Source organism: Pseudocolwellia agarivorans, assembly GCF_002000085.1.
GTDB classification, from domain to species: Bacteria; Pseudomonadota; Gammaproteobacteria; order Enterobacterales; family Alteromonadaceae; genus Pseudocolwellia; species Pseudocolwellia agarivorans.
The window spans coordinates 173,015-288,357 of record NZ_MUZU01000005.1; the positions used below are offsets into that span (position 1 = coordinate 173,015).

General features: G+C 36.6%; 94 protein-coding genes and 1 tRNA gene (2 of these 95 running past the window's edge). 37 read left to right on the forward strand and 58 right to left on the reverse strand.

What is annotated here, in order from left to right:
• The 3 genes from ilvD to ilvG form a co-directional block, all read right to left on the reverse strand.
• Nucleotides 1-1,109: the 5' portion of a dihydroxy-acid dehydratase gene (ilvD, locus tag B0X80_RS09770; RefSeq protein ID WP_077339878.1), read on the reverse strand. 748 nt of this gene lie to the left of the window's left edge; the window shows 1,109 of its 1,857 coding nt (coding positions 1-1,109); the start codon lies at nucleotides 1,107-1,109; its stop codon lies beyond the left edge, outside the window.
• 117 nt (nucleotides 1,110-1,226) lie between these two features.
• Nucleotides 1,227-1,466 carry an acetolactate synthase 2 small subunit gene (ilvM, locus tag B0X80_RS09775; protein WP_077339880.1) on the reverse strand — a complete coding sequence of 80 codons (240 nt, stop codon included), beginning with the start codon at nucleotides 1,464-1,466 and terminating at the stop codon, nucleotides 1,227-1,229.
• Nucleotides 1,467-3,131 carry an acetolactate synthase 2 catalytic subunit gene (gene ilvG / locus B0X80_RS09780; RefSeq protein ID WP_077339882.1) on the reverse strand — a complete coding sequence of 555 codons (1,665 nt, stop codon included), beginning with the start codon at nucleotides 3,129-3,131 and terminating at the stop codon, nucleotides 1,467-1,469.
• 562 nt (nucleotides 3,132-3,693) lie between these two features.
• Here ilvG and B0X80_RS09785 point away from each other — a divergent pair.
• Nucleotides 3,694-5,220: a YifB family Mg chelatase-like AAA ATPase gene (locus B0X80_RS09785; protein ID WP_077339884.1), complete on the forward strand. Its 1,527-nt coding sequence runs from the start codon at nucleotides 3,694-3,696 to the stop codon at nucleotides 5,218-5,220.
• A gap of 16 nt (nucleotides 5,221-5,236) precedes the next feature.
• Here the strand turns inward: B0X80_RS09785 and ilvY are convergent, their stop codons facing one another.
• On the reverse strand, nucleotides 5,237-6,115 hold the full coding sequence (gene ilvY / locus B0X80_RS09790) for an HTH-type transcriptional activator IlvY (protein WP_077339886.1): 879 nt from the start codon (nucleotides 6,113-6,115) through the stop codon (nucleotides 5,237-5,239).
• A gap of 221 nt (nucleotides 6,116-6,336) precedes the next feature.
• On the opposite strand from ilvY, the gene ilvC reads away from it, so the two are divergent.
• The 10 genes from ilvC to B0X80_RS09840 all read left to right on the forward strand — a co-directional run bounded on the left by ilvC (nucleotide 6,337) and on the right by B0X80_RS09840 (nucleotide 17,447).
• A complete protein-coding gene (gene ilvC, locus B0X80_RS09795; RefSeq protein WP_077339888.1) occupies nucleotides 6,337-7,815 on the forward strand; it encodes a ketol-acid reductoisomerase in 1,479 nt (492 codons plus the stop codon).
• A gap of 124 nt (nucleotides 7,816-7,939) precedes the next feature.
• Nucleotides 7,940-8,698, forward strand: coding sequence for a sulfite exporter TauE/SafE family protein (locus B0X80_RS09800; RefSeq protein ID WP_077339890.1), 759 nt, complete (start codon nucleotides 7,940-7,942; stop codon nucleotides 8,696-8,698).
• A gap of 71 nt (nucleotides 8,699-8,769) precedes the next feature.
• The gene (gene ppnP, locus B0X80_RS09805) at nucleotides 8,770-9,087 is read left to right on the forward strand and encodes a pyrimidine/purine nucleoside phosphorylase (RefSeq protein WP_077339892.1); all 318 of its coding nucleotides are present in this window, start codon (nucleotides 8,770-8,772) and stop codon (nucleotides 9,085-9,087) included.
• Nucleotides 9,088-9,299: 212 nt separating this feature from the next.
• Entirely contained in the window at nucleotides 9,300-10,646 is a 1,347-nt protein-coding gene (locus B0X80_RS09810; protein ID WP_077339894.1) for a hypothetical protein, read from the forward strand.
• A 199-nt stretch (nucleotides 10,647-10,845) separates the two neighbouring features.
• Nucleotides 10,846-11,547, forward strand: coding sequence for an RDD family protein (locus B0X80_RS09815; RefSeq protein WP_077339896.1), 702 nt, complete (start codon nucleotides 10,846-10,848; stop codon nucleotides 11,545-11,547).
• The gene (locus B0X80_RS09820; RefSeq protein WP_077339898.1) at nucleotides 11,544-12,500 is read left to right on the forward strand and encodes a stage II sporulation protein M; all 957 of its coding nucleotides are present in this window, start codon (nucleotides 11,544-11,546) and stop codon (nucleotides 12,498-12,500) included. The genes B0X80_RS09815 and B0X80_RS09820 overlap by 4 nt, the downstream gene beginning before the upstream one ends.
• Nucleotides 12,487-14,007 carry a hypothetical protein gene (locus B0X80_RS09825; RefSeq protein ID WP_077339900.1) on the forward strand — a complete coding sequence of 507 codons (1,521 nt, stop codon included), beginning with the start codon at nucleotides 12,487-12,489 and terminating at the stop codon, nucleotides 14,005-14,007. The genes B0X80_RS09820 and B0X80_RS09825 overlap by 14 nt, the downstream gene beginning before the upstream one ends.
• On the forward strand, nucleotides 14,000-15,148 hold the full coding sequence (locus B0X80_RS09830; RefSeq protein ID WP_077339901.1) for a hypothetical protein: 1,149 nt from the start codon (nucleotides 14,000-14,002) through the stop codon (nucleotides 15,146-15,148). The genes B0X80_RS09825 and B0X80_RS09830 overlap by 8 nt, the downstream gene beginning before the upstream one ends.
• Nucleotides 15,145-16,122, forward strand: coding sequence for an AAA family ATPase (locus B0X80_RS09835; protein ID WP_175623920.1), 978 nt, complete (start codon nucleotides 15,145-15,147; stop codon nucleotides 16,120-16,122). Before B0X80_RS09830 ends, B0X80_RS09835 begins: the two co-directional genes overlap by 4 nt.
• Complete coding sequence (locus B0X80_RS09840) at nucleotides 16,119-17,447, forward strand: DUF58 domain-containing protein (protein ID WP_077339905.1); 1,329 nt, start codon at nucleotides 16,119-16,121, stop codon at nucleotides 17,445-17,447. The genes B0X80_RS09835 and B0X80_RS09840 overlap by 4 nt, the downstream gene beginning before the upstream one ends.
• A gap of 93 nt (nucleotides 17,448-17,540) precedes the next feature.
• Here the strand turns inward: B0X80_RS09840 and B0X80_RS09845 are convergent, their stop codons facing one another.
• From B0X80_RS09845 to B0X80_RS09870, 6 genes are all read right to left on the reverse strand, one after another.
• Nucleotides 17,541-18,047, reverse strand: a complete 507-nt coding sequence (locus B0X80_RS09845; protein ID WP_077339907.1) for a DUF4234 domain-containing protein — start codon at nucleotides 18,045-18,047, stop codon at nucleotides 17,541-17,543.
• Between the two features lie 342 nt (nucleotides 18,048-18,389).
• Entirely contained in the window at nucleotides 18,390-19,490 is a 1,101-nt protein-coding gene (locus tag B0X80_RS09850; protein ID WP_077339909.1) for a transporter family protein, read from the reverse strand.
• A 42-nt stretch (nucleotides 19,491-19,532) separates the two neighbouring features.
• Nucleotides 19,533-19,898, reverse strand: a complete 366-nt coding sequence (locus B0X80_RS09855; protein ID WP_077339911.1) for a hypothetical protein — start codon at nucleotides 19,896-19,898, stop codon at nucleotides 19,533-19,535.
• 250 nt (nucleotides 19,899-20,148) lie between these two features.
• Nucleotides 20,149-20,859, reverse strand: a complete 711-nt coding sequence (locus B0X80_RS09860; protein WP_077339912.1) for a pirin family protein — start codon at nucleotides 20,857-20,859, stop codon at nucleotides 20,149-20,151.
• Between the two features lie 43 nt (nucleotides 20,860-20,902).
• Nucleotides 20,903-21,853, reverse strand: coding sequence for a glutathione S-transferase family protein (locus tag B0X80_RS09865; RefSeq protein WP_077339913.1), 951 nt, complete (start codon nucleotides 21,851-21,853; stop codon nucleotides 20,903-20,905).
• Nucleotides 21,854-21,880: 27 nt separating this feature from the next.
• On the reverse strand, nucleotides 21,881-22,324 hold the full coding sequence (locus B0X80_RS09870) for a DoxX family protein (RefSeq protein ID WP_077339914.1): 444 nt from the start codon (nucleotides 22,322-22,324) through the stop codon (nucleotides 21,881-21,883).
• 175 nt (nucleotides 22,325-22,499) lie between these two features.
• Between B0X80_RS09870 and B0X80_RS09875 the strand changes: the two genes are divergently transcribed.
• Complete coding sequence (locus B0X80_RS09875) at nucleotides 22,500-23,390, forward strand: LysR substrate-binding domain-containing protein (RefSeq protein WP_077339915.1); 891 nt, start codon at nucleotides 22,500-22,502, stop codon at nucleotides 23,388-23,390.
• 31 nt (nucleotides 23,391-23,421) lie between these two features.
• Here the strand turns inward: B0X80_RS09875 and B0X80_RS09880 are convergent, their stop codons facing one another.
• The 3 genes from B0X80_RS09880 to proB are packed head-to-tail and all read right to left on the reverse strand — an operon-like array spanning nucleotide 23,422 to nucleotide 27,300.
• Nucleotides 23,422-24,837: a DUF1570 domain-containing protein gene (locus tag B0X80_RS09880; RefSeq protein ID WP_077339916.1), complete on the reverse strand. Its 1,416-nt coding sequence runs from the start codon at nucleotides 24,835-24,837 to the stop codon at nucleotides 23,422-23,424.
• Between the two features lie 39 nt (nucleotides 24,838-24,876).
• Nucleotides 24,877-26,139, reverse strand: a complete 1,263-nt coding sequence (locus tag B0X80_RS09885; RefSeq protein ID WP_077339917.1) for a glutamate-5-semialdehyde dehydrogenase — start codon at nucleotides 26,137-26,139, stop codon at nucleotides 24,877-24,879.
• Between the two features lie 57 nt (nucleotides 26,140-26,196).
• Nucleotides 26,197-27,300, reverse strand: coding sequence for a glutamate 5-kinase (gene proB, locus B0X80_RS09890; protein WP_077339918.1), 1,104 nt, complete (start codon nucleotides 27,298-27,300; stop codon nucleotides 26,197-26,199).
• A gap of 466 nt (nucleotides 27,301-27,766) precedes the next feature.
• Here proB and B0X80_RS09895 point away from each other — a divergent pair, with 466 nt between their 5' ends.
• Nucleotides 27,767-28,657, forward strand: coding sequence for an acyltransferase (locus B0X80_RS09895; RefSeq protein WP_077339919.1), 891 nt, complete (start codon nucleotides 27,767-27,769; stop codon nucleotides 28,655-28,657).
• A gap of 33 nt (nucleotides 28,658-28,690) precedes the next feature.
• Nucleotides 28,691-29,941: a mechanosensitive ion channel family protein gene (locus B0X80_RS09900; RefSeq protein ID WP_077339920.1), complete on the forward strand. Its 1,251-nt coding sequence runs from the start codon at nucleotides 28,691-28,693 to the stop codon at nucleotides 29,939-29,941.
• A gap of 49 nt (nucleotides 29,942-29,990) precedes the next feature.
• Here B0X80_RS09900 and tesB read toward each other — a convergent pair whose 3' ends face one another.
• On the reverse strand, nucleotides 29,991-30,848 hold the full coding sequence (tesB, locus tag B0X80_RS09905) for an acyl-CoA thioesterase II (RefSeq protein ID WP_077339921.1): 858 nt from the start codon (nucleotides 30,846-30,848) through the stop codon (nucleotides 29,991-29,993).
• Between the two features lie 222 nt (nucleotides 30,849-31,070).
• On the opposite strand from tesB, the gene B0X80_RS09910 reads away from it, so the two are divergent.
• Complete coding sequence (locus tag B0X80_RS09910) at nucleotides 31,071-31,322, forward strand: hypothetical protein (protein WP_076417532.1); 252 nt, start codon at nucleotides 31,071-31,073, stop codon at nucleotides 31,320-31,322.
• Nucleotides 31,323-31,428: 106 nt separating this feature from the next.
• Here B0X80_RS09910 and B0X80_RS09915 read toward each other — a convergent pair whose 3' ends face one another.
• The gene (locus B0X80_RS09915) at nucleotides 31,429-32,931 is read right to left on the reverse strand and encodes a Ppx/GppA phosphatase family protein (protein ID WP_077339922.1); all 1,503 of its coding nucleotides are present in this window, start codon (nucleotides 32,929-32,931) and stop codon (nucleotides 31,429-31,431) included.
• Between the two features lie 6 nt (nucleotides 32,932-32,937).
• Nucleotides 32,938-34,200, reverse strand: a complete 1,263-nt coding sequence (gene rhlB, locus B0X80_RS09920; RefSeq protein WP_077339923.1) for an ATP-dependent RNA helicase RhlB — start codon at nucleotides 34,198-34,200, stop codon at nucleotides 32,938-32,940.
• Nucleotides 34,201-34,452: 252 nt separating this feature from the next.
• Here rhlB and rho point away from each other — a divergent pair, with 252 nt between their 5' ends.
• The 5 genes from rho (at nucleotide 34,453) to B0X80_RS09945 (ending at nucleotide 38,900) form a co-directional block, all read left to right on the forward strand.
• Complete coding sequence (gene rho / locus B0X80_RS09925) at nucleotides 34,453-35,712, forward strand: transcription termination factor Rho (RefSeq protein ID WP_077339925.1); 1,260 nt, start codon at nucleotides 34,453-34,455, stop codon at nucleotides 35,710-35,712.
• Between the two features lie 85 nt (nucleotides 35,713-35,797).
• Nucleotides 35,798-37,291: a 4-hydroxy-3-polyprenylbenzoate decarboxylase gene (gene ubiD, locus B0X80_RS09930; RefSeq protein ID WP_077339927.1), complete on the forward strand. Its 1,494-nt coding sequence runs from the start codon at nucleotides 35,798-35,800 to the stop codon at nucleotides 37,289-37,291.
• 91 nt (nucleotides 37,292-37,382) lie between these two features.
• Nucleotides 37,383-38,078, forward strand: a complete 696-nt coding sequence (gene fre / locus B0X80_RS09935) for an NAD(P)H-flavin reductase (RefSeq protein ID WP_077339928.1) — start codon at nucleotides 37,383-37,385, stop codon at nucleotides 38,076-38,078.
• A gap of 114 nt (nucleotides 38,079-38,192) precedes the next feature.
• Nucleotides 38,193-38,390: an alternative ribosome rescue factor ArfA gene (arfA, locus tag B0X80_RS09940; RefSeq protein ID WP_077339929.1), complete on the forward strand. Its 198-nt coding sequence runs from the start codon at nucleotides 38,193-38,195 to the stop codon at nucleotides 38,388-38,390.
• Between the two features lie 69 nt (nucleotides 38,391-38,459).
• Nucleotides 38,460-38,900 carry a GNAT family N-acetyltransferase gene (locus B0X80_RS09945; protein ID WP_245825431.1) on the forward strand — a complete coding sequence of 147 codons (441 nt, stop codon included), beginning with the start codon at nucleotides 38,460-38,462 and terminating at the stop codon, nucleotides 38,898-38,900.
• Nucleotides 38,901-39,044: 144 nt separating this feature from the next.
• On the opposite strand, the gene B0X80_RS09950 is transcribed toward B0X80_RS09945, so the two are convergent.
• From B0X80_RS09950 to B0X80_RS09970, 5 genes are all read right to left on the reverse strand, one after another.
• Nucleotides 39,045-39,296 (reverse strand): HP1242/YdcH family protein, encoded by a 252-nt coding sequence (locus B0X80_RS09950; protein WP_077339930.1) that lies wholly within the window; start codon nucleotides 39,294-39,296, stop codon nucleotides 39,045-39,047.
• A 189-nt stretch (nucleotides 39,297-39,485) separates the two neighbouring features.
• Entirely contained in the window at nucleotides 39,486-39,749 is a 264-nt protein-coding gene (minE, locus tag B0X80_RS09955) for a cell division topological specificity factor MinE (RefSeq protein ID WP_077339931.1), read from the reverse strand.
• A gap of 2 nt (nucleotides 39,750-39,751) precedes the next feature.
• Entirely contained in the window at nucleotides 39,752-40,564 is an 813-nt protein-coding gene (gene minD / locus B0X80_RS09960) for a septum site-determining protein MinD (RefSeq protein ID WP_077339932.1), read from the reverse strand.
• A gap of 21 nt (nucleotides 40,565-40,585) precedes the next feature.
• On the reverse strand, nucleotides 40,586-41,299 hold the full coding sequence (gene minC, locus B0X80_RS09965) for a septum site-determining protein MinC (protein WP_077339933.1): 714 nt from the start codon (nucleotides 41,297-41,299) through the stop codon (nucleotides 40,586-40,588).
• 248 nt (nucleotides 41,300-41,547) lie between these two features.
• On the reverse strand, nucleotides 41,548-43,830 hold the full coding sequence (locus B0X80_RS09970) for a S9 family peptidase (protein ID WP_077339934.1): 2,283 nt from the start codon (nucleotides 43,828-43,830) through the stop codon (nucleotides 41,548-41,550).
• Between the two features lie 221 nt (nucleotides 43,831-44,051).
• Between B0X80_RS09970 and B0X80_RS09975 the strand changes: the two genes are divergently transcribed.
• Complete coding sequence (locus B0X80_RS09975; protein WP_077339935.1) at nucleotides 44,052-44,411, forward strand: SpoIIAA family protein; 360 nt, start codon at nucleotides 44,052-44,054, stop codon at nucleotides 44,409-44,411.
• Here the strand turns inward: B0X80_RS09975 and B0X80_RS09980 are convergent.
• The 4 genes from B0X80_RS09980 to B0X80_RS20355 form a co-directional block, all read right to left on the reverse strand.
• Entirely contained in the window at nucleotides 44,401-44,991 is a 591-nt protein-coding gene (locus B0X80_RS09980) for a DUF938 domain-containing protein (protein ID WP_077340135.1), read from the reverse strand. The two genes, B0X80_RS09975 and B0X80_RS09980, sit on opposite strands and share 11 nt — an antisense overlap.
• The gene (locus B0X80_RS09985; protein WP_077339936.1) at nucleotides 44,984-46,114 is read right to left on the reverse strand and encodes a GNAT family N-acetyltransferase; all 1,131 of its coding nucleotides are present in this window, start codon (nucleotides 46,112-46,114) and stop codon (nucleotides 44,984-44,986) included. Before B0X80_RS09985 ends, B0X80_RS09980 begins: the two co-directional genes overlap by 8 nt.
• A 77-nt stretch (nucleotides 46,115-46,191) precedes the next feature.
• Complete coding sequence (locus B0X80_RS09990) at nucleotides 46,192-48,540, reverse strand: Tex family protein (RefSeq protein WP_077339937.1); 2,349 nt, start codon at nucleotides 48,538-48,540, stop codon at nucleotides 46,192-46,194.
• Between the two features lie 170 nt (nucleotides 48,541-48,710).
• On the reverse strand, nucleotides 48,711-50,042 hold the full coding sequence (locus B0X80_RS20355) for a CsgG/HfaB family protein (RefSeq protein WP_139345307.1): 1,332 nt from the start codon (nucleotides 50,040-50,042) through the stop codon (nucleotides 48,711-48,713).
• 639 nt (nucleotides 50,043-50,681) lie between these two features.
• Between B0X80_RS20355 and B0X80_RS10000 the strand changes: the two genes are divergently transcribed.
• Complete coding sequence (locus B0X80_RS10000) at nucleotides 50,682-52,712, forward strand: tetratricopeptide repeat protein (protein WP_077339938.1); 2,031 nt, start codon at nucleotides 50,682-50,684, stop codon at nucleotides 52,710-52,712.
• 86 nt (nucleotides 52,713-52,798) lie between these two features.
• Here the strand turns inward: B0X80_RS10000 and greB are convergent, their stop codons facing one another.
• The 5 genes from greB to B0X80_RS10025 all read right to left on the reverse strand — a co-directional run bounded on the left by greB (nucleotide 52,799) and on the right by B0X80_RS10025 (nucleotide 59,766).
• Nucleotides 52,799-53,284, reverse strand: coding sequence for a transcription elongation factor GreB (greB, locus tag B0X80_RS10005; RefSeq protein ID WP_077339941.1), 486 nt, complete (start codon nucleotides 53,282-53,284; stop codon nucleotides 52,799-52,801).
• A gap of 16 nt (nucleotides 53,285-53,300) precedes the next feature.
• On the reverse strand, nucleotides 53,301-53,918 hold the full coding sequence (locus tag B0X80_RS10010; protein ID WP_077339943.1) for a TetR/AcrR family transcriptional regulator: 618 nt from the start codon (nucleotides 53,916-53,918) through the stop codon (nucleotides 53,301-53,303).
• A gap of 113 nt (nucleotides 53,919-54,031) precedes the next feature.
• Entirely contained in the window at nucleotides 54,032-55,459 is a 1,428-nt protein-coding gene (locus B0X80_RS10015; protein ID WP_077339945.1) for an efflux transporter outer membrane subunit, read from the reverse strand.
• Nucleotides 55,456-58,590 (reverse strand): efflux RND transporter permease subunit, encoded by a 3,135-nt coding sequence (locus B0X80_RS10020; RefSeq protein WP_077339947.1) that lies wholly within the window; start codon nucleotides 58,588-58,590, stop codon nucleotides 55,456-55,458. Before B0X80_RS10020 ends, B0X80_RS10015 begins: the two co-directional genes overlap by 4 nt.
• Nucleotides 58,591-58,602: 12 nt before the next feature.
• A complete protein-coding gene (locus B0X80_RS10025) occupies nucleotides 58,603-59,766 on the reverse strand; it encodes an efflux RND transporter periplasmic adaptor subunit (protein WP_077339949.1) in 1,164 nt (387 codons plus the stop codon).
• Nucleotides 59,767-60,165: 399 nt separating this feature from the next.
• Between B0X80_RS10025 and B0X80_RS10030 the strand changes: the two genes are divergently transcribed.
• Together B0X80_RS10030 and B0X80_RS10035 are read left to right on the forward strand one after the other, a co-directional pair.
• On the forward strand, nucleotides 60,166-60,879 hold the full coding sequence (locus B0X80_RS10030; RefSeq protein WP_077340137.1) for a DUF445 domain-containing protein: 714 nt from the start codon (nucleotides 60,166-60,168) through the stop codon (nucleotides 60,877-60,879).
• A gap of 214 nt (nucleotides 60,880-61,093) precedes the next feature.
• The gene (locus B0X80_RS10035) at nucleotides 61,094-62,281 is read left to right on the forward strand and encodes an amino acid aminotransferase (protein WP_076419479.1); all 1,188 of its coding nucleotides are present in this window, start codon (nucleotides 61,094-61,096) and stop codon (nucleotides 62,279-62,281) included.
• Between the two features lie 99 nt (nucleotides 62,282-62,380).
• Here the strand turns inward: B0X80_RS10035 and B0X80_RS10040 are convergent, their stop codons facing one another.
• Nucleotides 62,381-62,992 (reverse strand): DUF952 domain-containing protein, encoded by a 612-nt coding sequence (locus B0X80_RS10040; RefSeq protein WP_077339951.1) that lies wholly within the window; start codon nucleotides 62,990-62,992, stop codon nucleotides 62,381-62,383.
• A gap of 257 nt (nucleotides 62,993-63,249) precedes the next feature.
• Here B0X80_RS10040 and B0X80_RS10045 point away from each other — a divergent pair, with 257 nt between their 5' ends.
• Both B0X80_RS10045 and B0X80_RS10050 read left to right on the forward strand, forming a co-directional pair.
• Nucleotides 63,250-64,266, forward strand: coding sequence for a phospholipase A (locus tag B0X80_RS10045; protein WP_077339953.1), 1,017 nt, complete (start codon nucleotides 63,250-63,252; stop codon nucleotides 64,264-64,266).
• Nucleotides 64,267-64,296: 30 nt separating this feature from the next.
• Entirely contained in the window at nucleotides 64,297-65,997 is a 1,701-nt protein-coding gene (locus tag B0X80_RS10050) for an amidohydrolase (protein WP_077339955.1), read from the forward strand.
• 27 nt (nucleotides 65,998-66,024) lie between these two features.
• Here the strand turns inward: B0X80_RS10050 and B0X80_RS10055 are convergent, their stop codons facing one another.
• The gene (locus B0X80_RS10055) at nucleotides 66,025-66,927 is read right to left on the reverse strand and encodes a peptidoglycan DD-metalloendopeptidase family protein (protein WP_077339957.1); all 903 of its coding nucleotides are present in this window, start codon (nucleotides 66,925-66,927) and stop codon (nucleotides 66,025-66,027) included.
• Between the two features lie 281 nt (nucleotides 66,928-67,208).
• On the opposite strand from B0X80_RS10055, the gene B0X80_RS10060 reads away from it, so the two are divergent.
• Nucleotides 67,209-75,650, forward strand: coding sequence for a DUF6701 domain-containing protein (locus tag B0X80_RS10060; protein ID WP_077339959.1), 8,442 nt, complete (start codon nucleotides 67,209-67,211; stop codon nucleotides 75,648-75,650).
• Between the two features lie 87 nt (nucleotides 75,651-75,737).
• Here B0X80_RS10060 and B0X80_RS10065 read toward each other — a convergent pair whose 3' ends face one another.
• The 10 genes from B0X80_RS10065 to B0X80_RS10110 form a co-directional block, all read right to left on the reverse strand.
• A complete protein-coding gene (locus B0X80_RS10065) occupies nucleotides 75,738-77,294 on the reverse strand; it encodes an FG-GAP repeat domain-containing protein (protein ID WP_139345308.1) in 1,557 nt (518 codons plus the stop codon).
• A 178-nt stretch (nucleotides 77,295-77,472) separates the two neighbouring features.
• Nucleotides 77,473-78,201, reverse strand: a complete 729-nt coding sequence (locus B0X80_RS10070; protein WP_077340139.1) for a matrixin family metalloprotease — start codon at nucleotides 78,199-78,201, stop codon at nucleotides 77,473-77,475.
• A 106-nt stretch (nucleotides 78,202-78,307) separates the two neighbouring features.
• Nucleotides 78,308-79,264 (reverse strand): sensor histidine kinase, encoded by a 957-nt coding sequence (locus B0X80_RS10075; protein ID WP_077339963.1) that lies wholly within the window; start codon nucleotides 79,262-79,264, stop codon nucleotides 78,308-78,310.
• 3 nt (nucleotides 79,265-79,267) lie between these two features.
• Entirely contained in the window at nucleotides 79,268-79,813 is a 546-nt protein-coding gene (locus B0X80_RS10080; protein ID WP_077339965.1) for a heme NO-binding domain-containing protein, read from the reverse strand.
• 11 nt (nucleotides 79,814-79,824) lie between these two features.
• Complete coding sequence (gene nosR / locus B0X80_RS10085; protein WP_077339967.1) at nucleotides 79,825-81,150, reverse strand: response regulator c-di-GMP phosphodiesterase, NosR family; 1,326 nt, start codon at nucleotides 81,148-81,150, stop codon at nucleotides 79,825-79,827.
• Nucleotides 81,151-81,165: 15 nt separating this feature from the next.
• Nucleotides 81,166-82,815 carry a putative bifunctional diguanylate cyclase/phosphodiesterase gene (locus B0X80_RS10090; protein WP_175623921.1) on the reverse strand — a complete coding sequence of 550 codons (1,650 nt, stop codon included), beginning with the start codon at nucleotides 82,813-82,815 and terminating at the stop codon, nucleotides 81,166-81,168.
• A 655-nt stretch (nucleotides 82,816-83,470) separates the two neighbouring features.
• The gene (locus B0X80_RS10095) at nucleotides 83,471-84,496 is read right to left on the reverse strand and encodes a zinc-binding dehydrogenase (protein WP_077339971.1); all 1,026 of its coding nucleotides are present in this window, start codon (nucleotides 84,494-84,496) and stop codon (nucleotides 83,471-83,473) included.
• Nucleotides 84,497-84,505: 9 nt separating this feature from the next.
• A complete protein-coding gene (locus B0X80_RS10100; protein ID WP_077339973.1) occupies nucleotides 84,506-85,906 on the reverse strand; it encodes a TolC family protein in 1,401 nt (466 codons plus the stop codon).
• A 3-nt stretch (nucleotides 85,907-85,909) separates the two neighbouring features.
• A complete protein-coding gene (locus B0X80_RS10105) occupies nucleotides 85,910-89,053 on the reverse strand; it encodes an efflux RND transporter permease subunit (protein ID WP_077339975.1) in 3,144 nt (1,047 codons plus the stop codon).
• Nucleotides 89,054-89,062: 9 nt separating this feature from the next.
• Complete coding sequence (locus B0X80_RS10110) at nucleotides 89,063-90,232, reverse strand: efflux RND transporter periplasmic adaptor subunit (RefSeq protein ID WP_077339977.1); 1,170 nt, start codon at nucleotides 90,230-90,232, stop codon at nucleotides 89,063-89,065.
• Between the two features lie 119 nt (nucleotides 90,233-90,351).
• Between B0X80_RS10110 and B0X80_RS10115 the strand changes: the two genes are divergently transcribed.
• The gene (locus B0X80_RS10115) at nucleotides 90,352-91,299 is read left to right on the forward strand and encodes a LysR family transcriptional regulator (protein ID WP_077339979.1); all 948 of its coding nucleotides are present in this window, start codon (nucleotides 90,352-90,354) and stop codon (nucleotides 91,297-91,299) included.
• Between the two features lie 29 nt (nucleotides 91,300-91,328).
• Here the strand turns inward: B0X80_RS10115 and B0X80_RS10120 are convergent, their stop codons facing one another.
• The 3 genes from B0X80_RS10120 to B0X80_RS10130 are packed head-to-tail and all read right to left on the reverse strand — an operon-like array spanning nucleotide 91,329 to nucleotide 94,964.
• Nucleotides 91,329-93,329, reverse strand: coding sequence for a putative bifunctional diguanylate cyclase/phosphodiesterase (locus B0X80_RS10120; RefSeq protein ID WP_077339981.1), 2,001 nt, complete (start codon nucleotides 93,327-93,329; stop codon nucleotides 91,329-91,331).
• A gap of 9 nt (nucleotides 93,330-93,338) precedes the next feature.
• On the reverse strand, nucleotides 93,339-93,956 hold the full coding sequence (locus B0X80_RS10125) for a hypothetical protein (protein ID WP_077339983.1): 618 nt from the start codon (nucleotides 93,954-93,956) through the stop codon (nucleotides 93,339-93,341).
• Between the two features lie 15 nt (nucleotides 93,957-93,971).
• Complete coding sequence (locus B0X80_RS10130; protein ID WP_077339985.1) at nucleotides 93,972-94,964, reverse strand: hypothetical protein; 993 nt, start codon at nucleotides 94,962-94,964, stop codon at nucleotides 93,972-93,974.
• Between the two features lie 274 nt (nucleotides 94,965-95,238).
• On the opposite strand from B0X80_RS10130, the gene B0X80_RS10135 reads away from it, so the two are divergent.
• A complete protein-coding gene (locus B0X80_RS10135) occupies nucleotides 95,239-96,435 on the forward strand; it encodes a multidrug effflux MFS transporter (protein WP_077339987.1) in 1,197 nt (398 codons plus the stop codon).
• A 95-nt stretch (nucleotides 96,436-96,530) separates the two neighbouring features.
• Here B0X80_RS10135 and B0X80_RS10140 read toward each other — a convergent pair.
• Together B0X80_RS10140 and B0X80_RS10145 are read right to left on the reverse strand one after the other, a co-directional pair.
• Nucleotides 96,531-96,606: transfer RNA gene (locus B0X80_RS10140), tRNA-His, on the reverse strand.
• A gap of 104 nt (nucleotides 96,607-96,710) precedes the next feature.
• The gene (locus tag B0X80_RS10145) at nucleotides 96,711-97,565 is read right to left on the reverse strand and encodes a universal stress protein (RefSeq protein WP_077339989.1); all 855 of its coding nucleotides are present in this window, start codon (nucleotides 97,563-97,565) and stop codon (nucleotides 96,711-96,713) included.
• A gap of 122 nt (nucleotides 97,566-97,687) precedes the next feature.
• Between B0X80_RS10145 and B0X80_RS10150 the strand changes: the two genes are divergently transcribed.
• Nucleotides 97,688-98,854, forward strand: a complete 1,167-nt coding sequence (locus B0X80_RS10150; RefSeq protein WP_077339991.1) for a cation:proton antiporter — start codon at nucleotides 97,688-97,690, stop codon at nucleotides 98,852-98,854.
• A 49-nt stretch (nucleotides 98,855-98,903) separates the two neighbouring features.
• Here the strand turns inward: B0X80_RS10150 and B0X80_RS10155 are convergent, their stop codons facing one another.
• Together B0X80_RS10155 and B0X80_RS10160 are read right to left on the reverse strand one after the other, a co-directional pair.
• Nucleotides 98,904-99,362: a hypothetical protein gene (locus tag B0X80_RS10155; protein WP_077339993.1), complete on the reverse strand. Its 459-nt coding sequence runs from the start codon at nucleotides 99,360-99,362 to the stop codon at nucleotides 98,904-98,906.
• Nucleotides 99,353-100,321, reverse strand: a complete 969-nt coding sequence (locus B0X80_RS10160; RefSeq protein WP_077339995.1) for a magnesium transporter CorA family protein — start codon at nucleotides 100,319-100,321, stop codon at nucleotides 99,353-99,355. The genes B0X80_RS10155 and B0X80_RS10160 overlap by 10 nt, the downstream gene beginning before the upstream one ends.
• A 187-nt stretch (nucleotides 100,322-100,508) precedes the next feature.
• Between B0X80_RS10160 and B0X80_RS10165 the strand changes: the two genes are divergently transcribed.
• Genes B0X80_RS10165 through B0X80_RS10180 form a run of 4 tightly spaced genes read left to right on the forward strand, consistent with a single transcriptional unit; the run spans nucleotide 100,509 to nucleotide 103,799 of the window.
• On the forward strand, nucleotides 100,509-101,543 hold the full coding sequence (locus tag B0X80_RS10165) for a DUF21 domain-containing protein (protein ID WP_077339997.1): 1,035 nt from the start codon (nucleotides 100,509-100,511) through the stop codon (nucleotides 101,541-101,543).
• Between the two features lie 22 nt (nucleotides 101,544-101,565).
• Nucleotides 101,566-102,354 (forward strand): hypothetical protein, encoded by a 789-nt coding sequence (locus B0X80_RS10170; protein WP_077339999.1) that lies wholly within the window; start codon nucleotides 101,566-101,568, stop codon nucleotides 102,352-102,354.
• 9 nt (nucleotides 102,355-102,363) lie between these two features.
• Nucleotides 102,364-103,221, forward strand: coding sequence for a mechanosensitive ion channel family protein (locus B0X80_RS10175; RefSeq protein ID WP_089024864.1), 858 nt, complete (start codon nucleotides 102,364-102,366; stop codon nucleotides 103,219-103,221).
• 29 nt (nucleotides 103,222-103,250) lie between these two features.
• Nucleotides 103,251-103,799, forward strand: a complete 549-nt coding sequence (locus tag B0X80_RS10180; RefSeq protein ID WP_077340001.1) for a DUF1285 domain-containing protein — start codon at nucleotides 103,251-103,253, stop codon at nucleotides 103,797-103,799.
• A 21-nt stretch (nucleotides 103,800-103,820) separates the two neighbouring features.
• Here B0X80_RS10180 and hemN read toward each other — a convergent pair whose 3' ends face one another.
• The 8 genes from hemN to B0X80_RS10220 all read right to left on the reverse strand — a co-directional run bounded on the left by hemN (nucleotide 103,821) and on the right by B0X80_RS10220 (nucleotide 112,134).
• On the reverse strand, nucleotides 103,821-105,191 hold the full coding sequence (gene hemN, locus B0X80_RS10185) for an oxygen-independent coproporphyrinogen III oxidase (protein WP_077340003.1): 1,371 nt from the start codon (nucleotides 105,189-105,191) through the stop codon (nucleotides 103,821-103,823).
• Between the two features lie 132 nt (nucleotides 105,192-105,323).
• Nucleotides 105,324-105,812, reverse strand: a complete 489-nt coding sequence (locus tag B0X80_RS10190) for a DUF2489 domain-containing protein (protein WP_077340005.1) — start codon at nucleotides 105,810-105,812, stop codon at nucleotides 105,324-105,326.
• A gap of 8 nt (nucleotides 105,813-105,820) precedes the next feature.
• Nucleotides 105,821-106,408: a Der GTPase-activating protein YihI gene (yihI, locus tag B0X80_RS10195; RefSeq protein WP_077340007.1), complete on the reverse strand. Its 588-nt coding sequence runs from the start codon at nucleotides 106,406-106,408 to the stop codon at nucleotides 105,821-105,823.
• Between the two features lie 184 nt (nucleotides 106,409-106,592).
• Nucleotides 106,593-108,377 carry a M61 family metallopeptidase gene (locus tag B0X80_RS10200; RefSeq protein WP_077340008.1) on the reverse strand — a complete coding sequence of 595 codons (1,785 nt, stop codon included), beginning with the start codon at nucleotides 108,375-108,377 and terminating at the stop codon, nucleotides 106,593-106,595.
• Nucleotides 108,378-108,443: 66 nt separating this feature from the next.
• Nucleotides 108,444-109,304, reverse strand: coding sequence for a formyltetrahydrofolate deformylase (gene purU / locus B0X80_RS10205; protein ID WP_077340009.1), 861 nt, complete (start codon nucleotides 109,302-109,304; stop codon nucleotides 108,444-108,446).
• An 87-nt stretch (nucleotides 109,305-109,391) separates the two neighbouring features.
• Nucleotides 109,392-109,619: a VF530 family protein gene (locus B0X80_RS10210; RefSeq protein WP_077340010.1), complete on the reverse strand. Its 228-nt coding sequence runs from the start codon at nucleotides 109,617-109,619 to the stop codon at nucleotides 109,392-109,394.
• Nucleotides 109,620-109,760: 141 nt separating this feature from the next.
• Entirely contained in the window at nucleotides 109,761-110,492 is a 732-nt protein-coding gene (locus B0X80_RS10215) for a glutathione peroxidase (protein WP_077340011.1), read from the reverse strand.
• 139 nt (nucleotides 110,493-110,631) lie between these two features.
• Nucleotides 110,632-112,134, reverse strand: a complete 1,503-nt coding sequence (locus tag B0X80_RS10220; protein WP_175623922.1) for an ATP-binding protein — start codon at nucleotides 112,132-112,134, stop codon at nucleotides 110,632-110,634.
• 258 nt (nucleotides 112,135-112,392) lie between these two features.
• On the opposite strand from B0X80_RS10220, the gene hutG reads away from it, so the two are divergent.
• Both hutG and B0X80_RS10230 read left to right on the forward strand, forming a co-directional pair.
• Complete coding sequence (gene hutG / locus B0X80_RS10225) at nucleotides 112,393-113,208, forward strand: N-formylglutamate deformylase (protein ID WP_077340013.1); 816 nt, start codon at nucleotides 112,393-112,395, stop codon at nucleotides 113,206-113,208.
• Between the two features lie 2 nt (nucleotides 113,209-113,210).
• The gene (locus B0X80_RS10230; RefSeq protein ID WP_077340014.1) at nucleotides 113,211-114,569 is read left to right on the forward strand and encodes a formimidoylglutamate deiminase; all 1,359 of its coding nucleotides are present in this window, start codon (nucleotides 113,211-113,213) and stop codon (nucleotides 114,567-114,569) included.
• A gap of 6 nt (nucleotides 114,570-114,575) precedes the next feature.
• Here B0X80_RS10230 and B0X80_RS10235 read toward each other — a convergent pair whose 3' ends face one another.
• A complete protein-coding gene (locus tag B0X80_RS10235; protein ID WP_077340015.1) occupies nucleotides 114,576-114,932 on the reverse strand; it encodes a hypothetical protein in 357 nt (118 codons plus the stop codon).
• 123 nt (nucleotides 114,933-115,055) lie between these two features.
• On the opposite strand from B0X80_RS10235, the gene ccoG reads away from it, so the two are divergent.
• Nucleotides 115,056-115,343 carry the 5' end (the start) of a cytochrome c oxidase accessory protein CcoG gene (gene ccoG / locus B0X80_RS10240; protein WP_077340016.1) on the forward strand. The gene runs 1,146 nt beyond the window's last position, so only the first 288 of its 1,434 coding nucleotides appear in the window; the start codon lies at nucleotides 115,056-115,058; its stop codon lies off the right edge, out of view.

Sequence of the window (115,343 nt, forward strand, 5' to 3'; positions counted from 1 at the left end):
TCAGTGACTTTAATGTCGTATTTAGCGATAACATCAGCAAGTGAAGTACCTAAAATATTTGGGACATCTGTTTTTAGTAATCCTGCGCGTGATAATTCACCTAAAATAGCAATTACACCACCAGCGCGATGCACATCTTCCATATGATATTTAGGGGTCGACGGTGCAACTTTACATAACTGTGGAACGAGGCGAGACAGTTTATCCATGTCTTCCATGGTGTAATCTATTTCTGCTTCTTGAGCTGTCGCTAATAAATGTAAGATAGTATTGGTTGAACCACCCATAGCAATATCTAAACACATAGCGTTTGAGAACGAATCTTTGTTAGCAATATTACGAGGTAATGCAGACTCGTCGTTATCTTGGTAATAACGTTTTGTTAGTTCAACAATTTGTTTGCCCGCTTTTAAAAATAATTGTTCACGGTCAGCATGTGTTGCCAGCATTGAACCGTTACCCGGTAAAGCTAAACCTAATGCTTCTGCTAAACAGTTCATTGAGTTTGCTGTGAACATACCTGAACAAGAACCACACGTTGGACAAGCTGAGCGTTCTACTTGATCAGATTGCTCGTTAGATACTTTTGGATCTGCACCTTGGATCATGGCATCAACTAAATCGAGTTTGATGATTTGATCTGAAAGCTTTGTTTTACCTGCTTCCATAGGGCCACCAGAAACAAAAATTACTGGGATGTTTAAACGCATTGCTGCCATTAGCATGCCAGGAGTTATTTTGTCACAGTTTGATATACACACCATAGCATCAGCACAATGGGCATTTACCATGTATTCAACTGAATCAGCAATTAAGTCACGTGATGGTAAGCTGTAAAGCATGCCACTGTGACCCATAGCAATACCGTCATCAACGGCAATGGTATTAAATTCTTTGGCAACACCACCGGCTTCTTCAATAGCGCCAGCAACAAGTTGTCCCATGTCTTTTAAATGTACATGACCCGGAACAAATTGTGTAAATGAGTTAACAACAGCAATAATTGGTTTTCCGAAATCACCATCAGTCATCCCAGTTGCACGCCAAAGCGCACGAGCGCCAGCCATATTACGGCCTTGAGTCGAAGTTGCAGATCTTAATTTAGGCATAATTTTGTATCCAATTGTATCTATCGTAAGGTATTTTTAAAGTTTATATTTCTTCATATAAGCTTTGTAAATGATGTAATGTTTCTGTAGTGAGTTACTATTAAGGTTCAGTATTTATTACGTATTATTGTCAACACTGACGCTTTTTATATCGATTAATTTATTAATTTGATCAACAAGTAACTCAATAGGACGTTCACTTTTTACCATTAAGTGGATTGTACCTATGTTTGTGCCTGTGTTCACATCAGCACTAATACCATCAATCAAAAATCCACGGTAGCGAGTTACTTGTAAAATGCGTTCTAATACAACTTGTTTGTCATCAACGGTGATGGTTAATTGGTAATTATTCATCTATATGCTCTCCATCATTTTGTCGTTGGCTGTATTAGGCGGTACAAGTGGCCAAACATTATCTTCTGCATCAATTTTAATTTTTAATAAGTAAGCACCATCGTGATCTAACATTTCAGCTACAGCAGCCGTTACTTCACTTTTCTTAGTGATTTCTTTTGCTTTAATATCAAAAGCATTAGCTAACATAATAAAATCAGGGTTATCTGATAAATCAGTTTCGCTTAAGCGACCATTAAAGAATAGGTCTTGCCATTGTCTTACCATACCTAACTTAGCGTTATCGATGAGTAATATTTTTACAGGCAATTGGAAGCGTTTAATGGTTGCTAATTCTTGTACGTTCATCATAAATGAACCGTCACCCGAGACAGCAATAACACAGTCTGTAGGTCGACTAACTTGTGCACCAATAGCAGCAGGTAAGCCAAAACCCATTGTGCCCATACCACCACTGGTTAAAAAGTCACTTGGGTCGTTAAATAACATGTGTTGTGCGGCCCACATTTGGTGCTGGCCAACATCCGTAGTTACACAAGTGTTTTTAGGCATAGTGTCGCTAATTTCTTTTAAAACTGCTGGTGCGTAAATCTTTTCACCGGGGTGATCATATCTCCAACCATTATCAGCTTTACTTTGTTGACATCGTTTCTGCCAGTCTGCAATTGATAATGGTATAGCTAATGCAGGTAGGTTAATCTTTAAATCACCTAATATTGCTGCATCAGCTTTACGACGTTTGTTGATTTCTGCGGTATCTATATCAAAATGAATAACTTTAGCATTAGGTGCAAACTCATCAAGCTTACCAGTTACACGGTCATCAAAACGAGCACCTACCACAACTAATAAATCTGACTCTTGTACAGCAAGGTTTGAAGCCTTAGTACCATGCATACCTAGCATGCCTAAGTAATTCTCGTTTTCAGGATCAATTGCCCCTAAACCTTTCAGGGTTGATACACATGGCATCCCTGTTTTGTTACAAAACTCACGTAATTCATCAATGGCGTTTGCCATACCAACACCACCACCTACGTATAAAATAGGCTTTTTAGCTTTGCTTAATAAGCTGATAGCGTTAGTAACATCTACTGGAGGAAGTTTTACTTTGTTGGGTAATTGCGATAAATCATCAAGACTACAATTGATTTCAGCCAATTGAATATCTTTAGGAATATCAACTAAAACTGGACCTTGTCGACCTTCAAGTGCGATAGCAAATGCTTGATGGAGTACAGAAGCTAAATCATTAATATCAGTAACTTGGAAAGAGTGTTTAGTACACGCAAGCGATAAACCAAATACATCGATTTCTTGGAATGCATCAGAGCCCATAGCGGCTGTAGGTACTTGGCCTGTAATTGCTACAATAGGAATTGAATCTGCTAAGGCATCAGCAAGACCTGTAATCAGGTTAGTAGCACCAGGGCCAGAGGTTGCCATACAAACCCCCACTTTATCAGATGCTCTTGCATAACCAACGGCAGCAAATGCAGCACCTTGTTCATGCCTACATAAATAATGTTCAACTTCGCTGTCATACAAAGCATCGTAAATGGGCATGATGGCACCACCAGGGTAACCAAATACGTGCTTTACACCGTGCTCTTGTAAAACGGCAAATAATAATGAACCACCTGTGTGCTTTTGATCGCTAGCCATGTTTTTTAATCTATTCAAATAGTATCCACTTGCTGATCTGTTAAAAGAAATTTAAGTGAATATTGTTTGAATAGCATTCTCCAGTGTTAGTTTGAATTAAAGGTTATTTTACGTTTAATGAGCATTATATTGATAACTCTTAAACGATAAAGACCCCCGGTTCTTTCGAAGCGAGGGTCTGTTTATCTGTGTGTTGCTTTATTTTAGCTCAACGAAAACCCCTGCGACGATTTAATAATAATCACCACGACGAGAAGGTTAATAATCACTGAGTTTAGTTTTTGCATTTTTGGTTAATTTTCTTGAATAATTGTTTATGCATTTCTTTACGAAATAAAGCAGCCTATTTAAATTAGTACCATAGCTTAATGGCTTTGAGCAAGCTTTTAATTAGAGCTTTTTGAAATACTCACTGGTTGATCTGTTATATGGCCTTTCCAAACTAGCGCTTTTTTAAGAGATATAAAAATACATTGAAAGAGTAAATATCAAACAATTGTTGTTGCTTTTTTGTTAAATGAGTAAACTGGATCCAGAACAGAATAATAAAAAAGGATTTTGTATGTCGCTTGCTTGTGTTTATAGCCGTGCTCGTTTTGGTCTTGAATCACCTTTGGTTACCGTTGAAGTACATTTAGCTAATGGTTTACCCGCTTTTAATATTGTTGGCCTCCCTGAAACATCGGTTCGAGAATCTAAAGATCGTGTGCGCAGTGCTATTATTAATTGTGGTTACGAGTTTCCGGCCAAAAGAATCACCATAAATTTAGCACCAGCAGATTTACCCAAAGAAGGTGGCCGTTTTGATTTGCCTATCGCGATAGGTATTCTTGCTGCTTCAGAGCAATTGCCCGCTGTTGATTTATCTGATTATGAATTTGCTGGTGAGCTATCGTTGTCGGGCGAGTTACGATCTATTATCGGTGAAATTCCTATGGCGATGGCAAGTTGTGAAAGTAAACGCACTTTAATTATTCCTAAAGCAAACGCGGAGCAAGCCAGTTGGGTTAAACAAGCAAAAATTCACGCGATAGATCACTTAACACAGCTTTACCCACATTTTTCTCGTCAAATTACATTACCTTTGGTTGAAGAAAAAGAGTTTGCTTGTGCCCAATCAGTAAAAACTGCACTTGATATGGCTGATGTTATTGGCCAGCCATTAGCCAAAAGGGCATTAGAGATCGCAGCCAGTGGCGCTCATAATCTACTTTTTGTGGGGCCGCCGGGCACAGGAAAAACTATGTTAGCGAGTCGATTGCCTGGTATTTTGCCACCCATGACAGAGAAAGAAGCGCTAGAAGCTGCTTCTATTCAATCGATATGTCATCAAAATATTGATGATAGCTCTTGGTTAACAAGGCCTTTTCGAGCGCCACATCACACAGCATCGTCAGCGGCATTAGTAGGCGGTGGCAGCCAACCTCAACCGGGTGAGATCTCTTTAGCTCATAATGGCGTTTTATTTTTAGACGAACTGCCAGAATTTGAAAGAAAAGTGTTAGATGTACTTAGAGAGCCAATGGAGTCAGGTGAAGTGTGCATTTCAAGAGCTCTGCAAAAACAAACATTTCCTGCAAAATTTCAGTTGATTGCGGCAATGAACCCAAGCCCTACAGGATTTTATAACGACAACCGCAGTACACCTGAACAAGTGTTACGTTACCTAAATCGTTTATCAGGTCCATTTTTAGATCGCATTGATATTCAAATTGAAGTAGCGCGTTTACCACGAGGTATGTGGGCTCAAAATGAACAAAAAAGTGAATCAAGCGAAACGATTCGAGCGCGAGTTGCTTTGTGTCGTGACGTACAAATTGCTCGCCAAGGTATTGCCAATGCACATTTAGGCAGTGCAGAAGTTCGTCAGTATTGTAAATTAAATACGCAAGATAACGAATTTTTAGAGCTAGCTGTTGAAAAGTTAGGCCTGTCGACAAGAGCTCATCATAAAATTTTAAAAATAGCGCGTACGCTAGCTGATATGGAAGGCATGGAAAATATTAATAATTCACATATTACAGAGGCCTTGTCATACCGAGCAATGGACCGAATAATAAAACACTTAACGCAACAAGTGAGTGTTTAGATTGACGAAATAAGTATTACAGCAAAGTATCAAAGAATGCTTTAACTAGAGGTTGTTCTTTGTTTTGATTTAAACAACATATGCCTAGTTCGAACGGTTCAATCTCGCCCGCGTTAGGCAAGTACTGTACTCGGTCTTTTACCGGACTATTCTCTACAACCACTTGCGGCACTATACCCACACCACAACCTAAGGCGACCATACTCACCAAGGCTTCATGTCCTGAAACCGTTGCGTAAATGTTTGGCTTACCTTGTTGTTTCTTACGATACCAATATTCAAACCGTTTTCGGGCTGGGCCATGTTCGGGCAAGATAATTGGAATATTTGACCACGATAAAATATCTTCTTGAAGCAACTGCTGTACTTTACAGCTCATGGTGGGGGCTATGATCGATAACGGAATACGCGCTACTTGATCAAAGTGGAAAATACGCGTGAGACTTTCAGGCTTTGCCGCAATGGCAATATCAACCGCTTGATGTTCAAGTTGCTCAAATGCGTCGGAAGCATCACCTGTGGTTAGCATAATTTCTACTAACGGATTTTGTTCACGAAACTTATCAAGTAGAGGCGGTAAATGACTGTATGCCGCGGTAACTGAACAGTAAATATGAATTTTTCCTTTGAGTGTAGTTTGTTTTTGCTCTAACGATAAGGTAAGTAAATGCCATTGTTCAATTTGTTGTTCAGCATAATTTTGCAGTTGTTTACCTGCTTCGGTGAGTACAACTGTGCGGTTATCGCGGTGTAAAACATCACAGCCAATTTCAGTTTCAATACGCTGAATAGATCGACTCAGGGTTGATGGACTAACATGATAGGCTTCAGCTGTTTTACCGAAGTGCAAACTTTTAGCTAAGTGGCTAAACATTTTCAGCGATTTAATATCCATCTTACCCTCAAAATAATATGACATTGAAAGGGTGTTGCATAAAACGCAACACTCCAGTGTAAATATATCACTTTAAGCAACGTTCGTCATAGCTTAATATCGCATTATGGTCAGAAACACTGACAATTTATCTGTTAATTACATTTAACAATTCTATTTATTATCACTATGCAATAGTGCTCGGGTAAACATAATGTTTACGTCGATTGAGGAGAGCAAACATGGCTAACTATTTTAATACATTAAGCTTACGTGAAAAACTAGATCAATTAGGTCAATGTCGTTTCATGAAGCGTGAAGAATTCGCAGACGGTTGTAACTTCCTTAAAGGTTGGAACATTGTAATTGTTGGTTGTGGTGCTCAAGGTTTAAACCAAGGTTTAAACATGCGCGATTCTGGCTTAAACATTTCTTATGCTTTACGTGAAGCTGCAATTGCTGAAAAACGTCAATCATGGCAGTGGGCTACAGAAAACGGTTTTACTGTTGGTACATACGACGAGTTAATTCCTACTGCTGATTTAGTACTAAACCTTACTCCTGATAAGCAGCATACTTCAGCGGTAACAGCTGTTATGCCATTAATGAAAGAAGGTTCTTCTTTAGCTTACTCTCACGGTTTCAACATCGTTGAAGAAGGTATGCAAATCCGTAAAGACATCACAGTTGTAATGGTTGCTCCTAAATGTCCGGGTACTGAAGTACGTGAAGAATACAAACGTGGTTTTGGTGTTCCTACACTTATCGCTGTTCACCCTGAGAATGATCCTCAAGGTAACGGTTGGGCAATCGCTAAAGCATACGCTTCAGCAACTGGTGGTGACCGTGCTGGTGTTTTACAGTCGTCTTTCATCGCTGAAGTTAAGTCTGACCTTATGGGTGAGCAAACGATTCTTTGTGGTATGTTACAAACTGCAGCAATCTTAGGTCATAAGCAATTAGTGGCTCAAGGTGTTGACGCAGGTTACGCACGTAAATTATTACAATACGGTATTGAAGGCGTTACTGAAGGTTTAAAATATGGCGGCATCACTAACATGATGGACCGTTTATCAAACCCAGCTAAAATTAAAGCGTTTGATATGTCTTTAGAATTAAAAGAAATTTTACGTCCTTTATTCCAAAAGCATATGGATGACATCATCGAAGGTCGTTTCTCTGCAGGTATGATGGCAGATTGGGACAACGGCGATGCTAACTTATTAAAATGGCGTGAAGAAACGGCTGAAACGTCTTTTGAAAAAGCGCCTGAGTGTGATACTGAAATTACAGAGCAAGAATACTACGACAAAGGTATATTCTTAGTTGCTATGGTTAAAGCCGGTGTTGAACTAGCGTTTGAAGCTATGGTTGATTCAGGTATTATCAATGCTTCTGCATACTACGAGTCATTACACGAAACTCCGTTAATTGCGAACACTATCGCACGTAACATGTTATACGAAATGAACGTTGTTATTTCTGATACAGCTGAGTACGGTAACTACTTATTCTCACACGCTGCTGTTCCTCTATTAGAAGAATATGCAAGCAAGTTAACATTAGAAGAATTAGGCGAAGGCTTAAAAACTACATCTAACGGTGTTGATAACAAACGTTTAATTGAAGTTAACGAAGCAATTCGCAGCCATGAAGTTGAAGCGATTGGTAAAGAATTACGTGGCTACATGACAGACATGAAGCAAATTGTTGAAGGCTAATTAACCTTTTATAGATTGCTGAAAAAGCGGTATGTAGATAATTCTACAGCCGCTTTTTTATTGTCGTAAATAAATAGATTGTTGTACTATCCAGCCCCTATTTTAAAAGGTATGAGTGTCAGGAATGATTGAATCAGTTGATTTAGTACAAGCGGTAATACTGATTGTAATAGGCTTTTTAGCTGGTGGTATTAATACCTTTGCTGGAGGTGGATCCAATTTATCGTTGCCTGCATTAATGATGTTCGGTTTACCTGCCGATGTAGCCAATGCGACAAACCGTGTTGCTATATTTATGCAATCACTAACAGCCACTCATGGTTACTATAAACATGACAAGTTAGATAAAGCTTCAATTAAAAACATTGTGGTACCTATTTTACTCGGTGGTTTGTTTGGATCTGTTGTAGCGTCTTATTTAGATGTAGATGTTTTAAAGCCTTTATTACTGGCAACCATGGTGGCAGTCTCATTGTGGGTAGTTTTTAAAAGCGATACAAACAATGTAGGTGATGGCATTGTTAACTGCTCAGACAGTAAACTTGGTTTTGTTACCACCTTTATTGCAGGGTTTTATGGTGGTTTTGTTCAGGCCGGCGTTGGATTTTTATTAATCGCTGTTTTTGTGGGTGTTTTAAAGTACGATTTATTAAAAGCAAACGCATTAAAAATTGTAGCGGCATTATTATTTACCACAGTGTCATTAGTGGTATTTATATATAGAGATCAAGTAGCGTGGATGGCAGGCATATATTTAGCTATAGGAAGCATTTTAGGGGCGGTGGTTTCGGTTAGATTATCTATTGATATCAAACCTAAAACATTAAAGATTTTAGTCTTAATAATGACGATAGTGGCTAGTGTTGCAGCGTTATTATTATAGTGTTCAATCCATGATGATTTTTTGTAAAACTAAAATCATCATATTTTTAAATTAAATAGAAGAGAATGAAAATGAGTGAATTTAATAACGTAACCATTACTCGTGAAGCCAATGTATATTTCGACGGTAAAGTAACTTCTCGTAAAGTAACCTTTGCTGATGGTACTTTTAAAACCTTAGGCATTATGGTTGCTGGCGAATATAAATTTGGTACAGAAGAAAAAGAGCTAATGGAAATACTTGCAGGCGACTGTGAAATTTTATTACCGGGTGAAACTCAATGGCAAACGATTAACGCTGGCGGATCTTTTTACGTACCCGCTCATTCATCTTTTGAAATTAAAGCATTAACGTTAGTTGATTACTGTTGTTCTTATATTGCTGAGTAAGTAGATAATAGGTTATACATAAAATTTATTCTGCTGAATTTTAAAAAGGGAGTTATTGATTTTATTGATGCTCCCTTTTTATCAAAGGCTCTTCCAAAATACCAAAATTAACACATAGAATTGAATGTTTTTAAAAACATCTCAGGTATAATACAACCTCATTAATACATTAGGTTCTGTACCTATACGTTTTATATATCATGGAAGTTAATATGTTACGTCTCGTTTTATCATTAATCATTATTACTACTTTGTCTGCCTGTCAAAGTGATCAAGAAAATACGCCAGAAATTCAAAATGAGCAGGAGATCCTAATCCCTGAAGAAGTCGTACCTGAATTTGAGCCTCATTCTTTGTTCGCAGCGCAAAACACAAGCTCACAAACAGCAGATAACTGCACATCAATAGAACCAATTTATTTAACGGATCGTATTGAAGACTTAAATGCATTAAGCCAACAAATGTTTGCACTTGATAATATTAGTGGCGTTAACAGTTATGCTAATTTTATTACCTTAGCGCAGCTTGCTTTAACAAGTAATGCTCACACTTCAGACTTAATTGAGCAACTAGGTTTATCAGGTATTACCGAAAATGATGAGTGGCTAAATGTATTTTGTTACTTAGAAACGATAACTCCCACGAATAAATTTTCTGCGACTATTGCTGAAGATTGGTTGATACGCGATGATTTATATACTTCTCTTATTCAAAAGTTTGAAGAAAATTTTACCAGTCGTTCTATCGATCCTGCAAAAGATTTATGGCGATTATCGTTAAACAATAGCTGGGAAATAGAACTGCAGTTAACTATTGATAATGAAACACCTAAGTATGTTAATTATCAAAATACTGCTGATGCTCAACCTGAAATAGCATATGCCATCAAAATCACCGATAACATTCGCACTGTTAGTAATGAGTTTGGAGATTATTTTTCTATAACAAATGATAGCGATTATACCTTTCATATAATTATGCCTACTTTTGCGCAATACCCTTATGTTAAAAGTAATGCAGTTGATGTATTAAATGGCTTTAAAGCGTTAGAAAAAACACCACTGACTGAACTATACCTGCCTTATTTTGATGAAATAAAACATGCAGATAGCTTTATGAGTTTTTCAGGTTGGTTAAAAGAAAACTCAGTAGAGTCAATATTTGACGAAGAAAACCAAGATTTTAGCGGAATTAATCAATTCGAGACATTTCAGCTTATTAATAGCTATAACTATAATAGTTTTGAACTGAATGCTGAGGGTCATATTACTGCTGAATCTAGTAATAGCATTGACGTTAAAGCTTTATTTTATGTTGATCAAGCTTTTGAACCATCAAGTAATAGCTATAGTTTCTTTATAACTCTTGACGGAAATATGACTTTCAGTTTTTGTGAAGAAAAGAAAAACGCTGAAAGCACATGGCGCCCTTATTTTATTATTATCGAAAACACTAAAAATAAACTGATTTATAGCATTGTTGCTAATGCTCATCCCGAAATTAAAGATAAAGACAGTATTTGCGTTGTAGTTGTTGATGAAGAGATTGAAGTATTTTAAGTAAAATAAACACGCGTAGACATTTTTGAAGAGTAGTATTGTAATTATTTCTACAATAGGAGCAGTTGTTTGTTAAATTTTTAACCATTTATTATTTAACAACAAAGTGTTACTTTATTTCCCACGCAAGGTTGCTAACCCTTAATATCAATTTGTTATAGAGATTGATATTACTTATAGTTTTAAGATAAAAATAATAATGATGCAGTATCAAGGATTAGATAATAAGTTTTTCATCAAACTACCTGAAGGTGTAAGTATTAATCTTGTGCCTGCCGGTATTGTTGTTCGTTCGTGTGCCTACCTTTACGACTTTTTTATTCGAGTTATCGTTTTTGGCCTAGTTGCTGCCATTTTATCTTTTTTAGGAGATGCTGGCCAAGGGCTTATTCTTATTGCTTATTTTATTATTACATGGGGCTACTACATAGCCTTTGAAGCAAAGTCTGGCACTACTCCGGGTAAAAAAAGATTCAATTTAAAAGTTGTTCAAGACAATGGTTTACCCGCCACGTTGAGTAATATTATTATTCGAAATTTACTGCGCCCTGCAGATGCTTTTCCTTTTGGCTATTGCTTAGGTATTGCCACCATGAGCTTTAATAAAAGTTACAAGCGTATTGGGGATTGGAGCGCAGGTACACTCGTTATTTATCAAGAAAATAACGTAGGAACTTTGCTGAATAGTGAGAATACAAGTCAGGAAGAACCACCAAAAATAGAGTTAGCCATTGATGAACAACAAGCTGTAATTGAATTTTCAGAACGCTGTAAAAAACTCTCTCCTGCTCGCCAAGAAGAGCTTGCTAATATATTGAGTGAAGCGTTGAATGTAAAAGATGAATCAGCAACCAATAAATTAAAAAGTATGGCCAACTTCTATTTAGGCCAAAAAATATGAAACAAAATCAATTTGTTCAACTAAATGAAAAACGCTGGCAGCAGTTTGAAGCGTTATCAGTAAACTCAGCCGGCGAAGAGGATATGCCAGCAGAATTTACAGTACTGTATCGTCAAGTTTGTAATGATTTAGCAACAGCAAGAACTCGCCACTATTCCCCCGCGTTAATCGCTAAATTAAATGAGTTTGTTTCCACCGGACAAAGTATTTTATACCAAGGTGAAGGTATAAAAATTGGTTCGTTGTTACGGCTTTTTAAGCAGAATTTTTTTCGTTCGTTATTTGAAAACCGTTATTACCTTTGGTTATCGGTTGGTGCTTTTTATGGGCTAGCTTTGCTGGCTTATTTTTGGGTGAGGTTTGATCCTGATGCCGTGTATTATTTTCTTGATGTGGAAAGCATTAAAGACATAGAAAAAATGTATGATCCTGCCGGCTCTGTGCAAACAAAAGAAAGAAGTTCGGGATCAACCGTTTTAATGTTTGGTGTTTATATTTATAACAATATAGGTATTGCCTTTCAAATGTTTGGAGGTGGTGCTTTATTTGGTGTTGGTGCGATTTTACCTTTACTGTTTAACAGCTTTTATTTTGGCGCTATTTCGGCCCATATTGTTAATATTGGCTATGAAAGTACCTTTTTTTCGTTTGTTGTTACCCATGGCTCATTTGAACTAACCGCCATTGCTATTGCTGGAGCTGCGGGGGCCAAAATAGGTTTTAGTTTATTAATGCCAAAACAATATTCTAGGGCTTATGCCCTTAAAACGGCTGGAAGTAGCGTACTCCCGTTAATTGTGGGGGCTTTTATCATGTTATTGATTGCCGCCGTTATTGAAGCTTTCTGGTCGCCATTAGATATCCCCAATGTTTTTAAATATTCGGCAGGAGCCGTTTGCTGGTTTTATGTTTTGTTGATGTTTTATCGAGGGACAAGATATGGACATAACTAAACTCTTTTTTAATGCGCGTCAGCGCAATGCATGGCAGGTGTTCGATTTAACTCAACTTGTTGTGAAACATCATTTTATTCAATTAATGCTTATAGTGGTATGTGTATACTTACCTATTGCTATCTTGTTTTCAGTTATCTTTAGCGTATCAACAGCATCATTTATTATTTGGTGGTTGAAGCCTATATTGGAGCGCCCACTATTAGATTTTTTAGCTAAGCGAAGCTTTTATCAGCCGACGAGTACTTGGTCTTCTATTTTGTCGATCAAAAAACTTAAAGTAATAGATATTATATCTATGCTAACCATCCGCCGATTGAGTCCTTATAGATCTTATTTAGCCTCCATTGAACAACTTGAATTATTGCAAGGAAGTGAGCGAAAAAAACGTAAAAATATTTTGTTAAATAGAAATGACCACAAGCAAATGTTTTGGTTAATATTTTGTGTGCATATTGAGCTGATTATTGCGACCCTTTTGATGGTGGTTGTTTATAATTTTATTCCTCAGGGTGTTTCAATTGATGATCAGTTTTTTACCAGTGGAACAGCTCTTTACCAATTAGAGTTACTGTATTCTTGTTGTTATATCGCGGCGGTAATGTTGCTTACGCCGTATTACGTAACAGGTGGATTTTTAGGTTATTTAAATTCTCGTATAGATATGGAAGGTTGGGATTTAGAGCTAACTTTTAAAGGTATTGCTGCTCGTTTTCGTCAAATTGCTGTTGTTTTAGTTATTGGAATATTGAGTTTTAGTTTACCAACACCGCCATTATCAGCACAGGAAGTAACAACCGAGCAAACAGATAAAGAAAAAGCGGAAGGTATTGATGAAGAAGCTCCGTTAAATGCTCGTAATATACAAATAAGAAAAGAGGTTGTTGATATTTATGAACAACATCAACTTATTGAAAAAACAAATATCTGGAAACCTGTGGTTGATCCTGAGGAATCTAAATTTGATTTTGAATGGTTAAAAAGCTTTTTTTCAGGGCTCTCTGTAATAAGTAATGTAATTGCATATTTAATTTGGTTATTAGTCGCGACACTAATCGTTTGGATAGCATATAAGTTGTACAGTTCTGGTGGCTTTAAATGGCTTAAATTTAGCGCAGGAAACACTAAAGCGATAGAGGGCACAGTAGATCTGCCAACATTTTTGAGTAGTATTGATAATAGTGAAGGGCCTAAAGATTTACTTAAAGCCGCCCAACAAGCTAATAACAAACAGGCCTACCGAACCGCATTAATGTATTTGCTAAAGTATTCTTTTATTTATGCTCAAAATTTTTCAAATGTATTAATCACCAAATCCATGTCAGAAAAAGAATGCGAAATAGCATTACTGAAAGCTTTACCTCAGTTATTGCATAAAAACTACCAACAACTTTTTCATTTGTGGATCCAGCAAGCTTGGGCGCATAAAGACGTTAATCAGCAACAAGTTGACGACGTGATTTCTGCTTTTAAAGTCATGAAGCCGGAGCAAGCACAAAATGAATAAAACTCGGGTATTGTTATTTAGCACCTTAGCTATTGTGATTATAGCGTTAGCTTATTTCATTAGTACTGTTGAATGGAACATGGTTGAAGAAGAAATAGGTTTAACGCAAGAAGCAGGAGAAGAGCCTTTACTTGCAGCCACTTTATTTTTAGAAACCTATCAAAAAAAGCTCAAGAAACTGACAACGCAAGAATCTTTTTTACAAGCAGGTGATATTACTTTACCTAAAACATCAACGTTAGTGATTGATGAAGCAACCTTTGTTGAATACGAACAACTTATTCCTGCGTTAGTTGACTGGGTCAAAAAAGGCGGGCACTTGGTTTATACCTTGTCGTCACGACGAGAGCAGCTTAAGTTAGAAAATAACGCAGTTATTGCGCTAACACCGGTAACAGTTAAAGACGCGGAATTTGTCGCTAACCGAAAATCTATTCTTACAACGCCGAAATCTAATGGAATAATTACTGAAAAAGAAGACTCATTCTCAATATATATTGCCCATCGTTACACGTTTGAAAACTGTAGTGGTGTTGAAGTATTGCAAAAAAATACCGAGGAAGTGCTTATTTGTGAAGAGGGGGTTGATGAGGGTTTTATCACTTTTGTACCCAGTATTAACGCCATTTCAAATGATGGTTTAAGGCATTTAGATCATGGAGAGTATTTATTATGGTTGATAGGTACTAATGACCAACTCTTTTATTTACCTAGTACGCAAACGACTAGCTGGTTAGTGATGTTATGGCAGTGGTGCTGGCAGGTTATTGTACTTATTGCTGTATTAAGTTTATTACTTATGTGGCAATTGAGTATGCGTTTAGGTCTTGCTATTGAACCATCGGAACATTCAAAAAATTTATTTGCTAAACATATTGAAGCCGTGGGTAATTATTTATTTAAATACCAGCACCATGAAGTACTTAAAAGCGCCCTACTTATTGATCTCGCCAATGCGGTTGAAAAAAGACAACCTAAATACAAGCAACTTAACGTGAATGAACAAGCCGATTTAATCAGCTCGTTAACCGGAAAAAACAGCCAAGACATTCATTTACTCTTATCCGAACCATTACCAGAAGATGAAAATAAAAGGATAAAGTTTATTAAGTTATTCAAAGAACTAAGGAGTTTATTGTGATTGAAGCAACACCAGAACTAACTATCGAAGAAGCCTTTAATCAGGTAACTCAATTAAAAAGCAGTATTGCTAGCGTATTAATTGGCCAAGACACCATAATAGAAAATGTACTTACGGTATTATTTTCTGGCGGTCATATTTTATTAGAAGGTGTGCCAGGACTAGGGAAAACCTTATTAGTAAGAGCCTTAGCGCAAAGTTTATCTGTCGACTTTTCGCGTGTGCAATTTACACCTGATCTTATGCCTTCTGACGTACTTGGTCATAGTTTATATGATTTAAAAACGGGTGAATTTATTATTAAAAAAGGCCCTGCTCATACTAATTTGTTATTGGCCGATGAAATTAACCGTGCGCCAGCAAAAACACAATCAGCGTTATTAGAAGTGATGCAAGAGCAGCAAATAACGATTGATGGTGAAAGCCAATTATTAAGCTCTCCTTTTATGGTATTGGCAACACAAAACCCATTAGATCAAGAAGGTACTTACCCACTTCCTGAAGCTGAGCTTGATCGTTTTATGATGAAGGTCAATTTAGATTATCCATTAAAAGACGATGAAATAACGTTATTAAAATTAAATACCGAACAACGAAGCCATGAGCTAAATACTAATAACTTACCGCAATTAATGAATGCTGATGTTATTGAAAAAATCAAAGTATTAGCCACTCAAGTTACGGTAGACGAACAAATTTATTATTACGCGGTAGATATCGTCACTAAAACTAGAAACTGGCATGGCATCATTCATGGAGCAGGTGTACGGGCAAGTATCAACTTAATTAAAGCAGCTAAAGTAACAGCATTAATGAATGGCCGTGATTTTGTGGTACCTGACGACATAAAAGTGGTTGCTAAAAATGTATTAAGGCATCGATTAATTTTATCGGCAGATGTTGAGTTAGAAGGTATAACTCAAGATCAAACGATTGATGATCTACTTAAATCGATTGAAGCACCTCGCGTATGAAGCGAATAGCTTTTAAACCCTCCTATACACTTATTAAAGTTATAGGCGTTTTAATTGCACTGTTTATAACAGTGAAAGCGTTAGGTAGTGATGAAACTAGCTATCTAAGTTTTATTGACGCATGTGCACTTTTAATTGCGTTGTTTTGTATTGTCGATTTTAATCAAAGTAGAAAACCTCCTCAGTTAAGCATTACCCGTTTAGCAAGCAATAAACTCAGCTTTAATCGCTGGCATAGTATTGAATATGTTATTGAGAATAACAGTAATAGCCAATATGCATTATCGATTAGAGAGCATGTAGGTCAACAGTTTCAATTGGCAGGTTTACCTAATATTGTTCATATCTTCGCGAATCAAAAAGCTACTGTGCGTTTTAAATTAAAATCAACTCAGCGAGGGCAAGCTATAGTCGGCCCTATCGAGTTTTGCTTAACTTCACCTGCGCGATTATGGCAAAGCTATTGGTTAGTGAACGATACCATTACCGTTAAAACTTACCCTGACTTTGAACGTTTAAAACAACAAAGTCTTAACGGTGTGCAAAACCAACCAATTAATGGTTTAAAGCAAATGAAAAAGCGTGGTGGTGGTACTGAATTTCATCAATTACGTGAATTTCGTCAAGGCGACAGTATTAGGCAAATTGATTGGCAAGCTACCAGTAAACGACAAAAACTTATTGCCAAAGAATATCAAGAAGAACAAAACCAGCATGTTGTGGTGATGCTTGATGCGGGTAATAAAATGAATATAGAAACCGCTATAGGTTCACATTTTGATGCGGCATTAAACGCATTGCTTATGCTTAGCCACACGGTATTAAAACAAGGTGATTGGTTTAGTATGCAAAGCTTTAATCAAAAAGAACGTTGGTTACCTGCCGTTAAAGGCGCACAGAATGTATCTCGAGTGATGAACCATTTTTATGATTTGCACCCTGATGAAACCACAAGTGATTACCAACAAGCGGTAACCCATTTACTAAAAAAACGCAGTAAACGCGCGCTCGTTTTGATGGTAACTACGTTAAATGATCAAAGTATTGAAGAATTGTTACCCGCATTAAAAAATCTCCAACGCCATCATCTTGTTGCTTTAGTAAATATTGAAAATGTTGCCTTAACAGAAACGGTATCTGCTGATATCGACACGCTAAGCGAAGCCCATAGGTACTGCGCTGCTATTGATTTACAAAATATTTATCGTAAAAACCTAAATCGGCTCAGAAAAGAAAATATTATTTGTGTTAATAGCCAACCCGAACATTTATTACCGCAAGTGATTAACACCTATTTAAGTGTAAAACATGCAGGGCTGTTGTAGCAGACAATTTACCTATTAATATAGAATTAGCCCTAATAAACAAAAAAAGAGCCATCAGGCTCTTTTTTATTAAGTTGAATAACCTAGCTCAAATTATTCACTTTGGTTGTCAATTGCTTCGTTAATTTTGTATTGGAAGTAAATGGCAGAAAAGAAAAACGTTAAAATACCACCTAACTTCACTGGCTCTTGGCTTCCTTCATTGATCACTTCGCTCAGTGCTTTTCGCGCTGAAAAAACAGTCATAACATATGCAACAAGACCTACTAGGCCTGCCACCATGATTACAATAGCAATAACAATGTTGGTTGGATCTAAAGCATACTGACAAATGTTACTAACAATGTTGGCAGCGATATAAATATATAACGCAATAATATTACCTTTAGCAACTTTAGATAAAGTATTGATTTTATTTACTCGAGTGTATAACCAATAAAGGTAATATAAACCTAGAGTGATAATTGATAGACCAAAAACGCCCCATGCTGAAAAACGCTCCATTTGTAAAATAGGGCTATCCGTAGCGGGTGCTGATAAATCGGCCTTAGGTGCTTCAAAAGCATTTTCTGTTTCAGGTGTTATTTCTGTATCTGACATTTGTTATTCCTTGTTTATAGTGTGTTTTTCTTCCCATAAAGAATTCTATCAGAATATTCTGCAGTATAGAAAATAAATAAAAAAAGCCTGTAAATATTAATTAACCTAAACTACGGCTTAACAAATGCTTCTCTAGCCGTTATTTTTTTCTAATTTTTGCGTTAAATTTACTTGCAATAGACCAGCTAATGACGCGAAACGTGCCTTGAATTAAGAAAAACTATTAAGCTAGAAGCTCAATAAAAATATTTTTTATTACATTTTAATTTGTTAAGAATCTTTTAAACCGAGTCTAGGTTAATTACGGGCTTCTATTAAGTTACGGTTTACGTACTTTTTATCTTAAAAAGCAATTTGATAACCTACAGTCAACATTTTATCCATTTCCATCTGCACACCCTTTACGGTTTGCTTTAAAGGAACAGAATACTCAAACGAAACACGATGTTTATTAGCAAATACGGTGTTTAAGCCAAATGATGCATTAATATAATCACCACCATAGTTTTCAGGGTTTGCTGTAGCCACGGGAGCCATTATTTTATTATCCATACCGTCTATTTCATCGGTATTTACATAATGCAAACGTAACGAGCTACTTAATATATTGGTTAGTTGATGTGCATACCAAGCGGTTAACTGCATTTTAGCACCTACTTGATAACCTTCATCGTTAGTGTCTAAGGCTGTGCTATATAATATTTGAGCGCCCCAATTACTTTTATTAACATAACCGTTATATGTAGTACCTAATTCTACTATGTTTGATCCTGAGCCTAGTTGCATAGCATAAGGCATACGCATGTTAGTACGCATATTCATTGGCGTTAATACTTCCGCGGTTTTATCAATATCACCTGTTGGTATTTGCCAATTTACATTCATATGAAAATGATGGGTGTCGTTATCGTGTAAGCGATAAAGGAAGCCAAGTTTTGTATCGCCTAGCCCTTCACTTTCGGTATTGAAGTTACCTAATTGTTCTGTGCCCATCATGCCTTTATAGGTTGATAAAAGCATGTCTCTTTCAAGGTAATTAACCATTAACATTAAAGTTAAATCGTCAGTGGGTGCATACATAAAACCGAGCATATGCATTTTGGTGGTCATGGTTTGAGGAACAACGCGAACCGTTGTTGGCATCATAGGCATGCTGGCAAATTTATTGGGTACATTGGTCGCTATTTTATCTGATGAAATGTCGTCATTACCTTGTAAATTACCCGACATATCCATATCCATGTAGCGATACGAAAACATAAATTCGCCAGCTTGATGCATATGATCACCCATTACACCAATAGGCGCATGAGTTTGCGGTAATATTTTAGGATTATCGTGGTGCTTAATGTGTTTTGTATGATCAACACCGTTATGGGCTTGAACGGCTACAGATAAACAAGAAATGGCGACAGCACAAGCTGCTTTTGTATAAAAAGACATAAGTTTCCCTTAAAAATAATAAATAAAATGTGATTTTTAAATTTAGATAAGGGAAGGAGGATCTCTAGAGCTAGGTGTTAAGGTATTATGTTGTGTAAAATGCTGTAAAAAATTAAAACGTGCTTGATAGGTTTGGTTGTCTAGCGTAAGTGAATGAGCAGAAACAAGTCCGGTAGAAAGGTTATCTAATTGAGTGTAAATAGAGCATATTGGGCACGTGCTATTGGTCTTATTATTTTGCTCAGTTTCATCGCTAATAGAAGGTTTTTCTAAAAAAGTCAGTTTTCCTGTTTGGTAATACTCAGATAATTTGATCCATCTAATTTTACCGTTACCACTACAAATAGGTGCTAAATCACTATCCTGCATATTCGACGCATACATATTCATCGCTGCGCTAGCAGGCATAAGTATACTGAATAAATGGCAGAGTAAAATAAAGCTAAGTAGCAATAATTTAGTTAATGGCGTTTTTAGCACGTTATGATTTTATAAGAGATCATTAACACGAATTCTACAGATTAAGCGCTTGATAGCAATACATAAATGAGCTTTATAAAAATAATATGTAATGAATATAAACAGATAGCTCGAAATTTTGTATCCGAGCTTTTTAACTGTTTGAGTAGCCTAAGCTTAAGTAAATAGTCGTTAGCTTTTAGTTAGGTGCATCAATAATGACTATTTCACAGTTACTTGTTGCGGTAATGGTAACTTCTTTTGTTTGAGTCACTTCCGCTCCGTCACCCTTTAGCATAACTGTTAAGTGGCCGCTGTTGGTTAATTCAAAACTCCCTTTTGAAGCTAATATATACGCTTGATGCGTTATTTTATGAGTAAGTTTTGTCCCCTGTTTTAATTTACCACCAAATATTCTAGCTTCTTGATGAATAAACAAAGCGCTATCTTTGTCTTCTTTATAACCTGAAACCAATAAAGGTAATGTGTTGGTTACATACGTTGTTGGAAATAGCTTGCTGTCCCAGCGTGGTGTTACGTTTTGCTTATTTGGTTGTATCCATATTTGGTAAAGGGTTAAAGGATCTTTAGTTCGGTTATATTCTGAATGAACAATACCACTACCCGCACTCATGACTTGTACTTCGCCTGCATGAGTGATGCCTTTATTTCCTTCACTGTCTTGATGATGAATTGCGCCAGAGCGCACTATGGTGATAATTTCCATGTTGTTATGCGGATGCGCAGGAAATCCTGTATTTGCATTAATAGCATCATCGTTAACAACACGTAGCACACCAAACCCCATTCGTTTGGGATTGTAATAATGAGCAAAGCTAAAGTGAAAATTTGCTTTTAACCAACCATGATTAGCTTTACCTAACTGGTTAAAAGGATAATGTTTAATCATGGTTTACTCCTATCTATATAATTTAAATAAAATAATTTATGTCTTAATAACTTCTATCGCGATCGTGAGCTTCATCAAAGTTACAAATACCGCCAAGAGGCACAATAAGCGTAGGGTTAATAGTTTTATGACTCGCATAATAATGTTGCTTGGTATATTCCAAATCTACCGTTTCTTTAATACCGTTGACTTGATATAACGCTTTAACGTAATTATAAATATGGTGATATTCGCTAAGTTTTTGCTTATTACATTTAAAGTGTCCGTGATATACCGCGTCAAACCGAACAAGCGTTGTAAATAAGCGCCAATCAGCTTCAGTAAGATGTTCACCAACAAGGTAACGGTTTGTCGATAAATGTTGTTCTAACCAATCTAAGCTATCAAACAATTCGTAATAGGCTTCTTCGTAAGCTGCTTGAGTTGTAGCAAAACCGGCTCGGTAAACGCCGTTATTCACGGTGTGATAAATTCGCTCGTTTACGGCTTCAATTTGTTCTTGTAAAGAATCAGGGTAATAATTATCGCTATTACCTGTTAAGTCATTAAATGCGGTATTAAACATTCTAATAATTTCAATAGACTCGTTATTAACAATAGTTTGCGTTTTTTTATCCCACAAAATAGGTACAGTTACTCTACCTTGATAATCTGGTGCTGCTTTTAGGTAAAGCTGATAGGCATAATCTAATTGATATAGCGGATCACCCTTTTCACCAAACTCCCATCCGTTATCTAACATTTCAGGCTTAACAACACTGACTGAGATAATATCTTCTAACTGCTTTAATTTTCTAAAAATAAGCGTGCGATGTGCCCATGGGCAAGCAAGAGATACATATAAATGATATCTGTCTTTTTCTGCATAATATTGGCTACTTGGATCTGCCGATATTTGATGACGAAAGCGGCTATCTTGTCGCACAAACTCACCTTTACTCGCTTCTGTGTCGTACCATTGGTCGACCCATTTACCGTTAACGATTAATCCCATAATTTTTCTCCTAGTTTATTGAATAAATTACAGCTTTTTAGCGATAACATTGTCTAAAGCGTATTTTCCACCACCTTGAATCGCTAAAGCTAAACTCATTCCTAATAAAGCTAAGGCAAATTCGTAACCGTTGTTACTCATAAATAAACCATTGGTAAAATGAACACTAAATATGGCAATAATCATGGTAAATGCTAAAACCGCGCCGGATGCTCTGGTAAATAAACCTAACAGTAATAAAAGTCCGCCAAAAAACTCGGCACTACCTGCACCTAAAGCCATAAAATAACCTGGCGATAATCCAATAGAATCCATCCATTGGCCTGTGCCTTCTAAGCCGTAACCACCAAACCAAGCAAATAATTTTTGCGCGCCATGTGCACTAAAAATAATGCCAGCAATTAAACGTAAAGGTAATGTGCTATTGGTTGGCGTAGATGTTACTAATTTTTTAATAATTGAAGTTGTCATAATCTTATTCTCTCTAGTTAAGTCAAAGCGGCTCTTAATAGTGTTAATTGGTTCTATCTAGCCAGTGAACACATTGTAGGTAATATTATTTATTTAAATAACTATGATAATTTGTTTGATTTGTTCAAAATTTTTGAACAATATGGTGTTCTCTATTGCTTTAGGTTTTAACTCGATGAATACTCCTTCCATTTCTATTGAATCTTTATTGGTATTAGATGCTATAGCTGAACGCGGAAGTTACGCTTCTGCTGCAGAACATTTAAATAGGGTGCCTTCAGCTTTGTCTTATATTGTGCAGAAGTTAGAAGAGCAACTTGATGTCACTCTATTTCAGCGGCAAGGGCGACGCTCAGTATTAACACCAGCAGGAAAGTATTTATTGGAAGAAGGTCGTCATATTTTACTCGCTATAAACAAAATATCTGAACAAACAAAAACAATAGCTAACGGCTGGGAGCCTAAAATTCGTATTGCTTTCGATTCTATTATTGATATCAATAATGTTTTACCCGCTTTTAAAGTGTTTTTAGATGAGCACACAAACGTTGAGTTAGATATCCGAGAAGAAGTACTAAATGGCGCTTGGGAAGCATTAATTGATGACGAAGTTGATTTACTGATTGGAGCTTCTGCTCCTGTGCCAATTCAAAAAGGGATAAGAGCTATTCCTTTTGGCGTATTAAATATGCTTTTTTGTGTTAATAAATCTCACCCATTAGCCAAGCTAACAACACCAATATCACAAGATGACCTCATAAATTACCGAACGATTATTGTGCACGATAGCGCAAAAAGTATTGTAACTAAAACAACAGCGGGATTTATTGAACAAAGTGAACATTTTTATGTATCAAGCGTAGAGCAAAAAATTAAAGTGATATTAGCGGGGATGGGTGGAGGATTTCTACCTACAGATAGAGTTCAGTATTTACTAGATTCAGGAGAACTTGTTGTTGTTCCATTAGCTCAGCCACAACCTGAAATTCAATTATATATCGCTTGGAAAATATTGAATAAAGGCAAAGGGCTTGCGTCGTTAGTCTCGCACATAAATATGAATTAAACATAGTTACAATTAACTTCGGAGACTCCTACTACTCAGCCGATTTTCTGTTCTTATTATATTTAGCGCGCTTTTCATCCATATGTTTGATTAGGTTAGTGATATAACTGTCGAATGATTGTTGTAATGATTCTCGATCACCAAAATAACGATAAAATACGGAAGAGCGTCTGGAAAGCTTAGTTCGATTCGTTTTAGTTAAATACTTAATATATTCTCTTAACTCGTCAGGATGATGCTCATATAAAAACCGAACAAGAAACCCACCTACTTCATAAATATCAGGATTGTTTTTGCTGGCTATGCCTTCTGATCCTAAACGGATTGATACAATATCAGCAATGGGGGTCAAGGGCTCTTTTTGTAATCTTTTTTTAAGTTTACTCAAGCGTCTAAAAGAATAGTTTGATGTTTGCGGCCCTGAAATTTTAGTTATATTGTAAAATTCTAAAGAGGTTGCTAATCCTTCACCTAACCAGCGAGGATATTCAGTGTTTCTTGAGCGACTTTGTAAGCCAAAGTTAAAAAAGAGCTGATGCGCAATTTCGTGCCGAAGTGTTGAAAGTACAGAGAATTTATTTTTAACGTTGTTTTTTAATTGAGGGTCAAACAAGAATAAGGTGTTTAAATGTTTTGCGTATAGTCCTACTGTTTTGGTTGCGGCTATAGAAGCACTTTTATCTTTTTGATGCTCTAAATAGGCTTTGTAGTCAGCTCGAGAACTAAAAAATACGGCTTTAAGTTTTTCCTCAGGCGGCTTTGATAAAATATTAAAAGAAATAAGAAAGCCTAATGCTGAACGATAACCCATATCCATTTGTTTAACTAGTTGCTTAAAATTAAAATTACTATCTTCGTTATAGATAAGATCCCATTGACCAGCGTCCATAATTTTATACGTTTTTTTTGTGATTTTGCTTAAGTCGTTAGCTAAGTTTTTGGCTTGTTGGGTCGACTTTAATGATTGACCTTTTAAGCTGTCTACATACTCATTACTGTTATAGCGTAAATATAGCTGTGTTTGACGTATCGCATATTCTTGGCTGAGATCAGGATCAATATTTCGAGTGGCGAGCTTTAAATCTCCTAGTAAAGGGATCAGCTTTTCATCATGTGTGCTGTACTTTTGCTCTATTATTTTAACAAGAGACTGTAATAACGGAATAGCTTGTTTATATCTTTCTATTTGTAACAGTATTAATGCATAGTCTTCAGAAATAGCGATATGATTTGCACTAGTCGGTTTAAATAAGGTTTGGGATAATACGTAAGCTTTTTCAGCTTCAAACGCAGCATCCTCAAACTTATTTGCTAATAAAAGACTTTGGTATTGTTTAACGTGAGAAAGCAGCTGTTCTTTATTGTTATCTTTTGCATTAACGTTTAAACAAAAGATAAAAAACACAAAAAACAAACTGCTTTTTAATGTTGATATCAACATTCTCATATAACGTAAAATCCCTTAATTTAACGACTACGGAGACAATTAATCTCGAACTTGCCCATCGCCATAAACAACAAACTTTTCAGTGGTTAAAGAAGCCAGACCCATAGGACCGTACGCATGAAGTTTACTAGTAGAAATTCCAATCTCAGAACCTAAGCCAAGTTGACCACCGTCTGAAAAACGTGACGAAGCATTTACCATCACAACAGATGAGTTAATTTGTCTGATGAATTGTTGGCTGCGGCTAGTGTCTTGCGTAACAATGACCTCGGTATGATCTGAAGTGTATTCATTAATATGATTAATTGCAGAGTTAAAACCATCAACAATTTTAATCGCAATTTCTTGTGCTAGGTATTCAGCATGAAAATCGTCTTTAGTAGCGAGTTCAGCACTGTCGAAGTATTTAATACTGTGTTCGCAAGCGTGAATTTTTACATTCGCTGGTTTTAAAGCTTGTGCTGCTAAAGGTAAAAACTGTTCTGCTATATCTTTATGAACTAAAACCGTTTCAATGGAGTTACAAGCACTAGGACGTTGGGTTTTACCATTGACTAAAATATTGGTTGCTTTGTCTAGATCAGCAAATTTATCAATAAATAAATGACAAACGCCTTTAAAATGCTGAATAACAGGTATTTGGCTGTTTTCAGTGACGTAACGGATCAGCCCTTCACCACCTCGAGGAATAACTAAATCGATATTATCGCGTTGCTTTAATAATTGCTCAATCACTTCACGGCTGGTATCTGGAATAACAGACACAATATTTTTATTAATACCGTTGGCTTCCATGGTTTTATGTAAACAATTAGCCAACGCTAAATTACTATGAATAGCTTCTGAACCACCGCGTAAAATAACAGCATTACCTGATTTTATACATAAAGCTGCTGATTCAGCGGTTACGTTAGGTCGCGCTTCATAAATCATTGAAATAACGCCTAAAGGAATACGCATTTTACCCACTTGCATACCATTTGGACGTAATGATAAATTGCTAATATCGCCAACGGGATCTTGTAGTGTAACAATTTCACGAATAGCATCAGCAATATCTGTAATACGTTGCGGAGTGAGTAAAAGCCTATCAAGCATTGCTTCGGTTAAGCCTTTAGCTCGCCCAGCGTCAATGTCTTTTTGGTTTTCATTAATAATAAACTGGCTTTGTGCTTCAATTTCACTTGCCATTGCGGTTAATAACTGATTTTTTTGCGTAGTGGTTAACTGTGCTACATCTCTACTTGCTACTTTAGCTTGAGCAGCCATATCAGCCATATTAAAATTTGTTGAAGTGTTCATTTTTAATACCAATTCTATTAATCAAAAAGTGTGTCTGTAATTTATTCTGAGTTCAGCTTACTTAGATAAAACCACCATATCGTCTCGATGGATAACGACTTTGCTTGGACAAAAACCCAAAATACTTTCTATTTGGTCGCTATTTTTACCTTTAATGCGCGACAAGTCGCGATGGCTATATTGGCAAATTCCTTTGGCTACTCGTTTTTTTGATTCGCCATCAATAATATCGATAGAATCTCCCGCAGAAAAACCACCTGAAATGCTTTTTATTCCTGAAGGTAAAAGTGAAGCACCTTTGTTGACAACAGCGTTTATTGCACCTTTATCTAGCATAACATGGCCATTACTTTTTAAGGTATGTTTGAGCCAGTGCTTTTTAGCTTTTGTGGCGGCTTGATTTGCAACAAAACGTGTACCAGGGTTTTCGCCTTTAAGTAGTTTTTCAAAAACGGTGCTGTCGCTTCCATTAAGAATGTAAGTTTCAATACCGTTTTCTACGGCTTTTTCAGCCGCTTGAATTTTGGTTTTCATTCCCCCTGTGGCAATAACATTATTTGTACTGCCTGCCATTGCATATATTTCAGGTGTTATTTCTTGAATCTCGGGGATCATGACAGCGTCAGGATTTGTTTTAGGGTTTTTATCATAAACCCCATCAATATCACTTAATATAAACAAACAATCAGCTTCGCTAACCAGCGCTACTAATGCTGCTAAATTATCGTTATCACCGACTTTTAGTTCATCTGTTGCTACTGTATCGTTTTCATTAACAATAGGAATAATATTATTGGCTAATAAAATACGCAGTGTATTTTTAATATTGATGTAGCGTTCTCGATCTTTTAAATCGCCGTGTGTAATGAGTAGTTGACTGCACGGAACATCAAAAAAACGTTGCCAATTTGCCATCATCTGCATTTGGCCAACAGAAGCCATAGCTTGTTTTACGGGAATAGAGGGAACAGGAGATCCATGCTGAATAAGTTTACGCCCAGCAGCTACACTCCCAGACGATACTAGAATAATTTCTTTACCTGCTTGATTACACTCAGTAATAAAACGGGCGATAGCAAGTATATGCTTACCGCTACATCCTTTATTATCAGGTGCTACCAGCGCACTTCCAACTTTAATTACAGCGCGATTGAATTTCATTAGTTCTCCCGTATTGATATATGAGACCATTAATTTTATTGTATAACGCTTTAATTGTTTTTTTGAAAAAAAGTGTATTTATAAATATCAACAGTTTCATGTGTAGAATGACTAAATCCTTATAAATATGCAATGAACTTTTTACGGCTTTTTAGATAAGAAAGGTATTTTTAATGCCTTTAGTCCATAAAATGCTTAAGCATCGTATTTTATTATGATGATATTTCGTATTTAAGCGTAAAATACTGTACTTATTTTTTATTTGATCGTTTTTACAACAAGTAAATATAGCCTTTAAAGCCTTTAATGTTGGTTAAAACGAAAAAATTTATATAAACTATTATTTCATTGAATGTGTTTGTGCATTAGTAAATGTATATTAAAGGCTAAGTACTCAAAATCAGGTTTTATTGGCGATGTTTTTTTTGAGAGCTAAAGTATGTTTAAGGTTTTATAGAGTAGGATTATGTTAAATTTTTTACCGTCTATTGTTATTTGTGTTTTTTCGTTTTTAATGTATGTGGTTAATACATTATTTTGGTTAATTCCTATTATTGTTTTTTCGTTATTAAAAGCCCTTATTCCTCTAAAAATTTCGCGTACTTTCTTTAGTTATTTGTTAGATCAAATGGCAAGTAATTGGGTTGCTCTTAATACGATTAATCAAAAAATATTCTATAGAGTAGACATTAACGTAGAAGGTTTGAATGGTTTAAGTATGCGCGAGTGGTACTTAGTTTTATGTAATCATCAAAGCTGGGTCGACATATTAATTCTACAAAGAGTACTTCACGGCAACATACCTTTTTTAAAATTTTTCTTAAAAAAAGAACTCATTTATGTTCCTTTTTTAGGGATAGCTTGGTGGGCGCTCGATTTTCCTTTTATGAAAAGACACAGCCAAGCTTTCTTGAAAAAGAATCCTCACCTAAAAGGTGAAGATATAAAAACAACTCGTAAATCGTGTGAAAAGTTTAAATATAAGCCTGTGAGTGTTATGAGCTTTATTGAAGGTACGCGATTTACTCCTGCAAAACATAAAAAGCAGAAATCACCTTATCAGCATTTACTAAAACCTAAGGCAGGTGGTATTGGGTTTGTACTTGATGCCATGGGAGAGCATTTAACTAAAATAGTAAACATAACCATTGTTTACCCCGATGGTATTCCAAGTTTTTACGATTTTGTTTGTGGTAATGTAAAAGAAGTTAGAGTAAAAATTGAAACAACTGATGTAGCGCAAGAATTAAAGGGGGATTACTTTAATGACAGAGCGTTTAAAATTAGTTTTCAAAAACATGTAAATCAAATGTGGGAAGATAAAGACGCAGTGTTTTCCATGTTAAATAAAAAATAAAATCATCATTTAAAATTTAAACAAGGTTGTTTTATGATAGAAGTGATAAGTGCTTGGTTAGTTAAACAAAATGTAGGTGTAGAATATCTTCCGTATGCAACTGCTTGGGTAGGCACGGCACTTATTTTTATTTTGTGTGGCGTTAGTTATTATCTGTCAAAGCACCAGTTGTTGGTGATGATCCATAAGATAGTCGAGCATTCAAAAAATACATTAGATGATTTATTGCTTGAACATAATGTATTTTCCCGTATCGCTCTATTAACTCCTTTCTTATTTTTATGGTTTTTAACGCCTCACTTTTTAGACCCTGAAAGTTTACTTGGACATTTCTTTTTAACCTTTGCAAAAATAGCCATTAGTTTTCAAGTAGCTCGTTGTATTGATTCATTATTAAATGTGATTAAAAGCTCGTACACCCGAACAGCGAGAGAGCGATATTTACCCTTAAATTCTTCAATACAAGTTATTAAACTTATTGTTTATTTAGTTGCGAGTATTTTAGCGATTTCTTTCATTTTAGGTAAATCTCCTTTTTACTTGTTGAGTGGTTTAGGTGCGTTAACGGCTGTACTTTTATTAGTGTTTCAAGACACGATCAAAGGCCTAGTAGCCAGCATCCAAATATCAGCGAATAAAATGGTAGCGCCAGGCGACTGGATTGAACTTCCTAAATATGGAGCTGATGGTGATGTACTTGAAATAGGCCTAAATACCGTAAAAGTAAAAAACTTTGATAATACGATCACTACGGTTCCTACTTATGCGCTGATCAGCGGTTCGTTTAGAAACTGGCGCGGTATGATACATTCGGGTGGTCGACGTATTAAGCGCTCGGTTATTATAGATATTAATAGTGTTAAATTTTATCAAAGCAGTGAATTAGAAGCGTTAGCTAAAATTAAATTGTTGGCTAAGTATTTAGCAGAAAAAAAAGCAGAGATACATGAATCTTGTTTAGCATTAAATTTAGATCCTAACGATATAACGAATAGTAGACAGTTAACTAATATAGGTACATTCAGAGCTTATATTGAGGCCTATTTAAAGCAACATCCTAAAGTACATAATGAAATGACTTGTATGGTGAGGCAGCTAGCTTCAACAGAGTCAGGTATTCCATTAGAACTGTATTGTTTTAGTAATGATCAAAATTGGGCGAGATATGAAAATATTCAAGCAGATATTTTTGATCATATATTTGCTATGGCGCCATTATTTGGTTTGCGTATTTTTCAGCACCCCACGGGTAATGATTGGCGTAAAATTGTCGATAAAGATTAAAGTTAATAAATGTGGTTACTTATTATTTTACAAGTAACCACTGAGACAACTAGCGTTGTCTTATCACACCTTCTTGCATCGTGGATGCAACTAACTCACCTTTTTGATTATAGATTTGTCCTTTTACTAAACCTCTTCCGCCACAAGCCGATGGGCTATCAGTAGAATACAGTAACCATTCATCTATTTTAAAAGGGCGATGAAACCACATCGCGTGATCAACTGAAGCTATTTGAAAGTTAGGGTGCCAATGGCTAGCAGCATGCGGCATTAAAGACGTTGTTAAAAACTGGAAATCGGAACAGTAAGCTAACATGCAAAAGTGTGTGCGTGGATCATCAGACAATGAACCATTTGCTTTTATCCACATTTGGCAAAGTGGATCTGACTTTTCTGGATGTACCCAGTTGTATTCTTGCACGGGTCTAACTTCGATGGGCTTCTCGGCTAAAAATTTCCCACGAATACTTTCAGGTATGTATTCTTGGTGATCAAAAATAAAATCGTTATACGACTTAACGTCATCAGGTCCCGGTACGCTTGGCATAAGATCTTGATGTTCAAAACCTTTCTCTGTCACTTGAAATGAAGCCGTCATATAAAATATTGGTTTACCATTTTGAATGGCTTTAATTCTTCGGGTGTTAAAACTCCTACCATCTCGTAGGTTCTCTACTTCGTAAACAACGGGTTTATTTGCATCACCTGCTCTCAAAAAGTATGAATGTAGTGAATGTATGACTCTATCTTCTGCAACAGTTTCCTGTGCTGCAGATACGGCTTGCCCCATAACCTGGCCACCAAATAAAGCTTTAAAACCTAGATCTTGAGACTGACCTCTATAGATACCATCTTCTATTTTCTCTAACTGCAATAAAGAAACGAGTTCTGTTAATACTTGGCCCATAAAATACAAATCCATACATAAATAATATCGTGATTATACTTAGTGTTTTTCATAATTTATACATGGAAATACATAGCAATCAAACGAATGTAAAAAAAATGTTATTTGTTGGTAAAATTATTGTTAGTTTAAAATTTAAACAGTTGCATAAAAAATTAAACTCGCGTACGGTAAGATTAATGAACAAAACTTTTCTAGTTTTTTATCGTAAAGAGGTTAATTATGCAGGCGATTTTAGAAAGGGAGGCGTTACTAGAAAGGAGAGTAAGTGTAGAAGATCAGTCAACTTTGTGGGATAAGCTATCATTAGCGCAAAAATTTGCTGCGAGCAGCTTGACACAATTTGGTTACGATCTCGCTTATATTCGAGAGCAACAAGATGGCAGTGTGGCCGTATTATTGTGTGACAATAACGCAGCAACAATATCATCAGACGGAGAAATTAATACAGCTCCAGCGATACAAATTCGCTAAAATGTAATTATAAAGTTTTTAAAAACGAGTATCTCGCAAGGGATACTCGTTTTTTGCGTTTAGTAGCTCAATTCATTAATGCGTTTGGTATAATTAATACTATTGGTTATTCTAAATTGAGATCATCTAATAGAGTTAACGATACACCTAAAGTCCCTAAATATAAGCTTTCTTGTGTGAGTTCATCTATCATTAATGGGTGAGATTTCAACCACTTTTGCGGTAAGCGTATAGAGATATTTCGATTACAAATATTAGTAGTAATTGTTGGAAGTTCATTGTCATTTCGTCTTTGACAAAAAATAATCGCCAATCTAAATATAATCAATAAATAACAGGCGTTTTTATAGCTTGTAGCCGTTTGTTCTTTTAATTTACTTAAATCAATATTCGACTTTTGTAGTTGGATAAAGGTGGCAAGTAATTGTTTATCAATTTGGTCAAATCCCGGTAAATCGGCATTCTTTATAATATAAGCACCATGCTCTTGTTGATTTTTAAATTCGAGCAGTAAACCTATTTCATGTAATGCACAGCTCGCTAATAATAATTTAAAGCTATTATCTTTCTTTAATGGCAAGTGCTCGCTAAAGCTGTCAAAAATAACTTGCGCTTGGTTTGATACGCGTGAAGCATGTTCTTTGTCTACGTGAAATCTTTCAGCCAGAGAGTTTACAGTACGCTGTCTAATGTTAATTTGGCGCATGTTAGGAAGCATTTCATATAATAAGCCTTCGCGTAATGCACCACTCGACAATTGTAATTCTGTAATATCTAAAGCTTCAAATACGGCAATCAGTATAGCTAAACCGCTCGCAAAAACAGGCTGTCTATCAAGGGTTAAGCCTGTAATAGAAACATTATCAATATTTTTACTATTAATTAATGCACTTTCTAAAGAATATAAAAAAGACAGTGCAATAATAGCCGGTTGATGGTTAGCACGAAGAATTTCAGCGAGAGCTTGAATAATACCTGAACTACTTAAAACCGATTGCCAGCCAATACTTTTATATTCATCAACTAAAGGTGCTAATATTTTTTTAGCTTCTTCTTTAGCCTGCTCCATATTGCTTTTTGATAATTTTCCGCCAACAAAATATTGTTGATTAAATGTAACACAGCCCATATTTACGCTAGACACTTTAATAGCATCAAAAGCGTTGCCAACAATGAGTTCTGTGCTGGCTCCACCTATATCTAAAACCAGTCTTTTGTCTTCACTCGCACTTGTATGAGCAACACCCAGATAAATATTCTCTGCTTCTTGTAAGCCTGAGAGTACGATAATTTTACGTCCCAGTACTTTTTCTGCTTTATCAATAAATTCTTGGGAGTTAGTTGCCAACCTTAGCGTCGCTGTGGCAACAATTCTAATATTATCAGGTGGGATATCTTGTAGGCGTTCAGCAAAAAAATGTAAACATTCTAAACCGCGTAACATGGCTTCGTTACTGAGTTTATTTTTATGGTTTAATCCTGATGCTAAACGTACTTTTCTTTTAACTTTATCTACGGTTTGTACACTATTAGCAACTAACCGAGTTATTAACATATGAAAACTGTTAGACCCTAAGTCGAGAACGGCATATAAAGGAGACATTGTCATAAATAATTAACTTCTACGAGCCTTATTATATTGTGAACGTCCTCTGTTTTGACCACCATTATGCGGCTTATGGCGACGAATCACTGGTTTTGGTGTTGGAAAATCTGTAATTAATGATTCTGGATCATATTTACTTACGGGTAGCGAATGTTCAATATAAGTTTCAATCGCCGGTAAGTTAAATACTGAATCTTCACAAGCAAAACTAATCGCTTGTCCCGAAGCTCCAGCTCTACCAGTTCTACCTATGCGATGAACATAATCTTCACAATCGTCAGGTAAGTCGTAGTTAAAAACATGGGTTACTAGTGGTATATGTAAACCACGCGCGGCAACATCCGTTGCGACTAAAACGTCTAATTGCCCGTTGGTAAATCGCTCAAGAATTTTCAAGCGCTTATTTTGTGGTACATCACCAGTTAATAGGCCAACACGTATACCATCAGCATCTAAGTGGGCATGTAATCTTTCACAAACATGTTTTGTATTAGCAAATATAATGGCTTTTTCTGGCCATTCTTCTTCAAGTAAAGTTTGTAATAGTCGCATTTTATCTTCATTTGAAGGATAAAATAGCTCTTCAGAGATGCGAATATTAGTTTTTTGATCCGGCTCTACTTCAACGCTAACAGGATCATTCATATGTTCGAATGCTAATTCTTTTACTCTAAAAGATAGTGTTGCTGAAAATAGCATGCTTAAACGTTCAGTTGCCGGAGGCATTTTATTGAACATATAGCGGATATCTTTAATAAAGCCTAAATCGAACATGCGATCTGCTTCATCAAGTACAATAACTTCAATATTGCCTAAGTTGTATATCCCTTGTTTTAAGTAGTCGAGTAAACGGCCACAAGTTCCAATAAGAATATCAACACCGTTTTCTAATTCTTGGCGTTGTGATTCATAACCTTCACCACCGTAAACAACCGCTACTTTTAAGCCGCTTGCTTTTGCCATTTCGATAGCGTCTCGATGTATTTGAATCGCTAATTCACGTGTTGGAGCCATGATTAATGCACGAGGCTGATTATGTTCAGGTTTAGGTTTACTGAGTAAGGTATGGAAAGTGGCTGCCAAAAAGGCAATAGTTTTCCCTTCGCCTGTTTGTGCTTGGCCTGCAATGTCAGTACCTTTTACTAATACAGGCAATGATTTAGCTTGAATGGATGTGCAGTATTCAAACCCCATTTGATTGAGGCCTTCTATTACTTGCGGCGCAAGATCAAGTTCTGAGAACTTTATTTCTGATAAGTGTGTTTTTTTCATGGCGCTAGCTTAACAGGTTCGTTGATTAATAAAAAACAGTATTGAAGTCTTTCAAGTGATAAAATATACAATATAGTTGATTTTTTACCATAATATTCAAAAAATATGGCGATAAATAGGATCTTCCTTTACCTATTTATAAAATAGTGCTAAATTTGTTCTTCAAGAATACCTTAACAACTCCAACCCTAATCGTTTATCGCAAAATACATTGTGTATCACAACGTAAAACTAGTTTAAGAACCTCCTAATATGAATCTTACCGAACTTAAAGAAAAATCAATCAGTGAATTGGTTGAATTAGCCGAATCAATGAAGCTAGAGCATTTAGCTCGTACTCGTAAACAAGATATTATTTTTGCTATTTTAAAATCACATGCCAAAAGTGGTGAAGACATATTTGGCGGTGGCGTATTAGAAATACTACAAGATGGATTTGGTTTCTTACGTTCTGCTGACTCATCGTACTTAGCTGGACCAGACGATATATATGTATCACCGAGTCAAATTAGACGCTTTAGTATGCGTACAGGTGATAGTATTCACGGAAAGATTCGACCACCCAAAGACGGCGAACGTTATTTTGCCCTCTTAAAAGTTAACGAAGTAAATTTTGACCGTCCTGAAAACACTCGCAATAAAATCCTTTTTGAAAACCTAACTCCTATCCACCCTATCGGCCGTTTAACCATGGAACGTGGTAATGGTTCTACAGAAGATATTACAGCACGAGTTTTAGATTTAGCTTCACCTATAGGTAAAGGTCAACGTGGGCTTATTGTTGCTCCACCTAAAGCAGGTAAAACGCTTTTATTACAAAATATTGCGCAAAGTATTGCCCACAATAATCCTGACTGCGAATTAATGGTATTACTTATTGATGAACGTCCTGAAGAAGTAACTGAAATGCAACGCTTGGTTAAAGGCGAAGTTATCGCTTCTACTTTTGATGAACCAGCAAGTCGTCACGTTCAAGTAGCCGAAATGGTAATTGAAAAAGCTAAACGTTTAGTTGAGCATAAAAAAGACGTTGTTATTTTATTAGATTCAATTACCCGTTTAGCACGTGCTTACAACACGGTAATTCCTTCGTCAGGTAAAATCCTTACTGGTGGTGTTGATGCTAATGCATTACATCGTCCAAAACGATTTTTTGGTGCAGCTCGTAAAATTGAAGAAGGTGGTAGTTTAACTATTATCGCTACAGCTCTTGTAGATACGGGTTCTAAAATGGACGAAGTTATTTACGAAGAGTTTAAAGGTACGGGTAATATGGAATTACATCTTTCTCGTAAAATTGCTGAAAAACGTGTATTCCCAGCAATTCACTTTAATCGCAGTGGTACTCGTCGTGAAGAATTACTCACTAAGCCTGATGAACTACAAAAAATGTGGATTTTACGCAAAATAGTTCACGAAATGGGCGAGATTGATGCCATGGAGTTTATGATTGATAAGCTGGCCATGACCAAAACAAATAATGAGTTTTTCGATTCAATGAAAAGAAAATAACACTGATTCATTTGTTAATACGCCAGCATTAATTGCTGGCGTTTTCGTTTTTAAATAGCTCACTCTTTACTATAAGTTTATTTTTATGAAATACAGTGACTTGCGTGACTTTATAGCGCAATTAGAAAAAATAGGTCAACTTAAACGTATATCTAAACCGATATCGACTGAATTAGCCATGACCGAAATAAGTGATAGAACATTACGCTTAGGTGGTCCGGCACTATTATTTGAAAATCCTGTGGGTCATACCATTCCCGTATTAACAAATCTCTTTGGTACTCCAGAGCGTGTTGCTTTAGCTATGGGGCAACCTGATGTTAATGCTTTAAGAGAGGTTGGTAAGCTGTTGGCGATGCTAAAAGAGCCAGAGCCGCCAAAAGGTTTTAGAGACGCATTATCAAAAATACCTGTATATAAACAAGTATTAAATATGCCCGTTAAAGTGGTTAAAAAGCCACTTTGTCAGCAAGTTGTTATTGAAGGTGATGATGTAGATTTAACAGCTTTACCTATTCAAACCTGTTGGCCTGGCGATGTTGCTCCACTTATTACGTGGGGTTTAACAGTTACACGTGGCCCTCATAAAGAACGCCAAAACCTCGGTATTTATCGTCAGCAGTTATTGGGTAAAAATAAGCTAATTATGCGTTGGTTATCTCATCGTGGTGGTGCATTAGATTTTCAAGAATGGAAAAAAGAACATCCGGGTGAAAAATTTCCTGTATCTGTCGCTTTAGGGGCTGATCCTGCTACTATTTTGGGTGCGGTAACTCCAGTACCTGATACCTTGTCCGAATATGCTTTTGCTGGATTGTTACGTGGCAGTAAAACAGAAGTAGCCAAATGTATTAGTAATAATTTAGAAGTACCTGCTACTGCCGAAATTATATTGGAAGGCTATTTAGATCCCGATGAAATAGCGCCTGAAGGTCCTTATGGTGATCACACCGGTTATTACAATGAAGTGGACAATTTCCCAGTATTTACGGTAACGCATATTACGCATCGTAAAGATCCTATTTACCATAGTACATACACAGGTAGACCGCCTGATGAGCCTGCTATTTTAGGTGTAGCTTTAAATGAAGTATTTGTGCCTATTTTACAAAAGCAATTTCCTGAAATTCAAGACTTTTACTTACCGCCAGAAGGCTGTTCGTATCGTTTAGCTGTAGTAACCATCAAGAAGCAATATGCGGGTCATGCTAAGCGTGTCATGATGGGGGTTTGGTCATTCTTACGTCAATTTATGTACACTAAATTTGTTATTGTGTGTGACGACGATATAAATGCGCGAGATTGGAAAGATGTGATTTGGGCTATGACTACACGCATGGATCCAAGCCGTGACACCGTGATGATTGAAAACACACCTATCGACTATTTAGACTTTGCCTCTCCTGTTTCTGGTTTAGGTTCTAAAATGGGATTAGATGCCACCAACAAATGGCCTGGTGAAACCAATCGCGAATGGGGAGAACCTATCGTGATGACAGAAGCAATTAAAGACGAAGTTGATGGCTTATGGGATGAGCTAAATATATTCGGCGATACAAACGAAGAAAAAAACACATAAGTGACTAAGGTCATTATTTATAGGTTCTATACTGATTTCATCAAAAAATTGATTAATGATATGAGTATTTTAAGTGGTTAAGGTTTAACAAATGAATGTAATTAAGTGCCAGGTCGCTTCATTAGAAGCACTTACTCCCTATGTATATAAGGTTTTGTTAAAACCTGAACAAGCAGTAAATTTTATGCCAGGGCAATATTTAAATTTTGTCTTGAGTGATGATGACAAGCGACCTTTTTCTATCGCAAGTTCACCAAATAACGAATTGATTGAATTACAAATAGGTGCTTTTTCTGCAGATAGCTACCCTATGCAAGTGATCGAACATATTAAAAATAATAAAGAAGTCACAGTTGAATTACCACTGGGTAATGCGCAATTACGTGAAGAAAGTACTAAACCTTTATTATTAATTGCAGGCGGTACAGGGTTTTCTTATATCAAATCTATGTTTGAGTACTTATCTCAAGAACAGTCTTCAAGAAAAGTTATTGTTTATTGGGGGCTTCGAGAGCCTAGCGCTTGTTATGAATTAGACGAATCAGCTGCCATTATCGCTAAGCTAAATGAAGGTGAGTTTCATACGGTAGTTGAAACGCCACACGATGACTGGACTGGCAAAGTAGGTATGGTTCATAAAGTGGTAATGAATGATATTAAAAACCTAGAAGATTACGATATTTATCTTGCTGGCCGCTTTGAAATGGTAGGGGTAGTAAGAGATGACTTTGTTGCGCGCGGTGTCAATAAAGACAATATGTTTGCGGATGCTTTCGCTTACATCTAATAGTTAAAAATTATTATAGCTTTTTTAAAACTATGCGCCTAGAATGCGCGCGTAATAACCGAGGTTATTACGCGCGCATTTTTTGTATTAAATTTAAACTAAAAGAGAAATAAAATGAAAGGTAAAAAACAAACTAATAAAGCTCAAGTTGAGCTAGGACGAGGCACTATCAAAGATAATTTTTTAGCTGCTATGGTTACCTCTAAACTTTACAAACAGCAAATTGTTCAACCTAAAAAAGGTAAAGGTGCATATCAACGTAAAGCTAAATTTTCGAATAAAGGCCAAGAGTCTTATTTAATAGCTGCTTAATAACTTTAAGCTAAGTTGCTATTAAATAAGACTCTTTATGCCGGATTTTTATTTAAATCTAGTTTACGTATGCCAAACCCAATTGAACTTCATACCCAAAGACTATTACTAAGGCAATGGCGAGCTAGCGATCTTAAGCCCTTTGCACAAATGAATGCCTGTGCAAAGATGATGAAATACTTTCCTCAGCTATTAACTCAAGATGAGAGTAACGCTATAGCAAATAAACTAGCTGCTTTTATTGATGATAAAGGCTGGGGCTTTTGGGCTGTTGAAGAAAAGCAGAGTAATCAATTTATTGGTTTTACAGGTTTAAAACAAGCGCCTGAATGTTTACCATTTTCGTCCGCTGTTGAAATTGGTTGGCGTTTCGATAGTCAATATTGGCATAAAGGCTATGCAACAGAGGCAGCTAAAAAGTCACTTGAGTTTGCTTTTAATGAGCTAAAACTCAAAGAAGTTGTATCTTTTACGGCTAAGCGAAATAAGCCCTCAGAGAAAGTGATGTAGCGTATTGGAATGGAAAATACAGGCAATACCTTTAATCATCCTTAAACAGCCCTTTACTTGAGCATGTTTTGTATAAACTTAACCCGTAAATATTACTGGCTAAAAGTAAAAAGGAGTGCAAACTGTACTCCTTTTTAAATGGGGCTAAGCTGAAACTTGTTCTTTTTTTATAATGGAAAACAACGCATCTTTTAAGCTTAAACGTTTGATTTTTTGTTGGTCTAAATACTCATCAGAGGTATTTTCGACTCCTTGCTCAATTTTAACAACCTCATTATTGAGTTCATGATATTCGTTAAAGAGTTTAGCGAAGTGGTTGTTCGTCATTTTTAAATGATGAATTTCTTTACTGTATTCAGGGAATTCGTGGTGCAGATCATGTTTTTGTAATGTCATAATATATCCTTGTTTACTTGCTGTTCTTTAATGTTAAGTGTATTCCTCCATTGTTATTATGTATTGATCTGGCGCAACTTTAATGAATGTTTTATAGCCAATTTTGCGCATAAAAAAAGGGGGATACCCCTTGGTATAACCCCCCTTATAATTCTAACGGTATTAGAATCTTTACTTAATGTTCGATGTTTAGCGTTTATCGTCAGGTAAAGTAATGTTAAGTTCTAATACGCTTAAATTATCATTTTTATTGTCTAGATTAACCGTGACCTGATCTGAATCAATGGGTACATATCGACGGATAACATCAATAATATCTTGCTTCATTGCAGGTAAATAATCAGGACTATTACGTTGTCCACGCTCGTGAGCAACAATAATTTGAAGTCGCTCTTTTGCCGTTTGAGCGGTTTGCGTAGTTTTTTTACTTCGAAAATAATCTAAAAGCGACATGTTTAACCTCCAAATAAGCGGCGCAGTAAGCTTTTCTTTTCTTCTTCTATAAAACGAAATTCAACTTTTTCACCAATTAAACGATCTACAGCGTCTCCGTATGCAAGGCCAGCATCACTTTCAGTATCTAGAATAACAGGAGAGCCGGAGTTAGATGCTTTTAATACAGCAGGTGACTCAGGAATAACGCCAAGTAACGGAATCGCTAAAATGTCTAATACATCTTCTACACTCAGCATGTCGCCACGTGTTACACGCTCTGGGTTGTAGCGTGTTAACAATAGATGTTCTTTAACGGGCTCTTTGCCCTGTTCAGCACGTTGTGATTTGCTTGCTAACATACCTAAAATACGGTCTGAATCTCGTACTGATGATACTTCAGGGTTTGTTGTTACTATGGCTTCATCAGCGAAATAAAGTGCCATAATTGCACCTGTTTCAATACCTGCCGGTGAGTCACATACAATATATTCAAAGCCTGCTTCAGCAAGATCATCTAATACTTTTTGAACGCCTTCTTTATTCAACGCGTCTTTGTCACGTGTTTGTGACGCGGGTAGTATTGATAGATTTGGCGTGCGTTTGTCTTTAATTAAGGCTTGATTAAGTGTTGCTTCACCTTTAATAACGTTAACAAAGTCATAAACTACTCTACGTTCGCAACCCATAATTAAATCTAAATTACGTAATCCAATATCAAAATCGATAATTACGGTTTTAAAGCCTTTTATAGCTAGACCTGTGCCAATTGCAGCACTAGAAGTTGTTTTACCAACTCCGCCTTTACCTGAGGTCACAACGATAACCTTAGCCATGATTTTTCCTTTCTTAGTTTTCTAATTTAATGGGTTAAATACAATTTTTTGATCTTCAACTTGAATGCACTGTGGTAAATTTGCATGCTCGGTTAGTTGCTCACTTAGCATGTAAACACCGGCAATAGACACTAGTTCAGCTTGCAAGTTTTGACAGAATATTTTACTTTCGTGTTGTCCGCTTGCACCTGCAATAGCCCTACCACGAATAGTACCGTATACATGAATGTTGCCATCAGCGATGACTTCAGCCCCATTACCCACAGAACCCATAATGATGAGATCGGTATTTTTAGCGTAAATTTGCTGACCAGAACGAATTTGGCCTTTAATAATTTTTGTTGGAGTATTTTCAATAACCGTTGTTTCAACCGGAGTTTGTGCTTCTGGCTGTGGTTTTTGAATTTCTGTTCGTTTATTTTGTTGCGCTGAACCTTTGTTAACTATGGCTAAGCCAGCATCTTGTGCTGCTGTTTTTTGCTCAGGAGATGTATGACCGCATATGCCAACAAGTACAAAGTTATTATTTTCAATAATTTGTTTGAGGGCCGTAAAATCAAAGAACGTTTCAATTTCACTAATATCAGCCACAACGGGAGCACATTTGAAAAATTGAGGTGCTTGCGCAATTTTATTTTTTAATTGGGAATCTAATAACGTTAAATCGTTTTTTTCGATGCGTATAACGGAAAGGGTAAAGTTAGTTCCCTTGAATTCTATTTCCTGTTCAGGCATGAACAGCGGTTTCCTTTTATATTTTATTTTCTAATGATGAAAACTAGGTTAAAAACAGTGCCTGATAGCATATTAGTATCAGAGACTATGCACAAGTAGAATAACACTTACAAGTAAATAAAAGTGTAAAATAACATCGTTTTGCTCTCTTTTTATACAGCTAAATAAATAGAGTAAGCTTTATTCTGTAAAGCAGGAAAGTTATGGGAGAAAGGGAGTAGATACTCCCTTTTTATTGATGACCGGTTTTATTTTACGGTTGAACTAAAGTTAAACTCTTTAGGAGGCACTGCTCCCATTAAATGTGTAACAAAATAATCCCAACGCTTACGTACCATGTAAGGTTCTCGGGCAAAACCATGACCTCTATTGGGTAACATTAACATGTCAAAATCTTTGTTAGCTTCTATGAGTGCATCAACCACCATTAATGTGTTGTATGGTGTTACGTTGGTATCCAATGTTCCGTGTACAAGTAGGAGTTTACCTTTAAGTTTGTCGGCAAAAAGTTGATTTGCTTGGCTGTCATAATTCGTGGTTTTGTTTTCGTTGTTAACCAATAAACCGTGGTATTTTTCACCCCACTCATCAGCATAGTTACGGTTGTCGTGATTACCAGCTTCTGAAACGGCAACTTTATAAAAATCAGGGTAACTGAACATGGCTTTTGTTGATGCAAAACCACCGCCTGAATGTCCCCAAATTCCAACACGATCAATATCTATCCATGAGTGCTTTTTAGCGAGTTGTTTAATTGCTGCTACTTGATCCGGTAAACCACTGTCGCCCATGTTGGCATAATAAAATTCATGAAAACTTTTTGAACGTCCAGGTGTTCCTAAAGCGTCAATTTCTACTACGATAAAGCCTAGTTCAGCTAAAGCTTGATTGTCGCCTCTAGCGGTCCTGAAATGGCGACCACGTATACTTCCTACTTGTGGACCAGGGTAAATATAGTTAACAACAGGATAGCTTTTGTTTTTATCAAAATGACTTGGTCTGTAGAGTAAACCGTAAATATCGTGCTCGTTGTTGCGATCTTTAACAATAAATGGTGTTGGTGGAGCCCATCCTGTTGCGGTCAGTTGGCTAATATCCATAGTCTCTAGTGTAAACTTTTCATTTGATTGTGTTTCACGTATAACACTGACTTCTGCTTGTTCTGGGGTCGAAAAGCGATCTAAAAAGTAGGTGTTATCTTCATTCATGCTGACACGATGATGTTTTTTCTCAGGAGTTAATAAAGTAAGGTTTTTACCATTTTTGTTTATGCTATAAAGGTAGTTAAAATAAGGATCTCCACCTTCACGACCTGCGCCAGTAAAATATAATGTATCTGTTTTTTCATCTACGCTGAGCAATTCAAGAACGGTCCAGTCACCTCGGGTTATTTGGTTTTTAATTTTGCCTGTTTTGCTATCAATTAGATAAAAATGTCCCCAATTACTACGCTGAGAAAACCAAATAAATTCATTGGTTTTATCAAGGTATTTCCAACTGATGGCACTAACGCCTGATTCAAAAAAGCTGTCTTCTGTTTCTGAATATACGGTTTTGACTCGTCCATTTTCAGCATTGGCAATTTTTAATGTAGCGGTTTTATGATCTCGGCTTGAAGAAATAAAGGCGAAGTTTTTGCTGTTATGTGCCCAATCTATGTCAAGAAACTCACCATTATTGCCTGCCACGTGATCGGTAATTGATGAGCGATGTGGATCTGCAGGCATATCTAACGGAATAATTTTTTGCTTTTGCACATCAATAACAACACGATGTATAGCAAATATATGTTCGTCGCCGGGTAAAGGGTATTTCCACTGGTCTATTGTTGGGTGCCCAACGTTTGTTGATACTAGCGCCATATCGCCAACATTGCGGCTGTCATGCTTAAAGGTAGCTAATTTGGTTGAGTCAGGCGACCATTTAACTACTGGTGTATCTTTACGTATCCAGCCAGCGTTATTTGTAGCATATCCAAAATCTTTAATACCGTCTTTAGTTAATTGTACTTCTTTATTCGTTTTTAAATTTCGCGACCATAGATTGTAATCGCGTATAAAAACAGCCAATTTACCGTCTGGAGAAATCATTTCGTTTGATTTTTTTGCATCAGTATCAGATGCACATAAGTAATTTGTTAAATCACAAAGATAGTGTTTATCTTTTATTTTAACGACTATTTTATTGTTAAGGCTTACTGTAAATGTATTAAATGGTAGATTGTAAGCATTTACTTCGGCGTCAGTAATAACTGCTAACGCTTTTGATAATTTTTGATGATCAAAAGCTAATGCTTTTTGTTGAGTAATAGGATTAACTTCAAAAAATTGTTCACCTTGCTGAGTACGTGATTTATAGAATAAACGGTTGTTTTGCCAGAAAGGACTTTCTACTGTCCCAGTAACGAGCTTATCTGTATATTTTGATAGTTGTTTTTCAGCTTTTTGATAATCAGAGGTGCTTAGTTGTGCTGCTAATAGTGATGTTGAGGGGAGACACATAAGTAATAGTACAGTTATTTTTTTTAACATAGTTATAGCCTTATATTTGAGACATATGAAGCTCAATATTTTTCCCCATAAGCTAGCATAATCCATGCACATTATAAGAGAAAATCTGTTAGTGGCGATTTATTTACGATAAATGGCGTATTTTTTAAAAGGGAGTTTGGATGAATTTTTGTATTTAAAAAAACATTAACAATTGATTGATATTTAAGCTAGACTGCATTTCACATTAACAAGGAGGTGATATGATAGAAATACATCATAAAAATAATACGCTTATTACCCAAGTACACGGAACGTTTACCAAAGAACATTTTAACAACGCGTTTATTCCAATATTTGAATCGATGTTAAAAGAATTTCCTGAAGTAAATATTGTTTTAAAATTAAATAATGAGTTAACCGGATGGACGTTGCTGACATTATTGAAACAATTTAAGCAATACATTGCTCCATATAATGGCATCAACCGCTTAGCGATTGTAAGCGATAGCCGTTTGTTAAAATGGAAATTTAGTTTATTTCAGCTGCGTTCTTGCGTTTCTACCGAGCGCTTTCTCAATAAAGACATTGAAAAAGCGAAGGCTTGGTTAGCTATTGGTTAATAAATTCTAATAAGCGATTATTTGCTGGCATTTCGTGATCTTTAACGAGTGTCAGCCCTGCCTTTTCCGCTAATGTTAAAACCGCCTCAAAATCGCGTATTCCACTTAATTCATGTTGTTGTTTTAACCATAACTCAAAGTTAGCATTACTTTCGCTGGTAAATTTACCTTGGTAGTTAAATGGACCATAAATACAAAGCTTACCTTTAGGGAGTAGGTGTTTTTTTACTCCTTCAAAAAAAGCGATTACCAGTTCCCAACTGACTATATGCAGTGTATTAGCGGTATATATTGCTGATGTATGTTCTATGGGCCACGGCTTTGATAAGTCGAGTGCTAAAGGTGGCTGTAAATTACTTGAAGGGTATTCGGCTATCCATTGATTTATGCCGCTATGATTTACCGCTAGATCACTTGTTTGCCAATTTACATGAGCAAGTTGTTTGGCAAAATATACAGCATGTTGCCCAGTGCCTGAGCCAATTTCTAACACTGAATCAGCGGTGGAAAATGCTTGCTGTAAAATAGGTAGAATATGGACTTTGTTGTTTTCAGATGCTTGTGAAAAAGGTTTATTGATCATTGCCAGTATCCTGATTGTTTTTGAAAGGTAACGATAAAGCACATTGCTGCGCGTAATTTATCATATGAGCTTGTTCACGTTTGCAAAAATCTTTAATGGCGGGCTGAAACCCTGAATGTTTGATCCAATGGTATGAATACGTCATAACGGGTTCAAAACCTCGTTGGATTTTGTGTTCGCCTTGTGTGCCAGGATTAAAGCTTTGTAAATTATGTTGAATGCAAAACTCTATACCTTGGTAATAACACAATTCAAAATGTAAATTAGAAAACGATTCTGTAGCTCCCCAATAGCGGCCATATAAATGACTTTCGTCATAAAAAAACAATGCACAAGCAACGTCTGTATCATTATGACTTGCAATAAAAAGTACGATATTTGCGGGTAATGTTTTAAATATACGCTCGAAAAATTCATAACTTAAATGCGGTGTATGTTGTCGTTTTAAATAGGTGAGTTGGTAGGTTAAATAAAAAAAGTCGAGTTCTTGTTTAGTTATTTGATCACCTGTTACCTGCCGTATACTAATGTTTTGCTTTTTTATTGATTCACGCTCTTTACGTGTGTTCTTTCTTTTACGTGCAGTGAAAGTTGAAAGATATTCATCAAACGACTTATAGTTTTTATTAAACCAATGAAACTGAACGGTATTACGTTCATATACATCGCTTGGGATATTCTCTATTTTAGGGCAAAAAAGTAAGTGCCAACTCGCAATGTTGTGTTCGCTACAGTAGTCGCTTAAGGGCTGTAAAATATCGCGATGCGTAAGGATTTGCGATATTAATTTATCAGAGCTTACGGGCGTAAATGGAATGGTACTGACTAACTTAGGGTAATATTCTAAGTCGTGCTCTTCATAAGCTCTCGCCCAATCCCAATCAAATACATATTCTCCCCAAGAATGCGTTTTAAGGTACAAAGGTAAAACCGCTTTTACTTTGTCATCTTGGTGAATGGTTAAATGATGAGGTTGCCAGCCACGTGCTAAACTTGCTGATTTGCTTGCTTCTAATGCTTCAAAAAAATGATACGACAAAAAAGGATTATTCGACGTATTTAATGCGCCCCATGCTTGTTGAGGTATGTTTGAAAAAGAGCGTTTGAATTCAGCAATCATAAGGTCTTATAGCAAGTATTATAACGTTGATAACATATTGTGCTTTGCTAAGTTAAAGAAATATATAGCGGCGCTTTTTATTTCTTTAACTTAGCAAAAGCATCAGCAAAAGCATTACCCATTACTGCGTTATTGGCTTCTTTAGGCTTATGCGTTCGTTGTTCTTTTTTCGCGTAGTTTGGTTTATTGTTTCTGTGTTCGGCTTTATGTTCAGGTTTGCGGTCAGCTTGCTTTTTAGAGGCTTGAGATTGCTCTATAGTATCGTCTAAGCGCATAGTTAAGCTGATACGTTTACGCTGTGGATCCACTTCTGTTACTTTAACTTTTACAATGTCGCCAGCTTTTACCACTTCACGTGGATCGCTCACAAACTTATTGGTTAAAGACGATATATGTACTAAGCCGTCTTGATGGACACCTAAATCAACAAAAGCTCCAAAATTAGCAACGTTTGATATAACACCTTCTAAAATCATACCTACTTCAAGATCGTTAATAGTGTTAACGCCTTCTTTAAAGGTTGCGGTTTTAAATTCAGGTCTTGGATCTCGTCCGGGTTTTTCAAGCTCTTTAATAATATCTTTAACAGTAACTTCACCAAATTCATCTGTAACAACTTCGGCAATATTTACGTTACTTAATTGCTCACTATTGGTTAAAAGATCGCTTACGCTCGCGTTTAGTTGTGCGATTATTTTTTCTACTACGGGGTAAGTTTCAGGATGAACACCTGATTGATCAAGGGGGTTGTTACCATTTGCAATACGGAGAAAACCTGCGGCTTGTTCGAAGGCTTTAGGACCTAAACGCGCTACTTTTTTTAATTCTTGTCGGTTGTTAAAACGGCCATGCTCGTCACGAAAATCGACTACGTTGTGTGCCATAGTTTTTGTTAACCCTGATACTCGCGTAAGTAATGCAACTGAGGCACTATTTAAATCAACGCCAACCGAGTTCACACAATCTTCTATCACTTCATCTAGGGTTTTACTTAATTGACTTTGGCTTACGTCATGTTGATATTGCCCAACACCTATGGCTTTTGGGTCAATTTTAACAAGCTCAGCAAGTGGGTCTTGTAAACGCCTTGCAATAGAAACTGCGCCACGTATTGAAACATCTAAATCTGGAAATTCTTTTGCTGCAAATTCAGACGCTGAATATACCGACGCACCGGCTTCGCTCACAATGACTTTATTTGGTTTTAATTTATCTAAACTTGTGATCACTTCAGCCGCTAGCTTATCGCTTTCGCGAGATGCTGTACCGTTACCTATCGCAATAAGTTCTACTTTATGTTGCTGACATAAGTTGGTTAGCGTTCTAACAGACTTGTCCCAGTGATTTTGCGGTGCATGAGGGAAAATAGTGGTGGTATGTAATAGCTTACCTGTAGCGTCTACTACCGCAATTTTACAACCCGTACGTAAGCCAGGATCAAGCCCTAAAGTTACTTTAGGTCCGGCTGGTGCAGCCATTAATAAATCACTTAAGTTAGTTGAAAATACTTTAATCGCTTCAACTTCAGCTTGCTCACGTAAGTTACCAATTAATTCAGTTTCTAAACTGACACTTAATTTGGTTTTCCATGCATTGTGAACCACTTTGGTTAAAAACTCTGCACATGCTTGGCCTGTTAAGCGTAAATTAAAATGTTCGGTGATCAATTGTTCTGCACTTGAGTAGCTTGATGTTTCTTGCTGTGGGTCAACATTAATGGCTAATTTTAAAAAACCTTCAGCGCGACCACGTAGCATAGCTAACATTCGGTGAGAAGGTACTGATTTTAAGCGCTCTGAATGTTCGAAGTAATCTTTATATTTAGCGGCTTCTTGTGTTTTAGCTTTAACAACCTTACTGGTTAAGTGCGCTTGTTTTAATAAGTGATTACGTAATTTTTGTAGTAAGTTTGCGTCTTCAGCAAAGCGTTCTATTAAAATAGACATTGCACCGTCGAGCACTTCTTTTTCATCACTAAAGCCAGCATCATTGTTAATAAAAGCGGTAGCTTCCGCTTCTGGTACTAAACGCCAATCGTTATAAAGTTTATTTGCGAGTGGTTCTATACCTGCTTCAATCGCTATTTGGCCTTTGGTACGGCGTTTAGGTCTAAAGGGTAAATATAAATCTTCAAGGCGGGTTTTGTTATCTGCTTGGTTTAAGGCATCAGATAACGCGGGTGTTAATTTACCTTGTTCTTCAATGTTTTTCAGAATGACATTTCTACGGTCGTTTAAATCGCGGATATACGTTAAACGCTGATTAAGGTGACGAAGATGATTGTCGTCTAGCCCCTGTGTCGCCTCTTTTCTGTAACGAGCAATAAAGGGAACTGTTGCTCCGTCGTCTAATAAAGTAATAGCAGCATTAATTTGTACAGGAGAAACATTGAGCTCTTTAGCAATTTGCTCAGCAATAGATATCATTTAACTTAAATCCCAAGATGAAAAATTTTATGTTGGTGAGTTTGAATAATAACGCGTGTTGTTAGGCAGTTGAAAGATCTATTTTGTATTTAAAGTGCTAATGAGTTCGGGAAGTGCTATTGCTATTTTGTTTTTATAGCGCCACAAAGTAAATTGTGGCGCTGGATACATTAAGAACCAAATAACGATTCTTTAGTAACTAAATCAAAATGCTGAATTGAGGTTTTTAATTGTTCTTCAAACTGGTCGTTATTCAGAATAGATGCTCTGTGTTTATTGAAGAGCTTATTATATTGTTCAATTTTTTTACCTAAAATTTTCCAACCTTGTTGTTTGGCGCTTAAAGGCCAAGATTCAAGTTCTATTTTAGAGGTTTCAAGTTGGCCAGTAACAATACCAGACCAAGCAGGCCACATATTTTGACTCCCCGTAGCTTTTAACTGTTCAGGTGTAAAATTAGCAAATGACGACATAAAGGTTACCGCACTTTTTAACGCTCTGTAGTAATCTTCTAATGCATCTTCGTCATAGGCATCAATATGGATATCATCTTGATTAGTATAGACTTTAGTTTTTCTTTGGGTGTGTACAACTACAGGTTTTGTGTGAACCACTTCAGTGTGTGCTACCTGTAAACTTGCTCCAGAGCTTTGCTGTGTCGCTTGTGGCATTGGATCATCATCGCCACCTACTTGTAAAAGCCCACCTTTACCTAAGCCACCACGAACAGATTGTGCTTTATAGTTGCGTAAGGCTTTAACCATTTGGTTGTAAGAGTCAGCAAAAGAAGCGGTTATTATTTTACCTTCGGGGGTATTTGAAAAACCACCCGCACCCGCAAAAGCACCCCCGCTAAATAATCCTCCGGCAAAGCTAAAGTCATAATTTTTTGCATTACCTACAGCAGCAGAAACTTGCACACCCGATCTGTTTTCTATTAATAATAATGTGGTGGCGGCTTCGTTTTGTTTGAAACCTCCGGCAACAACATTACCGAAACGCCCTAAAAAAGATCCCGCAATAGATTTAATACCACTGGTATTATTTTCTGCAAATTGAATTGATGGCGACAAAGTAAAGTCGGCAGCCACCATTTGACCTTTACCAAAGTTACTACCACTTCGTGATTCACCTGAATTCATCAAAGCCCTTTCTCGTTGCATCGCTGCCATAGCACCACCACGTTCAACGACTACAAAACAACCCGACTGTTGTATCATTAAACGTATAACAGGTTTGGTACTACCCAAATTAGGCACGCGTCTACGATAGGTTGACCACCAAGGTAAACTGGTATCTTCAAACACGCTAACTGTGCCTAAAGCTTCGTCACACTTTGTTAATTGCGTATTAGCGTTTTGCGAATTTGCTCCGCCAGCTGAACCTGTAATTGTTCCACCACCTTGTCCGCCCCCCATTATAGGTGAAGTGCTCATACACCCCGTTAAGCCCGTACAAATTAAAGTAGATAAAATTAATGATATCCGTTTTTTAGTGACCATAATTATTCATTCCTATCGAATTTTATTACTGATAACGTATACCCGTTATCATTCAAGATGCAGGTTTCAGTGGGAACTAAAAACAATTTAGGCAAGGCATTAAGTTTACGTCATGGTTATTCTCGGTAACTGCTCCTGCGTTACCCTAATGTCCTACATCCATGTAGGAACCTGACTAAAGTTAATAACGATGCATAAATTGTTTTTAGACCCATCAAAGAAGCGCTTGAGCAAAATCACTTCGTCGTTAATGCTTTTTATAAGGGAACGACCATTATTACAAAGCATTGCCTTGAATTGATATCGCTCAAGCACTCTGAAATAGCCTCTTGAGTGGTAACGGGTATATACCCATAATTCAATGAGTATCATTGAGTTATTACCTAATACCTTGTTTATTTTCAGATTTATTGTGTCAAATAAAAGGAATTTTAGAATCGAGAGTTAACGATATTTAAGGAGAGATAACTGAGGTTAAAATGTAGACAAGTAAAATTTGAAGTGTAAGACTAGAAAAAATAAAATATAACAATAGATGATATAGTTTTCGTCAATTCATTACTGTATTTATTAAATAATAGAAGAGTTATAACGATAGGTTAACGGGAAATATATACCTAAAATATAAGGAATATTGAAGTGGAGAAGCGCACTCGAAAAAGAGGTGTTAAAGCATCCAGAATAAAGCTTGAAGCTGCTTTACATAAAATAGGGTTAAAAACTCAAACTGCGTTAGCCCATAAAATAGCGGAATTAGAAAATTTAGAAACCATTCCTAAAGATTTAGTTAATCGTGTTTTTAGAGAAGAAAACGTTTCGCCAAATACCTTAGCTCGAATTGCTAACGCATTAGATGCAGAACCTTATACCCTTTATTTGTCTCAGCAAGAGCTTGAACAAAAAGAACAATTCGTCAATCCAGTTAAAACCGACCCAACAAATAAAACCGACCCAACAAATAAAACCGAACCACTAAACAAAACCGAACCACTAAACAAAACCAACTATATATTACCTGCTATTATTTTTACGATTCTTTTCGTTATATTCATTGTTGGAATTTTGTTGTTTAAACCTTTTTCAGTTTTAACCAACAAAGAGCACAAAACGCCATTATTGCCTTTGGGGCAAGTAAGTTTATTAATAGATGTTGATAATACGTTATCCAAAGGACTCTCCCGGCGAATTATTCAGCAGCTTCCTAGTAATATAAAAGCCATTACAATTAATCAAAATTTATTATCTAAGCAAGATCGGTCTTTCGATATTGCACAAGAGTTTCAATCAGATTCTGTGCTAACAATAAGAGTTTATGAGGTAAGTCGATATATTGGATTACAATATTATTTATATTATAAAAATCAAGAAAGGCTTATTTGGACCGATGTAACTACTCACAGCTTGTTAAAGCAACAGTCGCAAAAACTGGCAAGTAATGTGCTGAATAATTTATATTTTTATTTATCACTTAATGGTGCCGATAAAGCACAGTTATATCCTTCTATTTTAGCGCAAGATAACTATTTAAAAGCACGTAAATTATTAGACAATCAACAGTCTGAATTAAACATAAAAAGAGCACAAACCCTTTTAAACAATGCAATTACGTCGTTTAGTGATTTTGTTCAGGCACATGTTGCTATGTGCGAGTCGCTTATCGATGAGAGTTGGTCTGGTAATGAAAAACAAAAATTAGAGCAAGCCAATGAACATTGCCAACTTGCCTTGGCACTTCAACCTAATAATAACTATGCCTTAGCAACTTCGGCTAATTTGATGCGACGTTCCGGTAGAGTTGATCAAGCTATCAATCAATATCATAGTATTTTACAAAATTGGCCTAAAAATATAGACGCGCTGTCAGGTGTTAGCGTGACGTATTTAGATGCTCATCGACAAAACCTTATTGAATTTCCTGATGCCTTAATTCAAGCGACATCCTTTGCACAACGCGCGATAGACATAGAGCCTGATTACTGGAAGCATCATTTTAATTTAGGAACCATTCAGTATTTTAATGGAGACAGTAAAGCAGCAATTATAGCGTTCACAAAAGCTAGTCAGCTAAATCCTAACGAGCTGGCGTATGTTAATTTAGGTTCAATGCAGCTATGTCAAGGCCAAACGCAAGAAGCCTTATCGTCTTATCAACAAGCTTATCATCTAGCACCTAACTCGTATTTAGGGCAAGAGTTTTTAGGACAAGCTTATTATCAACTAGCTAATTTTGAAGCTTCTCAAGAGTTTAGATCTGCAGCGATAAAAGTTATGGATAGCACTAACATTGGAGGCATTCATCAAGTTTGGGGGAATTTGGGTAACTCCTATCGACAACTTAAACAAAATGATGAAGCGATTGAAGCCTACCTCAATGCCTTAAAGATTATAGAAAGAGATAAACTCAGAGGTAATATCACGATAATGGATAAAATTTATCAACAGTTTTATAGTCTTATTCTTAATAAGTTGTCACCTACGCAGTATAAATTTGCTTTAGACTTACCTGATTATTTAGTACTTGAAGATTTGGATGCGAGCGCAACCGTGTATTTAGCTTTAATTCAACGTTACACCAATCAACCAGAACAAGCCGATAAAACGATAGCTTCGCTTAAACAAAAATGCCCTGGTTATGTTAGTTTTCCTGATTTACAACAAGCGCTTAATTGATTATTTATACCAAACGTATTAATGCGTTTGGTATAAATTAGCTGAGCGTTTATTGAATTCATGACAAAGTAGTTCACGCTTGTGAACTAGGATTTTAGAGAAGGTAAATAATCTATTTGGGTAACAAACCAGTCTTTAATACCTGCTGGCGTTTTAACAGTCACATCATCATCTACTTCTTTCTTTAAGCAAGCACGTGCCATTGGAGAGTCAATAGAGATGTAATCGTGTCGACCATATATTTCTTCAGGTCCCACAATTCTAAATTTAAGCATTTCTCCCTCTTCATTCTCAAGGGTAACCCAAGCACCAAAAAATATTTTACCTTCTTGCTGGGGATGATATTCAACAACTTTTATATCTTCTAATGTTTTTGTTAAGAAACGAACTCTGCGGTCAATCTCTCTTAATCTTTTCTTGTTATATTGATAATCTGCATTTTCCGATCTATCACCTAAGCTGGCTGCCCACGAGACTTTTTTCGTGGTTTCTGGCCTTTCTTTACGCCATAACGTATCTAATTCGTTTTGAAGGTTTTGGTAACCTTCTTTGGTAATTAATTTTGTTTTCATCGTTTATCTAATTTTTTTACTCAAACGGTAAAAGTAATGTTTTTATTGTTGGACGTAGTGCTACTAATACGGTTTCTTCTGTTAACTCAGGATAAAGTGTTTTTCTTAATAATAGCCCTGCCATTACTGAAAAAATAACATTAATTCGACTTTCTAGCTCAACTTTAGAGGCATTTTTTATGATACTACGTTCACTGGTCAGTAACTGCCACATTCTATCGCGAGCTTGAGTATCTGCATCTTGCAATAAAGTAGCAACTTTATTGTTTCGTCCTGCTTCGGCTAGCATTTCTAAATCTACAGCACAGGCTTCTGTATCCATATGCCTTTGTACACCTACGTTTAAGCCATCAAGTAGTATAGTTAACATGTCTCCAGGTTGTTCTTTAAACTGCTGAAATATAGAAAACATTTCTTGCATATCTTGTTCAATAATACTCTCTATAATCGCTTCTTTACTCTCAAAGTAATTATAAATATGTCCTGCACTCATGCCCGCAGTTTTTGATATTTCAGCCATACCTGCACCATGAAAACCTTTACGGCGAAAACAATCAGCCGCTGCAGTCAGTACTTGGTTACGACGAGCTTCAGCTAACGCTGGGTCAGTATGTCTTTTCGTTTTTGGTTTCATAAGAAACTCCTCAGCGAACGTTTAAGTTCGATATAAATGCCATGCATTTAATTTGGTTTTTAAGTCTATTTAATTTCAGTTTATTGACTGAATAAAATAGACTTTTAATAATATTACTTGGCCAGTTTTACCGATTGTTCCCAACCACCACCGAGCACTTTATATAAGCTAATTTGGCTAGCTAATAGTGCTTGTTGACCTGAAATTTGTTGTTGCTGGGCGCTATACCAAGTTCTTTGTGCGTCAAGTACTTGTAGGTAGCTATCAACTCCATTGTCGTAACGCGCTTTTGATAAGTCGAAGGTTGATTGGCGACTTTGTAGTAATATATTTAACGCAGTTAGCTGTTCTTGATAGCCTTCTCGGTCAGCTAATGCATCGGCTACTTCACGAAAAGCTTGCTGAATTTTTTGCTGATAAGTCATAAGCGCAATTTGTTGATCAGCTTGTGCTACATCTAACCTTGCTTGATTTCGACCCATATTAAAAATGGGTAAACTTACCGAAGGCACAAAGCTCCATGTACCAGAACCTGAATTAAATAAGTTACCTAAATCACTTGAAGCGCTGCCTGCATTGGCTGTTAAGCTAATACTTGGATAAAAGGCAGCACGTGCAACACCAATATTAGCATTTGCCGCTAATAATTGATGTTCGGCCGCTTTTATATCAGGGCGTTGCGTTAATAATTCTGAAGGTAAGCCAACGGGCACTGCAGGTAAATTAAGCAATGAATTTAGTGATTTGTTGGGGAGTAAATCGTTCGACACTGGTTTACCTACAAGCAAATTGAGGGCATTTTTGTCACGCTTTACTAGGCGTTTATAAGTAGCAATATCTACCTTAGCTGCAGCTACTGTGCTTTTAAGTTGCTCGAGTGTAATTTTTGATGCTGCCCCTAAATCAAAGCTTTTCTGCGTAAGCGATAATGACTCTTGCTGAGATGTAAGCGTTTCTTGAGCAAGCGTTAATAATTGTTGATCGGTAGCAAAGTTTAGCCATGCATTGGCCAGTTCAGCAACTAATGATATTTGTGTGCTGTATTGACTCAGCTCTGTTGAATATAGCGTTTGCAAAGCTTGTTCAGATTGATTTCGTACTTTACCCCAAAGGTCTAACTCATAAGAAGTAATGCCCACAGTTGCACTGTATTGAGAGTTAATACGTGCATTACCTGTGCCTGATAAATCAGCGGGTAACTGTTGGCGACTACCTGAACCATTGATATCAAATGAAGGATATAATGCTGAATCTTCAATTTGATATAAACCACGCACACGCTGTACGTTAAGTAGAGCAATTTGCATGTTTTTATTGTGTTCAAGGCTTTGTGCTATCAGCGTTTGTAACTTTTCATCACTGAAAAACTGCTGCCACTTTAACGGAACAACTTGTTCTTGAGGCAAATCTGATGAATATGCATTAGGAACAGGTAAATCAATTTTTTGTTGCTGAGGCGCTAATTGACAACCACTTAAAACAATCAGTGTGATAGCGCTTAAGCTGAGTACTTTTTTTGAATTACGCTTTTTTATATTCATTTCGAGATCTCCTGTGGAGAGTTTTTCGGTTTACCCGGAAATACTCGACGGACAAGTACAAAAAACATAGGTACAAATATTACGACTAATATTGAGGATGCCAGCGTACCGCCTATAATTGAAATACCTAATGCGTTCTGCGCACCAGATCCTGCACTTGAGGCAATAGCAAGAGGTATAACACCACAAATAAATGCCATTGATGTCATTAAAATAGGGCGTAAGCGCAAGCGTACTGCTGCAATTGCTGCATCAACAACACTCAGTCCTTCTTCCATTTGGTGAATAGCAAATTCAACAATTAATATGGCATTTTTTGACGCTAAGCCTATTGTGGTTAGCAAGCCTACTTGTAAGTAAATATCGTTTGATAATCCACCGCCAAACGCCGCCATAATCGCACCAAATATACCTAAAGGAACAATAAGCATAACCGCAAATGGTACCGACCAACTCTCATATAGCGCCGCTAAACATAAAAATACAAACAGCAGAGACAAGCCATAAAGTAAGGGCGCTTGACCACCACTTGAGCGCTCTTGATACGATATACCAGACCATTCAGAAGCAACACCTTTTGGTAGCAAGGTAACTAAACGTTCCATTTCATCCATAGCTTGCCCGGTACTGTAACCAGGTGCAGCACTACCTTGAATCTCCATAGAAGAAAAGCCGTTATAGCGCTCTAAACGAGGTGAGCCATAAGACCAAAATGAACGAGCAAATGCAGAAAATGGCACCATATCACCGTTGTTATTGCGTACGTACCACTTGTTAAGATCTTCTGGCACCATACGAGACTCGGCATTACCTTGTAGATATACTTTTTTCACGCGACCACGGTCGATAAAGTCATTAACATAGCGACTACCCCATGCGGTAGAAAGCGTACTATTAATATTAGCTTGCGACACACCGAGTGCTTCAGCTTTTTCAAGGTCGATATCAAGTTGTAATTCTGGCATGTCTTCTTGACCATTAGGGCGAACGCCCGCCAAAATAGGACTTTGGCTAGCTAAACCTAACAATTGGTTTCGAGCGGCTAATAAATTGTCGTGACCAAGGCCTACTCGGTCTTGTAAGAACATGTTAAAACCGTTCGCTGTACCTAACTCAACAATAGCAGGAGGTGGAAAAGCAAAAACAAAGGCTTCTTTTATTGTAGAAAAGTACCCCATGCCTTTCCCTGCAACGGCATGAACAGATAAATCGTCACGTTGACGTTCATCCCAATGCTTTAAGCTAACAAAGCCAATAGCCGAATTTTGTCCTGAACCAGCAAAACTAAAACCAGTTACAGTAAAAATACCCTTAACCGCTTCTGATTGATCGTTTAGATAATGATTTTCTACTTTTTTAACTACAGCTAATGTTTGTTGAGTTGTTGAACCTGCTGGCAACATAACTTGGTTAAATAAAATACCTTGATCTTCGTCAGGTAAGAATGCTGTAGGTAAGTGTGAAAATACGTACACCATGCCACCAACAATAACGGCATAAATAAGTAGATAGCGTTTAGAATGTGCAATCATTCGGCCAACAAAACCTTGCGTACCTGCATTGGTTTTGTCGAATCCACGGTTAAATCCAGAAAAGAACTTACCTATTAATGAACTGTTGTTATGAACATGACTAGGTTTTAGTAATGTTGCACATAATGCTGGGGTTAAAATTAACGCAACTAATACTGAAAGACCCATTGCAGAAACAAGGGTAATAGAAAATTGACGATAGATAACACCGGTAGAACCACTAAAGAATGCCATAGGTATAAATACCGCTGAAAGTACCATCGCAATGCCTACAAGCGCACCTTTAATTTCATCCATTGATTTACGCGTTGCTTCAAGCGCTGATAGTTTTTCTTCACTCATTAAACGTTCAACGTTTTCAACAACAACAATCGCATCATCTACTAGCAAACCTATGGCAAGCACCATAGCAAACATAGTTAAGGTATTAATGGAGTAACCAAATGTATATAAAATGGCAAATGTTCCAAGTAATACAACGGGCACAGCAATAGTAGGAATAAGTGTTGCTCTGAAGTTTTGTAAAAACAGATACATAACTACAAATACCAATACGACAGCTTCAATAAGTGTATGTATAACTTTTTCAATAGAGAGTGATACAAATGGCGTTGTATCGTAAGGAATAACCGTTTCTAAACCTTCAGGGAAGAATGGTTCAAGTTCTTTAAGTGCATCTTTAACACCTTGGGCTGTATCAAGCGCATTAGCCCCGCTTGCCAGTTTTACACCTAAACCTGCAGCAGGCTTACCATTAAAGCGGGCAACTACTCCGTAGTTTTCACCGCCTAGTTCAACCTTTGCTACGTCTTTAAGGCGAACGATTGAACCGTTAGGGTTTGTTTTAACTGAAATTTGTTCGAATTGTTCAGGTGTTTGTAAACGGCTTTGTGCTGTAACTGTTGCATTAAGCTGTTGCCCTGCTATTGAAGGCATTCCACCAAGTTGGCCAGCAGATACTTGTGCATTTTGTGCCGTGATCGCTGCATTAATGTCAGCAGGCGTTAATTTGAAATTTTGTAATTTTGCCGGATCTAACCAAATTCGCATGGCATATTGAGAACCAAAGAGCTGAGCTTCACCAACACCATTAACACGCGAGACAATATCTTGTACATTTGATGAAACATAATCACCAATATCGATATTATTCATGCTACCGTCTTGCGATACAAAACCTACTACAAGTAAAAAGTTGCGAGCTGATTTAGCGACTACTACGCCTTGTCTTTGTACTTCTTCAGGTAAAAGAGGTGTTGCTGTTGCGAGTTTATTTTGTACCTGAACTTGTGCAATATCAGGATCGGTATCAGCACTAAACGTTAAAGTAAGCGTTGCAGAACCACTTGATTCTGAAGTAGACGACATATATAACAAGCCGTCTAATCCTTTCATTTTTTGTTCAATAACTTGAGTTACTGAGTCTTCAAGCGTTCGAGCTGATGCTCCCGGATAGTTAGCCGTAATACTAATAGCGGGCGGTGCAATGGAAGGATATTGCGCAATAGGTAAACTATTAATTGCTAAAATACCTGCTAGCATTACTACAATAGCAAGTACCCAAGCAAATATAGGTCTATCGATAAAAAATCGTGACATTCAGGTTCTCCGTTATTGTGCTTTGGTGGCTGACGAATTAACTTCAGTAGGCTGAACAGGTGCACCTGGACGGATTTTTTGGAGGCCTTCAACAATTAATTTATCACCTTCATCTAATCCATTGGTGACTAACCAATTAGCGCCAACTGAACGATCAATTGTTAGTACTCTGCTTTCAACTGTGTTGTCTTTACTTACTACCAGCGCTGTAGGTTCACCTTTAGAATTACGAGTTACGCCACGTTGTGGTACTAAAATAGCCTTGGCTTTTACGCCTTCAACAATTGATGCGCGTGCATACATACCAGGCAATAAAAGTTTTTCTGGATTTGGGAATTTCGCACGTAATGTTACTGATCCAGTGCTTGGGTCAACGGTGACTTCTGAAAACTGTAAAGTCCCTTTATGAGGGTAAATTGAGCCATCTTCCATGGTAAGTTCAACATCAGTTTGATTTGCAGAATCAACACTTAATAAACCTGAAGCTATAGATTTTTTAAACTTTGTCAGTTCATTGCTGGATTGCGTTAAATCAATATAAATAGGATCGAGTTGAGTCACGGTGGCAAGTGCCATGGTTTGATTAGCGCTGACTAAGGCACCTACAGTCACATTCGATTTGCTTATTTGGCCACTAATGGGGGATGAGACCTGACTATAATCAAGATTGATTTGTGCGGTTTGTAGTTGTGCTTGTGCGGTTAGTAATTCTGCGTTTGCTTGTTTGTAGGCGGCGTCAGCTTCATCATAATCTTGCTGACTTACGGCTTTAATTTTTAGCAACTTGCTATAACGAAATGCTTTAGATTTACTACTGGCAATACTCGCTTGAGCTCTTGCTACAGCCGCTTCACTTGCGGCTAATTCTGCTTTAAATGTAGCTGGGTTGATTTGATAAAGTGCTTGGCCTTGTTCTACTTGTTTACCTTCAATAAATAAACGTGATTGAACAATGCCACTAACTTGGGGACGAATTTCAGCAATTTGAAACGCGCTGATACGACCTGGTAACTCTTTTTTAAGGGTAAGTGCTTGGCTTTTTAATGTAACAACGCCAACAGGTATTGCTTGATGAGTTGGTGCTTTAGCTTGTTCTGCTGCGCTATCGCAACCCGTTAAAGCAATAGAACCAACAATGGCCGATACAAAAAATAGACCGATACGGTAAAACTGCATAGATTAGTACTCTTTATTTTAGAATGAACGATCATTCTAACTTAAGGTTTTATCGTTTTAAATCATTATTAGCCAAAAAATGTAATTAAATATTAATACATTTTTATTGCGTAGATTTGTGAGTGCTGTGATTCACTTTAAGATAAATATTAAAGTAGATCGCATATAAAACAGATGCAGGATTATATGAAAAAGTATTGTGGTTAGAGGAATACTGAGATACAAAAATTATTGATTCCCATAGTTTTAAAAATCAAATCATGATGTTGAATCAAAACGTACTTTATTTTTGTATAGAGAGGTTAATTCAATTGAATAGATAATTGTTATGTGTTTTTTACGATGATTGGTATTATATCAACCCTTAATTTAAATTATTTTAATGTGTTTGGAGTTGTTGTGAGTAAAAGTTTGATTGTTAATTTAATTGCGCTGTTATGTACGTTAATAGGTTACTTTATTGATAATCATATTGTCTTTACTGTAGGTATTTTTGCTTTATCGGGAGCGGTTACCAATTGGTTAGCAATACATATGTTATTTGAAAAAGTGCCAGGTCTTTATGGTTCAGGTGTTATTCCCGCTAGGTTTGAAGATTTTAAATTGGGTATTCGCGAATTAATGATGGAGCAGTTTTTTACACAAGAAAATATCCAACGTTTTTTATCTTCCAACAATGAGCAGTCATCACCGTCAATAGATTTGTCTCCTATTATTCATAAAGTCGATTTATCACCTGCTTTTGACAATTTAATTAAGGTTATTGAAAACTCATCGTTTGGATCTATGCTAGCGATGGTAGGTGGTAGCGAAGTGTTGCAACCCTTGCGTGAACCCTTTATAGAAGAAATGAAAGTTACTATGAGTCATATTGCTCAAAGTGATGAATTTGGCGCAATATTAAATGAAGAGCTTGCACAGTCAGGTGTATCTGATGATATGCGTGATAAAGTCAGCGATATTATTGAAAAAAGATTAAACGAATTAACACCACAATTGGTTAAAAAGATTATTCAAAATATGATCAAGCAGCATTTAGGTTGGCTAGTGGTATGGGGCGGTGTTTTTGGTGGCATTATCGGATTGGTTGCAGCAATAACACAAACCTATTAAATGGAGTAAATGATATTGTACGGATACTTATCAGTATTATGTACATTAGCGAGAAAAAATAGTTGTAAATTTGTTCATTTTTAATCTATTCCTCTTTAATTTGTACGCCTTTATAGGTATCCTTGCGTTCTAATTTTTTGGGATAATTTTTAGCTAATTTGTAATTGTATAATTTAGTTATTTCCCACTACTTGTAAAGAAGGTAATTTGAGCCATGTTTGGTCGCTTAGAAGCTTTGCCAGCAGATCCTATTTTAGGTTTATCTATTAAGTATCGCGCTGATGAAAATCCGCTAAAAATTGATTTGGGTGTAGGTGTTTATAAAAACGAAGCTGGTGACACCACGATTTTAGAGTGTGTTAAAAAAGCTGAAAAATTCCGTTTAGAAAATGAATTGACTAAAACCTACATTGGCGGCACAGGTTCTCCATTATATAATGAAAGAATGACATCGCTTATTTTTGGTGATCATAAAGTTATTAATGAAAACCGTGTTAAAACTGTTTCTACTCCAGGTGGTACTGGTGCTTTACGTGTAGCTGGCGAATTTATTGCTCGTTGCAAATCAAATGCTAAAATTTGGCTTTCAAACCCTACTTGGGCAAATCACAAAGGTGTTTTTACTGCGTCAGGTTTAGAAATTGCTGAATACCCATATTACGATTACGAAAACAAAACATTAGATTTTGACGCCATGTTAAACGCGTTAAAAAATGTATCAGCAGACGATTTTGTATTGTTACATGCTTGTTGTCATAACCCATCAGGTATGGATTTATCACAAGAGCAATGGCAACAAGTAGCCCAAGTTGCTAAAGAAGTTGGTTTTACTCCGTTAATTGATATGGCGTACCAAGGTTTTGGAGACGGCTTAGAAGAAGACGCTTACGGCGTTCGCTTAATGGCTGATACTGTTGATAACATGATTTTATGTAGCTCATGCTCTAAAAACTTTGGTTTATACCGTGAACGTATTGGTGCTTGTACTGTTATTGGTGAAACACCAGCAACAACTGAAATTGCATTATCAGTAGTGTTGGGTGTAGCTCGTGTTATTTATTCTATGCCTCCAGCGCACGGTGCTGCTCTTGTTGAAACTATTTTAGGCTCTGAAGAGCTTACTAAAGAATGGCACATTGAGTTAGCTGAAATGCGTAATCGTATTAACGGTAACCGTAAAGTTATTGTGGATAAGCTTATTGAAAAAGGCGTTACAAGAGACTTTAGCTTTATTGCTAACCAAAAAGGTATGTTCTCTTTCTTAGGTATTACTCCTGAGCAAGTTCAACAATTGCAAGATGAATACAGTGTTTATATGGTGGGTTCTAGCCGTATGAGTATTGCAGGTATCTCGCCAAGTAATGTTGATTATTTAGCTGAGTCTATCGCTAAAGTTTTATAATTTATATTTTTTAAAACGTATTACATATTTGATTAAAGCGAAACAGTTTATGCTGTTTCGCTTTTTTTATGGGTTTAATGTAGCGCTGTGGTGGTCTTTTTATAAAAGAAACTCACCACTTTTATTCAACGCTATTGTTTTTGCTTCAATAATGGCTTCAGTATTCAATACACCATAAATATGAGGATATAACCCACCGGTTGCCGGTTCCCATTTTACTTCTGCGGTTATTTTGCTTTTATCAACCACTAAAATCAGTGGATTGATTGTCTCTTTATAATATTTGTTAGCAATACGCGTTAACTGGTTTTTAGGCGATGCATGGATGAAGCCTTCTGTTTTAATTGAGTCTCGTGCTAACGTTCCTTGGTTTACTGCGTGGTCATATTCTTTTTGAGATGATAGTAAATATATATAGGGATCACTTAATCCGCGATACATGCGTATAAACATTTGGGTAACAGTTAATTGTTCAGAACCTTGATAAATATAATCAACTCTAAAGGTGCCTTTTAAGGTGTTATTTTCTAATGTTTGGCTAATAATGCTGATTTCTGCTTGGGCGGTCCAATCATTACGCGTTAGCCATACAGGAATGCTATCAAAGAATATTCTGCTCCCTTTTTTCTCAAATGAATAAATTTTTCCTAAGATTAATTCAGGGTAGTTGTCAGAACGAAGAATGGAGTTGATTTTTGCTGTAAATTCCATGGAAATTCCTGTTTTTAGTTTATAGTGTTAGCGTATTTAAAGCATGGTCTTAGCACTTTAATAATATCGCCTTGGCTGTCGCCATTCCATGAATTGTGTGATTTATCTTTTAATTACGTATGAATTTAGTTAAAGGGAATCGTTAAATACCACGGCCAAGTTGATTTCTCATTTGTTTGAGATTAAAAAATCACCTTTATTAGTGCAAAAGCTTCTACTACAATATCTATCTCGCCATTTCACTTAAAAGTGTTTAGATGCATTCAATATTTCATTCAATAAAAAAATGTTATCAACTTTCCGTTTTAGTTTATTTATCTTTATTTTCATCTGAATTATTAGCTGAAAGCGTAAGTGATGAGTGTATTTTAAGTACAATAAAAACAGCTAAAAAAGCATTAACCTATGATGATATAAAGAAAATTTGTAGCATGGAAGAGGTTACGCCTCCTCATATGAAAAAAGGTCGGATCGCCAATAGAATTATTAGTGAGAAACGTACAGCCTTTGATCCCTATGTAATCACACCTCATAAAATGAATTACATATTACCCGTAAGTTATACCAATAATATTAATAAAGATGTATATGACACGGTAAACGATTGGGGAGACTCTTTAATTAATACTGAAGCTAAATTTCAACTCAGTATTAAGGTACCGTTAAATACTCAAAAAATATTTACGCGTGATGATGGGATCTTTTTTGGTTTTACTATGCAGTCGTGGTGGCAAGTATATTCAGATGGTATATCGAAACCTTTTAGAGAAACTAATTATCAACCCGAAGTTTTTTACTTAAGCCCGCTTAGGTATCATCCTTTTGATGGTAATACCGCCATTGTTGTAGGTTTAGAGCATCAGTCTAATGGTAGAGCTCAGGGGTTATCTCGTAGTTGGAATAGAACTTACATCAACTTTTTATTTGAAAAAGATAACTTTGCATTATCTTTTCAACCTTGGTGGCGAATTCCTGAAAGTGATAAAGAGTTTGATTTAGATCCCAAGGGTGACGACAACCCTGATATTAGTGATTATATGGGGTATTTTCAGTTAGCCACTGTGTATAAATGGGAAGAGTATGAGTTTTCATTTAAAGGTCATGAAAATTTTAAAACCCATAATGGTGGAATGGAACTAGGGTTAACGTTCCCTTTGTGGGGGAAACTACGCGGATATATTCAATACACAAACGGTTATGGTGAAAGCTTAATTGACTATAACCACTCCCAACAGCGTTTAGGTATTGGCTTTGCATTAACAGACGTTTTATAAGCTGATTACTCTCAATTTTTTGGAGATAAAATGTACGGAAAAAAAATAATAACATTAATCATATTCTTATTAGCTTTTACTGTGGGCTGCGAAAAACAACAAAAGTCTCATAACATTACACCAGAAAGTAGTCATAAAATTAGTGCTGATAATCTCTATACGCATGGTGTTATTTGGACAGGCGTTAAAGGTGAACAACCTAAAACATTACTAGCCACCAAAAACGGTAAAATTGTTTATGTCGGTAATAATAACGGGGAAGTTCAAGCGAGCAATACTATAGACCTTAAAGGTGCATTTATGATGCCCGGTTTTGTTGATAATCATGTTCATTTTTTTGAAGGTGGTGCGGCATTAGCGAGTGTTGATTTACGAGATGCTAAATCGCCAGAAGAATTTACTCAACGTATAACAGATTTTGCCAAAAAAAGTGAAAGCAATAAGTGGATACTGAATGGCAATTGGGACCATGAAAACTGGAATGGTGAGCTACCCCATAAAAATTGGATTGATAAAACGACAAAATCAAACCCTGTTTTTGTTATTCGTTTAGATGGACATATGGCTTTGGCTAACTCGGCTGCATTAGCCGCAGCAGGTATTAATAAAGATACTCAAGCACCCAGCGGTGGCACTATTTTAAAAGACGCTAACGGTGAACCAACCGGTATATTAAAAGGTAATGCGTTAAATTTAGTTTTTTCAATTATTCCTCAACCCTCAGAACAAGAAATACTAGAATCATATGCTTTAGCGCAATCTCACGCGTTAAGCCTTGGTCTTACTAAAGTTTTTGCAGTAACGGCCAATGAAACAGAAACAACGATGCTTGGTAATTTTCGTTTAGCGAAACAGCGTGGATTAATGAAGCTAAGAACCTATGTTTACACGCCAATTGAACATTGGAAGTCGCTTCAACAACTTGTACTTACTCAAGGTGTTGGAGACGATTTATTAGGTTGGGGAGGAGTAAAAGGTTTTGTTGATGGCTCTTTAGGTGCTGCTACCGCTTGGTTTCATAAACCTTATTCAAACAATGCAGATACATCAGGTGCTCCACTTACAGAGCCTAGCGCACTTAAAGAAATGATAGCCGGCGCTTATAACGCTGATTTACGTCTTGCTATACATGCTATTGGCGATAAGGCGATTGATAATGTTATTAGCAATTATAAAGAAATTGCTGGCGATAATGTTAAAGCAGCACGTTTTAGAATTGAGCACTTTCAGCACCCTAGCTTAAAAGCTATTAAGTCGATTAGTCAGCAAAAAATTATTGCAGCAGCACAACCTTCGCACGCTGTAGATGATGGCCGCTGGGCAGAAGCAAGTATTGGTGCTGAACGAATAAAATCAACATATGCGTTTAGAGATATTTTAGATAGCGGCGCAATTTTATCTTTCGGTTCTGATTGGCCTGTAGCACCTTTATCACCGTTACATGGTGTTTATTCAGCGGTTACTCGTCAAACAACCGATAATTTAAACCCTCAAGGCTGGTTACCTGAGCAAAAAATCACGGTGGAAGAAGCGCTAACGGCTTACACATCAGCAAATGCCTACGCAGGTTTTGAAGAAGATAAATACGGAACTCTTGAAGTGGGTAAGCAAGCTGATATGGTTGTTTTAGCCGATGATCCTAGAGCGGTGTCGCCTAAAAATATAAAAAACATTAAGGTGATGAGCACGATCATAAATGATGAAATTGTGTATAGCGCTACCTCTAAATAATCCCTCACCACTTTTAAATTAAGCGCGTTACTCCGAATACTGCAGCATCATGCCTCGTTTCGGAGTAACAGAACGGCCGCCTGATTGAAAAACAAAAGGAATAGAAACCGTATTAAAACCTGCATTTCTATAAATAATAAAATGCAGGTGAGGCCCTGTTGAATAACCAGAAGAACCTGAACGAGCAATAATATCTCCTACCTTAACTTTATCGCCAAGTTTTACTTGAGCCGTTCCTAATAAAATGTGGGCGTACAGGGCGTAAGTACCGTCTTCATGTAATACTGTAACCTTGTTGGCTTTATCTAAAAAATAAGCGGTTTTCCCGCCCATGTGATAATCATCTTTTGCTTCAATAACGGTACCATCACGAGCTGCTGTTATGTATGTACCTACAGGCATAGCAATATCTACAGCAAAATTATTAGGTGACTTGTTATGAGAAAAACGACCATTAAATGATTGAGTCACCTTTTTAGGTAAGCCAGATGAAAATGGAAGCTTATAGCTGAAATTATCGGGAGTTTTAGACGGGTCCCCTATTATCCAACGATATGAGGATTTAGGCATGGGTTCTACATTTGAGTAGATGACTCTTTTAGATTTAGCGAGTATTACATATCGACTTTTTTCTTGATTGTGTAAAAAAGTCAATTCAATTTCTACAGGCGCGTAAAAGGTATTTTCGACTATAAATTTATACACTTCTTGTTCGTAAAGTACTTGAGTTTTTATCGGAGAACGCTTTTTTACCGTATCAGCATATTGAGTGGTTTCTACTTTTACATCTGTAATCGGTGGTTTGTCACTATAAACCCAATTGCCTGCGCTATCTTTATATTTGTATATATTGGCCGCGAATGCTGAACTCGCTATAAAAAACACAGAGGTGATATAAACCACCAAAATTTTAAAACCATAATGTTCCATCAATCTACCTAAACTCCGTTTAATTTATATACCCGTTATCACTGAAACCTGCATCTTGAATGGTAACGGGTATAGCACACGAACGTGTTGATTATGAATAAGATCTAAGCTTTTGCAATAACTTCATATAAAACTTCGATATTGTGATGAGCAGTCTATACTTAGACATAAGTGTTGCAATAGTGTGGCGTAGTGTTAAAACAATAATAATAGGATATGATATTGTTTATAAAAACAGTACTTGGTTTATTTACCACAAAGAGAGTTAAGCTAAATTAACGATGTTGAAATTATTTGTATTCATATTAATAAGCGTTTCCTTATACAGTGGCCAAGCCAATGCAGCTGCTTGCTCGCCCCCAAATACCAGTAATTGTTATACCTTACAACTTCACTACACCTTTTCTGAAGGCCTCAATCAAAATACGGCAGATGTTAGCGGTAATGGTCGTGATGGTACGCTACTTAATAGTCCTACTTGGGTTGCTAATGGCCCTAATTATTACCTAGAGTTTAACCGCGCTAATAAAACCAGCGTTAGATCATCAGCCTTCCTACCCCCTGCTGATGGTGTCGTTGCTTTTTGGTTGAAAGTGCCCCCCAAATCTCCTGTTAGAAGGCGTATTTTTGGCTTTGATGATGGTTGGGAAATACGCTGGGAACCTGACAATATTATGTACCTAGACATTAATAAAACAGGTACTAATGAGAGTATTCGCACTAGCTCAGCCATTACAGCTACAAACACTTGGATGCATATTGCCGTTGTGACTAGCGCAACAGATAATACGTGGTCGGTATATATTGACGGCGTATTAGATAATAACGGTTCAGAAACACTAACAGCTCGCTCTAATCCTAAGCCATTGAGTATAGGAACACGAACAGGCAGTAATGATTACTTAGACGGTTCTATTGACGACTTTAGAATATATTCTGGTGTGCTTACCCCTGCCGAAATAGCCGCATTAGCGGCGCAATCACCCGATTGTTGTTTAAGTTACCCCTACGAAACTGACTTTGAAGGTGCGAATACTGAATGGACACCAGATAACGACTGGGCAATGAGTAGTACAGGCCATTCGGCTTGGCAAGCCCGATCAGGTTCAAAATTTATAGATAATAATCCATCACAAGTGGACCAAGAACTTCATCGTAATGATTATATTACTTTAAACAAGCCTGTTTATATTCCAACGAATGCGGTGCAACCCACACTAAGTTATTACTATAAATCAGGATTATTTTCAGGCCAAGTGTATAGTCAAATATCAACTAATGGCACAAGTTGGAATGCGTTAGAAACCTACACCGATAGAGATAACCATGACGAATATACAAAGCGGGAAGTCAGTTTAGCAAGTTATAAGGGCCAAGCTGTTCAAATTCGATTTCTCCAATACCATAACACAGGTGCTGGACCTCGCTTGTTTGTCATCGATGATCTTCGTATTGGTGACTTTCAATCAGACGATTACAGTTATCCATACACCAACGGTTTTGAAACCGCTAATTTGCGAGAGCATTTTAACTATGAAGGAAACTGGAATAGCTCTCAAGCACATGATGGATTATGGTCTCCTAGTGAAGGTAATTACTTCTTAGATAATAATTACAATAATGAAAAAGAAGTACAATATTACGACCATTATGTCACCATGAATGGCTTTATTACTCTGCCTTCAGGCTCTGCTAATCCGATGATCAGCTTTGATTATTTATCTAGTATTTTTGATGGGCAAGTTTATTTACAAATTCAAGAGTATGGCTCTACAACATGGACATATTTAAAAACCTTTAATGAGCAATTGAATCATAGCCCTCACACAAAGTACGAATATCATCTTTCAAACTATTTAGGTAAAAAAGTTCGTTTCCGCTTTAGGCAGTATTGGTACAGTAATCATCTAAATGCTCGAGCATTTTCTATTGATAATATTTTTGTTGGTGAACTCACAGACGAACTACCTTTCCCTTACATCAATGACTTTGAAACAGTCGCAGAAAAAGCGCAATGGTACCCTGATGGTGATTGGGGCATTTCTACAGCTCATGATAGTCAATGGTTTCCTAGCAGTGGAAATTATTTTTTAGACAATAATCCTGACAAAGAAGATCAAGCACTTCATCGAGAGCACTATGCAACTATGTCTGGTTATATACCACTGCCGACTGATAGCAGTAACGTTGTTGTTAGCTATGATTTTTTAGCAAGTATTAAAAATGGGCAAGCGTATTTATATATTCAAAAACTTGGAGAAAGTAATTGGGTAGCCTTAAAAACATACACAGAACAATTTAATCGAAAAACTTATACTCAAGAAGAAATATCGTTAGCCGCATACGCCGGTGAAAAAGTACGTTTTAGGTTCAGACAGTATTGGAACGCTGATACTGGAGCTCGTGTGTTTACCGTCGATAATTTTCAAGTTAAACAAGCGAATTTAGAGGAATATGCTTATCCTTACTTCAATGATTTTGAAACTTCAATATCAACCCCCACAGATAATGGGCAAGATCAATGGCAACACATTGGTGATTGGGGTGTTTCGCAGGCGCATGACGGGGTTTATGTACCTAAAGACGGTTCTTATTTTTTAGACAACAATGTTGAATATGTAGATCAAGCCAACCATCGTGATCATTATTCAACGATGAAGGGATTTGTTCAATTACCTACATCTCCGGCTAATCCCATGGTTAGCTTTGATTACATTTTGTCGATAAATGGGGGGAATACTTATTTACAAATACAGGAAGAAGGTTCTAGTACTTGGGCCTATTTAAAAACCTTTACCGAGCAACTTAATCACACGCTTTACACTAAATATGAATATAATTTATCGGGATATTTAGGAAAAAAAGTTCGGTTTCGTTTTAGGCAATATTGGAATTCAGAGGCAGGAAAACGCGTATTTCCTATCGATAATTTTTTTATTGGCGAATTAACCCAAGCGTTACCTTTTCCATACGCAAACGGTTTTGAAACACCTGAAGAACAAGCACAATGGTACCCCGATGGAGATTGGAACATATCTACCGCGCATGATACTAAATGGTATCCAAGCAGTGGTTCATACTTTCTAGACAATAACGCTGATAATGAAGATCAAGCCAATCATAGAGAACACTTTGCGACGTTGTCTGGTTATATACCGTTACCTGCTGATAGTAGTAACGTTGTCGTCAATTTTGATTATGTATTAGCTGCAAAAGATGGGCAATTTGAGCTGTATATACAAAAATTAGGTCAGAGTAATTGGACTTATTTAAAAGCCTATACTGATCAGCTTAACCACAACAAATATACTAAAGAAGAAATTTCTTTAGCCGCTTATGGTGGTGAAAAAGTCCGCTTTAGATTTCGACAATATCATTACTCTAGTGGTGGTGCGCGAGTTTTTTCTATCGACAATTTTAAGGTTGAATATGTAACGCTTGATGAATATAACTATCCATATTTTAACGATTTTGAAACACCTATTTCTACCGCGGTAATTAATGGGCAAGATCAGTGGAAAAATACAGGCGATTGGGATATTTCAAAAGCCCACGACAGTATTTATATACCAGAAAGTGGCGAATACTTTCTAGATAACAACGCCAACAATGAAGAGCAAGCCAATCATCGAGAACATTACGCTACTATGAATGGTTTTGTAACTTTACCTGAGAAGCCCGCAAACCCTATGCTTAGTTTTGATTACAACACAAAGGTATTTGGTGGGCAGGGGTACGTACAAATTCAAGAGTTCGGTTCAAATACATGGCGAAATTTAAAGACGTTCAATGAAGTGGTTAATCATACCCCTTACACTAAATTTGAATATTTTTTAGGGGCTTACGCGGGTAAGAAAGTTCGTTTTAGATTTAGACAATATTGGTATTCCGATACACGCCCTGCGCCTAATCATCAGCGCGTATTCTCAATTGACAACGTGTTTATTGGTGAGCTCACTGACGAGTTACCATACCCTTATGTAAATACTTTTGAAACACCTGCTGAGCAAGAAGAATGGCAGAATGAAGGTGATTGGGCAATTACTACAACTCATGACACTAAATGGTATCCTAAAAACGGTAGCTACTTTTTAGACGGTAATGCTGATAATGAAGATCAAGCCAGCCATAGAGAACACTATGCAACATTGTCTGGTTATATTCCTTTACCAGCAGATACCAGTAATGTGGTAGTAAGTTTTAATTATTTATTAAATACTTTTGAAGGCCAACCTTATATTTATATTCAAAAATTAGGTGATGATAACTGGACCTACTTACGCGCCTACACCAGTACATATAACCATGATGGTTATATGCGAGAGGAAATACCACTAACAGCCTATGCTGGCGAAAAAGTACGCTTTAGATTTAGGCAATATTATTATGGTACAGAAGGAGCTCGTGTATTTACTGTAGATGACTTCAAAGTGGGAGAGATTGATTTACCTGATTATGAATATCCATACTTTAATGATTTTGAAACGGAAACATCTACGGCAAGTGTTAATGGCAGAGACCATTGGGATTTGCAAGGTGATTGGAATATATCTACAGAGCATAATACGGTTTATCAACCTAAAAGTGGTAGTTACTTTTTAGATAATAATGCTGATTATGAAGATCAAGCCAGCCATAGAGAACACTTTGCTGCAATGCTAGGTTATGTGCCCATTGCGTCTGATGCAAATAATCCACAGTTAAGTTTTTGGTATAAGGCTAATGTTTTCGGAGGTTTTGCTTACGTTTATATACAAGAAAAAGGCTCAAGTACTTGGAACCATCTTTTTACTTTTTCAGACCAATCTAATCACGATGAATATACTAAATATAACTATGATTTAAGCGCCTACAAAGGAAAATCTATTCGTGTGCGATTCCGTCAATATTGGTATAACGATGAAGGTGAAAGGCTTTTTACTGTTGATGACTTTAGAATTGGCGACGATGATAGAATTAACTTAAGTTACCCTTACGAAAATACGTTTGAAACCGAAGCCGAGCGCGCTGACTTTATCCCTGATGGTGATTGGGGGATATCACAAAGCCATGATACTGATTACGTTCCTTACGAGGGTGATTGGTTTATAGATAACAATGCAAGCTTTGAAGAGCAGCAAAATCATAGGCAGCATTATATTACTCTTGCTAATTATATTGAAATTCCTACGAATGCCGTAGTGCCTACATTAAGTTTTTGGTACAAAGCAAATAATTTTGATGGTGGGGCTTATGTAGAAATTCGCCGTAAAAATGATACCCGCTGGATTGGTTTGTATAACTTTGTTGAAGACAAGAATCATGACGAATATGTGAAGTTTGAAGCGCATTTAGATGCATACAAAGGTGATGCCGTTATTATTCGTTTTAGGCAGTATTGGAACAGTACTGTTGGTGAACGTGCTTTTGTTGTTGATAACTTTAGGTTAGGAGATCTTATTCAAGAGCAATATGTTTTTCCTTATTTTAATAACTTTGATACAGAAATATCGACTGCTTCAACCAATGGTAGAGATCATTGGAATACGCAACATGATTGGAAAATATCGGATCAAAATACGGTTACAGGTTCCGCAGCTAGTGGCGATTGGTTTTTAGATAATAACCCTGACGATGAAGATCAACGTCGTCATTATGAACAATACGCCAATATGCATGGGTTTATTCCTATTCCAGCAAGTGCGGTTAATCCTAAAGTGAGTTTTGACTATCAGAGTAATCTCTTGGGTGGTTATGCTTATTTACAAATACAAAAGGCGGGGTCTTCAACATGGACCTACTTAAAAACTTTTAGCACAAATGATAATACTGCTGTTTATAAAAATTATAGTCGCTCGCTAACCGATTACAAAGGTGAAAGCGTTCGCTTTAGGTTTAGGCAGCATTATAATTCAACCGCTGGTGAACGCGTATTTAACGTTGATAATTTTACCGTTGATCAAGAACTACTGGGTATTTGGTATTTTGAAGAAAACTGGCAAGATGCAACAGGTAATGGCGTTAATTTAAACCCAGTAAATACGCCTGTTTTTGATGATACTGACCGAGCCAAAGACGGTGATATTGGCTCAAATACGAGTACCTGTTTTTATACGGGTTATGAAAACGACCAATATGCTATAGCGCCGAATACGGATATACAAAGTCACTTCAATGAAATAACCGTATCCGCATGGATAAACCCTACATCTTATAATGCAAGTTTGAGTACTATTTTTAGTAAAAGCGACGATTTTTCTATCTACTTAAACAGTGCCGGTAATATTCAGTGGCAATACCTAAATACTCAACTCACCAGTGGTTCAGCTGTACCATTAAATCAATGGACGCATATCGCCCTTACCTTTAAAAATGGTGAACAACACATATATATCAATGGTGTAAGTGCTGCTTCTGCATCAGTCGCAGGAGTACTTACTGATTTAGATGAAAACATATACATTGCTGCTGATTTAAATAGCACCAATAATACGGTTTATTCTGATCGATATTTTCAAGGCACTATTGATGAATTACGAGTGTACCGTATTGCGCAAAGTGCCTCTGCAATATCAACCGATATGGACGTACTGCACCCATGTGATATTAGTATAACTCCAGATCATTATCGAATAGAGCATGATGGTTTAGGACTTACCTGTGAGGCTGAAAACGTAACAATTAAAGCTTGTAATAATGCAGCATGTACTGAATTGAATGAAGAGCCGAAAACGGTTAATTTCTTGATTGATGGGGCAATTAATTCAACACGAACCTTCACAAAAGAAATAACTTTTAGTTTTGACCAAAAAACGCTAGCAACAGTTGCATTATCGGTCAATGCAGATGTTAATAGCCCGTCTATTAATAGTTTTCAGTGTGTGGGTGGTGAAGCCGCAACGCCATGTAACATGGTGTTTAACGATGCTGAATTGAAATTTTTGTATAACAATAATATTGATACGCCCATTGATAATCAAATAGCAGGAGAAGTTTTTCCTAAAAGCTTACATGTTAAAGCAGTTGAAAATAACAATGGCGCTTGTGTTAGCACCTTTAATAATAAAACGGTGAATATAGGCCTATCTCAAGAAAATTCGGTACCAAGTGGCACTGCGGGGCAGTTTTTTTATGCTAACAGTACAGTTATTGGAAAACACGGCGACTACACTAATGTGGCGTTAACCTTTGATAATGAGGGTAAAGCTATAATTCCAAACGCTAGATATGACGATGCAGGGCAAATTCGGTTACATGCTAAGTACAGTGAGGGTGTGGGAGGAGCTAATTTAATTGGTGTTAGTAATAATTTTTGGGTAAGCCCCGCAATGTTAAGAATAACAACGGCAGTATCAGACCTTGATACTACGGCATTGAATAACAATACCAATTCAGGCACTCCAACAATAGTCGCGGGTAAAACATTTAAATTAAATGTTACAGCCTACAATGCAAAAGGTCTGTCTAATTTTAAAGCTGAGCATATTACGCAAAACTACACCTCTTCTAGCCTACAATTATCTGTAGAAAGAATGGGGCCAACGGGGGCTGATACCTTTAATGGCAAGTTGAGTCTTGAATCTGGTTCTAATAGCTCATCAATTACGAGTACAACTTCATCTTTACCAAGTTACCAAGATGTAACATTAAAAGTTGAAAATGGTCAGTTACTTTCTGATGCAAAATATTCAGAGGTTGGTTTATTAAAAGTCGATATTCAAGATTTTGAATACGGTGGTATTGCAAACACAAGCATACCGTCAAGTGGAGCGATCGATGTAGGGCGTTTTATACCTGATCATTTTGATGTATCAATAGATACAAATAATGGTAACGGTTCATTCGAAAATGCTTGCGAACTTGGTGCTCAACACTTTACATACACAGGACAAAAATTTACCTATCAGTCTGCGCCAAAACTCATTATTAATGCGATGAATGCGGATGGAGGTATTACTCAAAACTATACCCATACTGATTACAGAAAATTAAAAGCCTCTGAAACCAGCATAAAGAGAACTTTTCCACTACTTGATGAAGACCAAAAAGGGGCTGATTTAATAAATAATGTGGATGTAGATAGAACATCATCAGCAGGTACACTGTCAATTTCTAAAGACTCTGCTGATAAAGATATTCACGGCTCTCTGACTTATACTTTTAACAAAGATGATGAATTTAGCTATACCAAGAATACAAATTCAAAAATTGGTGAATTTTCTTCTAAATATATTATTACCCTTGAAAGTGTTGAAGATAGCGATAGTGTGTCAGATTCCTCTGGAAATCAGTCATCCACACCGTTACCTTTATCTATAACCCCCGAACAAATAAAGCTTCGTTATGGCCGTTTGGCATTAAATGATAATTTTGGCCCTGAAACAAGCGATTTACCTATCACCTTATTTGCTCAGTACTGGGATGGTGATAAGTTTATAATCAATACCGCTGATCAATGTACCTTTGCAGATCCAGATAAGTTAAAAGTCTCAAAGTTTAATTTAACTGAGGTTAAAACAACAACGACAAAAGCCTTTAGCGAGGGAGAAAGACCGTTTGTGTTAAAAGCTCCTGGCGCAGGTAATAGGGGAACTGCTGAGCTAGAATACGAGACGATACTTATGCCATGGTTACAATATGATTGGCAAGGAGATGGTTCTCAACTCAATCCACAAGCTAACGCCGTATTTGGTATTTATCGCGGTAACGATAGGGTTATTTACTGGCGAGAAGTGTTCAGGTAATAGCACTCAATTCGATACGCTTACTATCATTACATTGAGCTATTTTTAACAATAGCTCAATTGATTCTTCGATGTGTCTAAAAACAATTAATGGGTAACTGACATAAGAATACGAAAAGTGTTGTGGTATTTTTTCTCGTCGGCTCTGCCATATTTTATTAAAATATCGTCTTTACCGTCGTTGTTGAGATCGTCTGTTACTAACATTTCTCCTTGATCAGGTATAACTGTTTCGTATTTTTTAGGCTTTTTAGCAAATAAACGGGCGTTGTCAGTACCAAGGTAAATTTTGAGGGTATCGTCGTCTTCAGACAGCATTAAGTCTTGTAACTTGTCCCCGTTTACATCTAATAAGATAACAACCGGATTGCCACTTGTACCTGAGCTTAAGCTAAAGTTCAGTTGAACTTCTTTAGTCACTTTAGACTTTTTATTAAAGTGACCTTTATCATCCATATAAAATAGATGGACGTCTTGATCTATACTACCAGAAAGTAAAGCACCAATAATTTGAGATAAACCAATATCAAATCCAGCCACTAAAATTTCATCTTTTTTGTCGTTATTAATATCAACAAATTGTATGTCAGTTAAGGTGCCTTCTGCTTTTATAGCACTGTCTGGCAGATCGAGAAAATACAGTTTACTATCGATGTTTTGGCCTAAATATATTTCATAGTCGTTGGTTTTATTTAAAACGCCTTCGCTTTGTGTAAACCTAACCACCATATCAATAATATTATCGTTATTGATATCTTTAATTTGTTCTATTTTTCGGTAACTTAGGTTGCTTTGATCGAGTTTTTCGCCATCTGCGCCTAACTTATTCCACCAATCAATATTGCTGATAAGTTTATTGATAGCAATAGTATGAGGAATAGGGCTTATGGTGGAATCAGCTTGCTGAAGAAAGTAAACCAACTGACCATTATGTATGTACATAACATCTTGTAAGTGATCAAAATTTACATCACCAAAATGTATGTTAGTTTTAAAGTATGTTATTTCTTCGGAAGTAAATAAAGCTTCAGGTTGAATGGGCAAAACTGATGTCTTAAGCCCTTGCTCCGTTTGTATGAATACATGCACTTGATTGAAATCAGCAATATAAATATCGTCATACTTATCGTTACTTAATTGGCTTATAAAATGCGCTTTAGCTAAGTACTGTTCGTTATTTCCTTTGGCTATAGATGAAATGGCATGAATAGATTTAAAGGGTAACTTTTTTTCTATTTGAGCTTGGTTCAATAAGTAAATGTTATTGCTTGATAAAAAGTAAAGTGTTTGTAGTTTATCTGCCTGCCAAGTTGAAATGTCAAAACTATAGAAATCTTTGGGAAGGGGGGTTCTATAATATTCAGTATACGTTTCTTGTTCGTTAAGTACGTAAATCATCAACCATCGATCGCCTAAGTCATCAACAGAAAAAGTGACTAATTCTTTGCCTTTATTATTTAATATATCAATAGGCATAACAGGGTGGGTAAGTTTAAAAGGAGTAGTGATCACCGTTTCAATAAAGTTAATATTTGATGATTTACTGTAGCTGTTGTGACTAAAAAGAAGGATAAATAAAAAAGTCGTCTTTACTAAAATGATAGTCATTGAAGATGATTTGTTATCCGATAACGTAATATTCATTCTAATGGCAAATATAACAGTAAGTTGTTTTTATATTGAACACTAGTTGTATCGTTAAGTTCAATAAGATTAAGGTAAGATTTTGTAAGCATGTAGCTTTGGAATGACGATAAATAAAAAGGCATACGTTATTAACGTATGCCTTTAGCGATAAATTATTTTTGGTGGGAGATATTAATTAACTTTTCTTACGTTGATTAACTAACACTAAACCAATCATAGACATAAATAAAATAAGAGAGCTTGGCTCTGGTACTGATGCTTGTATTTTTGAAGGACCATAAATAGCTAAAACTGTTGCTATATCATCGGCATGTAAATCGCTAATAGCGCCTTTGTATATTTCATGCATTACGGCACTTCTATTTGATGAGTGGCCTAAACCAATGGCATGTCCTATTTCATGTACCGCAACACTATAAACATCAAAAAAAGTTGACTTATCAATGCTCCAAGCTTCAGCGATATCAAAATGTATATCACCGCTGTGGTTAAAACCTTCCGGATAATATGCGTGTGCTAAATCTTTTGACGGACCATCAATCTCATGTCCAGCAATACGAATATCAGCCCCTGGAGTTGAGCCAAAAGGTTCGCCGCCGTCGGTAACCATTTTAAAAGTAATATCAGCTATAGAAGACCATAAACTAAACGCTTTTTCGATCTCTGTCATAAAACCTGTCGGCATAAAGCTTGATAAAGTAGATGTCGTACAAGGGGTTGGCTCAAAAGCACCTAAACATGAAATACCGTTATCCATTAAGCTCCAAGTTACTTCCCCCCCCTGTGTGCCTAATGTGGGATTACCCCACTTGTATCCTGAAATAACGCCAGCTTGGCTTGATAAGGAAAAGAGTAAAACAGTAGTAATAGAGCATATTTTAATTAGTTGTATAAAAGTTCTCATGATGAATGACTTTGTTTGTAATAGTTATAATTTAGTTTAGGTGTTTTATATTATTTAGTCTAGTAACCGCGAGTTAAATAGACACTTTAGCCATAAATGAAATATATTAGGTCTCGTCGTCTAGTAAAGGCAAGCTAATAGTAAAAGTGGTCCCTTTACCTTCTTCACTCGTTACTTTGATGATTCCTTTATGTTTTTCAATAATACCGAATGATACCGATAAGCCTAAACCTGTGCCAACTCCTACGGGTTTAGTTGTGAAAAAAGGATCAAATATTTTCTTACGTACTTCTCGTGGCATACCTTTTCCGTTATCTGCTACTTCAATAACAACCCAGTTTTTGCCTTTTTCTTTCTTGGTATATGTTTTAATAATGAGTAAACCTTTATCTTCGCAGGCGTGAGAGGCATTTAAAAATAGATTCATTAATACTTGATGAATTTCACCAGAATGACAAAGTATTAGAGGCACCTCTGTAAATTGTTTTTCCACCTGCATTTTGTATTTGAGTTCACTCCAAACGACCTTTATTGATTCATCAATAATGTCGTTAATATCGCCAAATTCCATTTCAAGTTCGCCTGCATGAGTGACTTTTTTCAAGTTGGCTACAATGGCACTTACTCGGTTTAATCCTTTAATAGTGTCGCTAAGTAACTCCTTTAAGTCACCTATAATAAAGTCCATATCTTCTTGTTTTCGGTAAGCTTGATATTGGGTAGTAAGAGGGTGATCCGTTAATGTAGAAATATTAGAAATTACAATTTCGTCAAGGTGAATAAATGACTCTATATACTCAGACAATGTTGTTAAATTACTTAATGAAAAGCCAATAGGATTATTAATTTCGTGAGCAACGCCAGCAGCAAGTTGACCGATAGAAGCCATTTTTTCAGATTGCACCAGTTGATCTTGAGCTTCTTCAAGTGCACTAACTGTACTTTGTAGTTGCACTACGCTGTCATAGAGGGTGCGCGTTTTATCATCGAGTAATTGTTCTGCTTTTTTTCTGGCAAAGTGCTCTCGTTCATAGGCTGCTTTATAAGGATCTGTAGTTGACAAAATTTACTCCTTAAATTTTACAACAAGCTTGCATCTGTCTTTACCGGTATGCATACATTCAGGATGCGATATAGAAATTTCTTCATCAAATTGTTTAGCTGCACCATAAATTAAACCGATACTTGCATGACAAAGTTTACGTTTAGAGCTGTAATACATGATGAGATCTGTACCTTCACCATCTTCATATTCAAACTTAGGTAGGTAGGCGTTAGGGTGTAATCTTTTTACTTCGACGTGAATAACACTATGTATTGATAGTAAAAACTCACGTAAGGTTTTAATATTGGAAACATCAGTAGGACAATTTGCATAAAGGGAAGTAAATAAGTATTGCCCAAAAGCTTGAATAAGTTTTTCAGGCTCAATACCTGTTTTTTCAGAGAGCACAACAACCATGTTAACTAATTCGCTGTCTGCGTATTGTTCTCCCGTTGTATACATACCTTGAGACGCCGGTTCGGTTTTTTCTATGAGTTCATTCCATTGTTCCATCCCCATTTTTTCTATAATCATATCTGAAAAAGCAGTAAATATTGACCCTTGCATATTAGCTCTCCTCAAGCGATAAATAGCGTAACTTTTGTATTGTATGTTTCTTCGTATTCTTTTAATTTTTCAACCATTGTGCTGTTAATTTCTTGTCCTGCTTTTAGCATGACGTTGCCGTTATGCAGTATTAAATCTTCTAATAATGTATCTCCGGGTTTTAATGCTTCTAGCCCTATACTAAATTCCATTTCGTTTTCGTCAGACTCGCGCTTACCCAGTAAGTCAATAAATGCCTGTAATATATGACGGTCGTACCAAACCCCTGAGCGTTCTTTCATCCATGCGTAAGCATTGGGAATAGACATTTTGTTTTTGTTGGCTTTACCAGCAATTAAAAAATCAAAGTCTTTAACAACTCTAATAATACGAGCACCAATCGGAATGTTTTCGCCAGATAAATGCCCTGGAAACCCTGTACCATCAATGTTTTCGTTTTGATGGAGTATGTTTTCTATTAATGGTGCAAAACGTTTAACTTTACCTACTATTTTAGCTCCAATCACTGGGTGACTAACTAAGGCATCGTCGAGTTTTCCTGCTCCTAATGTACTGGCTTGTAGCACCTCGTCGGTAAGACCTACGGTGCCAATTTCATGGAGAAGTGCGCATAAATAAATGCGTTGGCAATTGGCGTCGTCTAATTTAATAAACTTAGCTAAAGTTTTGCATTGGATGGCGATGCGTTTAGAGTGACCAGCACTAAAGCCTGTTCTATATTCAATAGTGGCAGACATCATGTCGAGTACATCATACAGCAAGCTTTTTTGAGTATTGAATGCGTTGTTTAGTTTTTTTTGACTGGCTTGTAATGCTTCTGTACGTTGATTAACTTTTAATTCTAACGACTGATTAAATTCGGCAAGTTCTTTATTAGCTTTGGCAATTTGTTTGTTAAGGCTTTTAGCTTCTTTTTTAAGAAGGTAGTGGTCGGCAGCTTTAGTTAAGGTCAGTTTTAGCTCTTGGTTGTCCCAAGGTTTACTTATATAAGTATATACACCGCCGTCGTTTATGGCTTTTATGGTTGAGCTCATATCACTATAACCAGTTAATAAAAGGCGAACAGCGTTGGGAATTATATCTCTAGATTTTGCTAAAAAATTAGCTCCATCCATTTCAGGCATACGCATATCAGACATGATCATGTCTACGTGATTCTCTTTTAAATATGTAAGAGCTTCGTTCCCCTGATTAAACGTTATAATGGTGTAATCTTTACGCAGTAATCTTTTTAGCGCATTGAGTATATCTTGCTCGTCGTCTAGCAGTAATAAAGTTAAAGGCGTTTTTTCTTCAGGCGTTTTTTCGCTTGATATAGGAGCTATTTCATCAGTCATAAAGTTCCCTTTGTATCACAGGTCTATATTGGTTTTATTGAATAATAAGGTGAAATGGGTAAAGTCTTGTCGATTGATTGCTTTGCTATACCAATAACCTTGTAATCGCTCACACCCCATTTTTGTTAGTGTGAGTGCTTGTTGCTCTTCTTCAACAAATTCAGCAACAATTTCAAGAGATAATGTTGTTGCAGTAGAAATAATATTATTAAGCGCTGTTGTTTTTTCTAAGCTGTCGTACATCCCTTTAATAAAGCAACCATCTATTTTTACTACATCGATGGGTAATTCACATAAATATTCATATGAAGCGTAGCCAGTTCCAAAATCATCTATGGCTATTTTTATTCCTAAGTTACGCAAAGTGATCAGTTGTTCACGTGTTTCTTGAAAGCTTTTAACTACGCTCGTTTCTGTTATTTCTATTTCCAATGCTGAGGCTGCAATTTGATATTCTTTAAGCTTGTTTATAATAATTTGTGTGAGTTTAGGGTTACCTAATTGGCTGGCAAATAAGTTAATACTCATGCGCACACCTTCAAATAACTTTGACTCGCTAGACATAAACTGAAATGTTTGATTTAAAATCATTTCTAATAATTCGTCTGCCATACCATAACGTTCAATATATGGGAGAAACTTATCTGGAGTCAGCATGCCATGTACAGGATGAAACCATCGTATTAAAGCTTCACAGCCTGTTACTTTATGGGCGTTTAAGTTGATTTGAGGTTGGTAATGTAAGGTTAATTGGTTGTGTTTTATTGCGTGTTGTAATTCACTAATAAGCATTGCTCGTGAAAACCAAGCGGTATTCTGTTCAGGTGTACAAAATACAATTTTTTGATCGTCACTGGTCAAATCATTTATTTGTTTAATATTGCGTTCAAGGTTTTCTGTTAAGTTGTTTTGCCAGTCATGTATCGCAGTAATACCCACACACCCATCAACACTTACTTCTTCATCATCAATACCTATAGGTGTTGAAATAATACGCAATAGCGCGTTACTGTCTTTGCCTATAGTGGCTTCATTTTGTAATACGACGGCAAAAAGGTCATCTTTTACGCGTGTCATGATATTGCTCGGAAACATGATGTTGAGTCGTCTCGCTATTCCTTTAAGTATTTTATTTCCTGCTTTATATCCATGCTTTTCATTTAAACTTGAGAAATTTTCAATGTTAAGTAAAGCAACGCAAGCACCATTTAATTCATTTAAACCTAAATGTTTGATTTGTTGTTTAAACATTTTTAACGTGGGGATATGAGTTAAGGTGTCATGTGTACGCTTTGCTTCATGCTCTTTGATGGTGTCTTGCAGAAATAATCGTAGTTGATCGTTATCCCATGGTTTACATAAAAATTTACTGATAGAACCATCATTTAAAGCTTTCGCAAAGCCTTGCATGTCTGCCTGTCCAGACAACATCAAGTTTAAAATATCAGGGTAAAGGCGATGTATTTCAGCGAGTAACTCACTACCATTTACATCGGGCATACGGTAATCAGAAATTACAATGTCGATTTGATTATTGGCTAAAATAATAAGCGCTTCAGATGCAGATTGGGCTTCATGAATAGCAGAAAAATCGTTTCGTAAAGCTCGTCGTAATGCTTTGGTAACCGATGGTTCATCGTCAACCAATAGTATTTCGTAATGCATACTTACCTCAATATCGAACTTTATACCTGTTTTGTTAATGTAACAGGCATTACTTAAAGAATAACAACTCATGAATTGTCAACATAACGTGCTTTAACTGTAGTAGATGTTAAAGATTATTCAATTTTTAGAGGGGGAATAAAACGATCATTAAAAAACATTTTAATTTAATGTTATGATTTTATAGGTTTTTATAAGGTTTTAAGTAACCTGGGTTCGGCTTAATAAATGTTCTTCTAGCAGCTACTTTTACTAACTTCTGCGTTAAATTCACTTGCAATAGGCCAGCTATTGACGCGTAAATTTGCCTTGAATTAAGTAAAACTATCAAGCTAGAAGCGAACCGAGTTTTTAGTGATTACTTTTCAAGGAGTTAACAATATCTTAAACCGAACTCAGGTTAAGTAAATTGAAAGTTAATGGTTAGATTGAATTGTATGTGGTTTAAATGAGGTTCAAGAAGGTATGAATAGCAGCATAGCTATTATGCTGCTAAGAATAAATTTTATTTTTCATGTTTAAATTTTGTTTTAATTAAAGGTTTGTTGATCGCAGCGCAAGGAGTGTCGCATAGTTGTTTTATGTAAAGGTCTTGCAACAATGAGTAAAAAGCTAATGAACTACTGCAAAAATAATCCGCAAAGATCAACCGATCCTATATTATTTCTACAATTTGCTTGCCAGTAAAACCACCATTAAGTTGTCTTCGTAATGCTGCTGAAACACTTTCTGCATCAAAACTGATGGCAAATATTTCAGGGACGCTAATGTTACCGTTAGCGACATTTTCTAACAAAAGTTTATTCATAAAACTCATGTGTTGTTGCGCACATAAGCTATTTGCTAGCCATGCACCACCTAAAGATACAACACTGATATTTGGCGCTTTTCTAAACATGAGCTCAGGCTCAAAGGCTGGTAAGGTTTTTAAGCAGGCTATACGGCCACAAAATTGCATCAGCTCTATGTTTCTTACCGTTGCTTCACCACCTATGGTGTCTATAACGGCATCAAACCCTTGCGGACCTAATACAGCGCGTATTTTTTCACAGAGCTTTTTGTCGCGAGCATCAAAAACTTCATCAGCGCCTAACTTTTTTACAAGTTTATGGTTATGTTTTGAAGCGGTTGTAAACACGTCAGCACCACGCTGTTTGGCAAATTGAATGGCAAATTGTCCAACAGCGCCAGCTCCCGCTTCAATAAAAACAGTATCGCCTTCACTTACTTGAGTTTTTTCTAAAGCAATAAGTGCCGACATACCTGAACAAGGAATAGTTGCAGCGGTATTACTGGTTATGCTTTCTGGGATAAGAGATACGGCGTAATTTGCTACTTTAGCGTATTCACTAAGTACCCCTTGTTGCGCCAAGCTTGAATGCCACATAACGCGATCACCAACACTAGGAAACAGTCCTTTATTGGCTTGTACAACAGTACCTACAGCATCTAACCCTAAAACATGCGGATACTCCCATTTACAAAAACCTGTTTTAGCAAATTGCGCATCTAAAGGGTTTAGCCCAACAGATTCAACCTTTACTAATATTTCGTTTTCATCACACAGGGGTAATGGCAGCTCAATTTTAGACAGGTTCATGTCTTCATTGGGTTGCTCCAGCACAATAGCTTGCATTGTGCTGGGTAAATCGCAAAGTTGTATTACATCGTTAGTAGGCATAAAAAAACTCTAGTTTTCGACTGTTAACTTATGACTCCAATGACCGTTGAATGCTTGATATGTACTTACTTTTGCAATTAACGATGATATGGCAGAGTCAATATTACTTTTTTCGGCTATTAAAACATCCTGTCGTGCATCTAACAACTCTAAGTAGGGGATTTGCCCTTCTTGGTACATAGCCTGTGCTTGTAAAAAAGCATTATTTGCATGTTTAAAGCGGTCTTCGGCAAATGCTTTTTGGTTTGTTTGCTTTACCAATAATTGTAACGATAATTCACTTTCGTTGATCGCTTTAAGTACAACTTGTTGGTACTCGCTATAGGCGGCTTTACTGAGAAATTCCTGTGCTTCTTTTTGTGCTAGCAATGCAGGGTAACTTAATAAAGACCACTCTATTTGAGGGCTAACTTGCCATTGTTGTTGGGTGTCGACTAATCGTGTGTTATTTAATCCTAAAATACCAGCAAAGCCACTTAAGCTTATATTAGGTAATAAGGCTTTACTCGCCGAAACACTTAATGAGTATGCCTGACTAAAATTGTATAAGGCTTGATTTATGTCAGGTCGTAGCGCTATTGCGTTATTGGGTTGAGCAATTTGTACATTAAGCGAACTTGCAAGTATGTCATTCTTTGTGTTGACAGAAATTTCGTTAGTTAACCTACCTGTTAATAAAGCGAGTGTTGATAAATCGCGATATTGAGCATATTTAATTTCAGGTAATAACGCTTGTTGCTGACTGAGTTGTGCTTTGGTTCGGTTAAGATCTAGTTCGCTAGCAACACCTTCGTTTACACGTACTTCCAGTACCGCAATACTTTGCTTCAGCGCTTCAATTTGATTAGTAATAATACGCTGTTTTTGTATATTGCCTTGGTAATTTATGTAGCCTTTAACAACAGAGGATACTATGTCTACCTTAAGTAGTCGTAATTGTTCAGCTTTGCTCATAGCAGACGCATTAGCGGCGTCTACTAATGCAGTTACTCGACCAAATAAATCCAGCTGCCAATCCATACCTAAATTAGCTTCGGATTGACGAGTAATGGTTTCGGCTAAGCTTGTACGCTTAGCTGAAACGGTAAAACCACCTTGAGGTAAGTACTCTGCTTTTTGAGCGCCTAAACGCGCTAAAGCACTTTTTAACTGTAACTGACTTGTTTTTAAATCATAGTTTTTGGCAAGCGAGTCGTTAACCAGCTCGTTTAATTGAGCTGAGTTTAATTGATACCACCAGTTTGTTTCGTCTTGTTCAGATAAATTTGAGGCGATATTGGCTCGTTCAACAAAGCTTTCTAGTAATTGTTGGTGTTGTGCTTCGTCAATTTTGCTGGCACAACCGGACACAATCGTTGAAGTCACCATAAGAGCAGCTATAGCCATTTTATTTTTAACTGATTTGATCATGATTTACTCCTCAACCTTTTTCTTGGTGCCTTTAGTAAGGAACATATAAAAAACAGGGGTAAATAAAAGTCCAAATATGGTTACACCTATCATGCCTGAAAATACTGCATTACCCATAGCATGGCGCATTTCAGAACCAGCACCTGTTGCTAAAACTAAGGGAACAACGCCTGCGGTAAATGCAATAGAAGTCATTAATATAGGGCGTAAACGCATACGACAAGCTTCGATAATGGCTTCAAAGTGTGACAAACCTTTATCGTTTTGGTCTTTAGCAAACTCCACCATAAGTATGGCGTTTTTGGAGGCTAAGGCGACTAATACAATTAAGGCTATTTGCGTAAATATGTTGTTGTCTGAACCTACTAGCCAAACACCTAATAATGCAGAGAATATTGTCATGGGTACAATCAGAATAATCGCTAACGGCAAACGTAAACTTTCGTATTGTGCTGCTAGTACCATAAATACTAATAGTACAACCAGTGGGAATACGTAAACCATAGTGTTACCCGCTAATATTTGCTGATATGTCACGTCGGTCCATTCATATTGAATACCTTGCTCTAAGGTGTCAGCTAAAATAAGTTCGATTGCTGATTGCGCTTGATCTGAGCTGTAACCTTGAGCTGCGCTACCGTTTAGCTCTGCACTTGGGTAACCGTTATAGTGCATAACACGATCAGGACCAATAGTGGGTGTTACGGTTAATACTGAACCTAGTGGCACCATATTGCCTTGGCGATTACGTACTTTTAAATTGAGTATTTGTGCTGGGTCTTGACGGAATTCAGCATCGGCTTGTGCATTTACCTGATAAGTACGACCAAATAAATTAAAGTCGTTAACGTACGCAGAACCTAAATAAATTTGTAATGCGTCGAAGACTTCATTCAGTGGTATGCCTTGTATCAAGGCTTGTTCACGGTCAATATCAATATCCATTTGTGGTACTTGAATACGGAAACTTGAAAACATGCCTGTTAAAGCCGGATCTGCATTTGCTTTTTTAATAACGGCTTGTAAGTTGTTAAATAATACTTCAAAGCCTTTGTTTTCTTGATCTTCCAGCTGTAGCTTAAAGCCACCTGTTGTACCTAAACCACGAATAGGTGGTGGTGGAAACACAGCAACAAATGCTTCATCAATTGCCATAAACTCTTTGTTCATTCTTCCTGCAATCGCTTGAGCTGATTCACCTGGCCCTTGTCTTTCTGAGAAAGGTTTTAAAGGCGTAAAAATAATTGCGCTATTTGGTGTATTAGCAAAGCCATTTATTGATAAACCAGGGAAAGCAACTGTATGGGCAACACCTGGTACTTTAAGTGCTATTTTTTCCATTTGTTTAACAACCGCTTCAGTACGATCTAAACTTGCAGCATCGGGTAATTGTGCAATGGCAACTAAGTATTGTTTGTCTTGTGGAGGTATGAATCCACCCGGTACTTGGTTAAATAACGTAATTGTGCTGCCGAGTAAGGCAACGTAAACAATACCTACGATTAACCCCATACGAATAAGTTTTTTAACTAATTTTTCGTACCCTTTTGAGCCTCGTTCAAATACACGGTTGAAAGGTTCGAATAACCACTTTCCAAATAACTTGTTTAAAATACGCGTTAATCTATCAGGCTTGCTGTCGTGCGATTTTAATAAAATAGCCGCTAATGCAGGCGATAACGTTAATGAGTTGAACGCTGAAATAAATGTTGAAATAGTAATTGTTAAGGCAAATTGCTTATAAAATTGTCCTGACAAACCTGAAATAAAGGCCGTAGGAATAAATACCGCACCTAGCACTAAGGCTATCGCAATAATAGGCCCTGTTACTTCGGTCATGGCAACACGAGTTGCTTCGAGAGGATTTAAACCTTTCTCAATGTTTCGTTCTACGTTTTCAACCACCACAATGGCGTCATCTACAACAATACCGATGGCGAGTACTAGCCCAAATAGTGACAAGGTATTGATGGAAACACCCAACCACTGCATCACCGCAAAAGTACCAATAAGAGAAATAGGTACAGCAATGAGGGGAATAATAGATGCGCGCCATGTTTGTAAAAATAGAATAACCACAATAACAACAAGTACGATGGCTTCGAGTAATGTGGTAATTACAGCGTCAATTGAGCCACGAACAAATATAGTGGGGTCGTAAACAATGTCGTATTCAACACCCGCTGGAAAGTTTTTAGATAAACGCGCCATGGTTTCACGTACTTGATCAGACAATTCTATCGCGTTAGCACCCGGTCTTTGGAACACCGGCATAGCCAGTGCTGGCTGACCATCAAGTAATGCACGTAACGAATAACTGCTTTGGCCTAACTCTACTGATGCAACGTCTTTAAGGCGTGTAATTTGCCCTTGCTCACCAATTTTTATAATAACGTCTTCAAATTCTTCAATGCTGTTTAAACGGCCTTTTACATTTAATAAAATTTGGAATTGGTTATCGTTTGCAGAAGGTTGTGCACCTAAGCTACCCGCAGCAACTTGTTGGTTTTGTTCACGTAGTGAGTTAAGTACATCACTTGCGGTAATAGCACGTGCAGATAATGCATCAGGATTTAACCAAACACGCATAGCATATTGGCTACCACCAAAAAGTCTAAAATCACCAACACCGGGTAAACGTGTAATTTGGTCTTTAATATATAAATCAGCATAGTTAGCTAAATAAGCCGTATCGTGGGTTTTTTCAGGAGAAAAAAGATGCACAACCATAGTAAGATCTGGAGACGACTTTTCAGCAACTACACCGAGTCTTTGTACTTCTTCAGGTAAGCGCGGTAAAGCACTGTTTACACTGTTTTGTACTTGAGTTTGTGCACGGTCTAAATCTGTACCTAAAGCAAAGGTTACTGTTAAAGATAAACGGCCATCGCCTGTAGCTTGAGAAGACATATACAGCATGTTTTCAATGCCGTTAATTTCTTGCTCTAAGGGAGTCGCAACGGTTTGTGCTATTACCGTAGGGTTAGCACCAGGGTAATTAGCCGTAACAACAACCGTTGGAGGTACCACTTCAGGGTATTCACTTATTGGTAATTGAAATAATGATATACCACCACCAATTAAAATAATCAGAGATAGCATGGCCGCAAAAATAGGGCGTTCTATAAAGAAATGGGAAAACTTCATTCTTAAGCCTTAGTACTTAGCGATTAAGTTAGTGGTATCAATTGACTCTAATGTAAAGGCAATACCTTCACTATCAATCGTAACGGCGTTTGGGTTAATTGGCATACCAGGTCCCACACGAGCCGGGCCATTTACTGCAATCACGTCACCTTCAGTTAAGCCTGATGTTATCGCACGTAACTTACCGTAACGTTCGCCTACTTCAACAAGTCGGTATTGCAAAACGTTATCTGCATCAACCACTAGAATAAAGTTATTTTCTAAATCAGTACCAATGGCTCTAGCAGGAACAATCACTTTTTCAGTAATCGCATTAGCAGCAACTTTTATACGAGCAAAAGAGCCTGTACGTAATTGGTGATCAACGTCTTCAAATACGGCGCGCACACGTAATGTTCCTGTAGATGGATTAATACGGTTATCAATAAAATTGATGTATCCGGTATAATTAAACTCTCTTTGCCCAACTTTTTGCATAACAACTTTCTGTTTGCTTTCTGCGGTAACATCATTAAAAGCTTCGTTCCAAGTGCGTTCGTCTATATCAAAGTAGGCATACATTCTTTGGTTTGAAACAATAGACGTTAATACACTTTGGCCAGCAATAATGTTGTTACCTTTTGTGATATTAGCGCGAGATATAACGCCATTAATTGGAGCACGAATAGAGGTAAACTCTAAATCAAGCATGGCCGCTTCAAGTTGTGCGTTTAATGCCGCCACTTGTGCTTCACGCTGGCGTAATGTTGATTCACGCGATTCAACTTGTTCTGTTGAAATCGCTTTACGTTCGGCGAGTCTAATAGCGCGTTTTGCTTCGCTTTTCGCTTGCTCTAATGCTGCTTTAGCGCTCATTACTTGTGCTTCTAAACTTGATACTACTGCAGCAAAAGGGCGGTTATCTAGTTGAAATAATAAGTCGCCTTCAGTAACCGTATCACCTTCTTTAAAAGCAATTTCATTGATAACACCTGATACTCTTGGCATTAATGCAACTTCTTCAGGCGACTCTATACGTGTTGTATAGGTATGCCAGTTTTGAACAGGTTTAACTAATACTTTAGCTACATCAATAGATTGAAGAGGACGCTGGCCTTGTGCTTGAGCAGAATTTTCACTACACCCTGAAAGGGCAATGGTTAAAACGAATACTGTCGAAATGAGAATATATTTGAACATTTTAAAACTCCTTTAATAATGGGGCGATCATACGGAACAAGCTTGTAGATAAAAAGCCTATATTTTTACACTTATTAGTGCCAAAATTGCACCAATAGGGTTTGAGGAGAGTATAAATTATGGATACAACAAGTCGATTACTTATGTTGTTAGATGTTATAGAAAGAGGCTCTTTTGCAAAGTCGGCGGCGTCGCGTAATATCGATCGCTCTGTTATTTCTAAACAGATCAGTCGATTAGAAGAAGAATTAGGTGTTCGGTTACTCAATAGAACGACACGTTCGTTTTCTTTAACCGCTGCTGGCGCAGAAATGGTTAAAAAAGCAGAGCAACTTAGAGAGTTGTTAGGTGAAACGGTTAGACTAGCAGAAAATTATCATCAGGAGCCTCGTGGTGTTTTAAAAATAACTTCGTCAACGATTCTTGGCCGTCGTTTTATACAGCCGGTGATTAACGATTTTCAAAAACGATTTCCACAAGTAGAAATTGAATTACATTTAGATGATCAACTGGTGGATGTAGTTGCTGAGGGCTTTGACCTAGCTTTTAGAATGGGCGAACCTAAAGATTCCTCACTCATTGCCCGTAAAATTGCTCGTAATCGATTAGTATTACTTGCGTCACCTGAGTTTATAGAAACTTACGGTATGCCAACTTCAATAGAAGAGTTGGGTGATTATCCTGCGGCAAGTTATTGGAGCCAATCGATTCGAGTTGAGAGTATTCGTTACTATAATGACAACAATGAAATATGTGAATTGAAAACTAAAAGTACGTTTAGAGCTAATGATGGTGAAGTACTTTTAATGAAGGCGTTATCAGGCACGGCTTATGTTTTAGTGCCTACTTTTGTTATTGAAAATGAAGTAAAAGACGGTTTACTTATTCCTTTGTTAACGGATGTTAAACTGGTGGACTATAGCCCAATGTACGCTATGTATCCTCATCGAGATTTACCCGTAAGAACACGCTTGTTTTTTGATGCTGTAAAAGATCATTTAGGTAAAGAAACTCCTATATGGGAAAACTCTATTCCGAATTTTGAACAGTTGTATCAGGGGAAGTAGTCAGAGTTTAGGTTAAGTATCTTTGTGCTTTAAGTTAAAGGCTCAGGCTTTGCAAAGTAATAACCTTGCCCATAATCTACGCCTAGTTTGGTTAAAGCATCAACTACTTTCTTATCTTCAATGTGTGTAGCAATAACTTGTTGGTTAGTTGCTGTGGCCATAGCACAAATAGCTTTGACGCTACTGTAGTCAAGCGGGTTTTCCATCATATTGCGGATAAGTGAACCATCAATTTTTATTTTGTCAGTTGACAACTCTTCTAAGTAAGAATCAGACGTATGTGCTTTCACAAAACGGTCTAAGGCAAACTTACAGCCTAAGGCTTTTAGATTATTTATAAATAAACACGTTTTTTGTAGGTTTTCTATGGCTGAGGCTTGGGATATTTCAAAGCAAATTTTTTCAGCAAGGTGTAAGTTGTTGCTTAGTTTTTTAGAAATAAATAGCGCTAACTCATTATCAATTAAAGCATGGCCAGATACGTTAATGGCAATCGTGTCTATACACTTTAACTGTTCATGTTGTTCCATAAAATGTTCACATACCGCATTCACGACCCAGAGATCAATTTGACTACATAATTGGTAACGTGCAGCTATGGGGAAAAAACTGGCTGGTTTTACGAGTTCGCCTTGTGCATCTTTCATGCGCAATAATATTTCGATGTGTTTACCTACTGTTTTGTTTTGCAGTGGTGTAATTTCTTGTTTAAATAATACAAATAAGTTGTTTTCTAGTGCGTTGTTAATTTGATGTACAGGTAGCATTACTTGGCGTTTTTCTTGAGAGCTTTCCTGACTAATATCAAATAAATGCACTTTATTGCGCCCTGCATTTTTGGCTAAACTACAGGCCACATCTGCAGAGTGCAGTAAGTCGGTAGTGGTACTTCCTGTTATTTTGGGAGCAACGCCAATACTCGCGCTTAATTTAAACGTTTCACCTTCCCAGTGGTAAGTGAGTGTATTGATGTGTTCTTTAATTGTGTTGGTGAGTTGTAAGGTTTTTTCAACAGAGCAATTTTTGATTAAAATAGCAAACTCATCACCACCTAGCCTCGCTACCGTATCGTAAGCACGTACATTACTTTTTAGAATACGAGCAACACTTACCAGTATTTCATCACCCGCAGCATGACCACAGGTATCGTTTATTGTTTTAAAGTAATCCAAATCGACGAAGCATAAAAAGTAGTTGTGCTCTTTGTCGGTTATTATTTCATTTAAATTACGTTCAAAAGCGCGTCGGTTTTGGAGTTCGGTTAAAGGATCATGAGATGCCTGATGAAAAAGCGTTTGCGTTAGGTGTTTAAAGTCATTACTTAATTCTATTATTTCTGTTGGCGCATTGCTTGTGGCTTTAAAGTCGTCACCTGCCAAAGCCCTATGAGAGGAGTAAATTAGTCCATTAAGTGGTTTACAAATTTTTCTATTTGCCCACCACCATAAAGCGACAATAAGTAAGAAAAATATAGCTCGGGCGATCCACCTAATTTTTTTCATAAAGCGCTTTTCTGTTTCGAGGTTAAGGGCTTCTTGAGTGATAAGGGCGTTGGTTTCTTGTAAGAGTAACTGAATATCTTCAGATAAAGTTAAGCTGATAGGATCGTATTCTTCGAGTAAGGTACTTAAACGTGTTTCGAGTTGATCTAAGGGAATCGATCCAACAATGTCGAGGTAGTCATTAATTTTATCTACATTGACGAGCGATCGTTTAATTTCAGTAGCAAACCGTTTAAAGTGATTTTCAGTCGATATTGCGGCAAGCTCATTGCTGAGATAATACCCCATGTTTTTTGCGCCATAAATAAGGTAGGTGTTGCCTGACGCCACGACTAAATCGGTTGATACTAAAAACTGAGCAGCACTGTTTTCAATACGCTCAAGATCTTTAGCCCATAATAAACTTTTGCTATATTTTTCAGCTAACGTTTGAACATGATCAAAATAGTAACCCAATACTTGCTCTAAAGTATAAGCACCGAGTAAGCATGAAAATACAAGTAAAGCGAGATAGCTTCTTATTCTCATGGGCGCTCTTTAATGATTAACCGCTGCAATTTGTTCAATATCTTTTTTCCAGCTGATATCGGTAATAGCGAGTGTTTTTAATGCTGAACGTAACGTTAATAACGCAAGTTGAGGAGTTTGACTAAAAGCTTTTTTTCCTTCTGCTGAAAGCATTTCACCATTTTCACTGAGTAATACTTTTAATTGTTGGAGTGTTTTACCTTTTAATACTTTATTAATGCGCTGTATTGTATTGTCGTTGCACTCAGGGCTACGACAGCGTTGGAAATAAAAGCCTTTGATACTTCTATCAACATTCATTGCCCATGCAATTTCAACCAAGCCCCATTTTGCCCATTCAGACCGGGCTTGTAAAAAACCCACATGTTTATCATCTTTATAAAGTACATATAATGTATGTTTACCCACTTCACTTTGATGAATAGTAAACGGTAGTTGTTGTCTAACGGTTTGTCGGTCTTCTTCGGTAACGGTAGTGACAACAGAACGAAATTGATAACCTTGCTCGTAGATCATTTGAATAGCAGAGATGGGATCTCTCAATGAGCAAAAAGCGGCGTTTGCACTTGATAGAGTAAACGTTTCAATTATCCATAATAGTATTATGGCATTAATTTTATTGTTCATTAATATTCCTTGCCATTACATTCTGTATCTTAGTTGTACACTTAAAAGAGGGTCTACGTCTATAGTTGGCGTATCTTTCAATTTATGTTGGTATTGGGCGCTAACGTCAAAACCTTGATAACTTAGCCATTGAATACCAACTAACCAATAACTTGTTGAATGGGTTTTATCATTCACTTCATGATTAATTTCAGTACTTTGGTAACCTAGTTGCAAATAGCTTGAAAGGTTTTCTTGTGGGTTTTTCCAACGTATTTCGGTAAAAGCGTTTAAGGTATCGTTACCGGCGGTTTGACCAACGGAAGATTCGAACATAAATTGCCATTGATAATAATAATAGGAAGCATCAATACCTATTTTTTTACGGTGAGTAATACCATTTCCACCTAATACATCACCGGTAAACCAGGATATTCCTGTGACTAGGTTTTTATTACCAGGGGTGCCCACACGGCCTGAAAATATATGAGGGTTTCCTGCGCTTCTAATTTCATTACCGGAACCGCGAGTTAATGCTATTTCATATTCTAGATTGGGTAGAATACCGTTTACTGACAAGCCCCAATCAGCTTTTATGCCTCTATCGCCTGTTGTAAGTTGGCGTAAGGTGCCATTAGTGTCTATTTGGTATTCCAAACCGAAAGGTATTTCAAAGTGACCTACACGAATATTGAATTTACCTTGGTTTAAGCCAGTATAGTTAAAATTAGCAATGCGCCATGTAAGCTGTGTATCGTTACCATCATCAAAAATAAAAGGCGCTTTTTGGACGTTATTTAACTTAACGATATAGGGTTGAAAAGTAAGGGTGCCAATGTCTTGTGTAGCATTACTGAAAATATTATGAAAATCTAACCCTATAACATGCATAAAATCATTTTTGTTTTTATCTGCGTTATGGGTTATTCGAGTAGAAGCATCAATAGCCCATCGGCTATTTTTACCAAATGATATTGAATCTAATGTGTTTGCATACAATGTCTGTGAAAGAAAAAGCGAGCACGGCATGCTAAGCGCTATAAAGGTTATAAGATTCTTTTTCAAAGGGTACAAATCATTATCCTTAAATTGATTTTGGGCAAACCAATTGTTCTTTGTATAGGTTAAACTAGCGCACAATGTATAATGTTATAGTACTTACATTATATATCTACACATTTGTATTGTAGTACAAAATGCGTAGGTGGAGATAAAATCGTATTTTTATCACAATAAATGACGATAACTTATTACGTCGTTTTTCTAATTTTCCTGTCCTTTTTTACGTTATCAAGTGGGTTACATGTCATCAAAAAAACAAATATTGTCAGATAAATGGTTAGCCATTTTGTTGGCTATGTTAGTGGGGGTTACGCCTTTTTCGTTAGACACGTACTTACCCGCTATTCCGGCAATGGCTGAAAGTTTTAAAGTTAATGTGCATGTTATAGAACAAACGTTAGGTATTTTTTTATTAGGAACCGCTTTTGGGCAGTTATTTGGTGGGCCAATTTCTGATTTTAAAGGCCGAAAATTTGTTTCTACCGTAGGACTTATTGTTTTCTTATTTGCTTCGTTAGCTATTTATTACAGTACTAATATTCAACAAGTTATGTGGCTAAGATTTATACAAGCTATTGGTTCGGGTATGGCTTTAGTTGTTGTAGGTGCCATTGTAAGAGATACGTATGATGGAGCTAAAGCGGCGGGACTTTTTGCTTTGATTGGTTTGATTATGATGGCAGCACCCGTTCTTGCTCCCATTGTTGGTGCGGTGCTGCATAATTTTTATGGTTGGCGTTCTATCTTTTTGTTTTTAACAGTATTTGGTGGCGCACTGTTAATAATAAATACGCTTATGTTTAAAGAAACGAATCAACAAACCAGTAAGTTTACGTTAAATACCGTTAAAAAAATTAGTCAGCAATATGTTGTAGTTTTTAAGAAGAAAGAAGCGCTTGGCTTTTTATTTTTTGGTGCTTTAAGTTTTTCGTCAATGTTTGCTTTTTTAACAGAATCTCCGTTTGTTTATATGACCCTTTATGGAGTAGAGCCAGAAACCTATCCTATTCTTTTTGGCGCTAATATTATTGTAATGGCTATATTTAACCGCATTACAGCGCAAAAACTAAAAACAACTCAACCGGTTAAAATTTTAAAAGTAGGGGTTTGTGTTCAATTTATTACTAACTTATCGCTATTTATTGCCGCTTTTTTCTTTAACCCACCATTACCTGTAGTTGTGTGTTTAGTGATGTTTTCTGTAGGTTCGCAAGGGTTAATTGTTGCTAACATAATGTCTTGTTATATGGACCATTTTCCAACGGGTAGTGGTACAGCAAATGCAGTATTGGGTACATCACAATTTTTGTTTGCCTCAATAGTTGGTTGGATAACAACCTTGCTGCATGACGGTACACTTATGCCAATGGCGACTATGATGTTTTCATCTACCGTTGTAGCCGTTATTTTATTAGTGAGCTTTTCAAAAGTTAAATAATGAAAGAAATACTTTTTGACGTAACTAATGTTTAGCGTTTATTGAGTTATATAAGAACTTGAACAGTGATGGCAGTATTTTGATTTAAAGAAAGATGGGGTGGCTAAAGGGACTTGAACCCTCGACAACCGGAATCACAATCCGGGGCTCTACCAACTGAGCTATAGCCACCACTGATATTACTTGAAGCGCCCAGTGATAAGGCGCGAGGATTGTATTGTATTTTGCTGTTTGATATCAAGATAAATCTACAATTTATTCGTATTTAATTACTTTTAATGTTTAATGAGTAATATATCGCAAGGTAATTCACTTAATAGTGCTGTTGTTGTGCTACCAATCCATAATTGTTCTAGTTTATTTCTCGCTACTAATCCCATAGCAAGTACATCAATATGATGTTGGTGTATGTATTCAGTCAGGGCTTCTTCAGGAACGCCTTCGAGTAATATACATTGCTCATTTTGAAGTCTTAGCCTTTTGGCAAAAACGTCTAATCCGTCGTTATGCATTGCGAGTACTTTATGTTTATATTTAGTAAGTACTGATGCTACATAGTAACAATGGGCTACGGTTAATTTTGCCGTTAATTTTTTTGACCAATGTTGTGTTAATAATACGATGTTGTCGTCTATTTTTCCTGGACGAGCATGTTCATGTAGTGGATCCACAGCGGCAAGTATGTTGACTGGGTGTTTCCAGGCTTTTTTATTTAATAGTAAAACAGGCGCGTTGATATCGGTGAGTTGTTGAAAAATAGGATGGCGCTTCGCTGAAATATTATCTTCAATAATTACAACACTGTTTTGGGTGCTTGTTATTTCAGTATTGAGTGCTGCAAAGTAGTTGGTTGATTGGTTAATGGTAATCTCAACTTTAATTGCATTCATGGTGAAAAATTTAAGCAATTGCTGTTGTTTTTGTTCTATTGTGGTTAATAACTCTTGCGATAATGTATCTTTGTTATTTAATAAATGCCAATATCCGCGGCCCGTTAATTGTGCACTTGCGTCAATAACAATTTTTACAGGTTTTTGATGAATTTGGGCAAGTTGAACAACTTTGTCCAATGATGTGTTTTGATAATAAAACCGACTGTCAATAAACCAAATTAATTGCTCTGTTATCATATATAGTTGCACCTTAAGGACTTTCACTTGAGTATATCGTAATAATTTAATTTGTTTACCATTTTTCAAGTGTTTGTCATGTTTTTATATTTTTCATAATACAGTTTAACTACAGGATAATTATGCATTTAGATCCCTTTATGCCGCAAATGGTGAGTATTATTTTTATTGTACTCGCACTAGGTTTTGTTCTTAAATTATTGCATCAGCCTCATGTTGTTGCTTATTTAATTGTGGGTATTGTGATTGGCCCATGGGGAATGGGACTTGTAAGTGATACCGATAGTATTAGTCGTTTAGGTGCTGCGGGTGTTGTTTTTTTATTGTTTTTTGTCGGTATGGAAACCGATGCTAAAAAGTTAGTAGAAAACTGGAAGCTGGCTATTTTTGGTACTTTGCTACAAATAGCATTAAGTGTAGGTTTTGTTTGGATGCTCGGCTTGTATTTTCAGTGGGGGATTGAGCGCGTTATTTTAATTGGTTTTGTGATCAGTTTAAGCAGTACGGCAATTGTGATCAAACTTTTGCAAGACAGCAATACGTTAGATTCTAAAGTTGGCCAAGGTGCATTAGGAATATTGCTTGCGCAAGATTTAGCGATTATTCCTATGTTGATTATTATTGGTTTATATAAAACAGACGCGGTTGAAAGTGCCCATATGGGCAAACAGGTTTTTGGCTCTATTGTGGCGGCTATATTTTTAGCTTTCATCATTGTAAAAAAAGTCGTGCATATTCCGTTAGCTAAGTGGCTTAAGCATGATCATGAATTACAGTTATTTGCGGGTTTAGGTATTTGTTTTGGTTTGTCTATGCTGACGGCGTGGTTTGAACTGTCGACTGCTTTAGGCGCTTTTTTGGGTGGGATGTTAATTGGTGCAGCCAAAGAAACGCAGTGGGTGCATCATAATTTAAATCCGTTAAAAGTACTTTTTGTGGCATTGTTTTTTATCTCGGTGGGAATGATGCTTGATGTTGATTTCTTAATGGCTAATTGGATTCAAGTTATATCATTAGTGTTGGCGGCGTTAATAACCAATACTTTTATTAATGCGGGTATTTTGAAAATTTCTAACTTTTCGTGGAAAGAAAGTTTATACGCTGGCGCTTTGTTATCGCAAATAGGAGAGTTCAGTTTTGTGTTAGCGGCAGTGGGTAATCAAGCAAATATTATTAATCAATATGGTTATCAGTTAGCGATTTGTGTTATTGCTTTATCGTTACTTATTAGCCCGCTGTGGATTGCTTTAAGTAAGAAATTGATTAAATACGAAGAGACAAAAAGTTAAGTAACTTAATGGTTACCGTAGCAAATATTACGGTAACCATTAATAAACGTTATAGCTGTTGAAGTGCCATCATTATGATATCGCCAAAGCCCCAAATGATTGTGCCAAAAATAAGTAATAGGCCTTCAATAATCCCTACATTAAATTTGATTGAGTTCATCAAATTATTTGCTTGGTCGGTAAAATCCCCTTCAATATCGGTTAATTCTTTTTCAATAAAGTCTTTGTCAGCCTTTATTAATCTAAGCTTTCGCTTTTTTTGTAATAGCTCTACGCGCTTTCTAATTTCTAGTCGGCTGATCAGTAGGCGTTCCTGAATAATACCTGAGAAACCCGACATAATACCTAGTACAACCACTAAACTACCTGAACGTGATAACCATTCCTTATTTAGTAAGTTTATGGTCGAAAAATAATATCCTAAACCCAGAATAACAAAGCTGAGCAACACGATAATAACTTGGCTACGAGTACTCATTTTGATGGGTATTTTTACATCTAAAGCCATTTTTTCTTCTTAAATAATAATATTAAACTGGTGGCTAAAAAGCCCATAAAACCGAGTAGATAAAAGTATCCGTGAGTAACTTTTAATTCAGGTATGTATTCAAAATTCATCCCGTAAAGACCAGCTAAAAAGCCTAATGGAATAAATATCGCGGTGATCACCGTTAATACTCGCATGGTGGCATTTAGTTGATGAGAAGTTACCGATAAATAGCCATTAATTAAATCGCTACAAATATCGTAGTGCATTTGCGACAAGCTTAATAAGCGCTCTATACGTTCATGTACATCAATAACGGTATGTAGATCCGCTTGGTTAATAATAGTGGTTTCATCGGTAACTAATATTTTTAGTTCAGCGCCAATATTACTGTGGTAGCTAAAGGTTCGTTTGAGCTTGGTTAATCTTGATTGATACAAGGTAATTTCTTGCATCATTTTATCATCGCCACCGAGTTGAAATTTATCTTCAAGTGCTTCTAGCTTTTCTTCAAACTCAAATAATTTTTGTAGATAAATACCACAGCTGTAATGAAAAATTCTTAAAGCGAGTGTGATTGGGCTTTTACCTAAAAAACCTTCACCTTCGGCACTGAATAAACTGTTTATTGATAGAGAATCTTTTGCATGGCTGGTAATTAATATATTGTTACTAACAAACATACTAATTTGTAAATGCTCAAATAATAAATCGTCTTTTGGCTGATAAATACCGCGGTAAAGCATAAAAATATAATTTTTAAACAGTTCTATTTTAGGAGGGTGACGGTCTCTTTGAGCATCTTTTATTGCTAATGAATGACAGCCAAGTTCTTGTAATAATAGTTTTTCTTGTTCTTTGTCATGCGAATCAATATCTATCCATAAATAGGTGTTTGAGTCTGCGCGCCACGTATCAATTAATTCTTCAGTACCATAAATACAGGTTTTATCTGCTTTTAAAAGCATACATTTAATCATCAGATTCTCTTTCTTAAAGTGTTACACATAATGGGATTATTAAATGACAGTATATAGTGATATTACGAGATTTGTTTAACGAGTTATTTTTGTTAGCTTGTTCAAAATAATTAATTATCTTTACCTAGGTATACTCTATAGACTACTAAATTAGTCTTTATATTCAATATTATTCATTCGGTGTCATATGTCTTTAGATATTATTAGCTGGGTTGCCATTGCCTTATGTATTTCGCAATCTGCTATTTTTTCAGGGTTAAATATAGCGTTATTTTCGCTAAGTCGATTACAGCTTGAGGTTGAATCGGCAAAAGGAAACAAAGCCGCTAAAAACGTTTTAGCTTTACGAAACGATTCTAATTTTTTATTAACCACTATTTTGTGGGGAAACGTAGGAATTAACGTGTTGCTCACGTTATTGTCTGATTCTGTACTTGCTGGTATTAGTGCCTTTATGTTTTCGACCATTGCAATAACGGTGATTGGTGAAATTACGCCACAGGCTTATTTCTCAAGAAACGCATTAAAAATGGGGAGTATGCTATCTCCTGTGATCAAGTTTTATCAAATATTATTTTACCCTGTAGCTAAACCTACGGCATTAATACTTGATGCTTGGTTAGGTAAAGAAGGCATAACGTATTTAGCTGAAAGCGAATTGAGCAGTATTATTCGTAAGCATATCGAAGCTGAAGAAACAGATATTAACCACGTTGAAGGTATTGGTGCTCTGAACTTTTTTAAACTTGATAAAATTTCAGTCGCTGAAGAAGGTGAGCTGATTGATCCTGACTCTATTATTGCGTTGCCAACTAAAATGGATTTACCGATCATTCCGGATATTTCTTCAGGGCCAGATAATGAGTTTCTACAATTATTAAATAAATCAGGGCATCGTTGGGTCGTGTTAACCAATGAAGAAGGTGACCCTTTGGTTGTGGTAGATTCAGATGCCTTTTTACGTGATGCGTTTTTAGCTCCTGATAAATTTGATCCCTATAAATATTGTCATCGTCCTACAATTATCACAGACGATTCAACAATGTTAAATAATGCCATTATAAAAATGAAAATGAGCGAGTCTGTAGATCAGTCTTTTGATGGTGTAATTGAGCGCGATGTATTGCTTATTTGGGCTGAAAATAAACGTATTATTACAGGGGCTGATATCTTTGGCTTATTATTAAAAGGTATGCAACCACAAGAAGTATTGCTAACGTAAACTGATTTTTAGGTTAATAAAAATGCAAAGTACACCATGGTGGGGAATAGTTGATATTCCAGAAAACAATAGTTTTTTATTAGAAAGTACCAACTTTACCCTTGCTGTTGAACACAAAAATAAAGAATGGTGTGTTCACATTAAACGAGATAATAACGCTAATGCTGAAGCGCCTGAAAATACATTTACGCGTACGCAGGGAGCGTTTTCTCCTGAAGACTTTAGCGATGTTAGTAGGCACATAACCAGTGGTAATACTCACACGGTAGAAATAAAACCAAGTTTGGCAGATAGAACTGTGGTGTGTCGACCTAAGTCACCTATTACCATTGTACCTGGTGCAAGTGTGGTTATGTATTTAAGTACACCTATTTGGTTAACAGTAAGCGTGAAGGATAAAACGGTTATTCTACTTAAAGAGGTTGCTACACAACGTTTGTCTGATACCTGGTTTGGTGCGTCTACCCGAGAAGGCGAGTTATGTTATGCCAGTCAAACAATAGGGCGTTTAGATATTGATAAACTTCCTTTTAGAGAGCAACGAGCGGTAACACCTTTGCTGATTGAAAATAAGGCGAGTAACGATTTGATTTTTGAAAGGATAGCATTACCTGTGCCATCACTTTCATTATTTACTACGCCATCGGGGCAGTTATGGACACAAAATGTAACGCTAACCAGAGAAAACGATGGCGATTTTGCTAAATTAAAACTGGGTGCTCCTCAACCTGATTCAACATTAGTTAATGGCCCTAGAGTGGATTTAGGTCATGGGCAATTAATACGAGCGTTTAGTGCAATATTTAGTTAGAGAAATACTATGAATGAAATGTGGATATACCTGAACGAACTCTTTAATAGTGAAATGCTGGTTAAGTTTTTTCGTGCCAGTGCTTTGCTTATTGTGGGCTTTATTGTGGCTAAATTAGTCAGCCGTTTTAGCGCGCAATTTATTAATAAAATTTTTACGCCACATACCAGCCAGCTGATACAGCGAGGAATATATTACCTACTGTTTATACTCTTTATTTTTTCAGCCTTGCTTGAATTAGGGTTTAATTTAAGTTTACTGTTAGGTGCCGCGAGCGTATTAACTGTAGCGATAGGTTTTGCTTCGCAAACATCAGCATCAAACTTTATTAGTGGCATATTTTTAATGGCTGAACGCTCTTTTGTTATTGGTGATGTAATTAAGGTAGGAAGTACCGTAGGTGAAGTGTTATCGATTGATTTGCTGTCGGTAAAAATTAGAACCTTTGATAACTTGTTTGTGCGATTACCTAACGAGTCGTTAATTAAATCTGAACTTACTACACTGACTAAGTTTCCTATTCGACGCTTAGATATGAAGATTGGCGTTGCTTATAAAGAAAACATTAAAAAAGTAAAAGATATTTTAGAAAAAGTCGCTTCAGCTAATCCGCTGTGTTTAGAAGAGCCTAAACCCTTGTATATTTTTCAAGGATTTGAAGATTCTTCTTTGTCATTACAGTTTTCAGTATGGGCAAAAAGAGAGAACTTTTTAGAATTAAAAAACAGCATGTACGAGCAAATTAAAAATGCTTTTGATGCTGAAGATATCGAAATACCTTTTCCGCATTTGTCTTTATATGCAGGAAATAAAACAGAACCTTTTCCGATCACCATATCAAAGCAGGAAAAGCGTAAAACTGACTAGAGTTCAGGTTATCCACAAAGGGGAGTGATATGTCGTTAGAAAACATAACGTCGCAATTAGGAAAGTTAGCTGACGGTAAGTCGTCTAAAATACCGCCTGTTGAATTATGGGATCCGCCTTATTGTGGTGAAATCGACATTGTCATAAAAGCCAATGGTGATTGGTTCTACAACGGCACTATTTTTAAACGATTAGCTTTAGTTAAGCTGTTCGCATCGGTTATAAAAAAAGAGGGCGACGATTACTTTTTAGTTACTCCTGTAGAAAAAGTCAAAATAGTGGTTGAACAAGCCCCTTTTGTATTAACTAAATGGGAATGGCAAGATACTGAACAAACCAATATGCTGGTTTGTACCAATGTAGATGATGAGTTTGTTTTAGATAAGTCGCACCCTTTAACTTTTGACGAAAAAGGGGAAATGTATATTACCGTAAGACGTAATTTACAGGCCAAAGTACATCGAAATGTTTATTACCAGTGGGTTGAAGCTGCACAGCAAGTAGAAACGCAAAAAGGCACTGAACTTATGTTTACCAGTGCCGATTATGATTTTAGCTTGGGGGTTATTGAGGAATAATTTAGCCTCTACCGTTTTATATTAAATAACTCTTGAAAAACGCTGTTGGTTAATGTGTTTTTTCATGTAAATATCAAACGACATACAAATATTACGTACGAGCAATCTAGCTTGTGGCGCAATACGAATAGAGCTTTTGTTATTGGCGACTAAACCATCTTCAATAAAAGGGGTTAGCATGGGTAAGTCGTCTTTAAAATAGTCATTAAAGTTGATGTTATATTTTTGGCTAATTGCGTTTTTATCTAAAAATAAATTACACATTAACTCTCGTATAACTTCGCCTCTAATTATATCGTCTTGAGTTAGCGATACACCTTTTTCTAATGCGTGTTCTTTCGTTTCTATTTCGTGATAATAGGTTTTTAAATCTTTAACGTTTTGGCTGTAAACATTGCCAATATCACTGATAGATGAAACACCTAAACCTAATAAGTCACAGCTTCCTTTCGTTGTGTAACCTTGGAAATTTCTGTGAAGCTTGCCTTCTTTTTGTGCTATAGAAAGTTCATCGTCTGGCTTGGCAAAGTGGTCCATACCGATAAATTCATAACCATAAGCACATAACTTTTCAATGGCTAAACGCATAAGGGCAAATTTTTCAGTAACACTAGGTAACCATTCATCTCGTAATTTACGTTGTGCGGCAAAACGGCTAGGTATGTGCGCGTAACTGAACAGGGAAATACGATCTACGTCCATTTCTTGGGCTTTGTCGAGTGTGCGGGTAAAGGTTTCTATAGTTTGATGAGGTAAGCCATAAATAAGATCAATGTTAATTGATTTAAAACCTACGGCTTTTGCATGCGCAATAAACTGCTCGATAAACTCGGTAGACTGCACTCGGTTTATGGTTTGTTGTACTTTTTCATCTATGTCTTGTACGCCAATACTGAGGCGGTTGAAGCCTAAGCTATATAAGTGTTCTGCTAGGTTTAGCTCTATTTCTCTTGGGTCAATTTCAATGCTCATTTCTACTTTGTCAGCAAAATTGAATTTGTCTTTGAGTAAACTCACTAGGGTTGTCATTTGCTCATGGGTTAAGAAGCTGGGTGTACCACCGCCCCAATGCAGTTGTTTTACTGTGTAGTTTTTAAATAGTGGAGCGCGCGAGCTAATTTCTTTGGCAAGGTATTCTAAATAGGTGTCTGCTTTACTTCTATGGCGAGTAATAACTTTGTTACAGCCGCAGTAATAACAAAGGCTATGGCAAAACGGGATATGAATATATAGCGATAATTCTCTATTAGGCGATTGTTCAATGGCTTGAATTAAGTCAGGCTGAGTGAATTGGTCGTGAAACTCTAACGCGGTAGGGTAAGAGGTATACCTTGGGCCCGCAGTATTGTATTTATTGAGTAATTTTTCATTAAAAAACTGACTTACCTGCATCACATCACACCTAAATTATTGAACCGTTAAATTATTCGACGGTATTGATTAGGTGTGATTGTATCAATTGCTACATTAGCAATAGTTGATCTGACTCAAGCTTTGTTCTTTGCCAACAATACTACGTAAATACTACACAGAAATAACACTAAGCCTTTCATTAGCGTATTGATGAAGTTCATTAACGTCTTGCTGAATTTTAGGTTTTAAATCGGCTTCAAGTTTCATGCGCTCAAAATCAAGTTTCATACGCTCTTGTTTAGCCAGTTTTTTACGCTCTTCTAAAATCGGCATATGCTTAATAGCGTTATATAGCTGATAAACCGATGGAAATAAGCTTTCTAACTCGCTACTTAATTTGAGTGAGTCTAATAACACAGATAAACGCCAACAGCCCTCAGACAGGTCGCATTGTTCTTCTTTCATGGCTCTTACAATAATAACAACACTTTTGAGTATTTTGGTGTCGTGCTGCTTTAACGATGCTTGTTTTTCTTGTTCGGCAATGGCTTGATCTGCGGTTTGCTTTTTTAAACGAGACATCAGCATGCCAGCATAGATAGCAAGCGGAACAATAATGAGTAAAGCTAAAACAATATAGAGCCAATAATCTTTAAGCATGGTTACTCCTATTCGTATTTAGACAAATCGCTTTTGTCTAAAGAATCCCATAAGTCGTCTTCGTTAGCATTAGAACGTTCTGCTTCGTCTTGCTCGTCTTCGTCTTCATCATTCCAGCCAAGTAATTCACGTAACTCTTGATGACGATCCATTTTCGCATTGAAGTAGTTAATTTGCTCTTCGGTTAGCTCTTTATCCTCTTCTTGTAGTGCAAGAATGGTTTGTAATTGCTGATCGTCTTCAATGGCATATAACTCATCTTCTAATGCCGTTGTTGGTAAAGCTTCAGGCTCAACCATTCTAATTGCAGCAATAGGGGCTGATTTTTCTTTTTTAGGTTTATTAACCGTAACTTTTGGTGCTGCTGTTGGTGTTAAATCAATTAACTTTTTGCTACCTAAGCGTGGATCTTTAGGTGCATTATTGGTTTGTGTTTGATTTTTGTTTTCAAAAGCTTCTTTTTGACGATTACCCGCTTCTTTACCTACTTTCTTTTTCGGCTTTTTAGCTGTGGGTACGATAAGCTTTTTATCTTTTTCAGAAAGAACGTCTCTTCTACCAACACCAGGTTTTCTTGATTTTTTAACGCGTGACATGTGAATACTTCATTTAAAGTCTAATGGTTCTATTTTACTCGATTAATTGCTAAACCGCGATAGCTAGTACGATACATTCATCATTTAGGTGGTATTTAAAAGCTTTCATTATGAATATCGTGACTTTTATAATATTCACAATGAAAGCGGATGATTTAATTAACTCGCATTCAGGTTAATTCATTTATGCGCTAGGCACATTACGCCATTTTTGGCTGAGTTCTGCATCTGTTTCGGTAATCGATATAGCAGATGTAGGAGAGTCTATAAAGGTAATTGGATTTTCAATCAGTTGATCATCTCTAAAGTAATGACAAGTAACTTTACTATTTTTAGGTAAATGTTCTGCTAAGTTTTGTAGCGATTTTTCAGTAGCTTGCATGTTATTTACAGCAATTATTATGTCGTTTACTGCTAAACCAGCATCGGCTGCAGGACTATTTTCTACTACTTGTGTTACTTTTAAGCCTAAAGGTGCAGCACTATAAAGTGCGCCAATGTAGGGCGTGTATTCATCGCTTTTTATTGTTTCTACGCTGTTGAGTTTACTAAATTTGCTTGCTGTAAATTCAATACCTACATTTTTAAATAAAGGTGCTAAATTTACGCGTTCTGCATTGTGTAGCATTTGGGTAAATTCATCACGTATGTCGGCGTTGCATAATACATTGGCTATGTTGATAAAGTCGTCTTCACTTGTGCCTATATTGGTTCGGCCAAAGTGGATCCATAACTCTTTCATCAAGTTGTCTAAACTGTATTGCCCGTTAGATTTTTCTCGTATGGTTAAATCTAACCACAGGGCGATTAAAGAACCTTTAGTGTAATAACTAACAATGTTATTTACGGCATCTGGACCTTGTTTGTAAAATTTGGTCCAGGTATCGAAGCTTGAATCAGCAACACTTTGCTTTAATTCGCCTGGGCCTCTAAACACACGAGTTGCCGTTTTAGAGAGTATTTTTAGGTAGTCGTCAAACGAGATAATCCCGGTACGGTACAGTGAGAAATCGTCGTAATAAGAGGTTATACCTTCATACGCCCAAAGCTGCGTTGTGTGTGTTTCTTGTTGTAGATTATAAGGCACAAACTCTTTAGGTTTAATGCGGCAAACATTCCAGGCATGAAAATATTCGTGGGAACATAAGCTCAAAAATGTACGGTATTCATCTGTTAATTGGTCAGGTTTATTCGGGTTAGGTAAGTCGAAGCGGCTTGCTTGTAATATGGTTGAGTTTTTGTGTTCTAAGCCACCAAACCCGTTAGCAAGCAAATGGGTAATAAACCAATATTCTTTAAAAGGCGCTTCGCCAAACATGCTTATATGGTGTTGGCATAATTTGGTTAAGTCGTCTGCTAAACGGTTTAAGTCGCCATAGTGTTCGCTGGTAAACACAGCGTGATGAGTAACACCTTCAACTACAAATTCTTTACAGCTAAAGTTACCTATAGCAACGGGACCGTCAATAAGCTCTTGGTAGTTTTCAGCCGTGTAAGTACCAAATTCATATTTTTTTGTGCTGCTATGTCGGGTGAGCCCTGTCGCGACTTTCCAGTCTTTAATACTTTCGGGGGCCTTTATTTCCAATTCGCATGGCTGTTCAGCTAATTCTTCAACTTGTAAAAATACCGAGCTACCATTAAAAAAGCCGCGTTGGTTGTCTAAATAGGCGGTTCTCACTGATAGATCAAAAGCAAATACGGTATAGTTGATGGTTATTGTGGTGTCAGTTGTTGATGTGATAAACCAAGTTTGTTTGTCGTTTTTAATAAAGGTAAAAGGGCTGTTATTGCTTGTTGTAGCGTCAATTTCAATAATGTTTTTAGCAAAGTCGCGGATCATGTAACTGCCAGGAAGCCAGCTAGGTAATGAAAGGGTAAATTGTTTATTAGCAACAGCGTTAAAAGATAAAGAAACTGAAAGTAAGTGGCTGTTAATATTTAATGGGAAGATGGAATAGTTGATCATGAAAATTACGCTACATTGAAAAAAGGGGCTTCAATGTAGCAGAATTTTGAACGTTTTTGAATTTGCTTAGGTAAGAATAACGGTTTTATCACCGTTTAAGCAGACACGTTGTTCGGCATGTTCTTTTACAGCTTTACAGATGGCTGTCGCTTCTAAGTCGTGACCTAAATGTACCATTTGTTCTATGGTGAAGGTGTGATTAATCGGTTTAACTTCTTGCACGATAATAGGCCCTTCATCTAAGTCTGCGGTTACGTAATGAGCCGTTGCACCAATAACTTTTACACCACGTGAGTGCGCTTGATGATAAGGCTTAGCACCTTTAAAGCTTGGCAAGAAAGAATGATGAATATTGATGGCATTACCACGCAGTTTTTCACACATGTTGTCTGAAAGAATTTGCATGTATCTGGCGAGTATTAAAAGTTCTGAACCGGTTTCGCTGATAATATTTAATATTTGCGCTTCTTGCTCTGCTTTGGTGTCTTTTGTTACCGGTAGGTAATGGTATGGAATACCATGCCATTCTACGAGCGATTGACAGTCTAAATGGTTAGATACCACAGCCACAATATCAATGGGCAAGACGCCTGCTTTCGATTTTGTTAATAATGACACTAAACAGTGATCGTATTGTGACACTGCAATAACGACTTTAGGAAAGCAGTCTTTATCTCTCAGGGAATACGCCATATTTAATGGCTTAGCTAGCTCTTCAATGGCTAATCTAAATTCTGCAATGGGTACAGTTAAATTACGATCGTCAAATGCGATACGTGAAAAAAAGGTGTTGCTGTAAGGGTCACTGTACTGAGATGTTTCAGTGATGAAAGCACCATGCTCAAATAAGCTTTGAGTAACTTTGGCTAATACGCCTGAAGTATCTGGGCATTGCCACGTTAGTATGTAATGGTTAGTTTGAGTCATGTTTATCGTTAAAAGCGTTTAAAGTTGATTAATTGGTCATATTTTTACATTTTTTGTAAGAAAACAACAGATTTTAGTGGTGTTAGATTATTCATTAAAATGAGATTTATTTTTAATGTATAACTCTTCCACTTTCTCTCTTGCCCACGGTGTTTTTCTTAAAAACGTTAAACTTGATTTGATACTAGGATTGTCGGTAAAGCATTTAATTTTAATTTGTTTACCAAGCGCTTCAAAACCAAAGTGTTCAACTAATTGTTCTACAATAGCTTTTAGGGTTATGCCGTGCAATGGGTTGTAGGGTTGATTATCCAAGTGAGGGCCTCGTTATTAATTTTAAAGTAAGTTTATCATATGGATTATTTTTACCGTTAAATAAAAAAGCAGAACACGGTGGTTCTGCTTTTGGGTTGATACCTGCATCTTGATAGGTAATGGATATATAAATTAGAAAAACTAAGCGTTAAAGTGTTCTTCTAACTTATCGCTTCCGCCAATCAACTCAGCATTAATAAATATTTGTGGTACTGCTGTAGCGCCAGTGATGGCTTTAAGTGCAGCTAGGCTTAAATCTTTACCTAATTCTAACTCTTCATACTGTAAGCCTTTTTCTGCTAGTAGAGCTTTCGCTTTAGCACAAAATGGACAACCCGGCTTGCTAATTACAGCTACTTCGTCAGACGAAACGGCTTCAGGGTTAATGTATTTAAGCATAGTCGCAGCGTCTGAAACTTCAAACGGGTCGCCAGGTACTTCAGGTTCGATAAACATTTTATCGATAACGCCGTTTTTAACTAACATAGCGTATCTCCAGCTACGTTTGCCAAAACCAATGTCTGACTTATCAACTAATAATCCCATCGCTTCAGTAAAATCGCCGTTACCGTCAGGAATAAAGCTAATGTTTTTTGTATGTTGGTCTGCAGACCAAGAGTTCATAACGAAGGTGTCGTTAACTGACATACAAATAATTTCGTCTACGCCGTTTTCGAAAAACTTAGGCGCTAATTCGTCGTACCCCGGTAAATGTGCAGATGAACAAGTTGGTGTAAATGCGCCGGGTAATGAAAATACGACGACTGTTTTATTATTGAAAATTTCATCTGTTGTACGTTCAGCCCATTCGTCGTTGGCTCTAAGTTTAAATGTTACGTTTGGTACGTTTTGATTCTCTTTGTTAGTAAACATGGGTATCTCCGTAATAAATATTGTGAATGAGTCGGATTCAAATGAATCCGTTTGGTATCGTTTAACTTGGAGCTATTGTGCAAGGTTTATATTGTTAATTAAAGCGATAAAATCAGCTTGTCGTAATCGATAAAAGCGATTAAGTATCTTCAGAAGTCGTATCATCATTATTTTTAACTAATTGTCGATAAGCGTTGTTGAGCTTATTGGTGATCATTTCTTGTGGGCAAGGTTTCGACATATAATCGTTAAAACCAGCCGATATACATTTTTCAGCGGCATCATCTAACGCATCAGCCGTTATTGCGATGATCCATACGGGATTTACATTTTCTTGCTTTGAAATAATAGAAGCAAGCTCGAATCCGTCTAATATTGGCATGTGGCAGTCTGAAATAATAATGTCGTACGCAAGGCTATTGTGCATTTTCAATGCTTGGTCGCCGTCTTGTGCAATATCAGGGTGTATATTTAAGCGCCCGAGTTGTGCAGTAAGTACTTTTAAATTAACAATATTATCTTCTGCTACTAATACACGTAAGTTTTTAAAACGATTGTCGTTAGGCGGGTTGATAACGCGCTTATTTTTACGTCGGTCTTCTGTGTCACTTTCTACGCCTGACTGAACAAGCGATAGGTTGAAGTAAAAATGGCTTCCAACCCCTTCCGTGGACTCTAATTCAATATGACTACCCATAGCTGTGGCTATTTCTTGACAAATACTGAGCCCTAATCCTGTACCGCCATATTTACGTGTAATAGCATCATCAGCTTGTTTAAAAGGGTTAAATAAAGAAGATTGATGACTAAGAGGGATACCAATACCGGTATCTTTAATTGAAATACGAATGGTATCGATAATGTCATTATCTACTGTATTTGATTCGATCAAATCAATATTGAGTGTAACTTCACCTTTTTCAGTAAACTTAATCGCATTACTGACTAAATTATTGAGTACTTGTGATATACGTGTGGGATCGGTTAAATAGTTGTGAGTAATATCATCTGCTACGTTATAAGTAAGCTCCAGTTCATCAGGTATTAACTGTTTAAAGCTGTTAGTTATATTGCGACTTAATTGATGTAAGTTAACGGGAACTGATTCTAAAGTTAACTTACCTGCATCCATTTTTGAGAAGTCGAGTACATCGTTTAATAACGTCAGTAAGTTACCTGCAGAACCTTTTAATGTACCGAGTAGTTCTTGTTGATGGTTATTAAGTTCTGTATAGGTTAACGCTTCCGCCATACCTAAAACGCCATTCATAGGTGTTCGTATTTCATGACTCATTCTTGCCAAAAAGGTGAGTTTTTCTTGAGCCGACTCTTCAGCTAATTTACGTGCTTTTTCTGCAATTTTTAATTCATCAGCAATTTTTTGTCGTATCTGTTCTTTGCTCTGAATTTTTCGGTAATAGACGGCTAAAATAATAATAACGATGAAGCATAAAACACCAATGATATAACTAGCATTACGGTAAATTTCATTTATTTGATCTTGAATTGTAATGTTTGAAGCTACGGGGTAATTGGTTTTTACTAATTGAGATTGTTGTATAGGAGTAGAGGTGTTTTCTTTAGCGTGTACGTAATTAATATGGAATGTAGTTGTAATAAAAAAGACGAGTACAAAGAGCATGTAAACTCTTTGTATAGAGATATATCCTTTATTCCATTTGTTAACCATATTTAAACATCTCGTAGCAAAATTATTAATTATTTGTTTTTTAATGATAGTACACCATCAAATATTTATGTCTATGAATACACCATTAAATTCACTTAAATTAGCGCTTAATCTTTTTTCAAGTATGAAATTATTGCTTCACATAGCGAGCCAGTGATACATTATAATACATCTTGTATATACAATTGATTTGGCGATAAAGGTATTTAAATGAGCAGTTATTCTTTTCATCAAGGTAGTACACCTTTAATTATTAGCATGCCGCACATTGGTGTAAATATTCCTAATGATGTGTCGGCTCTTATGACGCCACAAGCACTGAAACGTGTGGATACTGATTGGTACGTTGATAAGTTGTATAGTTTTGCACATGAATTTGGTGCAAATATTATAAAACCTAAAATAAGCCGTTATGTTATTGATCTTAATAGAGGTATTGATGGCGTTAATTTATATCCGGGCGCTAACAGCACTGAGTTATGTCCAACGTCTACTTTTGACCTATCTCCTATTTATCTACATGGAAAATCACCTTCAGCAGAAGAGATAAAAAGACGGATTAATGAGTATTGGTTGCCGTACCATAATGAAATAAAACAAGCATTAGCTCGTACAAAGGCTGAGTTTGGTTACGCTATTCTTTTAGATGCTCATTCTATATTGTCGGAAGTGCCTCGTTTTTTTGAGGGAAAATTGCCTGATTTTAATTGGGGGACTGCAAATGGACGCAGTTGTTCGCCTCTAATTTTAGATGCACTTAAAAATTTGAATTACGAGTCTTATTCGGTAGTGAGCAACGAGCGCTTTAAGGGAGGTTATATAACGCGTGAATATGGTGAACCTAAAAATAATATTCACGCGATTCAGTTGGAGTTATCTCAACGTACATACATGAATGAAGGCGAATTGATATTTAGTGAAGACTTAGCTGAGCAGGTAATTCCATATTTGAAGAATATTGTTAGAGAACTTATCCAATTTAATCCGATAGTAAACTCAACCATTAGATCTGAAGGAATAAAATAAGAATGTACATTTATGCTGAAAAAATATTGTTGGAGAGTGGCTGGGCGAAGCAACAAACATTGCATATTGAAAAAGGTATTATCGTAGATATTATTGAGGGTTATTTCGAAGGTGCTGAATCGGTAGGTGTGGTGATTCCTGGAATGATAAATTGTCATTCCCATGCATTTCAACGAGCTTTTGCAGGCTTTAGTGAAATAAAGCGAACGGGAGATGACAGCTTTTGGTCATGGCGAGAAGTTATGTATCGCTTTTTAGATAAGCTCGGTATTGAGGATGTAGGTATTATTGCACGTCAGCTTTATATTGAAATGCTCAAAGCAGGTTATACACGTGTGGCTGAATTTCATTATCTTCATTTTGATAAAAATCTAAATTCGGCAGCAACAATGGCTAAAACAATATTTGAATCGGCACAGCAAGCAGGTATAGGTTTAACTTTTTTACCTGTGTTGTATCAATACAGTGGTTTTGGTCAAAAAGCTCCTTTATCTAATCAAGAGCGTTTTATTCATTCAGTTGATGAATTTAATCAACTCGTTACACAATGTTTTGAATATACTGAAATTTATAAAAATACTAATGTAGGTATAGCTCCACATTCACTTAGAGCGGTAGATAAAGCATCATTACTGAGTGCTGTAGAGCATGTCAGGTGTTTAGATAAACGTGCTCCTATCCATATTCATATTGCGGAACAACAAAAAGAGGTTGATGATTGTATTTCGTTTTATAAGAAACGTCCGGTGCAATGGTTAATAGACAATGTGATGTTAGATGAACATTGGTGTTTAGTACATGCGACTCATATTAATGAAGTTGAGCGAAAAGCGATTATTAATAAAAAAGCGGTTGTGGGGATTTGTCCTACCACTGAAGCTAATTTAGGCGATGGTGTTTTTCCTACGCTTGAGTTTGTCGCAGAAGGCGGTTGTTTTGCTATTGGATCTGACAGTCATATTTCGGTTAACCCTACAGAAGAATTACGCTGGTTAGAATATGCACAGCGTCTTGTTAAGCAAAAAAGAGCCTTGCTAGCCTCTACACAACAGCCGTCGATTGGCTATTTTTTATGGACACAAGCATTAGCGGGTGGAGAATCTGTTACCAAGCCTAATTTAGGCGTTTTAGCTATAGGTAAACAAGCTGATATGTTGGTACTAAATAGCGAGCTATTAGCTACCTTTGCTTCAGATGACGAGTTTATTTTAGATAGTTTGGTTTTTGCTAGTCAAGGCAACATGATTAAAGATGTGATGGTTAATGGCGCTTGGGTTATTAAAAACGGTCACCATAAGTTTGAGAAACAAAGTCGACAAGAGTTTTCGACTTTGCTTTCATTCTATAAAAACGTCACTTAACCGTTTTTAAAAGTACTTGTGGTATTTACTGATGGTTTTACACACAGTTTTTTGGTTGGCTGCCTGAAAATTATAATCAGGTTTGTAAGCCTCGCAAGATGCCTTGTAAAACTCAATAATACTATCTCTATTAGCGGTTACTTGTGTCGCATATTCGATTTCTTCAGGTGAAAAACGATTAAAAGATAGCTCTAAATCGCTAAATACTTTCTTAGCATTTAACCTTACTTTAGTGTCAGTCGCATTATTAAAACTCGTTAACATGGACTCTTTTTGTTCGTTATACCATTGTGTTAATTCGGGTTGCGGATAAAAATGCAAAAATACTGCAGCTGAGACGATCAATATCAATAATTTTTTCATATCTTGTCGTATAATGGGGCCGTGTTTATAGGATAATCAATTTTTCAACAACAATATATTATATTTGTTGCTTTCCTATTTAATTTTTTTAATTAAACAGCTTTGTTGAGTAAGGGTTTTTTTGTGAGTGAGCAAGAGTTAAAAAATAAAAAATTAGTTCAAATTCCTGTAAAAAATATCAAGATACACAAGCCTAAAGGTGTTGAAACATATCAGCCAAGTGACCAGATATATGTACGAAAAGTCTCTGGTTTTTTTCAAAAATTACGACAGCGCATGAATTTAGTCTATTTTGCTTTTTTTGCGTGCTTACCCTGGTTGCAATATAACGGGCATCAAGCTGTATTATTTGATCTTGAATTACAGCGCTTTACATTATGGGGTCTAACTTTATGGCCACAAGATCTTACG

Bases quoted from the DNA above. Each gene is read 5' to 3' on its own strand.
- B0X80_RS10070 (WP_077340139.1), bottom strand. From the start codon at position 78,201: ATGAGAACTTTTATACAACTAATTAAAATATGCTCTATTACTACTGTT.
- B0X80_RS09945 (WP_245825431.1), top strand. From the start codon at position 38,460: ATGCCAAACCCAATTGAACTTCATACCCAAAGACTATTACTAAGGCAA.
- B0X80_RS10230 (WP_077340014.1), top strand. From the start codon at position 113,211: ATGTACATTTATGCTGAAAAAATATTGTTGGAGAGTGGCTGGGCGAAG.
- B0X80_RS10080 (WP_077339965.1), bottom strand. From the start codon at position 79,813: ATGCAAGGGTCAATATTTACTGCTTTTTCAGATATGATTATAGAAAAA.
- B0X80_RS20355 (WP_139345307.1), bottom strand. From the start codon at position 50,042: ATGGTCACTAAAAAACGGATATCATTAATTTTATCTACTTTAATTTGT.
- B0X80_RS09830 (WP_077339901.1), top strand. From the start codon at position 14,000: ATGAATAAAACTCGGGTATTGTTATTTAGCACCTTAGCTATTGTGATT.
- B0X80_RS10055 (WP_077339957.1), bottom strand. From the start codon at position 66,927: ATGGAACATTATGGTTTTAAAATTTTGGTGGTTTATATCACCTCTGTG.
- B0X80_RS10215 (WP_077340011.1), bottom strand. From the start codon at position 110,492: ATGTTTACTAACAAAGAGAATCAAAACGTACCAAACGTAACATTTAAA.
- B0X80_RS10120 (WP_077339981.1), bottom strand. From the start codon at position 93,329: ATGAGAATAAGAAGCTATCTCGCTTTACTTGTATTTTCATGCTTACTC.
- ppnP (WP_077339892.1), top strand. From the start codon at position 8,770: ATGAGTGAATTTAATAACGTAACCATTACTCGTGAAGCCAATGTATAT.
- B0X80_RS10035 (WP_076419479.1), top strand. From the start codon at position 61,094: ATGTTTGGTCGCTTAGAAGCTTTGCCAGCAGATCCTATTTTAGGTTTA.
- ilvG (WP_077339882.1), bottom strand. From the start codon at position 3,131: ATGGCTAGCGATCAAAAGCACACAGGTGGTTCATTATTATTTGCCGTT.
- B0X80_RS10150 (WP_077339991.1), top strand. From the start codon at position 97,688: ATGCATTTAGATCCCTTTATGCCGCAAATGGTGAGTATTATTTTTATT.
- nosR (WP_077339967.1), bottom strand. From the start codon at position 81,150: ATGACTGATGAAATAGCTCCTATATCAAGCGAAAAAACGCCTGAAGAA.
- B0X80_RS09820 (WP_077339898.1), top strand. From the start codon at position 11,544: ATGAAACAAAATCAATTTGTTCAACTAAATGAAAAACGCTGGCAGCAG.
- purU (WP_077340009.1), bottom strand. From the start codon at position 109,304: ATGACTCAAACTAACCATTACATACTAACGTGGCAATGCCCAGATACT.
- B0X80_RS10175 (WP_089024864.1), top strand. From the start codon at position 102,364: ATGAATGAAATGTGGATATACCTGAACGAACTCTTTAATAGTGAAATG.
- B0X80_RS10090 (WP_175623921.1), bottom strand. From the start codon at position 82,815: ATGCATTACGAAATACTATTGGTTGACGATGAACCATCGGTTACCAAA.
- B0X80_RS09845 (WP_077339907.1), bottom strand. From the start codon at position 18,047: ATGTCAGATACAGAAATAACACCTGAAACAGAAAATGCTTTTGAAGCA.
- B0X80_RS09865 (WP_077339913.1), bottom strand. From the start codon at position 21,853: ATGGGATTAATCGTTAACGGTAAATGGGTCGACCAATGGTACGACACA.
- B0X80_RS10130 (WP_077339985.1), bottom strand. From the start codon at position 94,964: ATGCCGTGCTCGCTTTTTCTTTCACAGACATTGTATGCAAACACATTA.
- B0X80_RS10045 (WP_077339953.1), top strand. From the start codon at position 63,250: ATGCATTCAATATTTCATTCAATAAAAAAATGTTATCAACTTTCCGTT.
- B0X80_RS09800 (WP_077339890.1), top strand. From the start codon at position 7,940: ATGATTGAATCAGTTGATTTAGTACAAGCGGTAATACTGATTGTAATA.
- B0X80_RS09840 (WP_077339905.1), top strand. From the start codon at position 16,119: ATGAAGCGAATAGCTTTTAAACCCTCCTATACACTTATTAAAGTTATA.
- hutG (WP_077340013.1), top strand. From the start codon at position 112,393: ATGAGCAGTTATTCTTTTCATCAAGGTAGTACACCTTTAATTATTAGC.
- B0X80_RS10220 (WP_175623922.1), bottom strand. From the start codon at position 112,134: ATGCTCTTTGTACTCGTCTTTTTTATTACAACTACATTCCATATTAAT.
- B0X80_RS09885 (WP_077339917.1), bottom strand. From the start codon at position 26,139: ATGAACACTTCAACAAATTTTAATATGGCTGATATGGCTGCTCAAGCT.
- B0X80_RS09910 (WP_076417532.1), top strand. From the start codon at position 31,071: ATGCAGGCGATTTTAGAAAGGGAGGCGTTACTAGAAAGGAGAGTAAGT.
- B0X80_RS10060 (WP_077339959.1), top strand. From the start codon at position 67,209: ATGTTGAAATTATTTGTATTCATATTAATAAGCGTTTCCTTATACAGT.
- B0X80_RS10235 (WP_077340015.1), bottom strand. From the start codon at position 114,932: ATGAAAAAATTATTGATATTGATCGTCTCAGCTGCAGTATTTTTGCAT.
- B0X80_RS09785 (WP_077339884.1), top strand. From the start codon at position 3,694: ATGTCGCTTGCTTGTGTTTATAGCCGTGCTCGTTTTGGTCTTGAATCA.
- B0X80_RS09950 (WP_077339930.1), bottom strand. From the start codon at position 39,296: ATGACATTACAAAAACATGATCTGCACCACGAATTCCCTGAATACAGT.
- B0X80_RS10065 (WP_139345308.1), bottom strand. From the start codon at position 77,294: ATGAATATTACGTTATCGGATAACAAATCATCTTCAATGACTATCATT.
- B0X80_RS09900 (WP_077339920.1), top strand. From the start codon at position 28,691: ATGATAGAAGTGATAAGTGCTTGGTTAGTTAAACAAAATGTAGGTGTA.
- B0X80_RS09815 (WP_077339896.1), top strand. From the start codon at position 10,846: ATGATGCAGTATCAAGGATTAGATAATAAGTTTTTCATCAAACTACCT.
- B0X80_RS10095 (WP_077339971.1), bottom strand. From the start codon at position 84,496: ATGCCTACTAACGATGTAATACAACTTTGCGATTTACCCAGCACAATG.
- B0X80_RS10125 (WP_077339983.1), bottom strand. From the start codon at position 93,956: ATGAACAATAAAATTAATGCCATAATACTATTATGGATAATTGAAACG.
- fre (WP_077339928.1), top strand. From the start codon at position 37,383: ATGAATGTAATTAAGTGCCAGGTCGCTTCATTAGAAGCACTTACTCCC.
- ilvM (WP_077339880.1), bottom strand. From the start codon at position 1,466: ATGAATAATTACCAATTAACCATCACCGTTGATGACAAACAAGTTGTA.
- B0X80_RS10180 (WP_077340001.1), top strand. From the start codon at position 103,251: ATGTCGTTAGAAAACATAACGTCGCAATTAGGAAAGTTAGCTGACGGT.
- arfA (WP_077339929.1), top strand. From the start codon at position 38,193: ATGAAAGGTAAAAAACAAACTAATAAAGCTCAAGTTGAGCTAGGACGA.
- rho (WP_077339925.1), top strand. From the start codon at position 34,453: ATGAATCTTACCGAACTTAAAGAAAAATCAATCAGTGAATTGGTTGAA.
- B0X80_RS09855 (WP_077339911.1), bottom strand. From the start codon at position 19,898: ATGCCTGCTAGCGCAGCGATGAATATGTATGCGTCGAATATGCAGGAT.
- minC (WP_077339933.1), bottom strand. From the start codon at position 41,299: ATGCCTGAACAGGAAATAGAATTCAAGGGAACTAACTTTACCCTTTCC.
- B0X80_RS09870 (WP_077339914.1), bottom strand. From the start codon at position 22,324: ATGACAACTTCAATTATTAAAAAATTAGTAACATCTACGCCAACCAAT.
- ilvY (WP_077339886.1), bottom strand. From the start codon at position 6,115: ATGGATATTAAATCGCTGAAAATGTTTAGCCACTTAGCTAAAAGTTTG.
- B0X80_RS09895 (WP_077339919.1), top strand. From the start codon at position 27,767: ATGTTAAATTTTTTACCGTCTATTGTTATTTGTGTTTTTTCGTTTTTA.
- ilvC (WP_077339888.1), top strand. From the start codon at position 6,337: ATGGCTAACTATTTTAATACATTAAGCTTACGTGAAAAACTAGATCAA.
- B0X80_RS10160 (WP_077339995.1), bottom strand. From the start codon at position 100,321: ATGATTAAATGTATGCTTTTAAAAGCAGATAAAACCTGTATTTATGGT.
- yihI (WP_077340007.1), bottom strand. From the start codon at position 106,408: ATGTCACGCGTTAAAAAATCAAGAAAACCTGGTGTTGGTAGAAGAGAC.
- B0X80_RS09915 (WP_077339922.1), bottom strand. From the start codon at position 32,931: ATGACAATGTCTCCTTTATATGCCGTTCTCGACTTAGGGTCTAACAGT.
- minE (WP_077339931.1), bottom strand. From the start codon at position 39,749: ATGTCGCTTTTAGATTATTTTCGAAGTAAAAAAACTACGCAAACCGCT.
- proB (WP_077339918.1), bottom strand. From the start codon at position 27,300: ATGAAATTCAATCGCGCTGTAATTAAAGTTGGAAGTGCGCTGGTAGCA.
- B0X80_RS10155 (WP_077339993.1), bottom strand. From the start codon at position 99,362: ATGGCTTTAGATGTAAAAATACCCATCAAAATGAGTACTCGTAGCCAA.
- B0X80_RS09975 (WP_077339935.1), top strand. From the start codon at position 44,052: ATGATAGAAATACATCATAAAAATAATACGCTTATTACCCAAGTACAC.
- B0X80_RS09860 (WP_077339912.1), bottom strand. From the start codon at position 20,859: ATGATTAAACATTATCCTTTTAACCAGTTAGGTAAAGCTAATCATGGT.
- B0X80_RS09985 (WP_077339936.1), bottom strand. From the start codon at position 46,114: ATGATTGCTGAATTCAAACGCTCTTTTTCAAACATACCTCAACAAGCA.
- B0X80_RS10170 (WP_077339999.1), top strand. From the start codon at position 101,566: ATGCAAAGTACACCATGGTGGGGAATAGTTGATATTCCAGAAAACAAT.
- B0X80_RS10015 (WP_077339945.1), bottom strand. From the start codon at position 55,459: ATGAATATAAAAAAGCGTAATTCAAAAAAAGTACTCAGCTTAAGCGCT.
- B0X80_RS10115 (WP_077339979.1), top strand. From the start codon at position 90,352: ATGGATACAACAAGTCGATTACTTATGTTGTTAGATGTTATAGAAAGA.
- B0X80_RS10105 (WP_077339975.1), bottom strand. From the start codon at position 89,053: ATGAAGTTTTCCCATTTCTTTATAGAACGCCCTATTTTTGCGGCCATG.
- B0X80_RS09850 (WP_077339909.1), bottom strand. From the start codon at position 19,490: ATGTCTTTTTATACAAAAGCAGCTTGTGCTGTCGCCATTTCTTGTTTA.
- B0X80_RS10135 (WP_077339987.1), top strand. From the start codon at position 95,239: ATGTCATCAAAAAAACAAATATTGTCAGATAAATGGTTAGCCATTTTG.
- minD (WP_077339932.1), bottom strand. From the start codon at position 40,564: ATGGCTAAGGTTATCGTTGTGACCTCAGGTAAAGGCGGAGTTGGTAAA.
- B0X80_RS10190 (WP_077340005.1), bottom strand. From the start codon at position 105,812: ATGCTTAAAGATTATTGGCTCTATATTGTTTTAGCTTTACTCATTATT.
- B0X80_RS09970 (WP_077339934.1), bottom strand. From the start codon at position 43,830: ATGTTAAAAAAAATAACTGTACTATTACTTATGTGTCTCCCCTCAACA.
- tesB (WP_077339921.1), bottom strand. From the start codon at position 30,848: ATGGGCCAAGTATTAACAGAACTCGTTTCTTTATTGCAGTTAGAGAAA.
- B0X80_RS10050 (WP_077339955.1), top strand. From the start codon at position 64,297: ATGTACGGAAAAAAAATAATAACATTAATCATATTCTTATTAGCTTTT.
- B0X80_RS09810 (WP_077339894.1), top strand. From the start codon at position 9,300: ATGTTACGTCTCGTTTTATCATTAATCATTATTACTACTTTGTCTGCC.
- ubiD (WP_077339927.1), top strand. From the start codon at position 35,798: ATGAAATACAGTGACTTGCGTGACTTTATAGCGCAATTAGAAAAAATA.
- B0X80_RS10200 (WP_077340008.1), bottom strand. From the start codon at position 108,377: ATGATCAACTATTCCATCTTCCCATTAAATATTAACAGCCACTTACTT.
- greB (WP_077339941.1), bottom strand. From the start codon at position 53,284: ATGAAAACAAAATTAATTACCAAAGAAGGTTACCAAAACCTTCAAAAC.
- B0X80_RS10100 (WP_077339973.1), bottom strand. From the start codon at position 85,906: ATGATCAAATCAGTTAAAAATAAAATGGCTATAGCTGCTCTTATGGTG.
- hemN (WP_077340003.1), bottom strand. From the start codon at position 105,191: ATGCAGGTAAGTCAGTTTTTTAATGAAAAATTACTCAATAAATACAAT.
- B0X80_RS09875 (WP_077339915.1), top strand. From the start codon at position 22,500: ATGAATACTCCTTCCATTTCTATTGAATCTTTATTGGTATTAGATGCT.
- B0X80_RS10020 (WP_077339947.1), bottom strand. From the start codon at position 58,590: ATGTCACGATTTTTTATCGATAGACCTATATTTGCTTGGGTACTTGCT.
- B0X80_RS10010 (WP_077339943.1), bottom strand. From the start codon at position 53,918: ATGAAACCAAAAACGAAAAGACATACTGACCCAGCGTTAGCTGAAGCT.
- B0X80_RS10025 (WP_077339949.1), bottom strand. From the start codon at position 59,766: ATGCAGTTTTACCGTATCGGTCTATTTTTTGTATCGGCCATTGTTGGT.
- rhlB (WP_077339923.1), bottom strand. From the start codon at position 34,200: ATGAAAAAAACACACTTATCAGAAATAAAGTTCTCAGAACTTGATCTT.
- B0X80_RS09990 (WP_077339937.1), bottom strand. From the start codon at position 48,540: ATGATATCTATTGCTGAGCAAATTGCTAAAGAGCTCAATGTTTCTCCT.
- B0X80_RS10145 (WP_077339989.1), bottom strand. From the start codon at position 97,565: ATGATAACAGAGCAATTAATTTGGTTTATTGACAGTCGGTTTTATTAT.
- B0X80_RS10110 (WP_077339977.1), bottom strand. From the start codon at position 90,232: ATGTTCAAATATATTCTCATTTCGACAGTATTCGTTTTAACCATTGCC.
- B0X80_RS09825 (WP_077339900.1), top strand. From the start codon at position 12,487: ATGGACATAACTAAACTCTTTTTTAATGCGCGTCAGCGCAATGCATGG.
- B0X80_RS09880 (WP_077339916.1), bottom strand. From the start codon at position 24,837: ATGAGAATGTTGATATCAACATTAAAAAGCAGTTTGTTTTTTGTGTTT.
- B0X80_RS10040 (WP_077339951.1), bottom strand. From the start codon at position 62,992: ATGGAATTTACAGCAAAAATCAACTCCATTCTTCGTTCTGACAACTAC.
- B0X80_RS10165 (WP_077339997.1), top strand. From the start codon at position 100,509: ATGTCTTTAGATATTATTAGCTGGGTTGCCATTGCCTTATGTATTTCG.